Raw genomic sequence first — 114,328 nt, forward strand, 5'->3', positions numbered from 1 at the left:
CAGGGCGGTGAGTGGCAGCGCGGCGCCGAAGGACTGCCGGACCCGGGCCATCAGCCGTGTGGCACTGAGCGAATGCCCCCCCAGGCTGAAGAAGTCATCGTCTCGGGCGACAGACGTGACACCGAGCACCTGGCAGAACACCTGCGCCAGAAGCTCTTCCACGGGACCCCGTGGAGGCTCACCCCGAGGCGCTGACTCCACCGCGTGCGAGGGCAGTGCCGCCAGGGCTCCACGGTCCACCTTGCCACTGGTTGTCGTGGGGAGTGCATCCACCGCGAGGATGGCGGAAGGCACCATGTGCTCTGGCAGCAGTTGCTTCAGGTGCGCCCGAAGGGACGCCAGTTCTAGCGTGGAGGCGCGCACGGACTGGGGCACCACGTAGGCAACCAGGCGCGAGTCACCCGGGGCGTCCTCTCGCACCAGGGCCACCGCGGCGCGCACGCCGGGGGCTGCAAGGAGCGCTGTTTCCACTTCCGCCAGCTCGATGCGGAAGCCCCGCACCTTCACCTGCGTGTCGACGCGGCCCAGGTACTCCAGCGTTCCATGGGCCCGCCACCGGACCTGGTCACCCGTGCGGTAGAGCCGCTCGCCGGGCGTGGTGCCGAAGGGGTTGGGAATGAAGCGCTCGGCGGTGAGCGCCGGCTGGCCCAGGTAACCACGCGCCAGGCTCGCTCCCGCGATGTAAAGCTCGCCCGGAAGGCCCAGTGGCACGGGCTCCAGGTGCGCATCCAGGACGTACATGCACACGTTGGCGAACGGCCGTCCGATGGAGGGCCGCCCGGCGTCGATGGGATGCGCGGTGACGTCCACCGTGCACTCGGTGGGGCCATACACGTTGAAGCAGGTGAGGCCCGGATGGCGGACGAGCCGCTCCCACAGCACCTCGTCCACGGCTTCGCCGCCCACGAGCACGCGCAGCGGGTGACGCCCACCCAAGCCCTCGTCCAGCAGCAGCCGCAGGTGCGACGGGACACAATCGAAGACGTCCACACGCTGTTCCACCAGCCATGCGCACAGCTTCGAAACATCGTCACGGACAGGTTGGGGAACGACGCAGAGCGTGTGCCCGTCCGCCAGTTGCACCAGTTGTTGAACCGAGGCGTCGAACGAAATCGATGCGTTGAGGCTGACGCGCAGCGGGCCTGTCGTGCCGGCGTAGGCGGACTCCGCCAGCGCTGCACGCAGGTTCATCATCGAGCCGTGCTGCACCATGATGCCCTTGGGCTGGCCGGTGCTTCCGGACGTGTAGATGACGTAGGCCAGATGCTCCGGCGCGGTGACGCGAGGTGGGTTGGCGTCACCCTGCGCTGGCATGTCCGCCACGGCGTCCACGCACAGGGTGGGGATGCCGAATGGCTCGACGGACGCGAGCAGCGACGATTGAGTCAGCGCCAGCTGGACTCCACTGTCCTGGAGCACGCGCGCGATTCGTTCGCGAGGATAGGCCGCGTCCACGGGAACGTAGGCCCCGCCTGCCTTCAGGATGCCGAGCACGCCCGTGGCCAGGTCCACCCCGCGCTCCAGGATGAGGGCCACGCGGACTTCGGGGGCGACGCCGCGGGCTCGCAGAGCCCAGGCCACCTGGTTCGCTCGGCGATTGAGCGCGTCATAGGTGAGTACCTGCCGGCCATCGACGACGGCGAGCGCGTCCGGTGTCCGGATCGCCCACGCCTCGAAGCGCTCGTGCAATGCGCCTTCCCAGGCAATCATCCGCTGCGTGTCGTTCCAGGCGCGCAGCAACTGCCCCCGCTCGCTGTCGGACGCCATGGGCAGGGTGTCCAGCCGAGAGGATGGCGACTGGAGCGCATGTTCGAGCAGGCGCGAGTAATGGCTCTGCAGGCGTTCGACGGTTTCGGCCTCGAACAGGTCGGTGCTGTAGCTGGCGGCGAGTGAGAACCCCTCCGGCGACTCGGTCATCACGACCGACAGGTCGAACTGGCTCGTGGCCAGCTCGGGCCACAGGGGCCGTCCGTGGAGTCCAGGCAGTGCTTCCGCCAGGGCGTGTCCGGCGCGAATCAATCCGAACATCACCTGGAAGAGCGGGGAGTGGCGCGGACTGCGCTGCACATCCAAGGCCTGCACCACCCGCTCGAAGGGGGCGTCCTGGTGGGCGATGCTTTCGAGCACGGTGGTACGGACCCGTGCGAGCAGGGACGCGAAGGAATCCTCCGGCTGCGCGTGCATGCGCAGCACCACCGTGTTGACGAAGAGGCCGACGACGTCCTCGGTGGCCGGGTGGGTTCGCCCCGCCATCGGGGTGCCCACACAGACTTCGGGCTGGTCCGAGTAACGGTGGAGCAGTGCCGCGAAGGCCGCGTAGAGCACCATGAACGGTGTCACGCCCTGCAGGCGGCAGAAGTCGTGAAGGGCCGCCGACACCTCGGGTGCCAGGGGCCGCTGTGCGGTCACTCGCCCCTGGCTCGACAGCACGGCGGGACGAGGCTTGTCCGTGGGAAGCGAGAGCAGCCGGGGTGCATCCGCGAGCTGGCGGGTCCAATAGGCCAGGTGCGCGTCTTCGTGCGCGAGCACGGCCTCGGTTCGTTGCCAGGCCGCGACATCGGCCCAGTCCAGCGTCACGGGCGGCAGCTCGGGAGCTGCGGCCTGCTGGAACGCCCGATAGGCCACGCCCAGTTCGCGCAACAGGACGGAGAGGGCCAGTTCATCCACCAGCAGGTGGTGGAATACGAGCAGCAGCGCATGCCGCTCGGGTGAGAGCCGCCACAGGTGGAAGCGGTAGAGCGGGCCCTCCGCCATGGGGAAGACGCGCTCGGCTTCGAGGCGCAGCCGCTCTTCCAGCACAAGCGGCGCGTCCGACAGCGTCTGCACGGTCAGGACGCGCTCAGGGACGTCACGGAGGAAGGGAGCAGGGCGTCCTTCGTCAGAGGGGACGGCGAGTCGCAGCACGGCATGGCGTGACACCAGCCAGCGGAGAGCGGACTCCAGCGCATCGACGTCCAGAGCGCCCTGAAGGAGAGCGGCTTCGGGGATGTGGTAGGCGGAGGAGTCGGGCTGGAGTTGCTGGATGAACCACAAGCGCTCCTGAGTGGAGGAGAGCACCGGCGCGGAGGCCTCGGCTCTCGGAGTGGGCGCAGGCAGGAGCGACTTCCCGGTGCCCGAGAGTCCTTCGACTTCGCGAGCGAGAGAAGCGACGGAAGGGGCGGAGAAGAAGGAGGAGAGAGGGAGGTCGACGCCGAGAGAAGAGCGGATGCGAGCGACGAGACGGGTGGCGCTGAGGGAGTGGCCACCGAGGGAGAAGAAGTCGTCGTTGCGGGAGAGAGAGGAGAGGCCGAGGACCTGGCAGAAGAGCTGAGCGAGAGCGACTTCGAGAGGGCCGGAGGGCGACTGGAAGGGCGCGTCGGAGGAAGAGGCGGGGAGAGGAAGGGAGGAGAGGGCGCGGCGGTCGACTTTGCCGTTGGTGGTGGTGGGGAGAGAGGGGAGTGAGACGAGGGGAGAAGGAAGGAGTGCCTCGGGGAGGAGGCGTGAGAGTTGGTGTCGGAGTGAGGAGGGGAGGAAGGGGGTGGCGTCGTCGAGGACGAGGAAGGCGACGAGGCGGACGTCGGAGGAGTGAGGAGAGGAGAGAGGAAGGACGGCGGCCTGACGGACGCCCGGGAGGCGGCAGAGGGCGGCCTCGACTTCCTCGGGCTCGACACGGACGCCGCGCACCTTGAGCTGGAAGTCGGTGCGTCCGAGGTAGGAGAGAGTGCCGTCGGGATTCCAGCGGACACGGTCGCCGGTGCGGTAGAGGCGGGCGCCGGGGTTGGAGGAGAAGGCGTCGGGGACGAAGCGCTCAGCGGTGAGGTGAGGCAGGGCGCGGTAGCCGCGAGCGAGGCCTTCGCCGCCGAGGAAGAGCTCGCCCGGGACGCCGATGGGAGTGGGAAGTCCGGCCTCGTCGAGGACGTAGGCTTGAGAGCGAGCCAGCGGCTGGCCCAGGCGGACGGGGCGGTGGGCTTCCACCTTCTCGGCCACCACGCAGATGGTCGTCTCCGTCGGGCCGTAGGTATTGAGCAGTTGCAGGGACGAATCCTGGAGCTGCCGCGTCAACGCGTCCGGCAGCGCCTCGCCTCCCGAGATGAGGCGCTTGAGTGAGCGAAGCGCCGCAACGGCTCCGGGCTCCTCCATCGCGGTGGCCAGCGACGACGGCGTGGTGCTGACGTGCGTGATGCCGTGGCGGGCAATGTCTCCTCCCAACCCCAGCGGCCCCACGTCACGCAGAATGACCGTGGCGCCTCGAGTGAGCCCGTAGAACAGCTCTTCCAGGTGGATGTCGAAGGAGAAGCTGCTGGAGGAGGCCCAGCAGTCACCGGGGCGCGTGTCGTAGAGGGCGTCGAAGGAGTCGAAGGCGTGGACGAGGGAGCGGTGAGAAAGCTCGACGCCCTTGGGCTCGCCAGTAGAGCCGGAGGTGAAGAGGAGGTAGGCGAGCGAGTCCGGAAGGACGAGAGGAAGGGGGAGCGAAGAAGAGGAAGCCGGAGGCGTTGGCTGGACGAGGGGAATCGTCAGCGAGGAGTCGGAGAAGAACTCCGGGCGGGAGAGGACGAAGCGAGCGCGGGCGCGGTGGAGGAGAGAGGCACGGCGCTCGGGCGGGTGCGTGGCTTCGAGGGGAAGGCAGGTAGCGCCACTGAGGAGGATGGCGAGGAGGCCGACGACGGCGTCATCGGAGCGCTCAAGGCACAGGCCGACGACGTCCTCAGGGAGGACGCCCAGGCCCAGCAGGCGCTGGGCAAGGCGGGTGGCGCGGGCGTGGAGCTGGGAGAAGGAGAAGCGAAGGCCGGAGGAGGCGAGGACAAGGGCGGTGGCGTCGGGAGTGCGAGCGACCTGCGCCGTCCAGAGGGAGGCCACCGAGGCGAGGGAGTCGAAAGGCCTGGAGGTGGCGTTGAAGGAGAAGAGGACCTGCTGGCGCTCGGAGGCGGAGAGCAGGTCGATGGAGGCGAGAGGCGCGGAGGGAGCAGCGAGGGCGCCCTCGAGCAGGCGCAGGTAGTGGCCCACCATGCGCTGGATGGAGTCGTGCTCGAACAGGTCGGTGCTGTACTGCACCGTCACGCCGAAACCTTCCGTGCTGGCTTGCACCGTCAGCGACAGATCGAAGTGCGTGGTGTGGATGTCCAGTTCCAGCGGGCGCGCATCAAGCCCAGGGAATGCGCCCGTCAACGCATCGCCCTGCTGGTACAGGTCGAACATCACCTGGAAGAGCGGTGAGTGAGCGGGAGTGCGCTCCACGCCAAGCGCACGGACGATGCGCTCGAAGGGAACGTCCTGGTGGGACATGGCCTCTAGGGTGGTGGCGCGGACCTCGGAGAGCAGCGAGTCGAAGGAACTCTTCGCGCGCACCTGGCTGCGCAGCACCAGCGTGTTCACCAGGGTGCCGACGATGTCCTCGGTGGCCGGATGGGTGCGGCCCGCGACGGGCGTGCCCACGCAGAAGTCGGACTGCTGCGAATAGCGGTGCAGCAGCGCGGCGAAGGCCGCGTAGAACACCATGAATGGCGTGACTTGCCGCTCGCGGCAGAGTGCGCGCACGGCCTCGTTCAGGTGAATGGACAGCGGCTCACGGCGGGTCAGCCGTCCCCGAGGTGAGAGGAGGGGGGGCCGCGCCTTGTCCGTGGGAAGCGAAAGGACTGCCGGTGCGCCGGTGAGCTGCTGTTTCCAGTAATCGAGCTGCGCGTCCTCGCTCGCGAGCACAGGGGCACTGCGCTGCCAGACCGCCACGTCCGCCCAGTCCAGTGTCAGAGGCGGCAGCTCGGGAGCTGCGGCCTGCTGGAACGCCCGATAGGCCACGCCCAATTCGCGGACCAGGATGGACAGGGACAAGCCATCCACCGCCAGGTGGTGGAAGACGAGCGACAGGACGTGGTGCTCGGCGGACAGCGTCAGCAGGCTGAAGCGATAGAGCGGGCCATGCTCCATCGAGAACGGCGTGTCGATCTCCTGACGCGTCCAGGGCTGCACCTCGTCGGCGTCCTCCGCCTTCTGGTGACGGAGGACGCGCTCAGGGACGTCACGGAGGAAGGGAGCAGGACGTCCTTCGTCAGAGGGGACGGCGAGTCGCAGCACGGCATGGCGTGACACCAGCCAGCGGAGAGCGGACTCCAGCGCATCGACGTCCAGAGCGCCCTGAAGGAGAGCGGCTTCGGGGATGTGGTAGGCGGAGGAGTCGGGCTGGAGTTGCTGGATGAACCACAAGCGCTCCTGAGTGGAGGAGAGCACCGGCGCGGAGGCCTCGGCTCTCGGAGTGGGCGCAGGCAGGAGCGACTTCCCGGTGCCCGAGAGTCCTTCGACTTCGCGAGCGAGAGAAGCGACGGAAGGGGCGGAGAAGAAGGAGGAGAGAGGGAGGTCGACGCCGAGAGAAGAGCGGATGCGAGCGACGAGACGGGTGGCGCTGAGGGAGTGGCCACCGAGGGAGAAGAAGTCGTCGTTGCGGGAGAGAGAGGAGAGGCCGAGGACCTGGCAGAAGAGCTGAGCGAGAGCGACTTCGAGAGGGCCGGAGGGCGACTGGAAGGGCGCGTCGGAGGAAGAGGCGGGGAGAGGAAGGGAGGAGAGGGCGCGGCGGTCGACTTTGCCGTTGGTGGTGGTGGGGAGAGAGGGGAGTGAGACGAGGGGAGAAGGAAGGAGTGCCTCGGGGAGGAGGCGTGAGAGTTGGTGTCGGAGTGAGGAGGGGAGGAAGGGGGTGGCGTCGTCGAGGACGAGGAAGGCGACGAGGCGGACGTCGGAGGAGTGAGGAGAGGAGAGAGGAAGGACGGCGGCCTGACGGACGCCCGGGAGGCGGCAGAGGGCGGCCTCGACTTCCTCGGGCTCGACACGGACGCCGCGCACCTTGAGCTGGAAGTCGGTGCGTCCGAGGTAGGAGAGAGTGCCGTCGGGATTCCAGCGGACACGGTCGCCGGTGCGGTAGAGGCGGGCGCCGGGGTTGGAGGAGAAGGCGTCGGGGACGAAGCGCTCAGCGGTGAGGTGAGGCAGGGCGCGGTAGCCGCGAGCGAGGCCTTCGCCGCCGAGGAAGAGCTCGCCCGGGACGCCGATGGGAGTGGGAAGTCCGGCCTCGTCGAGGACGTAGGCTTGAGAGCGAGCCAGCGGCTGGCCCAGGCGGACGGGGCGGTGGGCTTCCACCTTCTCGGCCACCACGCAGATGGTCGTCTCCGTCGGGCCGTAGGCATTGATGAGCGACGTTCGCGTCAGCGCCAATTGCTCCACCAGTGGCTCGGGCAAGGCCTCACCGCCCACGACAATGGCCTTCATGGAACGCAGCGCTTCGGGCGCTCCAGGTTCCTCCATCGCGGTGGCCAGCGATGAAGGTGTGATGACGATGTGGGTGATGCCGTGGCGGGTGATGTCGCGCCCCAGCCCCAGCGGCCCCACGTCGCGCAGCACCGTTGTCCCTCCGCGTGTCAGGCAGAAGAGGACATCCTCCAGATGCATGTCGAAGGAGAAGCTGCTGGAGGAGGCCCAGCAGTCACCGGGGCGCGTGTCGTAGAGGGCGTCGAAGGAGTCGAAGGCGTGGACGAGGGAGCGGTGGGAGAGTTCAACGCCCTTGGGCTCGCCAGTAGAGCCGGAGGTGAAGAGGAGGTAGGCGAGCGAGTCCGGAAGGACGAGAGGAAGGGGGAGCGAAGAAGAGGAAGCCGGGGGCGTCGGCTGGACGAGGGGAATCGTCAGCGAGGAGTCGGAGAAGAACTCCGGGCGGGAGAGGACGAAGCGAGCGCGGGCGCGGTGGAGGAGAGAGGCACGGCGCTCGGGCGGGTGCGTGGCTTCGAGGGGAAGGCAGGTAGCGCCACTGAGGAGGATGGCGAGGAGGCCGACGACGGCGTCATCGGAGCGCTCGAGGCACAGGCCGACGACGTCCTCTGGGAGGACGCCCAGGCCCAGCAGGTGCTGGGCAAGGCGGGTGGCGCGGGCGTGGAGCTGGGAGAAGGAGAAGCGAAGGCCGGAGGAGGCGAGGACAAGGGCGGTGGCGTCGGGAGTGCGAGCGACCTGCGCCGTCCAGAGGGAGGCCACCGAGGCGAGGGAGTCGAAAGGCCTGGAGGTGGCGTTGAAGGAGAAGAGGACCTGCTGGCGCTCGGAGGAGGAGAGCAGGTCGATGGAGGCGAGAGGCGCGGAGGGAGCAGCGAGGGCGCCCTCGAGCAGGCGCAGGTAGTGGCCCACCATGCGCTGGATGGAGTCGTGCTCGAACAGGTCGGTGCTGTACTGCACCGTCACGCCGAAGCCAGAGGGGCCTTCGATGATGGTGAGCGACAGGTCGAACTGGCTGGTCCCGGTATCCACATGGAGCGCGCGAGCGCCCACGCCCGAGAACGCGCCCGCCAGCGAGTCCTCTTCCTGGTACAGGTCGAACATCACCTGGAAGAGCGGTGAGTGACCGGGGTTGCGCTCCGCTTGCACTGCCTCGATGACTCGCTCGAACGGTGCTTCCTGGTGTGAGTACGCGGCGAGCGCGCATTCCCTCGCACGCATCAGCAGCCCGGCGAAGGTGTCACCCGTCCGCACCTGGGCGCGCAGGACCACGGTGTTGATGAACAGCCCGACCACGCCTTCCAGGGACAGGTGCGTGCGGCCCGCGACGGGCGTGCCCACGCAGAAGTCGGACTGCTGCGAGTAGCGGTGCAGCAGCGCGGCGAAGGCCGTGTAGAACACCATGAACGGGGTGACCTGCCGCTCGCGGCAGAGTGTGCGCACGGCCTCGGCCAGCGCCGAAGAGACTGGGAGCAGCTGGGTCTGGACGCCCTGGTCCGTGCGCACCGGCGGGCGCGGCTTGTCGGTGGGCATCTCCAGGATGTGCGGAACCCCGGCGAGCTGCTCCTTCCAATACGCGACGTGGGCCGCCTCGCGCGCCGCGACAGCGGGCGTCCGCTGCCAGGCCGCGAAGTCCGTGTACTCCAGCGGCAGAGGCGTCAGGTCGGGGGCCTGCCCACGGACGCGCGCCGTGTAGAGGACGCCCAGCTCGCGCATCAACACGTTGTAGCTCCAGCCGTCCACCACGAGGTGGTGCAGGGACAACGTGAAGACGTGCCGCTGTGCGGACATGCGGAAGAGGCAGAAGCGATACAGGGGCCCCTGGGCCAGGACGAAGGGCCGCTGGGCTTCTTCCCGCAACCGGCGCTCCAGCAACGTCTCGGGCGCCGCATCGGTCGAGAGGTCCTCGGTCACCAGGACCTGTGCGGCGACGTCTTGCACACCCAGCAGGGGATGTCCCTCGGGTGAGGAGGGCATGATGGAGCGGAGCGCGCGGTGCCGTGCCAGCAGTTGCCGCAGCGCCGCGTCGAGCGCGCCGGCATCTACGTCACCGGAGAGCTCCACCGCGCGCACCACGTTGTACGCGGCGGACGCGGGAGCAAGCTGATGCAGGAACCACATCCGCTCCTGCGCGGAGGAGGGCTCCGCTCGCGTGTCGTCCCCGCGCCGGGTGGGCCCCGTGCCCTGGAGGGTGTTCTGTCCGGTGGCGGTGTCCGGAGTGCCGCGCTTCAGCAGCTTCTGCAGCAGCGCGCGCTTCTCCTCCGGAGTCAGCGAGTCCAGGTCGGTACGCGAGGTCATGTCGATGCTCGGGGGGAACTTCACATCTTGATGTAGACGCTGACGCCCGTGCGGAAGAGCGGCAGGCCCATGGGCGGGATTTCCACCACGGAGGCGTCAGGCTGGAAGCGGAACTCGGTGCCGCGTGGCCCCAGTGGCGCTTCGACGAAGAGCTGCGCCACCACGTCTCGCAGCACGGCGATGTCGAAGTCGATGCGGCCCAGCATCGAGGGGTCACTCAGGTTCGTCAGCGCGGTGAGCGTCAGGCGGGGCTCGAACTGGCTGCGCCGGTCGATGCTGACCAGGGCCATGCCATAGGCACGTCCGAAGAACAGGGGCCGGTAGTCCGCGGTGGAGCGCTGCCACGTCAGCTGCGCGCGATCATCCGTGCCCAGCGAGTTGTAGAAGCCCTCCAGCCGGATGATGGTGCGGTAGACGTCCGCCACGCGGAAGGTGCCCTTGATGCCGCCACTGACCTGCGGCTTCGGGCCCCCGAAGGGGCGCTCGACGTAGCCGGCCTCCCCGCGCTCCCACAGGCGCGCGGGGAGGTCTTGCAGGAGTGCCATCTCCGCGTTGAGGTCGAAGGGCCCCAAGCCCACCGACCAGTCGATGCCATACCGGGGGCGGCGGCCCTGCTGGAAGGCCGCCGACAGCGCCAGCTCGCTGGGGCCGAGCACGACCTCCGCGCGCAGCGCTCCGCCATAGCGTATCGGGCGGTCCTCCGGTCCGTTCAGGTCCGCCGTGGCGATGAGCCACAGGCTGGAGGCCATCTCCTCCCACGGCACGTTCACCTTCAGCATGTCCACGCCGGTGCGCAGGTCCACCGGGTCGAGCGGCCGGGGATTGGGCGCCTGGAGGAAGTCCGTGGGATTCCAGATGCGGGAGCTGCCCCAGCGCACCTGCTGGCGGCCCGCGGTGATGAAGACGCGGTGGGCCAGACCGAAGCGGAACCAGAACTGGTCCAGGACCGACTTCGGCGTGGAGAACTGCATGTCGAGCGGATCGTAGAGAAGCCGCCCGCGCACGAACCCGCGAATCTGCTCGGAGGGATTGATGTCCAGATACAGGTCCGCAAGCGATGGCAGCACGGGCGTCAGCGGCGTTCCCGGGCCGCCGCGCGAGGCGCTCAGCTCCGCGCGCTGGAAGTAGGCGCCGCCCAGCGTGAGGATGTCCGGAGGCCCGTCATCGTTCGCGGCTCGCGGAGGGCCTCCATCCACGAACTGTGGCTGGCGGAAGGTCTCGCGGATGTCCGTCTTGGACGGCTGCTTGTCCGCGTGGGTGGGCGAGGGCTCGGGGAAGGTGTCGTCATCCGACGCCTCCATCGACACCGGGCGCACCATCAACGGGTCCCACGTGTCCGAAGTCTCCTCCACCACGGCGGGTTGCACCATCAGCGGGTCGGGTGTGTCGACTCGCGCGGGGAGGTTCGGCTCGGCGGGAGGCGGTGGCGCCTGAGTCACGGGCGCTTCCGGCGCGACTTCGGGTGGGCTCGGGGCTTGCGCCGGTTCGGCTGTCTCGGATGAGACGGAGCGCGATGTCTTTGTTTCACTCCGGGCCCGGGCCGGGGTCGTGCGCTTCTTTTTCGTGACGCGGCGTTTGGTGAGGCTCGATGCGTTCGGCTTCTGTGTGCGCCGGACCTTGGCGGGAGGCTCCACGGCGGTGCCCGTGGCTTCTGGCGGCGCAACCGTGGTGAGCGCTGCCCCGAGGAGAATCAGTGCAGCGGACGTAATGGTGAAGGGCATCGTGAAGCCACGAAGGGGAGGCGGGGGCCTGCCAGGGGAGACCGCGCGACGGACAGTGCGGTGTGTTGCACAGTCGTGTCGCCCAGAGCCTAGCGCACCGTTTGGCCTGACGCACTCAAGGGCCAGCCCGCGTTGACATCTCATGAGCCACCACGGCAGCATTGCAACCCCCTCACCCCCTGGAGTCCACTTCGATGGCGTCGGAAGACACGTTCCAGCAGGTGCATCACCCCGTGGATGCTTCCTCCGTGAGTGCCCAGCCCTCGGAGCCCTCCGCGGAGCTCGCCGCCGCTCCCGAAAAGCTCGACGAGATTGAGGAGATCGACTTCCTCCTCGAGGAAATCGAAAGCAAGATCGCTCCGCTCGCCCTCGCGTGAGCCGGACCGACGTCCTCGTGCGTCATTACAACGAAGCATTCTCCGCGTACTGGCACCCGGTTGCGTTCTCGCAGGAGCTGGGCGAGCGCCCGCTCGCCGCGCGTCTGCTCGAAACCGACCTGGTGGTGTGGCGCACGGGCCAGGGCGTCGCGGCGTCACAGCGTTATTGCGCACACCGAGGCGCGGACCTCCGTGACGGTCAGCCCACGGCGGATGGCATCCGTTGTGCCTTTCATGGCTGGACCTACGGCGCGGACGGACGCTGTGTGAGAATTCCGTCGCAACCCGGAGTGGCGGTCCCGCCTCGCGCGGCGCTTGCGTCATTTCGTGCCACGGAGCGTTACGGTCTGGTGTGGGTATGTCTGGCCCCAGCGCCGGCCGCGCCGCTGCCCGAGTGGCCGGAACTGGAGGACAACAGCGTGGCCACGGTCGCGTTGCCCCTGCTCGACTGGGATGTGTCCGCCGGCCGCATGGTGGAGGTCATCCTCGACGTGGCCCACTTGTCGTGGGTGCACGACGGCACCTTCGGCAATCCGGCCCAGGAGGAGGTTCCTCCCTATGACGTGGAGGCGCGTCCCGACGGCGTGCGCGCACAGATTGTCTATCCCGCGCTGTCGCCGTCCATCGGTGGGGCGCCGCCCCGGGTGGACCGCACCACGCTCACGTATGAGGTGACGTGGCCCTTCGCCGTGAAGCTGGCCTTCAAGCCCACGCTCTTCTACGTCCACACGGTCTACGCCATCGCCTCGCCCGTGTCGGAAGAAAAGATGCGATGCTTCTACTTCTGCTCGTACCATCCTCGGCTGCGCGCTCACTTTCCGGACATGTTCCTGAAGAGCGAGCAGGCCATCCTCGAACAGGACCGGCGAGTCCTCGAGGGCGTGCGGCCCCGGGCCCACCCCACGAGCTTCGCGGGTGAAATCTTCACCAAGGCGGACCGGCTTCCCGCCGAGTACCGCCGGGGCGTGATTGCCATCCGGCAGGGCCGTGCGCCCGCGGATGGCGGCCCTCTTCCGGAATGAACGTGCCGGGCTCCATGCCCGGGGAGGCAAGACATCGTGAGACTCCTCGTCCTGGCCATGGCGCTGGGGTTGTGTGCCTGCAAGCCGCGCGCGGAAGCCCCCCAGGAGGCCAGGCCTCCCGCCGCGCCGCGGCAAGACGCCGTGCGCACGCAGGGTGACGCGCCCAAGAGCCCGGAGGCACAGCGGCTGGAGCGAGGCCGCTACCTGGTGGAGAACGTGCTGGCGTGCGGCGCCTGTCACTCGGAGCGGGACTGGACGCGTTACGGGGGGCCGGTCCAGGGCGCCCCGCTGTCGGGCGCGTGCCAGGACGAGCAGTGGGGGCTGCCGGGGCGCGTCTGCTCGCCCAACATCACCTCCGACCCCGAGCACGGCATCGGCAAGTGGACGGACGCGGAGCTGCTGCGGGCCCTGCGCGAGGGCTTTGGCCGTGACGGCCGGGTACTGGTGCCGATGATGCCGTACCTCTTCTACCGCGAGCTGTCGGACGACGACGCGAAGGCGGTCGTCGCGTGGCTTCGTCAGGTGCCCGCGTCGTCCAAGGTCGTGGCTCGTTCGAGCCTGCCCGAGGAGATGATGAACGCGCTCGATGGGCTCGCCTCGGCCCTGCCGGGGCCCGTGCCGCCCCCCGCGGATGACCCTGTCGCCCGGGGCCGCTATCTCACGCAGGTGGCGCAGTGCGCCGCATGTCACGCGGGCATGGATGAGGCGGGCACGCCCTTCGCTGGAGGCCGTCCCATGCCCACGCCCTACGCGCCGGAGGTCGCGTCGAACCTCACACCCCACGCGCAGGGACTGCACACCCTGCGCGAAGAGGCGTTCATCGCCCGCTTCACGGCCTTCCGCGACCTGGCCCCGGCGCCCAGCGCCCAGGGGCAGGTCAACAAGCTCGTCATGCCCTGGGGCTTCTACGCCGGGCTGTCCCAGGAGGACCTGCGGGCCATGTACCGTTACCTCCGGACGGTGCCCGCCGCGGTGCCTGCCCGTGCCGCCGAAGCACCGTGACGCTTTTTGGTTCCAACTCGGGATGCCCGCTAGACTGCGAGACCCTGTTCCCCCGCGTCGTCGCTCCGCCCCCTCATGAAAAAGCCTTTCGCACTTCTCTTATGCCTGTCCTCCTGGGCGCTCGGTTCGGGCTGCAACCTGCTCGACATCTCTGACGCGGAGGGGACGCGTGGTCGTGGCGCGAGGGCCTTCGACCCGTATTCGAGCTCGGCCTCCGGTGCCATCTCCCTCAGCCTCCTGGCCTTCAATGGCTGCGCCATCCTCCCCAATGGCGAGCCGGTGGCGCGAGGAGACGTGAACCTGCCGGAAGGCGCGTATCCAGACGTCTGCACGCGGCTGAATGACGGTGCCCCGCTGGGTCCGCCCATGCCGCCCTTCGCGCGCTTCAACGTCACGCCGGGCACCATCTACTTCCTGCGTGAAATCACGCTGGTGGACACCGTCTTCGGCCAGCACACCGAATTCAACAACCGGCAGGCGCCCGCGACCTGGGCCCGCCGGCAGTCGCGCTTCAAGTCGCTCGACTGGAACGGGCTGACCATCGGCCAGGAGACCTGGCGGGACCGGGGCAGCGGCGCCTTCCAGCGCGAGACGTACTTCGAGAACGCCGCGTGGATGATTTCCAACAATGACTCCTTCCTGGTGGAGGTGCTGGACTCGGATGGCAACGCGCGCGCGTCGCAGACCTACCTGCGCCGGGACTTCCTCTCGGAGAACGCCACCACCGGCCGCACGCGCGTGAGCTGGGCCGTGGACGGGCTGGCGCGGCCCCGCTTCCCGGATGATCCGGAACCGCAGCCGCCCGGCGTCGACCCCATCTACCAGACGGTGGTGAAGGTCTCGGTGGCCAACGCCACCAACCCGTTCAAGTCCATCACCATGCCTGACATCTCCGGGGACGGCGCCATTCGCGTCACCTGGAGCCTGATGCCTGAAGCGCCCTTCTACTTCCCGGTGACCTTCGTCCCGGAGCAGGAGCGTCCAGCCACCTGCTTCCGGCTGGGGCCGGATGGGCTCGCGACGGACGAGCAGGTGCCCTGTGGTTTCGGACTGGAGCAGGCCGTGCGCATCCGCACGCCGCAGAACGGCCGCTACTACATGCCGGGTGAGACGGTGGACTTCATGGTGTCGCTGCGTGACGGCGACGGCAACGGCCTGCACTCGCGCGACCTGCTACCCACCTACAACGAGTACGTGAACGGCGACTCCAACGGGCTCGCCTACTTCAACGACTTCATGATCTTCACCTACCGGGACACGAGCAGCTCGGAGTCCGGTTTCAAGGTGGTGGGGCCGCTGCAGGACCTCCGCGTGGCCAACGGCACCTACCAACTGCCGTACTTCTCCTATCCCGGCACGAGCGAACCGCGCTTCTTCGTGGAGCCCGGCCTGCCGTCCATCCTCCCTGGCTACGCGGACTCACAGCCGCCCGCCCGCTACGCCGTCGCGCTGCCTCCGGACGCGAAGCCCGGTACCTATGCCATCGTCCTCAAGGGCCACCGCAGCTACATGGGCGAGCGTCTCAACCGGCTGGATCCCTTCTTCTTCCAGGTGGGCCAGGAGCAGAAGACGACCTATCCGGAGCGCATCGGCAACTGCCAGGTGTGCCACAACGGGACCAACTCCCTGTCCAACGTGCACCACGGCATGGCCGTGGACCACGTGGAGCTCTGCAAGACGTGCCACTTCGAGCAGGCCGTGGGGCAGGTGTCGGACATCGTCCACCGCATCCACGCCTCCTCCCGCAAGTACTCGCAGAACCGCGCGGACTGCACCCTGTGCCACCTGACGCGTGAGAGCACGCTGCGGCCCAGCCTCATGTCCTGCAACGGCTGCCACGTGCAGTCGCACGGCACGGAGTACTACGACCTGTACTTCGCGGAGATGCACGTGACGCCGAACGCGTATGGCAACTGCGCCAACGCCTGCCACGCAGAGACGCCGCCCATGCAGCACATCCTTCCGCCCCAGTGAGAACGACCGCCATGAAGACCTCCCTGAGGGCTTTCGCAGTCACCTCCAGCCTTGCCTTGGCGTTCTCCGGTGGATGTTCGGGCAGCGACGGCCCGCCCACGTCCACCCCCGACGACGCATACACGGACTTGCCGGAGGCGAAGACCACCGTGTCGGGCATCGCCTTCGACCCGGAGGCGTTCTTCTTCTCGATGGCGACGTTCCCGGTGATGGACCCGGAGATGCCGCCTCCGCCGCCCTTCCTGTTCGAGAACATTCCCTACGTGTTCCGCTCCGCGCCGGTGGGCGCGCGGGTGAGCGTCGTGCGTGACGGGGTGTCGCTGGACTCCAGCGGGCCGGTGGCGCCCAACGGCCTCTGGCAGGTGCGCGGCGTGCCGTCGGGCAACGAGACGGCGTACAAGCTGAAGGTGGAGCCGCCGCTGGAAGGCCTGGTGATGGGCGCGCCGCAGATGTTCCCCGCGCCCCCCTTCGAACCCATCCCCGAGGCGACCTACTACCCCACGTCGACGCTGCGCCCCTTCACGGCGGGGCCTTCGTCCTGCCTCGTGCAGGTGGCCGGCGTGGTGGGTGACGCGGGCGCGCTGGCCGCGGTGGCGACGCTGCGCACGGACATGGGCATCCCCACCACGCCCGCGGACCTCGTGGACCCCACGCGGACGGGTGGGGTGGCGCTCGTCTGGGTGTACGCGCCGAGCGAGGCGTTCGACCTGTTCAACATCCCCGCGGACAGCATCGCGGCGGAGACGTCGGCGGGCTCGCTCTACGCCATCGAGTGGGCGCCGCCGGGCCTGTTCCCGGGCCAGTCCCCCCTGGGCTACTTCGCCACGCCCGAGGCGACGAGCTCACTGGGCTACTTCGCCGTCGTCCTGCCGCCGGGCACCACCGAGCCGGTGACGGTGAGCTTCGTGGACGAGGGCACCAGCCCTCCGGAGGAAGAGAGCCCCTTCCGCATCCGGCCCTGGAACGTCCCGCCGCTCACGCTGACGCCCGAACCCGGCGTGGGCTTCGCCCGGGTGCTCGCCGTTCCGTCCGTGACGCCGCCGTTCGACCCGGACGCGGAGCCGGTGCCCGAGCCGGACCTGGGCTGGATGTGCCGGTGACGGCCTAGCGCCAGGGCTCCACGTAGAGCTGCCGGAAGCGAATGGAGGGCTGTCCGAAGGACACGGGCAGCGGGCCATGGTCCAGCTTCCGGCAGCCTCGCGTGGCGAAGAGGTTGCTCACGTCTTCGCCCACCGCGTCGATGGCTGCCAGGGCCTCCAGGCCATTGCCGCGCAGGATTCCCGGCGAGACACGGCGCCCCAGGTGGCCGTCGCGAATCTCGCGGGCCTCCACCACGTAGAAGCTGAAGTCGCCCGACAGCAGGTTCATGTGCCGGGGCGTGAGGTGCTGCACCAACAGCCCGTGGGGCACGTCCGCCATCAGCGTCTCCAGCCGGCCCTGGTGAGGCTCCACCCGGGTGTGGCCCATGCGGGCCAGGGGCGGATGCCGGTAGCTGACGCGGCGGCCGTGGCCATTGCAGCCCAGCCCCAGCACCGCGGCGCTTCGGGTGTCCACCAGCGGCGTGCCGACAATTCCCCCGCGCAGCAGCGGGACGGGCCTGGCGGCATGGCCTTCGTCATCCCAGGCGAAGGTGAGCGCACCGTGCGCATCCGTCGGGTCATCGGACACGGAGACGTGCTCACCCGCGACGCGCTGGCCCCGCCGGTGCGCCAGGTAGGAGCCGCCGCGTGCGACGACATCGCCTTCCAGTGGATGGCCACACACCTCGTGGAAGAAGCACGCGGACGCGGCCCCGGGAGGGAACACGATGGGCAACGCGCCCGTGGGGCAGGGCTGCACGGGCGCGCTCTCTCGCAGCGCTCGCACCATGGCTTCCACCCGCGCGGACAGTGCTGGCAGGTCCGCCAGCAGCTGGTCCGTATCCGGGAAGGCCGAGCACCGCCAGGCGTCCACGCTGGTGCCGCCTTCCGTGTGGAAGGCCTTGAACTCCAGCAGGGCGTGTCGCTGCCGGTCCTCCGTCTGGCGGTCGTGTCCGTGGAACAGGGCCCCTCGGTCCACCTCGCGCAGCAGAATCTCCAGGTGCGAGGCCCCCGCGGCGCGAGCTGTCTCCACCAAGTGGAGGAGCGCCGCTTCCACGGCTTCGTCCGGTGCGGAGCGCAGGGGGGGGGGAGCGAGCAAGGACTCACCGCGTGCCGCGACCTCCGAGGGCAGTTCGCCGGGGGGCACCTTGTCGCCTGGCAGGTCCGCCCACCGCCACTCCACGCCGCCCGCAAGGCTCCGGCACGAGGCCCAACCCTTTTCGGTCAGAGGCGCCTGGAGGCGGAGCCCCGAGCGGACGTGGACGGAATCGCGCACCTCACGCCGCTCCAAGAACCAGTCCGCCATGCAGGTGTCTCCTCCTGGGAATCCTATCACCAACCGCCAGGGACGCCGCGGTCACCACGCGCTCCGGCATGAGGCATGATGCGAAGTACTCGTGAGCACGGTGGATCCTCAGATGCCTGGAGTCGATGAGCGCACGTGCGCGGGCGTGGACCTGGTTGCGTTGAGGGACGCCGCTTGTTCGGCGGCCGTGAAGGGCGAGCTCTTCTTGTCCGCGGAGCGACGCCTCAATCTGGAACTCGAAGCGCGCACGGGTGCCTTCACCACGAGCACCGGCGAGTCGCTGTGGGCGAGCGCGCGGGTCCAACGCGTGGACGGCGTGGGCATGAGCTCGCGCCATGTCAGCGCCCCCGGCGAGCTGTCCTCGTTGCTGGAGGGCGCTGCCGCTGCGGCGCCCATGGCCGGCGCGTTGCCGGAGCCGCTAGCGCCGGGGGCGGCCTCTTCCCCTGTGGCGTTGCCAGCGCTCTCACGGGTGCGGGCCCAGGCCTGGGCAGCGCGCGTGTCGAGCACGGTGGTGCCACGGACGGGCATTGTCCAGGCGCTGGTGCTCAGCCAGTCCGAGACATGGACGGCCCACGTGCTCGCGGGTGCATCCCGGGCGCACGTGGAATCGCGCGAGGAAGTCTTCGTGCGCTGCGAGACGGAGCGGGGCGCGGTGGTGGACGCGGTGGCGCTGGGGGCGGGGCAAGGCGCGCACGCCTTGGAGGCACTCCGCTCCCGCCTCGCGGAGGCCTTCGATGCGCTGGAAGGCCCCGTGGACGCGGTGGACCCCGCGCTGCCGCTCGTGTTGCGCCCCGCCGTGGCGGCGCCCCTGGTGGCGGGGCTCGTGTGGATGCTTCGGGGAGACGTGGCCGCGGCGACGCCCGCGCTCGCGCGTGCCCTGGGACGCAAGCTGTTCCCGTCGGTACTTGGGCTCGAGGATGACGCGGCCCATCCGCAAGGCACACGCCGGCGTGCCTTGGACGACGAGGGAATGCCGATGCACCCGGTGCGGCTGGTGGACGAAGGCCGGCTGAGTGGCTTCCTCCACACCGCGTCCACGGCGCCGAGGTTGGGTGGCGTCTCCAACGGACGGGCGCTGCGTTCGATGCTCGCGGGCCCCACGCCCAACGCCCTCAACCCGTTCGTCATGCCCAGGGCCGACCCGCTCCCCGCGCACTACACGGAGCTCATCGCACGCGTGGAGACCTTCACCACCATGCCGCGTCCCGGCACCGTCACGTTGGTGGCGGGTGGTTGGGAGGTTCGCGACGGCCGTCGTGTGCGCCGCATCGCTCCGGTGGAACTGGAGCTCCCCGTGCTGGAAACCTTCCGCGCGCTGCGTGGCGTGGGGACGGACCTGACCTTCTTCCCCACCGCCGAGGGCTGTGGCACGCCGACGCTCGTCTTCCCGCCCCTGCTGTCGGGTGCCCAGGGAGGGCAGGCGGCCAGGTGATGTCCACGCCCCTGGGGGTGGAGCAGTACCAGCCAGGCGACGCCAGGCTGTCTGCCCAGCGGGCAGGACGCGCGCTGGCCCCGAATCCAGTGCATGCTGCGCGCACGACGCTGGGCCGCCGGTACGAGGCCCCAGGGCCAGGGAGGCGGCGTCACGGGAGGACACGGATGTCGGGTCAGTCGCTGGCGGCGAAGATGCTGGAAGGGGCGCGGGAGTGGGCGAAGCGATTGCCGACCGCGCTCTCCAACGACATGGCGGTGGACGTGAGCCGCAGGCGGGTGCGCCTGTCGCATGCGCGCGTGGAGACCGTGGTGCGCCAGCTGCTCGCCCGGCTGAAGAACTTCGAGCTGCGGGAGTGGTCCGCGCGGGAGAACGTCTATGACGTCCGCTTCTCCGTGCACGGCTGGAAGCTGCGCGTGGAGACGGCGCTGGAGCGTGTGGAGATGGCCTCCGGGCGCTACCGGTTGTGGTTGAAGACGCCGGGCGTGGTGGAGCTGGAGGAGTCCCGCACGGCTTCGTCGCTGATGATGGGCGTGCTCCGCGCGGGGGCGGGCCGGGCCGCGATGCGGGTGTTGGCGGAGCGACTGCTTCCTCCCGGCATTCGTTGGGACGGTCAGGTGTTACAGGTGGAAGGGCCGTTGCCCGAAGAGGGCGTGCTGCCCGCCCGGCTGTTCGACTCGGCCTCCCTGGCCATGACCGCCGAGCATCAGTCCGAGGGCCTGTGGCTGGCCGCCGAGGCCTGGCCCGGGCTCATGGACCTGCTCCAGGTGGTGTTTGGCACGGAACTTCCGCGCACGCCCCCCGGCGCCTAGCGGGCCAGGCCAGGAAGTCAGCCCCCGGCTGCTCCTCGTTCCGGGAGGGCGGGGGGCCAGTGGCGTCCAGGAATGTGCCCTCCAGGGCGCTCCCCAGGGGCCGCGGGCACCCCCAGATTGAAGGAACGTCCGGCGTTGAAGGGGCGTCAGACGATTTTCGGGGCGTGGTACCACGAGTCAAGGGGCTGGAATTCTTCGGTTCTACGCCACGTTTCCTTCACGCGGCGAACAGCCGGTGGAGATTCGGGGCCTTCCACATTCGACATTGGCCCCTCGACAGGCTAGAGGCTGCCTGTCTCGCTCTATGGGACGGGCCGCGGCCTCGCGCCGCACGCAGAAAGAAGAAGAAACATGGCAACTGGCACCGTGAAATGGTTCAACGACGCGAAGGGCTTTGGCTTTATCGCCCAGGACGACGGTGGGGCCGACGTGTTCTGCCACCACACCGCTATCCAGACGGATGGCTTCCGTAGCTTGGCCGAAGGCCAGAAGGTGGAGTTCGAGACCCGGAAGGGCCCCAAGGGCCTTCAGGCCGAGAACGTCCGCGTAGTCGGCTGAGAGCTCAGGCTCAGCACCATCAGCCCGGTCTCCTCACTGCGAGGCCGGGCTTTTGTTTTCAGCGAGGGAGGCTCCATGCAAGGAAGATCCACGAAGCGCCAGAAAGAGCAGGCGCGCAAGCAGCACCAGCAGGAGAAGAACGCGAAGCGCGAGGAGCGCAAGAAGGAGAAGTCCGAGCGCGGGCCGCGCCAGCCGGGTGAGGTCGACCCCGATATCGCGGACATCATTCCCGGTCCCCAGCCGCCGCTGGAGATTTGAGCCCAATATCGTGCCGCCTGGGCTTGCCACGTGGTCAGTGGTGCCCAGGGCAACCTTCCGGGACGGCGCCCACGCCCCCGGGAGGACGCAGTATCCACTTCCCCTCACGTCAACGCAGCCAGCGCTCCTGTGCGGCCTTCACGGCCCGGCGGCGCGCAGCACCTCGGCGCGGGTGATGTGGTCCAGGCGGAAGTGGCGGCGCTCCCCGGTGGTGAGGTCCTCCCCGTCGACGCGTGTCTCGTGCCGGTTCATGATGACGGACATCACCCGCACGTCGCGGACCGTCTCCAGGAAGTTGCTGTCGACGTAGGTGATGCGCAACGGCTGCTGCTCGAACCACGCTCGCTCCAACGCTTCACGGACGGGCTTCTTGCTCGGCAGTGACGGCACGCCGATGAACGCCAACTCCCTCAGCCGGGTGAGCAGCTCGCGCTGGGCGGAGGTGGAGAGCGCCGCGCGCACCTTGTCCAGCGCCGACTCCAGCGTGCCCGCGAAGGGCATCAGCCGCATGTCGATGGCGAAGCGCCCCAGCGCGACGACGAGCGCCGCCTCGCGCGCGGTGAAGTTCACCGGCGGCAGGCTGTAGCTGCGATCCAACGCGTAGCCACCGCCACGGCCGCGCTCGGCGGACACCGGCATCGACGAGGCGCGCAGCGAATCCAGGTCCCGGTAGATGGTTCGCACCGTGACGCCGAACCGCTCGGCGAGGACTTCCGCGGTGACACCGGTACGGCGGCCCCGGAGGTATTCGGCGAGGGCGAAGAGACGCTCGGTGCGCTGCATGGAGAGGAAACCTGACATACCACTGTCACACCTCTCCCTCAAGATGACGTGATGTCCCTGGAGCAACGTGCCTTGCATCCCACGCCGCGAGCGGCTTGCATCGCGCGCGTTCGCGGCACTTCCGCCCGGAGGGACTCCATGGAGGACGAGTGGCTCTGGGGCTGGGACCCCACGCCGGGCATCGTCTCCGTGTGGGCGGAGCCCGACGGCCGCGCCTTCGTCTGGCGCCGCGTCCCGAAGACGGGGGAGCTGCTTCGCGAGGACGTGCGCTTCCGTCCGTGGCTGCTGCTCGCGTCCCTGGAGGACCTGGCGCACCTGGGGCCTCGGCTGCGTCCGGAGTCGGATGGCCCCGCGCGCTACCGCGTGACGTGGCAGGAACTCGAAGGGCCTGGAGCGCTGCGCTACCTGGTCCGCGGGGACGACGGCCGCGCGCTCACCAGCGCGGTGCTGGAAGGCGCGTCACGCCGCCTGGGCCAGCCGGTGAGTCACCTGAAGGAGCTGGGCGCGAACACGGTGCTCGCGCTGCCTCCAGAGGAGCAGTACCTCACGATGTCGGGCCGCACGTACTTCCGCGACCTCGCCTTCGATGCGCTGCGCCGCATGCAGTTCGACCTGGAGACCACCGGGTTGGACCCGGCGCACCACCGCGTCTTCCTGGTGGCGCTGCGAGGCCCGGACGGTGCGACGGAGACACTCGAAGCCCAGGGGGATGACGACTCGGCGGAGGCGGACCTGCTCTACCACCTGGCGGAGCGCGTGCGCGCCTGGGACCCCGACGTCATCGAGAACCACAACCTGCACGGCTTCGACCTGCCGTTCCTCGCGCGGCGAGCCAGGCACCTGGGGGTGTCATTGGCGCTGGGCCGCGCGGGGGCACCGGGCTTGCGGCACCGCCCGTCCGCCAGGGGGGCCGCGCTGGGACGGCCCGTGCCCGGCGCGCCTCCGGATGCGATGCGCCGCGCGCGCTACACCGTGCCCGGCCGTGAATTCATCGACACGCTGGACGCGGTGCTGCGGCATGACTTCTCCACGCGGGATTTGCCGGGCCATGGCCTCAAGGCCGTCGCGAAGCACCTGGGCCTGGCGGGGCCCGAGCGCGAGCACATCCCCGGTGCCCGCGTGTACGACGTCTTCCGCACGGACCCGGCGCGCGTGCGGCGCTATGCGCGTGATGACGTGACGGAGGCGGGCGGCCTCGCGAGGCTGCTCGGGGGCGCGGCCTTCGCGCTCGCGCGCATGGCGCCCCGCCGCTACGAGCGGCTGGCGGACGCGGGGCCGGCCACCGGCGTGTTGGACCCGCTGCTCGTCCGGGCTTATCTCCGGGAGGGCGCGGCGCTGCCCGCGCACCAAGAGGGGGATGGCACGTCGCACAGCGGCGCGGCGCTCCACCTGTTCGCCTCGGGCGTGGCCCGGCGCATCGTGAAGGCGGACGTCGCCAGCCTCTATCCCTCCCTGATGCGCCAGTACCGGATTGGCCCCAAGCGGGACAGGCTGGGCGTGCTGCTGGCGTTGGTGGACCGCCTGGTGGACCAGCGGCTGGCGGCGAAGGGCAGGGCGCGTGCCGCGGCGCCTGGCTCGCAGGAGCGCTTCACGAACGAGGCGCTGTCGGCGGCGATGAAAATCGTCGTCAACTCCGCCTACGGCTATCTGGGCGCGGTGGGGCTCACGCGCTTCTCGGACGTGCACGCGGCCAACGAGGTGACGCGCCAGGGCCGGGCGGTGCTGGGCCTCCTCTGCCGGGAGCTGGCCCGCCGGGGCGTCACGCTGCTGGAGGCGGACACGGACGGCGTGTACTTCGCCGTCCCGGAGGACTGGCGGGAAGCCGATGAGCGCCGGGTCGTCTCGGAGGTCGCCGCGCTGCTCCCGCCCCGGGTGCAGCTGGAGTTCGACGGGCGCTACGCCGCCATGCTGTCGCACGAACCGAAGAACTACGCGCTCCAGCCGTATGACGGACCGCTGGTGCTCCGGGGCGTGGCCTTCCGCTCCAGCCGCGCGGAGCCCTTCGGCGAGGCCTTCCTGCGCCGCGCGCTGCGCTGTCTCCTGGCGGGAGACATCCCGGGCGTGCGTGAGGTGTACGTCGCGACGGTGATGGCCCTGCGCCGCCGGGAGCTGCCCACGCCGGAGGTCTGCGCGCACGTCCGCCTGACGAAGTCGGGCGCCCAGTACCTCGCCCTCCGTCCCCGCAGGCGCGAGCTCCCCTACGAGGCCATGCTGGCCAGCGGCCGGAAGGAATGGCCTTTGGGTGAGCAGGTCCGCGTCTACCGCGCAGTGGGAGGCCGGGCGGGCCTGCTCCCCATTCCGGAGGCGGATGACCCGGGCACGGCGCGGCCCCTGTCGCGGGAGGAGGACCCGCGCGACTACGACGTGGAGTACTACGTGCGGCTCCTGCGTGAGACGTTCGCCGCGCGGCTGGTGCGCGCGCTGACGCCGGAGGACTTCCGGACGGTGTTCGACGACCCCGGCCAGCCCTCCCTCTTCGCGCCCTCGCTCGAGGACGCGAAGCCCATCCTCACGGTGCTGACGGAGCCGGCGGCCGCGCTGGAAGGGGCGTAGCCGCGCGCGGGACGGCTCAGGACATGCCGGCGTGCGTCTGGGCGGAGGACTCGGCCGCGGGGGGCTGCTGCGGCGCCAGGGCGGTGCGCTGCAGCCAGCCCGCGAGCCCCAGGAGCACCAGGCCCGACGTGCGCAGCGTGCGGAGCAGCTCCGCGTTCTGCGCCGCGTCTCCGGGCAGCAGGGGCGCCAGCCACCCGCGGGCGTCGTAGAAGAGCCACATGGCGCCGGAGATGCCCATGGCCCACCACACCCAGGCCAGCCGTCCGCCGCGCAGCATGTACGCGACGCCCAGGATGGGGGCCACCAGCAGGATGGTCGTCATGTCGGCCAGCGTCGACGCCAGGCTGATGACGGCGGACATGGTGCTGATGGCGTCCGTGCCCAGGTGGCGGACCTCGGTGGCCAGCACGGGCACGCCCACGGCCAGCGCGGCCACGGCCGTCCCCACCCACAGCGCGTTGGAGCGGAAGCTGGACGGCGGCTGGAGTCCGGACTGCCGGTATGTCATCGCCAGCAGGATGAGCGCGTACGTCGTGCTGATGTTCGCCAGCACGACGACCAGCATGCGGACGGGCAGCAGCGGTGACTGTGTGAAGGGCACGTCCGGCACCGCGTGGAGCCAGTAGCTGCGCAGCGCGGTGCTGACCAGCGACAGGAGCGCGCCCGCGGCCAGGCCGCCCCACACCTTGCGCAGGTAGTCACCCTGGGCGAACGAACGGGCCGCCGCCAGCGTCCCGAGCACGGCCAGCACGCCGCTGCCCCAGCCGGCGATGTCATGCACGAGCGAGAGCGAACGCGGCGCGTCCAGCGCGGAGGCCGCCGCGAAGGCGTGCGCCAACTGGAGCACGAGCACCGCGCCGAACCAGGGCACGATGCTTCCGGCCGCACGGCCCGTCGAATGAGTGCTCATCGCAGCTTCTCCAAGGATGCGGAAATCTCCGCGAGGATGACCTTCGCGTGCAGGGCGCCGATGAAGGTGTTCAGCATGGGCTTGAGGCCTTCGAGCAACTGCGGAAGGTCTTCTCGCTTGAGCTGCTCGGGGGGCCGCTTGAGGGTCCGCAGGGCGGCGGTCTGGATGGCCATCTTCGCGGTGAACCCGCCGAGGAGCGGTTCCAGGTGTCGCACGAGCGTGTCGTGCCAGCCGGCGGGGGAGGTCTGGGAGGACGAAGGTAGAATCGCGCCACCTCCTGGTGGAAACCTGGAGCGTAGGCAGATTCCAGCCCGCACACGAGGGGCACACCCTGTCTGGCCATGCGGATTCCCTCTCGTTATGCAGGTTTTTCTTTGAGAGCATGGAGTTGAGCCGGGCCCGGCGGGCGGGAGCTGTCGTGCTGACTGTTTTTCCCGGAGGTGACGCGCCGGGGTCGACCCCTAGAATGCGCCGGCTCGTTTCGCGAGAACCCATGAACGCCCCACACCTTCGCGATGCCCCGTCGCCCTCCGTGACAGCCGTCCCCCGTCCGCATGCCGTTCGAGCGCCCGCGCCGCGGAGATACTGGGACTGGCTCAAGATGGGGCTGGGGGCCCTGCTGGCCCTGTGGGGGGCGAACATCGGCTTCGTCGGCGCGCTGGGCGTGATGGTGGGCGCCGTGCAAAGCGTCTCGCCGGACGAGGGAAAGACGACCGCGGATGGCGTGGGCATCCTGCTGATAGCGGCGGTGTTCGTCGCCGTGGGCCGCTTCGCGTGGAAGAAGGGGCTGTCTCCCTTCCGGACCGCGCGCCGCCGCGAGCAGTTGCTGGGCTTCATCCGCGCGCAGACGCGCATCCGCGTCAGTGACGTGGCCTCGCAGCTCCGGCTCCCGGAGGAGGAGGTCGCGGCGATGCTTACCACGCTCATCGCCCGTCACGAGGTGGACCTCGTCTACCTCGCCGACTCGCGCGTTTACCTCCACCGCGAAGCTTTGGAGCGGGGGAAGAATGTCGCCCGGCGTTGTCCTTCGTGTGATGCCCCCGTGAGCGCGGAGGCCGTCCAGCCGGGGGACAAGGTGGTTTGCCCCTACTGCGCTGCGCCATTCCTCGTGACATAGGACAACAGATCTTCCCTTGCGGTGCGTTCGGGTTGCCGGGACCCTGAATCTTTGGCAATCGGGAGGCGCACAGCGCCGTAGTGGCTCCGTCATTCGACGAGATGCCAGGTCATCCAGGGGAGGTCCGATGAGGAAAGTATTCGGAGCGGTAGCACTGGCCGCGTTCACCGGCTGCGCGACCACGCAGGAAGCCCAGAAGCCGGAGACACCGCCCGCCGTCGAAGCGGCGAAGGTGGAAGCTCCCGCCGAACAGCCGAAGCTTCAGGTTCCCGTGGATTACTACAAGCTCGACAACGGCTTGAAGGTGGTCCTCTCGCGCGACAGCTCGGCGCCCAAGGCCGTCGTCGCCGTCTATTACAACATCGGCTTCCGCATCGAGCCGAAGGACCGCACCGGGTTCGCGCACCTGTTCGAGCACATGATGTTCCAGGGCTCGACGAACCTCGGGAAGATGGAGTTCATCCGCCTCATCCAGAAGAACGGCGGCGTGCTCAACGGCTCCACCCGCTTCGACTTCACCAACTACTTCGAGGTCGTCCCCTCCAACACGCTGGAGCCCATCCTCTGGGCCGAGGCCGACCGCATGCGCGGGCTCGACGTGACGGAGGAGAACCTGAAGAACCAGCAGGGCGTGGTGATGAACGAGGTGAAGGTCAACGTCCTCAACCAGCCCTATGGCGGCTTCCCGTGGCTGGACATGCCGCAGGTGGCGAACAGCAACTGGTACAACGCCCACAACTTCTACGGCGACTTGAAGGACCTGGAGGCCGCCTCGCTGGAGGACGTGCGCGCCTTCTTCAAGACGTACTACGCGCCCAGCAACGCCGCGCTGGTCATCGTCGGTGACTTCGAGCCGGAGCAGGTGAAGGGCTGGATTCAAAAGTACTTCGGGCCGCTGCCCAGCGTGGCGCAGCCGTCGAAGCCGGACATCTCCGAGCCCCGCCAGACGAAGGAGAAGCGCCACGACAAGCAGGACAAGCTGGCCCAGCGTCCGGCGCTCGCGGTGGGCTACCACATGCCCGACGTGGGGACGCCCGAGTACTTCGCCATGGCGCTGGTCGACGAGGTCCTCCTGCGCGGCAACGACAGCGCGCTCTACCAGCAGCTCGTGCAGAAGAAGGGCCTGACGGGTGAGGTCTCCGGCGGGGTGAACCAGCTGGGCAACCACTGGAACTACAACGGCCCCATGCAGTGGACCGCGTACCTGTTCCATGACGCGGACACGACGACGGAGACCCTCCTCGCGGAGATCGACGGCGTGGTGGCGCAGCTGCAGAGCCAGCCCATCGACGCGGCGACGCTGGAGCGGGCGCGGGTGAAGGCGCGCTCGCGGCTGTACGGGCAGTTGGAGGGCTTCCTCGGCTTCGGCCGCGCGGACCTGCTGGCGTCCTTCGCGCTCTTCTTCGATGACCCGGCGCGCATCAACCGGCTGGAGTCGGAGCTGATGAAGGTGACGCCGGAGCTCATCCAGAAGACGGCGAAGGAGTATCTGCGCCGTGAGAACCGCACCGTGTTGACGGTGACGCCCGCCGCGGCGACCGCCACCAAGACGCAGGCCCCCTGAGGACACGCCCCCATGACCACGCACTCAATTCGCACCCGCCTTGTCGCGCCCGCGCTGATGGTGCTCGGGATGCTGTCCGCGCCTGCCTTCGCGGCCGCTCCCGTCCCGGCGCCCACCAAGGAAGCGCCTCCGGCCGCCGCCGCGCCCAAGCCCTTCAAGGTCCCCGTCCGCACGGAGTTCAAGCTCGACAACGGGCTGGAAGTCTCGCTGCTGCCCTACGGCGACATGCCGAAGGTCGCCATCCAGCTGGCCATCGACACCGGCAACATCCACGAGAAGGCCACGGAGACGTGGCTGGCGGACCTGACCGGCAAGCTGCTGTCGGAGGGCACCACCACCCGCTCCGCGGAGCAGATTGCCCAGGCGGCCGCGCAGCTGGGTGGTTCGCTCAACATCGGCACCACGATGGACCAGACCTTCGTCGGCCTGGAGGTCCTCTCCGAGTCGGCGCCGGACGCCGTGGCCCTCATCGCGGACGTCATCCAGAACCCGGCCTTCCCGCCGGCGGAGGTCGAGCGCGTCAAGGGAGACCTCGTGCGGGAGATGGCCATCTACAAGAGCCGGCCGGGCACGCTCGCCGACGAGCGGCTGCTCCAGTCGCTCTATGGTGACCACCCGTATGGCCGCTACTTCCCGCCGGAGGCGCAGCTCAAGGGCTACACGCCGGAGGCCGTCCGCGCGCACTACGACGCCAACATCGGCGCGGCCCGGGCGCGGCTGTACGTCGTCGGCCGGTTCGAGTCGGCGTCGGTGGAGAAGGCCATCCGGGCCGCGTTCACCGGCTGGAAGGCCGGCCCGGCGCGGCTCCAGAACGTGCCCAAGCAGAAGGTGGCGAAGGCGGTCCAGTTCATCGACCGCCCCGGCTCGGTGCAGTCCACGGTGCGCGTGGCGGTGAAGGGCCTGCCGCCCTCCAGCCCGGACTACGTCAAACAGACGGTGCTGAACACGTTGCTCGGCGGCTACTTCAGCTCGCGCATCACCGCGAACATCCGCGAGGCGAAGGGCTACACGTATTCGCCCTACAGCGACGTGTCCACGCACCTGGAGGACGCCTACTGGGTGCAGAACGCGGACGTGACGACGGCCGTCACGGGCGAGTCGCTGAAGGAAATCCTCAAGGAGGTGGCCACCCTGCGCAAGACGCCGCCGCCCGCCGACGAGCTGAGCGCAGTCCAGAGCTACCTGGCGGGCTCCTTCCTGCTCCAGAACTCGTCGCGCGGCGGCATCATCAACCAGCTCCGCTTCGTGGACCTGCACGGCCTGCCGGATTCGTATCTGCAGAACTACGTGCAGTCGGTGATGGCCGTCACGCCGGAGCAGGTGCAGCAATTGGCCGCGAAGATGCTGGCGCGTGAGGCGATGACCTTCATCGTCGTGGGCGACCAGAAGGTGGTGGCGCCGCAGCTGAAGGTCGTGTCCCCCGCGCTGAAGTAAGTCCCGGGAGGGCGGGGGCCACACCTGGGCCTCCGCCTTCTTCCCCTGTTGTCCCTACCCGGGGCGGGCCGTGACGCCGTCCGGGTAGAGTGACTCGGGGGCGAGCTGGCACGTGTGCCGGACGTAGTGCTCGAACCAGTCCAGAAACGTCGTGAAGGTGGCGCCGTGGGCCGTCTGCCGTTCGGCCCAGACGAACTGCCTCGAGTCCTGGAACTGGGCCCACGTCAGGTCGCCCATGTGGTTGAGGACGATGGCGGGCGCCGTCAACGCACCTCCGCTCGCCGCGACACACCACTGCGCATCCCGGGGCAGCACGTCACAGGCCGCGAGCGCGTAGAGGTGCGTGGTGGACAGGAGGCGGTTGCCCTGCGCCACGTCCGCGGGAATGCGGACCCAGCGCGTCTCTTCCAGCACCTCGTCCGGTGAGTACACCCGGAAGTTGGCGGGCAGGGGCGTCCAGGCGCCGCCATCATCCCAGTCGCGGAACTCGACGCGCGCGAAGGCGCAGCGCCGCCAGAATTCGCGGAGCCCCGCGGGCAGCATGGGCCTTCCGTTGGACGACGGGATGCCGAGCAGCTCCGGCACCAGGTCGATGTCTTCGTCCGGTACGGGAGGGCCCAGGACGAGCCTTCCGCCAAACCCCTTCGCCCAGGCTTCCACGCTCTCCAGCAACTCCCGGTAACGCGATTGCAGCGCTTGCTCGTGCATGGGCCGCAGCCTAGGTCTGGAGCATTGAGAGTCCAGGTGCACCGTGCCTTGATGCGCGGCCATGTCCCTGCTCGATGATTTGCTCAAGAAAGGCTCGCTCCACACGCCCTGTGGCACCATGGCGAAGCGGGCCGCGCTCAAGGCGAAGCTGACGAACTCCGGTGCCACGGAGGTGGTGTCCGGAGACCTGAAGCTCTCCGAGGGTGATGACCGCGTCCTGGAAGCGTCACGCGTCGTGGTGAAGGGGAACCTCGTCCTGGAGGACCAGTCCCGGCTGCTCGTCGCGGGTGACCTGGAGGTGGAGGGCAGCATCATCCACGAGGGCTTCGACTATGCGCTGCTCTTCACGGGCGGCGCGCTCTCCGCGAAGAACCTGCTCTTCCACGGCGAGCTGGTGTCGCTGGGCCCCATCACCGTGCAGGAGGTGGCGTGGACCTACTACAACGACTACTCGACCTACGCGGATGCCCTGAAGGCGAGAATCGTCGTGGCGGATGACCGCTTCGATGCCGTGGATGACGTGCGGGCGGACCACCGCCTGGACGGACACAGCAGTGTCATCGGTCCGGAGCTGGCGAAGCTGCTGCGCGCGGACGTGGTGAGCCAGGACGGAAGCTGGTCCTACGAAGATGTCGCGAAGCGGCTTCTTCGCAAGCGGCCGCTGCTGCGTTGAGCGCCATGGACTGCGCGTGGCAACGCACTACCGTGCGCGCACCAGGGCTCGTCCTGGTCCGTGGTTGGAGTTCGCATGGCGAAGACGTCGAGTGAGAGCTCGGTGTCGTCGCCTACAACCACGACGAGACCTTCGGGCTTCCTCGGTTGCTGGGCACGAATCACGCCAAGCACTTCCGGGACTTCTCGACGCACATCGTCACCGTCATCGACGATTTCAGATGCGCTCGTGAGCGCCCCTTCGTGAAGGGGGCGCCCTTGGACTCCGCGTCGCCGTGACTCAGAGGCAGTTGCCCAGGCCTTCGTAGAGGGTGGTCTGGGTGCGCGGCAGCGTGGCGTAGAGCGGCGACGTGCCCGCGAGCGCCGTCAGGAACTGCTGAATCGTGGTGCGCGGGGCGACAGGCACCTGGCAGGCCCAGGTCCGCGCATCCACCGTCACCGCGCCCGTCGCCGGGTCGACTTCCTCGTTGCTGGCGGCGAACACCCAGACGCACTGGCCAATCCGGCCCGTCAGGGCATTCACGGAACAGCGGAAGCGCAGCGACTCGATGTTGCTGTATTCGCCCTCGCAGAACGTGTCGCCACAGATGTCATCGAAGTTCTGCTTCAGGGAGGCCCGGAGCTGGTACCACGCCTCGATGTCCGCCTCCGACGTCAGGTAGGCGGAGACGTCCACATACGAGTTGGCGACGGTGGTCCCGGACGCCAGGGCGGACATTGGTGCAAGGAAAGACAGACTCAGGGCGGCAATGGAAAACGGGGAGGAGAGGGTCATGCGGCCTGTTTAGCCCTTCCCCCACGTTCGCGAATCCACTCCCCATGGGCCGACACGGAGTTTTGACTGCAATCTGATAGGAATTCTCCATTCCTGGCACCCCGGCCGAAGCCCAGACTTTGTAGGCCTGGGCCTCGGCCGGGGGAGGGCCGCCTCAGTCCTTCTTCAGCTGGAGGAGCTCCCAGCCGCCGTCCGGATGGAGATTCATCGGGTTCGCGGTGCCGACGTAGAGCGCCTTCTTGTCGCTCACCAGCGTGCGAACGCCGTAATTCGTGTCATTGCCCAGGCCCCTCAGGGACTCCGCCACCGCGCTCTTGTTGCGGTTCCCGAAGCGGAAGAGGTCCGCCCCTGGCTTCGGCAGCGCGATGTTGAGCAGCCGGAGGTAGTCATGGTGGGCCCGGCGCGCGTCCTCGACGGAGCTGACGTCGGCGGCGAGCTCGGGCGGGGCCATGGGCGGCAGGGGGCCGTTGCCAATGGCCTCTTGCAGTCCCACGAGCGCCAGCTGGCTCCAGTCGAACGTGCCCAGGTACAAGTCATTGTTGTAGACGTTGAACGCCCAGGTGTAGGCGTTGAAGAAGTTCCCCAGGCCGGAGGAGCCCCAGCGCGGGTCGGGGTTCTTCAGGCGGTTGCGGTGGGCCGCGTCGAATTCGATGGTGTAGCCCTTCGCGTAGCGCGAATAGGTGGGCAAGTACTTCTCGCCGTAAATCACGCGCACCTTCTCGTCCTCGTTGCCCAGCTCGTCGCTCTGGAAGACGGACGTGGAGCGGTGGGTTCCCAGCGCGGTGTTCAGCAGCTCGAGCCAGCCGAGGCTGCCGTCGCCGTCCGCGTCCAGGTCCACCAGGCCCGCGGCATGCGCGCCCAGCGCCACCGACGTGGCCAGGAAGGGGACGTGCATCGTGCCCCAGTAGAGCCGGCCTTCAAATGACGCCACCGCGCCGCCGCCCGTGACGGCCGCGGCCAGCAGGTCCGGCTCGTAGTCGCGGATGTCCCAGACCTTGTCCCACTTGCGGGCGTCCCTGTCATTCAGCCCGTGGTGCTCCAGGCGGGGGCTGCGCCACACGCCGGCGAAGCGCGCCGTCTGCGGCGACCGGGCGCTGCCGGTGTTGAAGGTGGGCCACGTCGTCACGTAGATGCGGCCGGCGTGCTCCACCAGGTTGGCCACCTCCGCGTCCGTCTTGCCCACGACCTCGAAGTTGAAGAGGACCGCGGGGTTGCTGGACTTCCAGCCACGCCACCGGAGGACGGCGCCGCCCGGCGAGTTGCCCTGCACGTCGCTGTACGCCACGCCCGTGTAGAGCGCCCCGCGGACGTTCACCCACTCGCGGATGTTGTTGTACTGCGGGATGTTCTTCGCCCCGAGGAAGCCTCCCGTCTCCGAATCGAACGCGAACAGGTTGATGCCCGAGATGACGCTGGGACCCGCCAGGAAGACGACGCCGTTCTCCGCGCCCGCGGAGCGCAGGCCCAAGGTGGTGCGCCGCAGCAGCTCCGCCCAACCCGGAAGGCTTTCGTTGAGGGAGGTGAGCTCGTGGTTGCGGAGGTCGTAGCGCTGCAGGTTCGGCGGGCGGAAGTCACCCGTGCCGGATTGGCTGTCGCCGAACTCGCATACCCAGTAGGGGTTCTGCTCGGGCGTGGTGAAGCCGAGGAAGCCCTGCTGCACCAGGCACAGCGTGTTGGCCACCGTTCCGAAATACAGGGACTTGTCCGCCTTGGCCAACCCCCAGACGTAGGCCTGGTTGCGCTTGGGCTGCGTGCCCGGCTCGCAGGGCGGCTGGCTGATGGGGCCGCCAATGGAGGAGAAGCACTCGTCCACCTCCGCCTTCGCCAGCAGCTTCCGCTCCAACTCGGGACGGGTCCAGATACCCTTGTCACCGTTGATGATGAAGCGCTCGTAGGTCCAGAACTTCACCAGGCTCAGGGGGGACAGGCCGCCCGCGCCCGTCATGGGGTACATGTCCAGCTCCCACGCGGCGTCCTTCTCCATCGGAACCCTGGGCAGGTCCGCCCCCAGGGGCTCCGCCTGCGAGTCCGCACCTGCCTGCTCGAGCTCCATGTCCTCGGGCTGTGGCGCGGCGCCGCACCCCGTGACGACCCACATACCCACTGCGCCCGCCATTGCCTTCCACCCGCAACGCATCACTGTCTGCCCCCATGTGCCGCCATGGCCTGCCCTGGACCTCGTGATGCCCGCTGTAGGCAGTCACGCATCCATCGTGGGCGGCCATGAGCAATCGGAGTGCCGCTCCAAAGGTGTCGGTGGGAAGATTCGCGTCCCCGGCGTGGGGGCAGGCGAGCGCGGCGCTCGCGCCCCCGGGAACAGGTGTCATGGTGTCTGGTCAATGCCCGCGCGTGCCGGCAGTGGTCGTCGCTTCTCACCGGGGGCGTTTTGACACCCCAGGGAGGGCATTTCTCGTGGAGTCATGGGACGCGCTGCGTGCACAGCGCGGTCCCTTGCCTTCATCTGGTCATGGCAGGAAGGCGCCCTTCACCGCGTCGAGCAGCGGATTGGCGCCGGTCTGCGGATTGGTGCATCCCTGGTTGATGGTCCAGATGATGGTGCCTCCGTAGCCGTTGTCATGGGCGAAGGCGCCCTTGGCGGCAATGGCTTGCGGTGAGTCATACGAAATCCACCGCACCGTGCCGTCCTCCACGGGGACGTCGAAGGTGACGTAGCTGGCCTTCGCCGCTTCGTCCCAGTGGTAGACGCCCGTCGCCGACAGCTGGAGAATCTTGCTGTATGTGAAGGAATTGTCGCTGCCCACGTAGTCGGACCAGTCCGTGTACGGCTGATACGGGCCGGTGATGTTCCGCCACGCCATGCCATAGAACGGGATGCCCATGCCCAGCTTGCTCTTGGGGATGCCCGCGTTGGCCCAGGCGCTGAGGCTGGCGGACACAGACGTGGGGTGGTTGCCCGACTCTCCCGTGAGCGCGGAGGTGTACCAGGACAGCCAGCCGCCCCAGGGGCCCGTCATCTCGTAGGTCATCACGTTCATCTGGTCCAGGTGGGGGACCAGGTTGGTGAACCACGGGTCCGCATCCTCGGGGAAGTTGCTGTTGACCCATCCGATGGGCATGGTGAGCAGCATCTGCGGCCGGGCCGCGCGCAGCGCCTGTATCAGCGCGAGCAACGCCGGCTTGTCCACCTGTTCCACCGGCTCCCAGTTGAGGTCCAGGCCGTCATAGCCAAAGGTATCCACCGCGTTGAGCAGGTTCTGGACGAACCGGGCGCGGTTCGCGTTGGACGCCGCGCCCACCCAGCCGTCGTGCTCACCCGCGCCGCCCACCATGATGATGGCCTTGCGTCCGGCCGCGTGCGCCCGCGTGGACAGTGTCCGCGCGATGGCCGGGCCATTCGAGTTGTCGAACTGGGTGTTCACCGTCCCATCCGGATTGGGAGTGACGCGGCCGACGAGGATGTGCGTGAGCGCGGAGAAGTCCACCTTCTCCGGCGGGTACAGGTCCGAGTTCCAGCCGGTGTAGTAGCCCGACACCCACTTGCCGCTCGGCGGCGGCGCGCTCTGGACGGTGACGGTGGCCACCGCCGACTTCGTGGGGGCGGCCTGGCTCGTCGCCACCACGCGGTACGTCCCTGCGGTGGACGGGGCGGTGTACAGGCCCGCCTGGGTGATGGTGCCTCCTGCCGCGCCCTCTTGCACGGACCACGTCACCGCCGTGTTGGTGCTGCCCGTCACCGTGGCCGTGAAGGCCTGCGTCCCCCCGGCCGGAACCGTGGCGGAGGAGGGGTTGATGGCCACTCCCACCGGCGGAGGCGGCTCGGCCATGCGCACGCCCAGCTCGTCGAAGTAGAGCGTGGGCAGGCTCAATCCCTGGCCTTCCTGGAGCACCAGGCCCGTCAGTCGTGCCCCCTGCGGCGCCAGGACGGAGATGGGAACGGTGCACGTCGTCCAGGTATTGGCGCGGATACGGCCTCCGGTGCAGTAGGGCCCCAGCTCGGTACCGGGCGTGATGCCGCCGTTCACCACGGCCCGGGCCAGCACCACGGCGTTGTTGCCGGACGTCCCGCCATGCACGCTCAGGGTGAGCGTCATCCCCGCGTTCGAGGTGAGCGGCGATGTATTGAAATACAGCGCCTCTCTGGAGCGCATCGTCACGGAGATGGAGTAGCGCCCCGCCGCGACGGGGGAGGTGTTGGTGAGGGAGTGGGGGGCCCAGGAGTAGTCCTGCCACGGTGCTTCCATGGCGTCGCGGTAGATCCAATTCGTCGTGACGGAGACCCGCTCGGGGGGAACGCCTTCATCCCGGTCAACCACTGCCGCGGGAGGCCTTGCTTCCGCCTGGGCGGCCCAAGCCGCGCTGCCGCCAGAAGCCAGGACCATGGCCATCCATGAAACCCACCATACGACCAACCGGTTCATTCGCTTCTCCTGTCGAGGCCCGTTGGAATTCCTCGCTCACACACGGCGAGCCGTGCTACACGGCTCCGTTGCCTGGCTGAGATTGACGGGCCTCGGGCAACCTGGGTGAGGAGCCCTTCATGGCAAAGCCCTCCCCAAGGTCGCCTCAATGACTCTCAAGGCGACAGTTGAAATGTGTTTGTCTGGGGGATGTCTCGGACGCTGCATCCGAGCGCCAAGGGGCGCCTTCCGGGACCAGGGCGGCGGTGACATTCCCTCAGTCGGCCCGGCGCAGCCACTGCTTTCGAACAGGGTCAGGCGCGGTCGCCTCGTTCCGGGATGTATTGATGGTGAGTTGTATTTGTATGTCTATTGCTGCCGGCGGCCCGGGTGGCCAGAGCGTGGGCGAATCGCCTGGCCACCCGGGCATCACGTCAGTGTTGCGGCTCCATCCGTGGGGCGCCGGCGAGCGGTGGCGCCGATTCCAGGGGGATGAAGACCAGTTGCGTCTGGCCTTGTGTCCAGCTCGAATTATAGACGAAGACGGTGACGCTGCCCGGCGTGGTGGCCCGGAAGTAGAAGCGGCCCTGGGCCTGGGGGTTCGCCAGGTCGAGCGTCGTCACCGCGGGACCCGCGCAATCGGAGTCCGCGTAGAACTGGATGCCGGGGGAGGCAGGGCCCGCTGAAGTGATGTTGAAGGTCGTCGTGGAGGCGACGGCCAGGTTTCCGCTCGAATCCTGGGTCTGGACGATGATCGGGTCGGAGCAGAGTCCCACGGGGACCTGCCGCGGAGGGGTGAGGAAGGCAAGACTCGCGGCGGGACCCGCGAGCACATCCACGGCGAAGGTGGAGCCGGGGAGGGTGGCCGGGTCATACCCCGCGCCGGTGATGATGTTGGAGTGAATGACATTGGCCGTGCCCAGGTCCGAGATACCGGCCTGGTAGACGTAGCCATTCGTCACACCGTCGAAGTGGATCAGGTTGTCCACGACCTGGATGCTCGTCTGCACCGCCGGAGGGCTTTGGTCCTCGTTGCCCTGGGACAGGTAGACGCCGATGTCGTTGTTGAACAGTTGGTTGCCTTGAATGTGGACGTCCGAGGACAGCGGGCCCCCGTACAGCGGCCCACCGTAGACGAGGATGCCGCTGGCGACGCCCTCGCCGGTGTAGGAGTGCCCGGAGATGTTGTTGTTGACGATGTGTCCGGTGGCCCCGAGCCCGACCTGGATGCCGGACTGGGCGACGTTGCCGATGGGCCCCGAGCCCACCAGCCGGTTGTTGGTGATGTCCACCACGACGTCGCCAATGGCCACGACGCCGGCCTTCTGGTATCCCAGCAGGATGTTGTTCTGGACACCGACGTGTTGAGTCGGGCTCAACGGGTCCTGGTTGCGAATCATGATGCCGATGCCCTCCTGGCAGCCTCCGGTTCCGTCTCCCTGACGGATGTTGAAAATCTGGGTGTTGATGACGGAGCCCGTCGCATTGTCGAACCGGATGCCCACGAGCGCGTCATCCCCCGTGTCGCAGACGTCCGCGAGCTCTATCAACATGAGCCTGAGGTTCATGTAGAACGCGCTGCCGCCGCAGTTGCGCGCGATGGCGCCCTTGAAGCGGTCTCCCGGAGGGTCCAGCGCGATAACGAAGTGCCCCGCCCCATCCAGGACGTACCCATCCGGAATGAGCAAGGTGGAGTAGGTGGCGCAGTTTCCCGCCAGCGTCAGAACGTTTCCGTTCTGGGTGACAGGGCAGGGAATGTACCCGCATATGGGGTCCTGGAAGCCCTCTTGGGGAGACGCCGTGCTCAGCGCTGCTGTGTGGATGTCCTCAGTCGGGCTGCTGTGGACCTCTTCGTGACTGGGTTCCTCGCCCGAGCACCCCACGACTGCCAGTGCAAGGGTTCCAACCAGGAGGCTTCCGAAACATCGCCATCGATTTCGACTCATACTGTTTCCTCTCTCCGAGCGGGTGCTCGGTGAGAAGGAATCGATAGTGTGAAGTTGTGCAGCGCAATATGGACTCCACGGATGGCGGTGGTGCTGGCTGTGGACAGTCCCCCCTGCTCGGGTCCTGGTGAGATGTCCAGATGGGGGTGGATGTGATTGGGGGCCAACGGAATACGGGGAGGAGAAGGTAGGATGATGCCTCGTGCGCCGGGCCAGGGCGTGGCGCTGGGGGCGTGTCTCTCGGCCAGGCCGCATGGGCATGGGGGACAGGAGCCCGGCAACGCTTGACGCGGTGGAGCCAGTGTCCACGTCGCGCAGTCAACGGGAAGGATGCCCTGGAGGGGGGCTCGCCGGAAGGTCCGCTGACGCGTTGCATGGAAGGCAGGTTCCTCGCGCCACCGGGAGGCACCCGGTAATGTTTCGAATTCCTGTCCCGCCTGGAGGATGCCGTGATGAGTCCCTTGGACACGCTGAGCCCCTGGCGCCTCGCGGGCCTCTTGATGCTGGTGGCCACGACGGGGTGTCTCCCTGAGGACCCGCTGCCCATCCACCTGGAGCCCTCCGCGTCGGCGCGGATGATGGTGGTGCTGCCGCGCACGCTGGCGTCCGGGTCCGTCACGGAGGTCCACGCCACGCTCACGCCCGTGGAGGGGGAAGAGGCGGGCGCGGTGCTCTCAGGCGGCGACGGTCTGTGGCAGGGGCTGGTGCGACGGATTGCCTCCGGACGGGAGGCTGAGGCGAGTGCCACCGTCCGAGGCGATGGCGGTGAGGTCCTGGCGCACATCGATGTCCCGAACGTGGGCCTCGACGCACACCGGACGGCGCTGGTCGTCCTGCTTCCGCGAGCCACCGTTTCCGGCGTGCCCGGAGCGCCCTTCATCGACGCGGTGCTGGGCTCGTTGGCGGAGGTCCGGCCCGAAGGGGAGGTGGCGCTGCGCGCGGTGGCGGAGGCCTCGTCCGGGAATGGGGCGCTCACGTATGCCTGGCGGGCCTCGGCTGGAAGCTTCAGTGACGCCAGCGCCGTGGCGCCCGTCTGGACGGCGCCGGATGTGTCCGGCTTCGTCACGTTGACGCTCCAGGTGACGAACGCGGTGGGCCTGGGGGCCACGTTGGACTTCCCCGTGCGGGTGGCCCGGGACCATGGCTTCGGCGCGGACGGCGCGGCCGCTTTCAATCGCTGGCCGCTGATGGTGGAGCTGGGCTCCCTCCCTTCCGGCGAGGTCCAGTATGGCGACTCCCTGCACCTACAGGCGGAAGGCCGGGACGAGGACGGAGACACGCTCACCTACGCGTGGACGGCCACCTGCGAAGGCACCTTTGACGACGCGAGCGCGCGGTCGCCTCGCTTCACGCCGGCCACGCCGCCCTCGGGGGCCTGTGGCGCGTGCCAGTTCCACGTCACGATGCGGGATGGCCGTGGCGGTGAGCACGTCGGCTTGGTGGACGTGTGTGTGGTGCAGCGGCTGCCGCCCATCATCGTCTCCACGGCTCAGTCGCGGACGGAGGCCCTGGGCGCGGAGCCCGTTCTGCTCCAGGCGGTGGCGGAGGACCCTCGCGGTGAGGCCCTCACCTTCCAGTGGTCCGCGAACACCGGCCTCCTGGGAACCGCCACTCAGGACGGGACGCGGGGCGAGGTGCGCTGGTCCGCGCTGTCCTGTGTCCCGGCGGACGTGGAGCCGTCCGTGCGGCTTACCGTCACGAATGTCTCGGGGATGAGCGCGACGCACGTGTTCCGGATTCGTTGGGACGACCGGCGCTGTGGGGCGTTTCCTCCCTGCTCCGCCCGGTGGGAGAACGGCCGCGTGACGCTGACGGCGGACTGCACGACGGAGGGCACGCTGTACATCCCGGATGGAGTCACCTTCGACGGCGCCGGACACGTGGTGACGGCGGTGGACCCCGAAGGCGGCCGCTTCCAGGGGGCGGTGCTCCGCAACCGGGGAGACACGGCCCACGTCCACGACGTGACGGTGGAGGCGCGCGGCCTGTCGGAGCTGGCGTGTGACGCGGGCGAGGCTGGCCTCGCGGGCATCCGTTTCATGGGGGCGAGTGGCTCCGTCACCGACAGCGAGGTGCGCGCGCTGCATCAGGATGAGGGCCGGGGCGCCTGCCAGGAGGGCGTGGCCATCGAGGTGCGAAACGCCCAGGACGCGTCCCGCGTGGACCAGGTGGAGGTCCTGCGCAACCACGTCGCGGGCTACCAGAAGGCGGGCATCGTGGCCTCGGGCCGGGTGGACGTGGCCGTGGAGGACAACGTGGTGGAGGGCGGCGGTCCGTCGGCCATCATCGCCAGGAATGGCATCCAGCTGAGCTTCGGTGCCACGGGACAGGTGCTGGGCAACCGCGTCACCGGCAACGTCTATACGGGGACCGGCTATGTGGCGGCCGGCATCCTCGTCGCGGGTGGGGCCTACTACGGCGGCCCGGTGTGCGAGGACGTCCTCATCCAGGGCAACACACTGGAGGCGAACGACATTGGCATCGACCTGTCGCAGGCGGAGGCGGACGGCGGGCCGCTGGCGCAATCCTCACGGCTCCTCGTGGTGGAGAACACGTTGAGCCACGACGTGGTGGCGAACGGCATGCCGTACCAGGCGGCCATCTCGGACCTGGGCGGGGCCAACGTCATCAGCCGCAACCGCATCAGTGGCGCGGGCTATGCCAGGGAGACCCTGCCGGGCGCTACCTTCGACGTGGACGTGGTGGCGGACGCGGCGGCGCAGGTGGCCTTCCTGACACCCCAGCAAGACGTGGCGGCGGGCGCGTGCTCCGAGGCGTTGGTGGTGCAGAGCCAGGACGCCATGGGCAATCTGTCCGCCCTGGCTTCGTCCCTGCTGGTGGTGGAGGCGGTGGGGAACGTTGGAGGGGTGACCTTCTTCCGGGACGCGGCGTGTACGCAGGCCCTGGTGCCTCTGAATGGCAGCGGCGCCATGGTCCTGGAGGGACCGCAGCAGGAAGCGGTGTTCTATTTCCGCGCGGAACAGGCAGGGGCCCTGGAGGTGCGGGTGCGAGGCGACGGGGTGAGTGCCTCCCAGATGCACGTGGTGCGTTAGACGGGACGGAGTGCGTCGAGGCATTGAATAAGCTATTGCCGTGGCCGTCGCGTTGCTCGTGGCCCCGGGCCTGTCTGGCTTCTGTCTCTGTCGTAGACTCCGTGGGATGGAAGGGGCCAAAGTCACTTCTATTTCCACTGGTTCGTCATGACTCCGATTCCCTGCGGGCCTGCGTACACCCTCCAGACAGCACGAACCCTGCTCCGCTGCTGGTCACCCGCTGACGCCGCGCGTGCGCTCCGCGCCATCGACGCCAGCCTCGACCACCTGCGCCCCTGGTTGGACTGGGCGCGGCACTACCCCATCAGCGTGGAGCAGCAGGCCGCCGTCCTGCGGCGCTTTCGCGGGAGCTTCGACCTGGGACAGGACTTCACCTATGCCGTGTTCGACCGGGGTGGGACGGAGGTCCTGGGCGGTTGCGGGCTGCATCCCCGCGTGGGCGAGGGGGGCCGGGAGATAGGGTATTGGATTGCGGCCCAGCACGCCGGCCAGGGGCTCGCGACCGAAGTAGCGGCGGCGCTCGTCCGGGTCGCGTTCGAGCTGGATGGCCTGCGCCGGGTGGAGATTCACTGCGACCCGCTCAACGTGCCGAGCGTCGCGGTGGCCCGCAAGCTGGGCTTCACCCACGAAGGCACCTTGCGACAGCGCCTCCAGGCCGCTGACGGCTCGTGGCGCGACATCATGCTCTGGACCCTCCTGGCGGAGGACTATCGGGCGAGCCCCGCCGCCGCGAGCAACCTGGAAGCGTTCGACGTGCTGGGGCAGAAGCTGCTGTAGGCCCTCTGCTCAGGGGGCCGACGTCGTGTCGGCGCCCGAGCTGCTCGGGACCGGCGCGTCGGGGGCCTTGTCCTCGCGCTCCGGCTCTCCTTCCAGCGGTTCATTCGCGGGCTGGCGAATCAAGACGCCCACCCTCGCGTTCCGGGGCGAGCCCAGGTCGACAGCGCCTCCTGGGATACCCAGTTGCACGTAGCCGCAGCCGAACAGCGCGAAGAGCGGAATGATGGCCAGACGGCGCATGGGCGGACCTCCGTGAGCGACGGGCGTATTCAACCGCGTGCCGTGTGTGGGATTCCAGGGCCGCGGTGAGGGCGTGTCGAGCGGCACACGGGGCCCACGCCGGGTGGTGACTGCGAACACCAGGCAGGTGCGAGAGTCACCAGGACGCCGCCCTCCAGGAATGAGGCCACGTGGCCGCCATCAGCGACCCCACCGAGCGATTTCAACGAGTTGTGCGGAGGCCGGTCGGAAGGTGGGAGATGGCACGGCGCCTGCTTTACGTGGCTGCATCCACCCCAAGCCGAGGACCCCTCGCCATGGCGCTCTCCCCCGTTTCCCGTTCGTGCGTCTCCAGCCCCACCCTCCAGCGCGCTTCCGGAATGGAGCGACCCGCGACGCCACGGCAGTCCATGACGGGGGCGGGGCAGATGGACCCGTTGCGGCAGCTGTTCCAGCTGGACGGCTTCGATGGCCCGAAGGGGGCGGCGAAGGGGCAGGGCGTGGAGGCGCTGGCGCAGAATCTCTCCCGGTTGGCCCAACTGTTGACGGAGGCCACCCGCGTGCTGGGCGGTGAGGGCGCCCAGCGTCCGCAGGGCAGCGCTCACCCGGTCTCCGAGGCGAAGGGCCCGGGCAGCGCGCCCGCCAACCGGGCTGTGGACCGCTTCGAGCCAGCGCCGGCCGCTCCGGCTGCCCCCGCCGCTCCGGCCGGCTCGCAGGCGAAGGCCGTCGCGGGCCCCACGGGCGCGCCGGGCGTGTCGAAGGACGGCAACACCATCACCTTCACCAACGACGGCAACACGCCGATGACCATCAAGTTCACACCCAACGCGGGGGAGAAGGAGCTGGACTCCGTCACCCTGGCGCCGGGCAAGACGCAGACGCTTCAGTTCCCGGAGAACTGGTCCGGCAACTTCCGGAGCACGTCCGGTGACGGCAGCGCGGCCACGCTGGGCGAGGTCAAGTTCGACGGGAGCTTCGGAAAGACGTACTACGACGTGAGCTACATCGAGGGCCACAACGCCTCGATGACGATGCAGCCCGAGGAGGGCGGCCGGGTGTCGGGCACGCACGATGACCTGCTGTCCGCCGCGCCGGATTCCATCAAGGCGCGCAACGCGGACGGCTCCGTGTATGGCATCAAGAAGAGCACCACGTCCAACGTCCAGGACGCTGGCGTCGTGGACTTCTACCGGAAGCATGTGGGCGCCGATGAGGGCTACGTCATCCCCACGGACGATGCGAGCACGCTGGGGAGCAGCGACAAGAACCTGGTCGTCCGCATGAAGAACCTCATCTGAGCCGCCCCCGCCGGCCCGAGGATTCGCGCAGGTACCAGGGCGCGTTGATGACGACGACGCGGGGCCCGCCGCGAACCAGGAGCATCATCTTCAACAGCGTGGCGGTGTGGCTGGGGAGGATGAAGTGGTGCCAGCGGCGCTCGACGAGCTCCGGCACCAGCACCGCGATGAACCGGCCCGGATGCTCCGCGGCGAGCTTCCGGACGTAGCCCAGCAACGGGTCCATGACCTGGCGATAGGTCGGCACGAGCACGTCCAGTCGTGGCACGGGCCGTCCGGCCTTCCGAAGGGGGGCGGCCACCTGCCACTCCCAGCGCCGCGCCAATTGCTCCGGTGCGTCCGGTTGTCCTAGGACCTGCACGGCGTACACATCCGGGGACATGGACAGGGCCAGCCGCAAGCCCTTCTGCGCCACCCGGTCCAGGCGCCGGAGGGGCACCACCACCACGGGCGCGGCGAGCGCCTGCACCGGGATGGGGTGGAGTGTCTCGGTGGCGGCGCGGACGCGCTCGGCGTGGCGCCGCGAGGTCCGGAGCAGCGCATAGGACAGGGGAATGAAGACGACGGTCAGCCAGGCGCCCTCCTCGAACTTGGCCGCCGCCACCACGCACAGCGCCACGGCGGTGCAGGCCGCGCCCACGCCATTCACCCACTGGAACCGCCGCGTGCCGCGCCCGCCCAGGCGCCGCCAGTGCATGACCATGCCGAGCTGGGACAACGTGAAGGCAGACAGGGCCCCCACCGCGAACAGCGGGATGAGGTGGTCCGTCACGCCGTTGAACACCACCAGCAGCACGGCGGCCATCAGGGTCAGGGTGACGATGCCCGTGGAGTACACGAGGCGCTGGCCCACGTGGGCGAACGCCGGAGGCAGGTTGCTGTCGAGCGCCAGCGCGCGGCACAGGCGGGGGAAGTCCGCGAAGCTCGTGTTGGCGGACAGGCAGAGCACGCAGACGATGGCCGCCAGCGTCACGTAGTAGAAGGCACCGCGCCCGGTGACCGCGGCCACGATTTGGGACAGCACGCTCTGGTAACCGGCCTGGCCCGGCGCGGTCGCGCCGATGTCATAGGCATGGCTCATCCACGCCACGCCGCCGAGCAGCATCACCAGGATGCTCACGATGCACATCAACGTCCGGCGCGCGTTGCGCACGCGGGACTCGCGGAAGATGGGCACGCCGTTGCTGACGGCCTCGATGCCCGTCATCGCCGTGCAGCCGCTCGCGAAGGCGTGCATCAGCAGCCAGAGGCTCGCCGTGGCCGTGCTCTCCGGGAGCCTGGGTGGGGCGACGACGGGGACGGGACTTCCAACGGACGTGAGCACCTTCCAGACGCCCGTGAGCAGGGTGATGCCCAGGCAGCCGACGAACAGGTAGGTGGGTAGCAGGAAGGCCATGCCCGCGGCGCGGATGCCTCGCAGGTTCACCACCATGATGAGGCCAAGCAGCACCAGGCACAGGAGCAGGGTGTGGGGGAACAGGCTGGGGATGGCGGAGACGAGCGCGCCCACGCCGGCTGAGATGGCCACCGCGACGTTGAGCACGTAGTCCAGTCCCAGTGCGGCGGCCGCGAGCAGCGCGGGCCTCACGCCCAGGTTGGCGCGGGCCACGGAGAACGAGCCGCCGCCGTCGGGATACGCGGCGATGGTCTGCCGGTAGGAGAACTGCACCACGAGCAGCAGCGCCACGATGATGCTGGTGATCAGGCCGATGTACCGCGGCCCGGCGCTGCCCAGCACGAGCAGGACGGTGAGCGCGGCCTCGGGCCCGTAGGCGGCGGAGGCCAGCGCGTCCAGCCCGAGCACGGGGATACCGGTCAGCGGACCTATCTTCTCCTCTTCCGCCTGCTCGTTCGAGATGGGCCTGCCGAACAGGAGCTGCCGCAGGGACATGCCTGAAAGGTAGTGCCGCGCGCCCGAGGGGGCTCCGACAGGCGACGGGTCATGCGCCCGCGGAGGTGATGGGCCGCCCCGGCCTCCGCCCCGCGGTGACGGGTCGCTATCGCATGGGCGACATCCGTCACTGCTTCGCGGACATCTCCCTGGCGCGTGAGCTGCTGGGGTACGCACCCCGGGTTTCCTTCCACGACGGGCTCGCGGAGCTGTCGTCGTGGCTCGAAGACCAGGTGGCGACGGACCGCGTGGCGGAGGCGCGCGCGGAACTCGAGGCGCGAGGGCTGACCGTATGAGCGCGGCGGAACCTTGGAAGGTGGATGGGGGCAGGACGGTCATCTTCGGCGGGGCCGGCTTCATCGGCTCCAACCTGGCGGACCACTACCTGTCCGAGGGGCGGACCGTGCGCGTCGTCGACAACCTGACGCGCCCCGGCGCGGTGCACAACCTGCGTTGGCTCCAGGCTCGGCATGGCGCCCGGCTGGAGGTGATGACGGCGGACGTACGGGATGCCTATGCGGTGAAGCAATCCGTCGTCGGCGCCAGCCAGGTCTTCCACTTCGCGGCCCAGGTGGCTGTCACCACCAGCCTGGAGACGCCCGTCACCGACTTCGAGGTCAACGCGGGCGGCACCCTGAACGTGCTGGAGGCGCTGCGTGCCATGGAGCGGCCCGCCTCGCTCGTCTTCACCTCCACCAACAAGGTCTACGGCTGCATGCCGGGCGTGGAGCTCGTCCAGAAGCCCAGCCGCTACGAGCCTCGGGACGCGGGCCTGCGCGGTCACGGCGTGGGGGAGGCCTGCCCGCTGGACTTCGAGAGCCCCTATGGCTGCTCCATGGGCGCGGCGGACCAGTACGTGCTCGACTACGCGCGGGCCTACGGGCTGCGGACGGTGGTGTTCCGGATGAGTTGCATCTACGGCCCCCGGCAGTTCGGCACCGAGGACCAGGGCTGGGTGGCGCACTTCCTCTTGCGCATGCTCGAAGGCCGGCCTCTCACGCTCTACGGGGATGGCAAGCAGGTGCGGGACATCCTCGACGTGGGCGACCTGGTGCGCGCGCTCGGCCTGGCGCAGCAGCACATCGGACGGCTCAAGGGGCAGGCCTTCAACATCGGCGGCGGCCCGTCGCGGACGGTGAGCCTGCTGGAGTTGCTGGGCCTCATCTCACAGCGCACCGGCCTGCGGCCCGCGCTCCAGTTCGAGGATTGGCGGACGGGGGACCGGCGCTACTACGTCTCCGACACCCGCAAGTTCCAGGCAGCCACGGGGTGGGCGCCCCAGGTGGGAGTCGCCGAGGGCGTGGACCGGCTCCACGACTGGCTGCGGACCCTGATGCTCGGGCGGCCGGTGGCGTCCGGGCAGGGAGGGGCGCGTGAGGTCCACGCAGGTTAGACGACGCGCCGTCCGCTTCCTCGTCACGGAATGGAACGAGCTCCGCCGCCCGGACCTCAAGCGGCTCCGCGCCTTGATGCGCCGCCCCATCATCTTCGATGGTCGCAACGTGCTCGACCCTCGGTTCGCCCGGAGCGATGGCTTCACCTACATTGGCATCGGGCGCGACTGACGCACGGCTCCGGGTGACTCTGGCGGGCTTGGGGTGTTATCCCCACGCATCGCCCCGATGAGCACCGACGCCCCGACTGCCGCCGCGCTCCCCGATGTCTTTCAAAAGCGTCTCGATGGACTGCTCATCGTGGCGCTCGTCGTCTGGGGATTGACTCAGCTCGCGCCCCACCTGGCGCATCCGGCCATCTACATCTGGGACGAGGCGATGCATCAGGCCGCCGCGCGCGGCACGCACGACACCTTCTTCACGCCGCACATCTACAAGGACCCGGTCTTTCCCGCGGACCCGCGCCATTGGTGGGCCGCGCACGTGTGGATGCACAAGCCCACCGGGCCCTTCTGGTTCGGCGCGCTGATGATGCACGTGGTGGGCGTGACGCCGCTGGCGTTGCGGCTGGCCTCGCTCCTGGGGCATCTGGCCGCGGCGGTGTCCATCTATCTCATCGCGCGCAGGCCGGCCGGGCGCTTCTGGGCCGTGTTGGGCGCGGCGGGCTTCCTCGCCATGCCCTTTGGCTGGCAACTCGTCCAGGGGCGCATCTTCGGCGATGTGACGGATTGCACCCTGACGGGCTGCAACGCCGTCGCGGTGGCACTCCTGTTCCACGCCACGCGCCAGGGCTCCTGGCGGTGGGGGCTGGCGGCAGGGGCGGCCGTGGGGCTGGGCTTCCTTTGCAAGACGGGGCTCGCGCTGACGCCCCTGGGCATCGCGGCCACGCTGTGGGCGCTCGGCCGGCTGCGCTTCTGTCCGGGGCCGAGGTTCAGCACGGTGGTGGCCATGGTGGGCATGGCCGTGCTCCTGGCGGCGCCATGGAGCTTCTACTCCGCATGGCGCTGGCCGGAGTTGCATGACTTGGAGGCGCGGGTGACGCGCGCCCACCTCTTCGCCGACCCGACGGTGGACGTGGGGCCCTGGCACCGGCCGGTGGATGCCCTCCTGAACGAGGTCAACACCCAGAGCCTGGCGCCGCTGCCCGCTGCGTTGCCGCTGCTCGCCTTCGTGTGGCTGCTGGTGCGCGCGGTGCGTCGGCGAGAGCTCGAGGTGGTGGGGCTCGCGTTGTGGGTGGGGGCCACCTGGCTCGTATTGTCACTGAGCGTGGTGAAGGTCCCCGCCATTGCCTGGGGCGCGGTGCCCGCCGTCCTGGCCGCGTTGGCCATCGCGGGCGCGGATGCCAGACGCCACCCCGCGCTCGCGGCGGCGCTCCTGGCGGCGGCCGCCACGCCGTGGTTCGTCAAGCACCTGCCGGTGCTCGGTGATGTCCGCGCCGTGCTCCCCACGGTGCTGGCGCAGACGCGAGCCCGTCCCGGGCTCGCCGAGGGCCTGGTCGTGGCCGCGGCGGCGGCGCTGCTCGTCGCGCTCGTGTGCTGGCGCCTACCGCGAAAGCTGTCCTGGGCGCCCCTGGGGCTGGGGCTCCTGGCCTCGGGCGTGCTCGCGTGGCTGCTGGCCTTCACCTTTCCGGAGGCGAAGGCAGACTATCAATCCAAACACCTGGACGACCTGTACGTCACCTACTCCCGCGAAGTGGGGCGCGCGCTCGAACAGCAGACGCCAGCGCGCAGTGTCCTCTTCCTCGCGCAGGACTCGGACGTGCCCAACTCCATGGAGTACCTGAGCCTCATGTTCTGGAGCAACCGCATGGCGTACCGGCGGCCGCCAGACATCGTGAGTGCTCGCAAGCGCGGCTATCACCCCTACCTCGTCTCACCGCTCGCGGAGCGCTACGCCCCCGTCCCCGGTGTGCCCCCGGATGCCGCGCTGCGAGCCTATGACCTGGAGGCGCCCCGGTCCGAACCCGCGCCACTGCCTGATGGGGTCATGCCACTGGTCTTCCGTGAGAAGGACATGGAGGTGCTGGGCGTCGCGGCGGGCCACGCGGGTGGGGGCCGTGACCGGTATGCCTTCTACGTCCGCGCCCATGGTGCTCTTCGCGCGCTGCGCGTCGTCTTCCACGGGCCGGGCGGGAGCGTGGAGCGCATGCTGGCGCCCGGCGCCGCGCTGCGACAGCCTGCCACGCTGCGGCGCGCCAGCTGGTTCATCGTGCCCGTGCTGGGGCCTCCCAGCGCCGACGTGACGCATCTGGAGCTGGGCGCCAACGGCCAGCGGGTGACGTTCTCCCGCCCGGGCGTCTGAGGAAAAAGCGTCGCAACGCCCCGTGGGGCCAATGCCTGTCGGGTGCAGGGAACTTCACTGCCGAGGCATCTCGCGGGACATGGGAAGCGTTTGCCCAGGTCAACAGGGCGTGCGGACGGTCGCGGGTGGGGCAATTACCCTCCTCGCAGAGCCCTGATGTTGCTTCATGTCCACCGGCGCAGTCCCCACTGTGGGATGAGATTTTCCATTCGACGAGAGGAAGGGCGTAACACCTACCTCCCATGGGGAATCCTTGTGTCAGGGGCTTGTCGCCCCTCGTCTTCCCAGACGTGGCACAAACGGTGAAATCCGCCACGTCCGAGCCTGGTGCTCATGAACGAGGTCGGAACAATGCGGACGAAGCAGAAGCAGCAGTGGGTTGCCGCGGTATGTGCGGTGGTGGTGGGTGGGAGCGGAGTCGCGAATGCCCATGACCTGATTTGCGAAAAGAAGGTCAATGGCGAGTCGGTGGTGGTGGCGGACGATTATCCCTACACCGCGAACTACAGCTTCAAGGTCACCAACGTCCATCCGACGTTGCCGTCCGTCTTGTTGACGGCGACCGATGACGTGCTGTCGAGCGAGGGCTTCACGTTCTCGCCGCCGCCGCCGGTGAGCATTCCCGTCAACGGCTCACTGACGTCGAACTTCGCGCTACAAATCGGCAGCTATGACGAGTGCGTGACCATTGCCGCGCAGGATGGCGTGGCGGACAATCACATCGACAACACGTTCAGGGTGACGTTCGACCTGGGCTCGGCCATGTGTTCGGCGCGCCTGACGTGCGAGCGGGAAGAGCCGCCTCCCGTCGAGTGCACCGGCCCGACGAGGACGCTCGGTTTCTACAAGAACCGCATCCTGACGCTCACGCAGTGCCTGGCGCAGGGGCCCATCAACCTGGGCGCCATCGGGACCATCGTCACGCTGCCCGCCGCGGAAGGCATCCTGTGGGGCAGCCCGGCCATGTACCCGGCGGGAGGGATGCGCAGCCAGCTGGACCGGCTCCGCTTCCTGCTCGCGCGCCAGACGCTGGTGGGCATCTGCAACCAGCGCCTGTTCGGCGCGACGCCCAACCCGGCGTCGCTCCTCACGGCTGCGGTTGCCGCCCTGAACACCACCCAGTGCGATGTCATCTCGGGCCTCATTGACCCCGTGGACGCCTTCAACAACGGTTGCGACTCGCTCCCGCTCCCGCCCGGCTTCATCCCCGGTCCGTCGACGCCCCAGGCCGCGGAGGCGCTCGCCGTCGACCCGACCTCCAACTCCGGCCAGAGCTGCTCGCCCTGAGCCGGTGCCAATTCGTTTCAAGACTCCCTTCAAGATTCAAGGAAAGACACGCCATGAAGAAGATCATGTTGTCGACGTGCGTTTGCGCGGCCCTCGCCCTGACGGCCTGCGGTGGGGGCAGTGATCGGCTCGACTCCGTCCAGGACGAGCCACCCGCTCCGTCCGGTCCGGTCCAGACGGAGGACGGGCAGCGCTTCGAGCTGCGGCTCCGCGGCTCGGCGGCGGAAGGCTACGACAAGCTGGAGCTCCCCATCGGTGCTGTTCGCGTCACCGCGGACGGGGTCCCGCTCAAGGTGGAGTTGGCGAAAGACCGCGTGGATGTGGCCCAGGCCGACCACGCGCACCTGGTGGCCTACTTCTACGTGCCGGAAGGCGTGGAGCGCGTCCGCGTGACGTTCCAGCTGGAGGGGCTGGGCGGCTATGCCCGGGCGGAGGGCTCCGGCTTCGTCGACGCCAGCGTCGCCCCGGTCACCTTCGAGGCGCCCGTGCACGAGCTGGCGCTGCGTGGCCGCGCGGTGGTGCAGCTCGACGTGGCGCGCTCCCTCGTGGACCTGGGGAGCCACCGCCTGCTGCTCCCCAACGGTGTGGTCAACTACTGAGTCACGACACCCCACCCAGCAACCCCACCTGCCGAATCGCTTGACTGGCCGCGTCTCACGCCACATATGAAGTGGCATGAGACGCGACAGTCGGCTCTCCGTCGCCTTGCATGTCCTCCTTCACATGGAGGACATGGGCCCCGTGGTGACGTCAGAGGCGATGGGGCGGCTGCTGAAGGCCAATCCCGTGGTGGTCCGGCGGACCATGGCCGGACTTCGGGATGCAGGCATCCTCACCTCGGTGAAGGGGCACGGGGGAGGGTGGTCGCTGGCGCGCACGCTCGACACGGTGACGCTGGGGGACGTGTACGAAGCGCTCGGAACGCCGACGCTCTTCAGTATCGGCCCGCATGATGAAAGTCCGGGCTGTCTCGTGGAGCAGGCCGTCAATGATGCGCTGGGAAAGGCGCTGGACCAGGCCGCGGCGCTGCTCATGCAACACCTTCGCAGCACGTCCGTGGCGGACCTGGGACGCGGCGTTCGCCGCCGTCACGCTCGTGCCGTGAAGCGGTGCGTCAAGCCTCATGCCTGACGCGCCTGGCGCTATTGTGCGCCCCCACCGTACCGTCACCTCTGGAGCACACCCATGGCTGACATCACGCATCGAACCGTCAAGACGAATGGCATCAACCTGCACATCGCGGAGGCGGGTTCAGGGCCGCTCGTGTTGCTCCTGCATGGTTGGCCGGAGTCCTGGTACTCGTGGCGCCATCAGCTTCCGGCGCTGGCGGCGGCGGGGTACCACGTGGTGGCTCCAGACGTCCGTGGCTACGGCCAGAGCGACAAGCCGGAGGCCATCGAGGCGTACAGCATGAAGCAGCTGGTGGGTGATGCGGTTGGCTTGCTGGATGCGCTGGGGGAGAAGACGGCCATCGTCATCGGCCACGACTGGGGTTCGGCGATCGCCTGGAACTGTGCCGCCCTGCATCCCGACCGCTTCCGTGCGGTGGTGGGAATGAGCGTTCCCCATCTGGGGCGCGCGCCCATGCCGCCCATGCAGTTGTTCCAGCACATGTTCGGTGAGAAGTGGTTCTACATCCTCTACTTCCAGGAGCCCGGCGTGGCCGAGGCCGAGTTCGAGGCGGACGTCCCGAGGACGGTCCGGACGATTCTCACGGGCACCCCCGGCTTCGATGTGACGAATCCCGCCGTGCTGGCGAAGAAGAAGGGGGGAGGCTTCCTCGCGGGGCTCGACGTGCCGGAGACGTTGCCCGACTGGCTCACCGAGGCGGACGTCGCGTACTTCGCGAAGGAGCTCGCCGGCAGTGGATTCCGGGGCGGGCTCAATCGCTATCGCAACATGGACCGGGACTGGCACGAACTGCCTGAGCTGGCGACGGCGGTCATCTCGCAGCCAGCGCTCTACATCGTTGGAGAGAAGGACCCGGTGCGTGCCTTTTCGCCCGTCGACCCGATGAAGTCCCTGGTGCCGAACCTGGCCGACATCCACGTCGTTCCCGGCGCGGGGCATTGGGTTCAGCAGGAGCGCGCCGCCGAGGTGAATGCCGCGCTGCTGGCCTTCCTGAAGAAGCTGCCGGCCTGAGCCGCGCGCCCTCCGAGGGCATCGACCCGGCGCGGATTCGCCGCAGCTCGGGCAGCTTCGACAACGAGGATGCCGCGACGCGGCTCGCGCGCCGGAAGCGCAACTGGATTGCCAACGTGGAGATTCTGGAGTCGCCGCGTCCCTGAGCGTCACGGCCGGGCGGCCGGGGTATGGTGCCGCCCATGCGCAGCGCGTCTGGCAGTGCGACGAAGTTCCTCGCGGCGGTGGGTGCCGCGGGGGCGCTGGGGTACCTCCTCGCGCTGGACGTGGTCCGTGCGGACGTCCGGGTGGCCGCCAAGGCACTGCCCATGCTCTGTCTGCTCCTGTGGCAGTGGCCGCCGCTCGGACGCTACGGGCGGTGGATATTCGCCGGACTGGCGCTGTCGCTGCTGGGAGACGTGCTGCTGGACGTGGGCCCGGGGCTGTTCCTCCCGGGCCTGGGGGCCTTCCTGCTGGCGCACGTGTGCTACGTCGCCGCGTACGTCACGGTGTCGCGCCAGCCGCGGTGGGGCAGGGCGCTGCCCTTCGTGTTCCTGGCGGCGGGGGCCAGCGTCTATCTCTGGCCCCACCTGGGCGAGATGGCGCTCCCGGTGACGGCTTATGTCGCCGTCATCTGCACGATGACGTGGCGGGCGTGGGCCATGCTGGGGAGCCCGGGGCTTGCGCGTCGCGCGCAGGGGTTCGCGCTCGCGGGGGCGCTGCTCTTCGCCGTCAGTGACGGACTGCTGGCGCTCAAGCTCTTCGTGCGCCCGCTGCCGGGCTCGGGCTACGGTATCATGCTGTGTTACTGGGCCGCGCAGTGGTGCATCGCTGTGTCCGCGCGCGAGCCCCGTCAGTCTGGCGCGTCGCGAACCCTTCATACCGGAGGGTTGGGCTCCAGCGCCTGACGTGCGCGTTGGTACACGTCGAGGTCCCTGTCGCTGAACAGCACCACGGTGACGCGCTGGAGGGTCGGCATGCGCTGCAGCGCGGCCAGAATCTCGCGCAAGGCGATTCGCGCGGCCCGCTCAATGGGGTACCCATAGGCGCCCGTGGAGATGGACGGGAAGGCGACGGTGCCAAGGCCGTGCTGTTCCATCAGGGAGAAGGCCCGCCGGTAGCAGCGCGCGAGCACGGTCTCCTCTCCGCTGCTTCCTCCTTGCCACACGGGTCCCACGGCATGGATGACATGCCTGGCCGGAAGGGCATGGCCTCCGGTGATGCGAGCTTCTCCCGGAGGGCAACGGCCCAGGGTCCGGCATTCGGCCAGAAGCCCGGGGCCCGCCGCGCGGTGGATGGCCCCGTCGACACCGCCGCCTCCCAACAGTGCGGAGTTGGCCGCGTTCACAATCGCATCCGCTTGGACCTGGGTGATGTCTCCCCGCATCAGCACCAATCGCTCATCGCTCATGTCATCCCCTCTTTCTGGTTCAACTCCTGGCACACGTTCGTTGTCGGGTCAGCGGGACGACGGTCTATCCTGCGCCCATGTCCAACCCACTCCGAGACACGCTCCTGGGGCAGCTCGACATCGCCTGGGCGCTCACCCTCTATCACCTGGATGGCTTGACCACGGAGGACTGCCTGCGTCGGCCCGCGTCCGTGGGCCTCCATGTCCAGCAGGGCCCGGATGGAAAGTGGCATGCCGAGTGGCCCGAACATGAAGGTTATGACCTGGGGCCGGCGAGCGTGGCCTGGCTCACGTGGCACCTGGGGTTCTGGTGGTCCATGGTTCACAACCACTCGTTCGGGGATGCCACCCTGACGCGGGAGCAGGTGGAGTGGCCGGGCACCGCGGACGCCGTGCGCGACTTGATTTCGCGGCGGTACACGGAGTGGCGCGCCGCCATCGAGCAACTCAGCGACGACGACCTCCGCTCCACGGAGCGCACGCGTTGGCCGCTGCAAGGCAAGCCCTTCGGGGACATCGTGGCCTGGGCCAGCCTGGAGTTGATGAAGAACGCGGCGGAGATTGGCTACGCGCGCTTCGTCCTGGCCGTTGCGCCCCGGCCGCCAGGGTAGCGCGTCGCATGACGCGCGGGGAATGGCGGCACCGTACTTCTCCGCGTTGCACCGTGACGCCGACGCGCCCACCCCTTGAGGCGGGGCGCCCGCTACGGCTTCTGGGCGTCCACGACCTCGACGTTGCGGAAGTCCTCGCAGGGTTGCTTGATGCCCAGCACGTACTTCATCGAGCTCAGCTCCAGCTTCAGCTTGGCCCAGAGCTTGCGCGGCAGGCTCGGGCGCACGGGCTCGGGCGCCGCGAGGACGAACGCGTTCAGGTCCAGGTAGTGCGTCGCCGTGCGCCCCATGCCCTCGAAGTCGTGCTCCAGCCCCTGGGTGAGCTGACGGAGCTCCGGCGCGAGCCCCTGGTGCACGGCGTCGGTCATCAGGACATACTCCGTAACGGGGACGTCGTTCTTCAGCATCCGGTGCACCAGGATGACGTCCACGCCCGCCAGCTCGGTGAGGTGCTTCACGCGCTGGAAGGCGACCTCGCCGGCGTGGGCCACGAACTTGAGCGTCAGGGCGCTGACCTGCATGCAGCCGTCGCACTTGCACATGCGGTCGACGATGAACTGCTCTCGCCGTGAGACGAAGGCGCGGCGGATGTCCGCGACCTGCCGGGCGAATGCGGGAAAGTCGTCGCCCACGGCATAGAAGAACGCCGCGTCTCCTTCGAGCTTGGCGAGCTTGAGCGGACCCGAGGCATCAATGACGGCCTCGAGCAGCTGCGCCACCGTCTCCTGCGCGTGCGCGAGGCTGAAGCGATGGTGACTCATGAAGCGGGTGTACCCGCCGATATCCGCGATGAGCAGAAGCGCCTTCTCTATCGCCATGCGGCGGCCACCCTAACACGGCGTCCGGAAGCTGGCGCGAACAAGACCGGAACGCTCACCGACGGGACGGAGCCCTTCACCGACGGCTCCGTGTCTTCGCAGATGCGCCCACGAAGCCGGCCACGTCACCCCCTAGGCTTCGTTCCGTGCCAGGTCCACCACCCCCCCCTCGGCGCTGAAGGGTTTGAGGCCATGCCGTCGGTTAGGCTCCAGCCCATGCTTCGCCGGCTGGCTTCCGCCCCCTCCTTCTGGTCCGTGCAGCTCGGGGGATGGGGGCTCTATGCGCTTCTGCTCATCGTCACCTTCCTCCCCATTTCAGCCGCCGACGGCGAGATGCGCCTCGTGCTGGCCAAGGGGGCTCGCGCGGCCTACGGCCTGCTCATCACCAGCCTGATGCGGCTGTGCTACCGGCCGCTCTTCCCCGGAACGTTCCGGCGCCAGGCGGTCTGGTCCATGGTGGCGAGCGCGGCCTTTGGATGTCTCTGGATGGGCCTGGGGGAACTCTGGGCGAGCTGGTACTACTCGGAGACCTACCGCTGGATGGAGCATCGCCGCAGCTTCCCCCGGTATGCGCTCGACTATGCCGTCACGCTGCTGGGGTGGAGCGGGCTGTACTTCGGCATCAAGCACGCCCGTGCGTGGCGGCTGGAGCGGGAACGGGCGCTCCGGGCGGACACGCTCGCGCAGGAGGCCCGGCTCGCGTCCTTGCGTCACCAGATGCATCCGCACTTCCTGTTCAACGCGCTCACCTCCGTGCGCGCCCTGATTGCGGAGGACCCCGCGCGCGCCCGGCGGATGGTGACGGAGATGGCGGACTTCCTGCGCTTCTCCCTGCAGAAGGGGGATGCACCTCAGGTCCCGCTGGAGGAGGAGCTCGCCATGGTGCGCAGCTACCTGAGCATCGAATCCGTTCGGTTCGAGGAGAAGCTGGACGTGCGCCTGTCGGTGATGCCCAGCACCGAGCAGCTCTCCATCCCCGCGTTCCTCATCCAACCGCTCGTGGACAACGCGGTGAAGCACGGCATGGCCTCGGGGGAGCTGCCCGTCCGCGTGCGGGTCGACGTAGCCCGGGAACAGGACGTCCTCCGCATCCGGGTGGCCAACTCCGGCCGATGGGCGCCACCGGCGAACGCGCCGGAACCACAGGGCACGGGCACGGGCCTGCGCAACGTGCGCGAGCGGCTGGCGCAGCTCTTCCAGGAGCGCGCGCACCTGTCGTCCGAGGAGAAGGACGGCTGGGTCCACATCACCATTGAAATCCCGGCCGTGGCATGGTCGCCCATCATCACCGAGGAGTCCCATGACGTTCCCGTTGCGCGCCTTGCTGGTGGATGACGAACGGCTGGCGAGAGCGGAGCTGCGAGAGCTGCTGGCGCCCCACGCACAGGTGACGGTGGTGGGGGAAGCGGATGGGGTGGCCTCCGCGCTCGCGCAAATCGAGGCGCTGCGGCCGTCGCTGCTGTTCCTGGACGTGCAGATGCCGGGAGAGGGGGGCTTCGAGCTCCTGTCCCGGCTGCCCGAGTGTCCCTTCGACGTGATTTTCGTGACGGCCCACGACGCGCATGCGCTGCGGGCCTTCGAGGTCAACGCGCTGGACTATCTGCTCAAGCCCGTCCATCCGGAGCGGCTCGCGCGGACGCTGGCGCGGCTCACGGTCCGGGAACAGGGAAGGCCCGCGCCCGCCCCGGGCCCCGTTCGCCAGAAGCTCGTCGAGGGCGACATGCTGTTCCTGGAGAACGGCGCGAAGTCCCGGTTCGTGCGGGTGGACCAGATTGTCTGCCTGTGCGGGGCGGGGGACTACGCGGAGGTCGTCACGGCGGATGGCCTGCGTACGCTCTCGCCGCGTCCCTTGAAGGAGTGGGAGCTGCGGCTTCCCGCGCGCACCTTCGCGCGCATCCACCGCTCCGCGCTGGTCAACCTGGCCTTCGTCGAGCGCGTGGACCGGGGCCTGGGGGGAAGCGGGGACGTGTTCCTGCGCGGCGTCCCGGAACCGCTGCCGCTCAGCCGGAGCCACGCGACCGTGCTCCGCGAGCGGTTTGGATAGCCGCGCCCCGCCCGACTCCAGGACGGGGCGGGTGTCGTGTTCCCAGCTATCGCTTTCAGCAATGCGGGTTTCTGGCAGGGGTGTGTTGCCAGGAATTGTCATTCAATTCTATCTCACGCTCGCTCATCTAGACCGAACTGGTGCACGAGGGCTTCTCCGCAGGAGTCTGGGTGCGTGTGTCTTCACTTGTCGCACGTACAGTCGCACAACCAAAGGGAGCCGGTCGATGAACGTCATCAAGACGCCTGAGGTACCCACGAAGGAAGGCAGGGTGCAGGGCCTGGTCGAGGGAAAGATTTCTGTCTTCAGGGGCATCCCCTACGCGAAGCCTCCCACGGGAGCGCTGCGCTGGAAGGCGCCCGAGCGCGCCACTCCATGGCCCGGTGTCCACGAGGCCTTCAACTTCGGCTTCTCCGCACACCAGTCCCGTCAGGCCTGCATCGAGACCGGCGGTGGTGACCCCGGTGAGATGCACGAGGATTGTCTCTTCCTCAATGTGTGGACGCCCAAGCTGGATGCGGGCGCGAAGCTGCCGGTGGTGTTCTGGATTCACGGCGGCGCCTTCGTCATCGGCTCGGGCCGCCTGCCTCTCTATGAAGGGATTCATCTGGCGTCGCGCGACGTGGTGCTGGTGACCTTCAACTACCGCCTGGGGCACCTGGGCTTCTTCATGCACCCGGCGCTGGAGAAGGAGAATCCGGGTGGGCCGGCGAACTTCGGCCTGCTGGACCAGATGCTGGCGCTGGAATGGGTGCGCGACAACATCGCGCAGTTCGGCGGCGACCCTGGCAACGTCACCGTGATGGGGCAATCGGCGGGCGCCAAGAGCGTCCTGTCGCTCTTCACGTCGCCGCAGGTCCGGGAGAAGAACCTCTTCCGCCGGGGCGTGGCCATGAGCGCGTACGTGCTCCAGGAGAAGCCCCTGGCGGACGCACGGCTGGCCGGCATGGCCTTCGCGTGGAGGAACGGGCTGGACCGGCTCCTGGCCACCATGAAGGACCTGCGCGAGCTGAGTCCGGAGAAGTTCTGGATGCTCCCCGCGGACACCGCGAACGCGCCCAGCCCCATCTACGGAGACTCTGTCCTTCCCGAGCCCATTCGCGAAACCTTCGCGCGTGGAGAGCAGCTCTCCCTGCCGCTCATCATCGGCAGCACGAGTGACGACTCCAGCGTGGTGTCCGCGTTCGGAATCGACCCCGCCACCATCCTCGAACGCCTGGGGGCCTTCGCCGAGTCCATTCGCCAGCTCTACCCCGACGTGGACGATGACCGGGAGATTGGCCGGCGGATGTGCCGCGACTTCGTCTTCACGGTCATGCCTCGCTTGCTGGCCACGCGCCACGCGGAGCGAGGCGCCGCCGTGTGGCGCTACTACTTCGAGTACCGCGCGAAGTTGCTCGTCCCCCGGCAGCGGCTGGGGGTGCCTCATGGGGGCGAGGTGTCCTACTTCCTGGAGACGGCCGCGGACGTACCGCCCGCCGGAGAGTTGTTCACGGAGGAGGACCGGACCTTCATGCGTCACCTGGTGGATTCACTGGTCCAGTTCGCGCGCACGGGCGCGCCCGGACCCGTGGCCCAGGTGCGCTGGGAGGGGCACACGGAGACGCAAGACAGGCTGCTGAGACTGGATGTTTCACCGCAGGGGGTGACGGACTTCGAGCGCGACATCCTGCAAGCCGCCGAAAACCTCATGCCCTTCCTGGACAGCCTCGCCAAGCCCCCTCCGCCGAAGCTGCCACGCGCCACATCGTCCGCAGCCACCGCGAGCAGCAACACGCGGCAGGAAAACCGCCCATAGTCAGGGGTGTGACAGACCCGGTGGTGTGTGGCATCACACCGCCGGGCTGCTTCATGTCGCCGTCGTCACTTCGGCCCGCGGCTCCAATGACAAGTCATCAACGCTCCATCCCATTCCAAAGTGTGGCGGAGATGTAATGAAACAGGCATGTCGCAAAACGTGAGCGCCTCCGAAAGCGGCAGCGCTTCAACCGGGGCTGGGGCTGGTAGATGGGGAAGATCGTGTGTTACGGTTTTTGAGTCGTGAGGCGGTTAATCTCATTTTGCCGCTTCACGTCTTCCCCCAGATACCCGAGGTCTCCATGATGTCAGTGAAGGTCATGCGGCGGTGGTCGACGGTTGGCGCGATGTCGTTGCTGGTCGGTTGCGGTCCGGAGATGGTCGAGGAGCAGGCGGAATCGGTGGCGCCGGCGACCATCGAGCAGGACATCGTCGGTGGCACCACCACGACCATCAATGCGAATCCGTGGCAGGTGTCCCTGCGGCGGGGCGGTCACTGGTGCGGCGGCTCCATCCTCAACAAGGATTGGATTCTGACCGCGGCACACTGCGTGGATGGCTACACCGTCGGCAGCATCGTGGCGGGCTCCACCTCGAGCACGAGCACGAGCTCGGGCCAGACGCGCAACGTGGCGCAGGTCATCATTCATGAGGACTACGGCTCTGCCGGCAACGACGTTGCCCTGCTCCGGCTGTCCACGTCGCTGGACCTCAATGGCACCACCGTCGCGGCCATTCCCCGCATCTCGGCGGCGGATGCCTCGAGCGGCGCCACCAACCCGGGTGTGGTCGCGCGCGTGACGGGCTGGGGCGCGACCTCCTCCGGCGGTTCGGGGTCCTCCACCCTGCGCACGGTGGACGTCAACGTGATTTCGAATACGGAAGCGCAGCAGAGCTACCCCAATGAGTACATTGGCCCGGATCAGATTGGCGCCAAGGCACCGGGCAAGGACTCGTGCCAGGGCGACAGTGGTGGTCCGCTCACCGTCTCGCACGGCGGCGTCCGCAAGCTCGCGGGTGTCGTGAGCTGGGGCTACGGCTGCGCCGACTCGCGCTACCCGGGCATGTACGCGCGCGTGTCGCACTTCGAGAGCTGGATTGACTCCAAGATCGATGGGACGACCCCGCCGCCCGGTACCACGCTGCTCTCCCAGACGAACCTGTCTGGCGCCTCCAGCAGCTGGAATCACTACCCCATCAGCATCCCTGCCGGCACCACGTTGCTCACGGTGACTCAGTCGGGGGGCACGGGTGACGCGGACCTGTATGTGCGCAGCGGCTCGCAGCCCACCACCAGCTCCTACAACTGCCGGCCCTACCAGTCCGGCAACGAGGAGACCTGCACCTTCTCCAACCCCCAGGCTGGCACCTGGTACGTGTCCGTGCGCGGCTATTCGTCCTACTCGGGCGTGTCCGTGACGGCCACGGTTCCGTAATCACGCGCCAGTTCTCCGCTTGAGAGGCCCCCTGTCACTCGTGGGTGACAGGGGGCTTCGCGTTCCTGGGGTGCATCAAGCCCGGCTCACTCCACCCAGTGCTGCTCCGTCAGCACGCGGTAGCCCGTCACCGTGTCGATGAAGAAGGTGACCTGGATGCCGGCCCAGGGGCCCTTGCTGTAGCTGATGTAGCACCCCTTGAACGTGCCACCGGCGGTGCTCACCTGGAGCTCCGCCAGGCCGTCAGTGATGAGCGCGTCCGGCAGCGGCTCGTTGCGGTCCGCGTAGTCGACCGTGCTGGCGACCTGGTTGACGACCTCGGTGCCCGTGGCCAGCTGCGGACGGACCTCCCAACGCTCGTTGGGGAAGAGGCTGGGGTCGATGCCGAAGCACTGCGCGCTCTTGAACTGGTCGTTGCCGTGGGCGCCGGCAATCACGTCCTCCACGTTGAAGTTCTGGCTCAGTCGGGAGGTCCACAGGCTCTCCTCCTGCGCGTTCACCGCGGCGATGAGCGCCGTCAGGGCGTAGCCCTGCGTGGCCGCGTTGCGGAGGTTGCGCAGGCTGACCGCGCCGATGCCAGTCACCTCGGAGATGGCCTGCACGGACGTGAAGGGCCGCAGGTTGAGGAGGTTCGTCGCGCCGTTCCACGCGTACGGCAGGACGGCGTACAGCGCGTCGCTGTTGATGGTGTTGACCAGGGACACCACCGCCGCCGCGTCATCAGTGGAGAGCGCGAGCTCGTCCAGGATGCCGGCGCAGGTGCTGGTGATGTAGCCCAGCGCGCGGGCGCCACCCTCGATTTGAGTCAGGCGCACCGGACCGACACCCCGGACCCCGGACACCTGCGCCAACGTGGAGAAGGGCGCCGTCGCGCGGTGGCCGACGAGGTTCTGGGCGACGTCACTGGGGAGGTAGGCGTCCAGCGTGGACACAGACGCCGTGTTGACGAAGGTGAGCAGGCCCTGACACTCCGGGGCTACGTCCACGTCCGTGGTGGTGAGCGGCGCGTCCTGGTGCTCCGTGGACTGAGAAGACGGCTCGGACTCAGAGCCGGTGGGACCACATCCGACCATCAGGCTCGCGGAGAGAAGGGCTGGAACAAGACGACGCATCGAGGATGCCTCCTGGGGGTACGGCGGGGGACGAGGCTCCATACACCAGACCCCTGACTCGCCCAGCATCCTTGAAATGATGAGAAGGTCGTGTTCACAAGAAAGTCATCATCGCGCTTGTCCATTGCCGAGGTTGCGCCCATGCCCGCCGAGCCGTTGCCCGATGTCCGCACCTTGCTGTCGCGGCTCCCCGCCTGGCACTTCCGGTTGCCGGAGTACCGCGCCGCGCCCGTGGAGGGGCGCGCCGTGACGTGTGACGCGGTGCTGTATGGCACCCTGGGATATGCGGACGAGACGTTGTTCCTCTACGGCTACAACGTGGGGGAGGACGAGCACTGCTTCCTGTACGACACGCCGTGGGACGAGACGCACCGGGCCTACGCCGGAGGGCAACCTCCCGAATGGTATGACGGCCTCCAGATGCCGCGTGCGTTCCAGGTGCGTCATGCGGTGGCGGAGCCCTCCCGGCACGAGATTCTGGACCCGCTGCTGAAGGTGATGATGGAGCGGGCGCTCCGCTACCTGGGGACGCGTCCCGCCATTCCCAGGCTGCTTGCCGCGGGCGCCACGGAGGTTCTGGGCGACATCCAGGAGTGGGACGCGAGGCTGCGCTTCCTCCGGCGCGGGCGGTATCTCTTGAGCGCGGGCGCGCCGGAGGCCTCGGGATGGACGCCCGTCGAGGCCCGCTTCGGCGGACTGGCGGGGAGCGGGAACACCACCTATGCGCACTACCACTATGACGTGGGGGCGACGGGCTACGTGTTCGCCGTGAAGTGCCAGCCGCCCCTGGCTCGGATGACGCCGAGCGACCATGCGCCCCAAACCTCCCGGAAGGAGCGCCGCGCCCACCTGGCGCTGGCGCGCCGCCAGGAGGAGGGCTTCCGGTTGCTCACCCCCGGTCAGCCGCTCCAGGTGCGCTTCAATCCGGCTGACCCGGGGGAGCATGCGCTGGGGACGCTCGACCTCGCGCCATCCACGGCGGCGTATCAGCTGGAGCCCGTGGTGCTTCCGCGGTCGAAGTAGGCGCGCATGGGCTTCGCCGTGGGCGGCTCTTGGAGCCAGCAGCGCAGCCCGTTCGGCGTCGGCGTCCTGAATCTCGATATCCTGCGCTTCGGCTCCTCGTTCTGACGAGGTGGCCCGCGCGTGCGGCGGCTAACGCGCCGTGTTGCCCACGCTCGCGCGGGCCCTGTCGCACTCCTCGCAGCCCGCGCCCGCCGGGCAGAGGAAGACGAGCGGGTCGGCCCGAAGGTGCTCGACCACGACGTTCACGATGTCGCGCGCGTCGGCGAGCTTCGCGTCGGCGCGCCCCACCTTGCCTTCGCGCAGCAGTCCGCGGGCACGAAGCCAGCCGTCGGCACGCTGGAAGCCCTGACAGCAGTGGTCCGTCTCGGCGATCTCCACCGTCCGCGCAACGCCATCCACTTCGACGACACACGGGTGGGTGACGGAGTACGGGACGGGGGCCAGGGCCTCCGCGAGGTGGATGGTCGTGTTCTCGCCCTGGGTGACGCCGAGCAGGAGCACCTGGCCGCCCAGGTCATGTGCCCGTCCCACCGGGCTGTCGGGGCCATGGGGGGGCGAGAGCGGCTGCGGGCGGCAGATTTCCCGAGCATGGGGGCCCACGGCCGCGAAGGACCCGCCTGGGTGGGTGCTGCGCAGGACGCCGGGCTGGCGCCAGAAGAGCTCGGCGGTGATGCCCATTCCTTCGGTGGGCGTGGTCCTCGGGTCGAACACGCCCTCGCCATCCGTCATCGTGGGCATGACCAGGGTTCCCTCGCTCCCCAATGCCTCACGCAGTGCGTGGATGAGCTCGAGCGGGCCGCCTTCGACCGGACGCACGGCCTTGAAGGACGTGTGCACCACGAGGACACCACCCTCCCGCACGCCGAGGTCGCGGAGTTGCTGCACCCATTGCTGGCTGCTGACTTCGCTCATGGGCCGGGTTATGCCGCGTCCACCAGCCCGCTCGCAATGTCATGGTGCTGGAGAGAGGCGACGCGCGTGTCGAACCGGTCCGAAGACGTCGAGCGATTCATGCAGGAACTCGAACACGCGCGGAGGGACGAAGTCGAAACCCTGCGCACCGCCATCCTGTCTGCCCATCCGGGCATTACGGAGCGCATCAAGTGGAACGCGCCAAGCTTCTGCTTCCAGGGCGATGACCGGGTGACATTCAAGCTGAAGCCCAAGGACTGCGTTCAGCTCATCTTCCACCGGGGCGCGAAGGTGAAGGCGGCGCAAGGCTTCTCCTTCGAGGACACCAGTGGCCTGTTGCAGTGGGCCGCCCCGGACCGCGCCGTCGTCACGCTTCGCGACCTGGCGGAGGTAAAGGCGAAGAAGAAGGCGCTGTGCCAGGTCGTGGTCCAGTGGATGGAAGCGACCTCTCAGTGAGCGCGCTGGTGTCGAGGGCCAACCGACACGGGGCTTCCAGTCAGCGCCCGGAAGCCCCGCCGCGCTCCTCTTTTCAATCCGCCGGGCTGGGCGTGAGTCCGCGCATCGTCTGCTCGTCCCGCCCCAGGTCGAAGCGGCTGATGATGGGGTAGTGGTCGGACGTGGTGTACCCGTAGCTGGGAATGGCCGGGCGGAGTACGACGGTCGAGTTGGGGATGTGGTCCGCCCAGAGTTCGTTGGTGACGAGCTGGTGGTCGACGAACGAGACGCGGCTCGCCATGCTGCTCGCGCCCGCTAGCGACAATGCCTGGGTGCTGAAGGTGTAGCTGGCCGGGGCGTTGACGAAGCCGCGGTAGGGCGTGTCGTACCGGGTTCCGGTCTCCGGGTTGGTGGCGAACGACACGTCCACGTCGTCATTCCAATCCCCCACCACGATGGCGCGCTGCGTGGGCAGCCGGAGGTCCAGGTAGCTCTTGAGGTGTCCGGAAGCGGAGGCCCTGCGCGCGTAGTCCGACGCGGTGGCGGCGGCCTTCATGTGGAGGACGAAGGCCGTCACGTCCATGCTTTCGTCCCCGCGCTGGATGCGCAGGTCCACCCGCAACGGAGGCCGCCCGCCGAAGTCGTAGCGATGCTCCGTGAGCACGACTTCCGCCCGCATCACCCGCACGACGTCCGACTTGTAGAGGACGCCCACCTTCTGGTCATTGGCGGAGTAGTAGCCGGTGCCAGCCGTCACGCGCCGGGTGTCGTCCGCGAGGAATCCGTCGTAGCCCGGCAGCCGGGCCTTGAGTTCGTTGAACTGCGCCGAGCTGACGATTTCCACCACCCCCCAGAAGTCCACGCCTGCGTCGGCGATGACCGCCTGGACGTTGGCCAGTTGCAGGGGTTCATTGTTGGGGCCGTTCGCCACGTCTCCAAACCACTCGATGTTCCAGTTGCCCACGGACAGCGGGAATGCAGGCGGCGGTCCTCCATCCGGATTCGCGCCCGGGCCACGCACTTCCAGCTCCAGTTGCCTATCAGCCGTGGCGCCGTGGGCGTCCTGGACGCGAAGGGTGAGGGGATGGGTGCCGCGCTCCTGGGGAAGCCCGTTGAGCACGCCCGCGGACGAAAGGGAGACACCCGGCGGGAGCGAACCCTCCGCCACGGACCATTGCAGCGGAGGCCGCCCACCCGTGGAGGCGAGGACGTGCTCGTAGTTGACGCCCACGTCCGCGGCGGGAAGCGCGTTGCTGGAGATTACGGGCCGGGGCCACACCTTCAGCGCGTACGTGTGCGAATCTTCAGCCCCGTGGGCATCCCGCACGCTGACGGTGAGCGCGTAATCACCGGGCTCGGTGCCGGGGCCCGTCAGCCGCCCTTCGCCCGTGTAGAAGGAGAAGCCCGGAGGCGGCGTCACCAGGTAGTGCAGCGGCGGCGTGCCGCCCGACGCCGTGAAGACGGTTTCGTAGGCGACGCCGACGGTGGTGGGTGACAGCTCGACGGGCGGCAGTTTCGGCCCGCCGTTCATGTCGCCTCGCCCCTCGGCGCAGGCGGACAGCAACGTGAGCAGGGTGAGCAATCCCAGCCATGGGAGGAATGGCTGGCGTGTGGTGTCGAAGGTGTTGCTGCGACTCATCCGGTTCCCCGTATCGTGTGTGCGCCACTCCTGCCGGCGCGGCTTGTTTCGGGAACAGGCTCATTCACCCGCAGGGTGCGTGGCTTCACCCAGGGCGCATGCTTTGGTCACGAATGCATCACGGCCCGTCCAGGAGCCAGTCGCGGACCGCGAGCAACCGGGCAGAACCCGGCGTCGTCCGCCGACACCGCGCGCGAAGTGTTGCACGTGCTGCGCGAGAAGTAGCCGGGGCCTTGCTCAAGTACGAACAGCACGCACGAGCCCGAGCCGGCGAAGCCCTCGGATGACCCACCACCCCAGGTCCAGCTCGTGCGCCTTCTGGCCCATGCGCGCGGAGCCTGGGAAGGCGTGGTGGTTGTTGTGGAAGCCCTCGCCGAACGACAGCACGCCAAGCACCCAGATGTTCGTACCGCTCTCCGACGCGCCCGGGAGGGCGTAGCGCCGCTCTCCCCAGACATGGGCCGCGTAGCCCACGGCCCAGTGTCCGAGGATGCTGGTGGCCGTGCGGGCGCAAACGCAGAGTGCAACGGCCTCGGAGCCCAGCACCGCGAGCACCAACCCCGCCAGCCCGAGCACGTGGAGCGGCCACGTGCGCTCCAGGAAGCACAGCCACGGGTCCGTCAGTACGTCTGGAGGAAGCCGCGCCAGGGCCCGGTCATCCGCGGGCTCGAAGCGCAGGTGCAGGTTCCAGCCGAAGTCGCGGGCCATCGAATGCCCATAGGCGAAGTAGGGCGGGCAGTCGGGACGGTTCTGCCAGTAGTCGCGAACCGCGTGCAGGCGTGCCCACGACAGGGGACCGCCAAGCCCGCTCAGCACGAACAGGTACGCGAGCACGCCGCGTGTGAGAGGGCCCGCCTCGTAGGTGCGGTGGATGACGCCGCGATGCAGGCCCACCGAGTGCCCCAGGCAGAGCGTCGCGAAGGTGAGCAGGAGCGACACCGCCACCGTGGTGGGCGTCGCCGCCGCGAGCCCCACGGTGACACCGGGGATGAGCATGCCCCAGAGCCACAGCGTCCGCGCCGCATCGAAGCGCAAGCGGCCCACCTCGGGAGGCAACAGGGATGCGGTGCTCGCGCGGGGCTCGCCTGCGCCTTGCCCGTTCAGGGAGACCTCGGGATGTCCCAGCATCGCGGTATTCATCGCGTCACCTCTCCCGCCTGGGCACGCGCCGGCTCGCCGAAGAGCGCCTGTCGGCAGAGGGCGTCCGCGCCCAGGACCATGCTTCCGGCGCCGGGCAGCCGGAGCAGGAGCGACGCAGGGGGCAGCAGGCGCGCCAGCAGCGACACCAGGCCCTCGGTGGCGCGCTGACGTGGGCTCTTGTCGAGCAGCCACCACAGCACCACGGCCAGGTGCGCGACGTAGAGCAGCCGGCCCAGTGCACGGGCCACCGTGGCGTTGCCCGGGACGTCCGCGGCGCCCGCCACGGCGTCTTCAAAGACGGCCTGGACCCGCTGCCGGGAGAACGCCGTCTGCGGCGCGAACAGGCCGTCCTCTTCTCCGCCCACGAGCACGGGAATCAGCGCCTTGAGCACCTCGTGGTGCGGCCCGAGCACGCCAAGGCTGGCCCGGAGCGCGAACAGGAAGCGCTCCCGCCAGGGGCCGGCGGGCAACGCCTCGGCGTGCGCCGCATACGTCGAGGACAACTCGTCGTACAGCGCCAGGACGATGGCGCGCTTGCTGGGAAAGTACCGGTACAGCAGGCCAACGCTCACCCCCGCCTTCTTGGCGATGTCCCGCAGATGGGTGGCCTCGTAGCCCCGTGCGGAGATGAACCCCAGCGCGGTCGCGTACAGCCGCTGGCGCGTCTCGTGGCCCTGCTCCGTCCGGCCTCGGGGACGTCCCCGCTTGGGCCCATCCGTCGCTCCGGCCTTGTTCCGCGTCACCATGGCCTCCCCCTCTATTCCAGTGAACCTGTTCACTGAAATGATGTCCGGGGTGAGGGGCGGGCGCAAGCGAATCGCGTCGGGGCCCGCAGAACTTCAGGGAAATCCATTCGTTGATGGTTGCTGACTCAGACACCCCCAAGGTCTGGCGAGTGGTGTTCGCCGGCGCTCGACGAGGAATTCACCGATGAAAAAGTGGGCTGTTGCCGGGATGCTGATGTGTGGAAGCGTGACGTTGTCCGCGGGGTGTGGAAGTGAGACCCGACCGGTCGAGGTCATCTCCTCTCATGTACCAGGAGAGGTGGCTCTGCTCATTGAGAGAGAGGGCGGCTCAGGGCCGTATGTCGAAAGCGCGGCCGAGCATTTCCGGCTCGTCGTCCCCTCGGGTGAGGTCCTCAAGGCGGTGCGTTGGAGCGCCAATGCGGGAGCCCTGCAGCCGGATTCGGAGCGAGTCACGTGGACGCTGCCCACGGAAGGAACGGCGTCCTTGTTCGTTTCGGCGGAGACGGCGTCAGGAAAGAAGGCGGAGGGCACGTTCCACTTCAACGTGGTGGCTGCGCCGCTCGCGCCCAGCACGGTCATCGACACCGGTGCGGACGTCACGGGCCGCGTGTGCGAATTGGTTTTCGATGCCTCGGGCCGGGGACATGCCGTCTATACGAACGACACCCGTAATTCCCTCTGGTATGCGACCTGGGACGGCACGACCTGGGTGACCGAGCAGATAGACGGCCCGGGGCTCAACAACGTGGGGACCTTCACGGCGAACCCCGTGTTGGCGGTCGACCCGGGGACGGGGACTCCGCACGTCGCGTATCGCGAAGGCGCGGGGCAGCTGTCGAGCGCGCGGATGCGCGTCCGTTACGCGACGCGCGTCAACGGTGCGTGGGTCCGCGAGGATGTCAGCGGCCAGGAGACGACCCAGTTGGGCATCGCGCTCAATCCGGCGCAAGGCCAACAGCCTGTCATCGTCTTCGGCAACGGTCAGACAGGGAGCTTCCGCATGGCGGCCCGCACGGCGGCCAATACCTGGAGCATCCAACAGCCCGACGTCGGCACCTCCATCCTCAATGGTGAACCCGTCTTCAGCGCGGACGGGACGCTGTACGTGGTGATGCAGCAGCGCACCACCAGCGTCTCGACACACTTCCTTCATGCCATCCAGGGCGCGACCACCGCGTCCGTCCGGCTGAAGACCATGAATCTCCCTTCTTGGAGCGCCATGGTCTGGGGGCCGGGTTCTCACCTGTACGCCCTTGCGAATGTCATCCGGGAAGGGGAGTGGGGCGCCATCGACGACATCACGGTGGCCACGCCCCTCTCTTCCAGTGTCGTGCAGGGCTCACCCGTCAGCTACACGTATGACGCCTCGGACCTGGCCTATGGTGGAGGCAAGCCCGTGGTCGCCTTGCGCCGTGGAACGGCGCTGGAGCTCAGCACGACGGATGCCCAGGGGTTCTGGACCTACACCCAGTTGGGCACGGTGGAGGACGGCACGCGTCCGAGCGTGGCCATCCGGCCCACTGATGGTGTGGCCCACGTCTGCTACCAGCAGGAAGGGAAGGTGCGCTTCCAGTAAGCGGAGCGCAGGGGGCGGGTGAAGGTGCGCCCCTTGGCCCACGTCCGCGCCATCCCACATTCTTGGGTTGAGGGAATCCGGAATGCCGCCGCGTCAGAGATTGAGGCCCTGAGAGGGGCTGATGTCATTTCGTGCTCCAGCCGGGAAGTCGCAGCGGACTGGAGGCTTCTGCACGGAGCCTGTCTGTCTTGTCTGGTTTGGAATGACACAGGGGTGGAACGGGAACGCCTGGAACCTCGATTCGGTCCAATAGACAGGAGGCCGGTGGCTCGCGGCCTTCTTGTCTGGATTGAGCCTGGGAGGATTCCATGAAGAATGGCCATGGACGTTGGTTCGCGTGGATTGCTGGCGTGGTGCTGTTGGTGGGATGCGGCCCCGCCGACGGAGAGGCAACGCAGCCGGGCGAACCGGTCGAGGAGGAATCCTCCCCGCCAGGGATTCCCGCCGAGTATCTCGGCGAGGGCGAGGTCGAGAGCTCCGCCATCTGTTGCAACGTTAAGTGCAGCGGGACCTGGTACGGGCCCTTTCCCTCCATCAAGTACGACCTGTGCGCGAAGTACGGCAGGTACTACTGCCCGCAGAAGAAGCTCACCTATCAAGGGCACGCCTGGCGGAACTGCTAGCCATTGGGGATGTGCAAGGACACGTGAGGGCTGAAGCCATGAGGAATCAAATGAAGAGCACGTTGCCGCTGTGGATGGGGGCGCTGTTGGCCGTGGGGTGTGGTGGTCCGCTGCCCGAGGAGTCGCAGGAGCAGCAGGAGTCCATCGCCATTCCCGAGCAGTACCTGGAACAGGAGGAGCCCAGCACCGAGGGTGGAACGGTCAGCGCCCTCAGGGCCTGCTGCTTCATCCGGTGCTCCGATAACGTCTGGAGAGGTCCCTATCCCAATGTCGTGTATGGGAACTGCCGCAATCACGGAAAGTACCAGTGCGCGAAGCGGGGGCTGGGCTACGTGGGTGCGGATTGGAAGGACTGCTAGCACGTAGGTCGCGGGGCCTCTCTCTAGTCCAGCAGAGAGGGGAGAGAGGCTTCCGCGGGTTCCTGATGCTCAGGGCATGTGGAGCTTCAGGACGTACAAGAAGTCCCGCTCGGTGCGGCCTCGTCCCAGGACGAGCCCATCCTTCAGGATGAGAATCTCTTCCATCGCATCCGGGAAGCAGGCCCGGGGAGTGGTGTCCCGCAGCAGGTGGAACGTGACGGGGCCTTCGCCCAGCGTTTCCCAGTAGCGCCGGGACACGACGTCGTCCGTGGGGACGCTTCCCGCGAACTCCGTGCGCAGTTCGCCCGTGGCGAGGTCGAAGACGCGCGTGTGCATGTCATTGGCCAGCGTGACGAGCACCTCGCCGCTCATCGCGACGGAGAAGGGCAGGGCCGGGTGGGGAAGCTCATGCAGGCGTGCGCCCGTCCGCACGTCGAAGACCCGCACGCACTCATCCAGGCTGCAGGCCGCCACGCGCGTGCCGTCCGCGGAGAGTCCCAGGCTGATGACGGGCTCCGGACTTACCGTCAGGACCTGCTGGGCACCGGTGGGTATCGTGATGAGCGCGAGCTCTCCCGATGCTCGACCCACGGCGATGAGGGGCGCGCTGGCCGCCGCCGCATAGGCGGGGGAGGGGTCGACCACCGCTTCGGTGTTGACGACGACCTTGCCGCTCCGGACCTCGTGGACGTACACGCGTTCGCTGGCCGCATGGCCCGACACGACACAGGTGCCATCCGGCGTGAAGTCCACCCAGGTGATGGGACCACCAGGTCCGCGCAGCCTGTGCAGCAAGGTGCCGTCCGCCACGCGCCAGAGGTGGACCGCGCCCTCTTGAATGGCGGCCGCCAGCAGCTGTCCGTCGGGAGAGAAGGCAATCGGCAGTTTGTCGACGAGGCGCGTCTGGGCCTTCGCGGCCTGGTCGCCAGGCGGCGCCAGCAGGGGGCGCGCGGGGGCGAGGCTCCGCGCGTCGAGCAGCAGGATTCCCAACTGGTAGCGCCGCTCGTGGGAGGACAGCTCGGGTTGGGCAAGCCATGCGCCGTCGGGACTGACCTTCCAGGTCTGCGCGTAGGCAGCCGGAGCGCCGGGAGGCAGTGCCGTGGCCTGCCCCCGTGAATCGATGACGCGCGTCTCCGAATGCAGGCGTGTGATGCCCCACGCCCCTTCGGAATGTCCCCACAGGTTCATGACGCGGTCTTGTTCGGCCAGTAGGGTGGGGCTGGGGGCCGCATCCAGGTCGCTGACATGCGTGCGCCCATTCGCCGCGGTCAGCGCGAAACGCTTGCCGGACGGAAGGAAGGCGGCGCCGCGCTCACGGCCGTCGGAAGGGTAGGGATGCGCCCGGAGCACATCTCCGTTACTCGCGTCGAGCAGCTCCACCCGGTTGAAGGCGAGGGCGCCCAGCCGTGCGCCTTCGAGCCAGGCGACCTGGGAATAGGGGCCCTGGCCCAGCGCTCCGGGCACGCGCGTCCAACCTGCCGTCTCCACCCGGATGAGGCCGTCCATGGAGGTCAGCACGAGCCATCCGCCATCCGGGCTGAAGGCCACGGACGAGACGGAGGTGGTGCTGCGGATGCGAGCGGTCTGCGTGCCTGTCTCCAGGTCCCAGATGCGCACCGTGTCGTCCGACGCGCCTGATGCCAGCCACCGGCCGGAGGGATGGAAGGCGACCGTCAACACGGACTGCTCGTGCCCTTCGAGCGTGCGCACCACCCGGCCCGAGGCCACGTCGAACAGCCGCACCCTCCACCCAAGGTTCGCCGCGGCGAGCCAGCGGCCGTCCGGGCTGAAGGCCACCGACGTCACCTGGCCCTCCTGGCGCGTCATGGCGTGGAGCAGCGCGCCCGTCTCGACGTCCCAGATGCGCGCGTCGTGGTCGCGTGAGCCGGACGCCAGCCGAGTCCCGTCCGGGCTCCAAGCGACACTGCGCACCTCGCCCTCGTGTCCCGCCAGTTGATGGATGAGCGTCCCGGTGGCCACGTCCCAGATGCGAACATTCCGCCCATCCTCCCAGGAGCCCGTGGCGAGCCACGCGCCCGAAGGACTGAAGGCCGCGCACAGCACCTGGGCGTCGTGCCGCAGGACCTGGTCATTGCCTTCCAGCGCCCCGGGCAGGGGCCGCAGGGATTCGACCCAGGATACGCCCCCCCGCGTGGCCCACTGCCCCCGCCAATGCTCCGCCAGCTTCCAAAGGTGCGCTTCCGCGTGGCTCCAGGGCCCCGCGTCCGTGGGCGCGAAGTGCGGAGCGGTGTCGGGCGCGTCGAACCAGCGCAGGCGGTTGTAGAGGCATTGGAAGAGCGTCTCGGGGTGCGCCCGGAGAAACGCGGCGTCCTGCGCGAGCGCTCGCCGGAGCACCTGCAACGTCCTGGGGCTGACCGACAGGCTTTCGCTTTTGTGGATACGCGCGTCCGGCGGCGTCCCGGCGAGCACCTCGTCGAAGGTGGCCAGGAGCGCGTCCAGGCCACGCTCCGCCAGGAGCCCCTCGAGGGTGGAGAGTTCGGTCAGCGATTCGAGGGACGGGGAGGTGTGGGGCATTCGCGGCTCGGGTCGTTTGGGCCAACCCTACACCGTGTCAGGCGCCGCGTTCGGCAACATCCTTCTCCTTGAACACGTTCCGCAAGAGCCCCGGAGGCAGGGTCACGTTCTCCGACGGAGGATGCCTTGGAGGAAGCCTCCGCGCTCGCTAAGAAGGCCGGGCCGCCAGGCCGGAGGCGGGGACAGGAGACTCCGAGGGCATGCCCCCCGAGCGAATCAACCGCGGTGATGTGTTCTGGGTGGAGCCCGACGACTCACGAGGCCCGGTCCCCAGCTATTCGCACCCCCACGTGGTGGTCCAGGACGACGTCTTCAATCACTCACGCATCACGACGGTGGTCGTGTGTGCGCTGACGTCGAACCTGCACCGGGCCAGCGAGCCGGGGAACGTGCTGCTCGAAGTGGGAGAGGGAAACCTCCCCAAGCAGAGCGTCGTCGTCGTGTCGCAGGTGTCCTCGGTCGACAAGTCGCGTCTGGGAGAGCGAATCGGGTCGCTGTCGGACGCGCGGGTGGAACAGATTCTTGCCGGTCTGCGCTTCCAACAGGTGTCGTTCTTCAGGAGGCCGTGAGATGAGCGCCCGCATGACCTGCGTTCCACGGCGAAACACGCGACCATGAGCGATGGCCGGACCTGTGGCTACGCGTGGTGGCGCCACGAGCTCCGCGTGGGGGACCACGTGTACTCCCAATACGAAGCGAGCGGGAACGGGGGACAGTTGGTCATGGTGGTCCCCGCGCTGGACCTCGACGTGTCCATCTGGCGGAAGTTCCGTGAGGAGCTGTTGCCCCAGTTCATCATGGGGGCCGTGAAGCCCCGTAAGCAGGCCTGGAGACCCCTGGTGATTCCGAGGGGTTCCGCCGTTCTTCGAAAAAGAAGCGCCTGCCGTGAAGGGATTTCTTCCTCGCGCCTCTGAGCTGGCGGAAGGAGGAGGGATGACCTCGAAGAGTTGCGATGTGTATCAGCTCGCGCTTGAGATGAGCCGCCACGGTGCTCTCGACGTGCGGGAGAAAGAGGAAGCGGAGCAGCATTCCGCGACGTGTGCGGAGTGCCAGCGGGCCCTGGCGCTTTCGGCGGAACTGGACCAGGCGCTTGGCTGCGTGAGCATTCCGGCGCCGCGCCACGCGGAAGTCTCGCGGGCGCTCGCCAAGGACCGCTTCTGGCTGAAGTACGGCCCGTGGGTCGCGCTCGGGTCGTTCGTGGGGCAGGGCGTGTTCCTGGGCCCGCTGTTCGCACCGGAGGCGCCCCTGCGGTTGTGGGCCATTGTCTCGGCGGTCGGAGTGCTCTTCGCGGGTGGGCTCGCCTTGACGCTGCGCGGCCTTCAACGGCGTGCCGTCGAAGCGGCCAGTGTCGGTGTGGACGCGTGGATGGCGCAGCGGCGGGCGCGCATCGGCACGGAGCTCAAGGACCTGGCCACCCTCCTGTGGCTCTTCCCGGCGATGTCGGCCGTGATGGTGGGGTCGGCGTTTCTGATGCGCGACAAGGGGCTCCTGGGAGTCGTCACCCTGCTGTTTGCCGCGGCAGTGAACCTGGGCATGACGGTCTACCTCGCTCGGACGCGCAGGCCGAGGCTGCTGCGCGAGCGCGCCGAACTCGAGGTCGCGCCGTGACGCCGCGCGTGCCTTTCGATGAAGAGGCCCTGCGGGCCGCCGCGGTGTCGGGCGACGCCGCCGCGCGAGAGAATGTCATGCGCCATCTTTACGAGGCGCTCAGCGGGAAGCTGTACGTGCTCTGCCATGGAATCACCCGGGACCCGAGTGATGCCCAGGATGCCGTTCAGGAGACGTTCCTCTCGATTCAACGGGCCCTGCCGCAGTTCCGGGGGGATGCGCAGCTGTCGACGTGGGCCTATCGCATCGCGGTGCGGGCAGCCGTGGCCGCGAAGGCGCGGCGCGAGCGCCACCGGGGCGACGCGGTCGACATCGAGATGGCGGACCCTCGGGCGAGAATCGAGGAGACCTTCGAGACGCGGGAGCGGAAGCGCAGACTCGAGGTGGCGATGAGGACGCTCTCGCTGGAGCACCGCACCGTGCTGTCGCTCTTCGCCGTGGAAGGCCTGTCACACGCCCAGATTGCCAGCGTCCTCGGGATTCCCGAGGGCACCGCGTGGTCGCGCTTGCACCTGGCGCGCAAGCGGCTGGCGGCGGCGCTCGAATCCACCGCCCCGTAGCCTGGGGCGCTCCATCCACGTTGTTGTTCCATCCCGCAGTCTCATGACCGCGGAGAGGAGACGGTCATGTTCCGGCCCGCAAGCCGCTGCATCGACGTCTAGCCGAACTCCATGCGTGACGTTGCTTTCATTGCCTTGCTGGCGGTGGGTACAGTCCTGACACTTCGTCGTAGCGAGGTCAGGCCACTCACGGAGCAGGTGCCTGCGTCGTGTTTTGAAAGGGGGCTGTGGCGTAGGCTGTCCTGATGAAAATGAACCCCCGAGGATACCTGGCGTTGCTCGCAGTCATGTCCTTGAGCAGCCTGGCATGTGGTGATAGCGACCCCGAAGAGGCCGTGACGATATCGCAGGGGGTCTATGGGATGACCTCCTATGTCAATGACGTGTGTTCCTCTGGATGTGAGCGCGATCCGCGATCGATGACCTTGCTGGTCAAGTCCCTGCCCCAGGACACGGACGTGGCTTCCGTGACGTCGAACGAGGACGGCTTCTACGAAGTCGCCCTGGCCTTGGGTGACTATCGAATCTGCACGACGTTCGGGCGTTGCACCGACTTCTCGGTTGGCAACAATGAAGTGGTTCGCCTCGACTACGAGATGTCGGTGGGGCCGGGGTGGTCCAGGTAGGAGTCTGAGCAGAGCGCAGCCGAGGGCCGGCGGCTGCGGCGGGTCCCTTCCGGCTGGACCCTCAGCGTCAGCCGTGATTCATGAGTGGCTTCCGTCTCGCGCTCCAGCGCCTGCCGCCGCCCATGCACTCCGCCGACGAGCCGACAGTTCCCCGCTTCTGGCCGTTCATGTTCACCCTGTTTGTCGGGTCGTTCATGTCGGTGCTGAGCTCCAGCACGATCACCATCGCCATTCCCGAGCTCCAGCGGCACTTCGGGTCGGAGCTGTCCTCGGTGCAGTGGACCCTGACGGGCTTCATGCTCGCCATGGGAACGAGCGCCCCGCTCACCGGCTATCTGGGCGGACGCTTCAGCTTCAAGTGGGTTTACGTGGCCAGCCTGGTGGGCTTCCTCGTGGCCTCCGTGCTGTGTGGGGTGGCCTGGGACACGCGCTCGTTGGTGGCCTTCCGGTTCATTCAGGGCGCGTTCTGTGGCGCCATCATGCCGGTGACGATGACGCTCATCTACCAACTGCTGCCGCGTGAACGGCATGCGCTGGCCTCGAGCCTCTGGGCCCTGTCCTCCATGCTCGCTCCTGCCTTCGGCCCCACGCTGGCGGGCTGGCTGATGACGCTGGGCAACTGGCGGTGGTTGTTCTTCATGAACGTGCCGCTGGGCCTCGCCGCCGTGGCGATGGCGGTGCGGACCGTTCCCTACTACCGCCTGGAGGTCCCGAAGGCGTTCGACTTCCCCGGGCTGCTCACCGTCATCACCGGAACGCTGGCGCTGCTGATCGCCTTGAGTCAGGGACGGGCCTGGGGATGGACGGATGCGAAGACGGTGTCGCTGGCCGTGCTGGGGACGGTGTCAGTCGTCTACTTCGTCGTCCGCCAGCTGAGGACGCATGCGCCGCTGCTCGACCTGCGGGTGTTGGCCAACGGCCGCTACGTGGTGACGTTGCTCATCTCGAGCATCATCACCATCAGCCTGTATTCAGGCGCGTTCCTCATCCCGTTGTTCCTCCAGGAAATCCAGGGCGTGACGCCGCTGAAGACGGGGTTGATTCTCCTTCCGGCCTCCCTGGCCATGGCGCTCCTGATGCCCCTGGTCGGACGCATGTACGGCAAGCTCGGGCCGAGCACGCTCATGACGGCGGGCGTATTGCTGATTGCGGGCGGCACGTATGCCTTGAGCCGCCTGACGCCGGACGTCTCCCACACCTATGTGCTGATGTGGATGCTGGTCCGGAACGTCGGCATCTCGCTCTCCATCATGCCGGCCAGCAACGCGGGCATGGAGCAGCTTTCCCGCGAGCTGAGTGGCCACGCCTCGGCCATCAGCAACTGGCTGCGAAACGTGTTCGGGGCCTTCTCGATTGCCATCTTCACGTCGCTCCTCTCCACCTTCGCGGCCCGGGAGGCACAGGTGCTCGCGCGGAAGGGGATGACGGAGCGCCGTCACATCGAGGTGCTCTCGTTTGTGACGGGCATCAACCACGTGTACCTGGTGGCCACGGCCATTGCCCTGGTGGCCGTGCCCCTGAGCCTGATGGTCCGCAAGCACGTGCGCGGGCTGGAGGCCTCCCAGGAAACTCGCTAGCGGGCGTGGCGGCGCTCACGCGCCAGGCGCCACCAGTCCTGTGATGTCGCGCGTGATTCGCCCCTCCAGGATGGGCACGCAGTCGCTCGGGCGCTCCGGCGTGAAGCGCAGGCCCTGGTCCTTCGCCCGGCGGATGAAGCCGTCGAGCGCATGAAGGGACGCGTTGGGGATGTCATGCAGGACCATCAGCGTGTGGGGCTGTGCCGCGCAGTCCGCCAGCGCCCTCTCCGGCCATCCCGTGGGGTCGAGCCAGTCGCCGGGGACGCTGTTCCAGAGGACGCACGAATAGCGGTGCCGGACCAGATGGTCGACGGCGCGCTGGCTCAGGAGGTGTGGGCCCAGCTTGCCGCCACCCCCGAAAGGCCGGAACCACTTGGGGGCGGGGACGAGCGGCGCGAGCAGCGCGTCGGTGGCCGCGATTTCCGCCTCCACCGCGTCCGGGCGCGGGTCCTCTCCCAGCGGGATGGCGTGGGTGAAGGAGTGATTGCCGATGAGGTGCCCCGCGTCCCGAGCACGCGCGACAAGGCACCGCCCTTCCTCCGTGACGAGCTGCTTTCCCAGCACGAAGAACTGCGCGGTGATGTCGTGCGACGCCAGGACATCGAGCACCCGAGGCGTCACCTCGGGGTCGGGCCCGTTGTCGAACGAGAGCGTGAGGAGGCTCACCGGAACACGTTGTTGGAAGCGCGGTCCCCGGCGAGCCAGCGCGCCAACTCCTGGTGGGCCCTGGCGCGGCGGGCCTGTACGAGCTCGGGCTTCACGGCGTCCGGGCTGTCGTAGGTGAACTCGACAATCATCCCGTTGGGGTCCTTCACGTAGAGCGAGCGGCAGTATCCGTGCTCGAGCACGTACATGCCAGGCTCCGTGTAGCCCGCGGCCCGCAGGCGCTCCTCGATGCCGCGCTGGGTTTCGAGCGTGACGTCCAGGGCGATGTGGTGGAAGGGCGAGTCCGGCATTTGCGGTCCGAACAGCTCCTGGTCCTCCTGCTTCTCGAACTGGAAGAACGCGAGCGCGCTGCCGTCCGCGAGCTCGAAGAAGGTGTGACAGTAGGTGCGGACGGCGCCGAACAGCTCGTCCGATTCGCACCAGGTCGCGACGAGGGGCAGGCCAACCAGCTCCTCGTAGAACTTCCGCGTCGCCTCCAAGTCCCGAGTCACATACGCCGTGTGGTGAAGTCGGCCGGGCAGTTTCGCTTGCGTGGACATTCGTCCTCCCTGGGGTGTGCTCAACGACGAGGGATTACTTCGCCGCCTGCGCGGGCGGCGTACCTGTATGCACGGGGGCTGCGTCGGCGATGGGGTTGCGCAGGACGCCAATCCGCTCGACGGAGACCTCGCACACCTCACCGGCGCGGAGGAACCGCGGCGGCTTGCGGGCGGCGCCCACGCCGCTGGGCGTGCCCATGGCGATGACGTCTCCCGGCTGGAGCGTCATGGCCTCGGAGAGGTCCGCGATGACGGTGGCGACGTCGAAAATCATGTCCGACGTGGTCGCGTCCTGGAGGATTTCTCCGCCCACGCGCATCTGGATACGGAGGCCGCGGGCGCCCTCGGGCAGCTCATCGGGCGTGACGAGCTCCGGGCCCAGGGGGCCCGTCCCGTCGAAGTTCTTCCCGACGGTCCACTGGTGGGTGCGCTTCTGGTAGTCGCGAATCGAGCCGTCGTTGAAGAGCGTGTACCCCGCCACCCACTCCAGCGCGCGCTCGCGAGGGATGTTGCGTCCGGGGCGCCCCACCACCACGGCCAGCTCGGCCTCGTAGTCGAGCTGGTTCGAGCAGGTGGGCACCACCATGGGCTCCTCATGGGCCAGGAGACTCGACGGGAGGCGCGTGAAGACCACCGGGTGCCGAGGCGTCTCGTAGGTGGCCTCCGCCGCATGCGCGACGTAGTTCAGGCCAAGGCAGAGGAACTTGCTCGGTTCGGGAACGAGCGGCCGGTAGCGGAACTCCGAGTCGGACAGTACCTGGGGGGCCGTCGCTTCCGACACGCGCTTCGCCAGGGCCGCGAGCGCGTCCGGGCCTCGCTCCAGCAGCGCGCGCAGTGAAGTCCCGACGGATGGGTCGAGCGCCGTCACATTCACCATCCCCTTGGCCGCGCGCACACCCAGCGCAGGCTCATCCCTCACCAGAATCGAAGCAATCCGCATGGTGGCTCATCTCCCTCGGCTACACGCCGCAGGCTAGCGGGAGCGGTGCTCGACCTCAATGGAATGTCGACAAAATGTCCTTTGCATCCAGTGTGGCGCCTTGTGTCAATTCTGTGCGGTGTCGTATAGGTCGTGTGTTTGTGAGGAGAACGATGGCTGCTCCATCCCGCATTCGTGGTCCGGTGCCCGAACCCACGCTCGCCTCGGCGGTCGTGGACCGGCTGCGTGGTGACATCCTCGATGGGGTATTGCCGCCGGGGGAGAAGCTTCGGCTCGAACACCTGGCGCCACGCTACGGTGTCGGGCGGACGCCGCTTCGCGAGGCGTGCTGTCGTCTTGCGTCCGAGGGGCTCGTCACCATCGTGGACCAGCGCGGCTTCCGGGTGGCGCCCATCTCCCGGGCTGACTTGCTGGACCTGACGCGGACGCGGCAGCAGATCGAGACGCTCGCGCTTCGCGCCGCCATCGCTCACGGCGACATCGCCTGGGAGGGCGAGGTGACCGCGGCCCTCCATCGCCTTCAGCGGCGGGCGCCTGCGTCCGGGAGCGGAACGCTCGACGACACCTGGGAACTCGAGCATGCGCGCTTCCATGCGACTTTGCTGAGTGCGTGCGGATCGCCGTGGCTTCTCAAGTTCCATGCGACCTTGTTCGACCAGACGGAGCGCTACCGCCGGCTCGCGCAGGCGTACGGCAAGGCGGGGCGGAGCGTGGAGGATGAGCACTCCTCCCTGGTGAAGGCCACGTTGGATCGGAACGCGGAGCGGGCCTGTGCGCTGCTGACCGAGCACATCGCGCGGACGACCGAGCTTGTCCTCGCGGGTCATCCGGGATTGCGCGCGGCGGGTACTGCGACTCAGGCGGCTTTGCCGACAAAAAACCGGAGCCCCCGCGCGAAGGATTGACGCTCCGTCCGCGGGCGCGTACTGGCTGTGGGCACCATGGTACGCACTTGCTTCGTCGAGGGTTCTGGGGGCGTTCGGCTCGCGGTGAGTGAGTCGGGCCCGTCGTCAGGTGCTCCAGCCGTGCTCTTTCTGCATGGCATTGCGCAGAGCCGCCAGAGCTGGCACGGCGTGCTCGACGGGCGGTTGGCGCAAGACCACCGCCTGGTCGCGCTCGACCTTCGGGGGCACGGTGACTCGGACAAGCCCGAGGGCGACGCTCCGTATGTGGACGGCGCTCACTTCGCGGGCGACCTCTCGGCGGTCATCGGGCAGCTCGGTCTGCAGAAGCCCGTGGTGGTGGCCTGGTCGTATGGCGGCGTCGTTGCCGGCGACTATCTCCGGCACCGAGGCGATAGCGAGCTGGGTGGCCTCTTCTTCGTGGCCGCCTCCGTCAGGACGGGGAAGCCTGCGCGAGCGTTGTTCGGGCCGGGGATGATGTCCAACGCGCGAGGGCTCCTATCGGAGGACCCGGCCATCTATGAGGCCACGGCGCGGGCGTTCATCGAGGCGTGCTCGGTGCAACGACTCGACGCATCTCGGGCCGAGGAGGCCCTTCGCGCGATGCTGCGTGTACCTCCGCATGTCCGCCGTGCACTCCTTTCACGGGTGGAGGACTACTCGGTGGAGTTGGCACGATGCAGCCGGCCGGTGGCGACGCTCCATGGCGAGCTCGACCAGGTGGTCCTTCCGGCCATGAGTTCGGAGGTGGTGCTCGCGTGCGCACGTGAGGGGCGGGGCACGTGGCTCCCTGGCGTGGGGCACCTGCCGTTCCTGGAAGCGACGGCGGAGTTCGAGGCCGCGCTCGCGGCGTTCGTGAAGGCGACGCGCGATTGATGCGGCGCCCACCTGGTGACCAGAGACACCAGGTGGTGCGTGCTGTCACCTGTGAGCGTGGCTCCATGCGTATTTCAAGTGACTGATTTTCTTGAGGTTGGATCGCCCGGACGCCTTCGCATGGCGCCCTGGGCAGTGGCATGTGTCCTGCTTTGCAGCGGGGTACGTCGCGCACAGCCGGCACGGTTGCCCCTCCAGGGCAGGCCTTCCTCTCGCCGGTCTCAAGGAGTCCGCCATGGCTATCTCGCTCCCCTCCCGTTCGTGCTTCTCCCTTCCCCAGGTGAGCACCGCCTATGCCCCGTCTGTCTCAGCACAGGCGCCGAGCGGGAAGGCCTCGCAGGCGTCACAGCCTCGGAGCGACGCCTGGCAGAAGCTCATGACCGACGCTTTCGAGCCCGCCGTGCGTGGGCAGGGCATCGACCTGGGCGGCGTGTCTTCCGCACCTCGTGCCGCCGCGACGTCCCATGTGAGCGACGCGGGCCCCGGCTTTGGCGCTCCGTCCAGCGGCGCTGTGTACAACGCGAGTCAGCCCTGGCTGAGCGTCAACAACGTGGGTGCACCCTACAACAGCAACATGCAGCTCATCTCCCCGGAGCAGAAGAGCCAGTTCAAGTTCACGAACATCTTCACCAACACCACGGGCCAGCCTCAGACCATCACCCTCTGGAACAAGGTGGGAGAGAAGGGCGGCCCGAACGATGGGCAGAACTTCGACAAGAGCACGCCGAAGACGTTCACGCTCCAGCCCGGACAGTCGCAGACGGTGGCATTCGACAACAACAGCAGTGTCGCGTGGTGCGTGTCGAAGGACGGCTCGGCGAAGCCAGGCGCGAACTCCGGGCAGACGTGGGGTGAGGCGACGTTCGGAAACGCCGCCACGGGGTGGAGCGGCTACAACACCAGTCAGATCAGCCCCGCGGGCCACAATGGCAACATGTCCATCTCCAACGAGGCCACCGGCAAGACGGTGACGCAGGCCAATGCCTGGCAGACGCCCTCCGATGACCCAGCGGGCCGCGACGTGGGTGTCCCCGCGGGGCCGATGAACCTGCGCACCGTCCTCAGTTGAGGGGCCGTAAAGTGCGCAGACCGCGGCGCGGGGCAATCGCCCGGTGGCGCACTCGCGCTTCATTCCAGGTGGGGGAGCAGCGAGGAGCCCCCACTTCTTCGGTTTCTCCTGGGGGAGATACGCTGGTGGCACCGAGGGACATCGAACATGAATGTGGTCGTGCTGCGGGGCTTTGCTCCGGCGTTCGACGTGAAGGCCTTCTTGAGTCGCTTTCCTCGGCTGGATGCCGATGCGGTCTGGTCGTCCGGTGAGAAGACGCTGTTCCAGAGACCGCACGGGGACTCGGACTTCGATCTGACCCTTGCCGAGGCGGCAGCGCGATTGGTTTCGACCTCGGCGTTCAGATGTCACTCGTGGCGCATCAGACCATCGTCTTCGGCATCGACCCCGCAGCGCGCAGCCGGCTCAACGCGGTTCTGTTCATCGGGATGTCCATCGGCGCCGCCAGCGGCAGTCTCGTGCTGGCCCCGTAGGGCTGGGTGGCGGTGACGGTGCTGGCGACGGTCTCGGCGCTGGTGGCCCTGCTGGTCCGCCTGGCGCCACGGGCCCGCGTGGCCCCCTGACGCCAGGGGGGGGCTGAGCGCATCACGTCGTGCTTGGTGCTCCCGCGCGTCCCAGTCGCTGGGCGAAGAAGGCGAGGATTTCGTCTCGCGCCGCGCGAGTGGGTTCCCCCTCCGCGTCGATGAGATGGGCTGTCACGACGCTGTGGGCACACCCGACGACTTCCGCGAAGAAGGGGGGAGGCGTCGGGTTCGCGGAGGACGCAGGCAGCACCCTGGGAACGAAGCGAGCTCCGAGCGCGGCCGAATACGCCTGGAATCGCTGCGCCGTGCAGAATCGGTCGCCCTCGAACCGATAGGCGAGCACCGTCAGGTCGTCACGTTCGAGGCGCTCCTTCACAGCGGCGAGCTCGTCAGGCGCCATCTGAATCCCGCCGGTATCGCTCAGGGGCAGCGACGGCTGACACACGACGGGAGCGAGCATTGCGCGTTCGAGCATCATGGAGAGCGCGAAGTTCCCCGTGAAGCACATCCCAATCGCGCCGACCCCCGGACCACCACACTCCTCATGTGCGAGGCTTGCCAGGGCACGCAGCCACTGCGTCACGGGGCTCGACTCATTCGCCGCGAACGCTCGGAACTCCGCGCTCACGCAGGCGCGTTGCAGGATGGCGCGCCCCTCCTCCGCGCGAGGGTAGGCACCGTCCCTGCCGAAGAGCGAAGGCATGTAGACGGTGAAGCCCGCGTCACGCACCCAACGCGCGAAGCGGGCGACGTGTGGGCTGATGCCTGGCATCTCGGCCATGACGATGACGGCGGGGCCGTGGCCGGCAACGTAGACCGTCCGCGTGGCGGCGTTGAGGGTGAGGGGGCGTCGGGCGAAGTCATCCAGCGGGTCGTCGGCCGTGGAGTCAGGTGTGGATGCGTGCATACCTGGACGATGCGGGATGTCCACCCCCGGCAACCAGTGGCGAGATTGACAATGAACGGGCTAATCTTGCCACCGTGATTACGCATGTCGTGTTCGATGGCGTGGCAGAGGGCTCGCTGGGCGTGGGGCTCGACGTGGTCGACACGGCCGCGCGACTCGTCGAGGCAGGGCTCGCCTCGGTTCCACGAGGCGCCCAGGTCTTGCGTCAGCGGGTGGTGTCGCTCGACGGTCAGCCGGTCCGCTCGGGGACGGGACGCTCCGTCTCCGTGGACGGCGCGCTGAGCCTCCGGGGTGTGAAGGCGGGAGACGTGTTGCTGGTGCCTGGACTCTCCGCGGCGAGCGAGCGCGCCATCGAGCGGCTGCTCTCGCGGACCGATGCGGCGCGTGGCATCACGTTGCTCGCGCGCGCGGCGGCGAAAGGCGCCATGGTCGCGGCCTCGTGCTCCGCGACCTTCGTTCTCGCGGCGTCCGGCCTCCTCGCGGGGCGGAGCGCGACGACGACCTGGTGGCTGGTCCCCTCGTTCGTGCGTCGCTTCCCCGGGGTCGCCCTCCAGCCGGATCGGATGGTTGTCGAGAGCGACGGCATCCTCACGGCGGGCTCGGCCTTCGCGCACGCGGACCTGATGCTGGCCATCGTCGCGCGGGTCGCGAGCCCATCGCTCGCGCACCTGGTGGCCCGCTACCTCGTGCTCGACGAGCGTGTCTCACAGGCCAGGTACATGGTGATGGAGCACCTACGCGTCTCGGACCCGGCGCTTCGTGCCGTGGAGCGATTCGTCGCCGCGAACCTGGGACGGCAACTGGCGCTCGATGAACTCGCCCGTGCCGCTGCCACCTCCACGCGTACGCTCGCGCGGCGGGTGCAGGCTGGCCTAGGCATGACGCCGCTCGAGTTCGTGCAGCGGGTGCGCATCGCTCACGCCTCCCACCTTCTCGAGACGACCCAGGCGTCGGTCGAAGAAGTCGCTGCCCGGGTGGGGTATGCGGACACCGCGGCGTTCCGCCGAGTGTTCCGGCGGTACGCGGGTGAGACGCCACGAGGAAGGAGCAGCAGTTCGCGCTCCCGGCGCTCACCGCTGAAATCGCGCGACTCACCGGCACCATGAGGGCTTTCGCAGAGATGTCCTGCCCCAGTGCAGCGGGTAGGGACTCCTCCTGCGCATACGGGCGACCTCCCTCCGCGACCCGTGCAAGGGGCCTTCCGAGCATGCGACCTCCTCGTCCCTCCCTTCTGCTGGTGGCCTTCGCTTTCGCCTGGGGGCTCCACGGGCCCAGCGCTCATGCCCAGGGGGCTCGTGCCTCGCTTCCACACCGCCTCCATCTCCAAGCAGTTCACCGCGTTCTCAATCCGGCTGCTAGAGCAGGAGGGCAAGCTGTCGCTGGACGACGACATCCGAAAACACCTGCCGGAGATGCCCGTCCATGAATGGACCATCACCATCGCGCACCTGCTCCATCACACCAACGGGCTACGTGAGCAGGGCGCATTGTTGAACCTGGCTGGGTGGCGTGGCGACGACCTGTACACCGAAGTGGACATCCTCTAGGCATTGACCCGGCAGCGCGGAGTGAACTTCGAGCCGGGCTCGGAGATTGTGTACGGCAGCGCCGCGGACACGCTGCTGGGCGCCATCGTGCGGCGAGTGTCCGGCAAGCCGCTGCGAGCGTTCGCGGATGAGCGCATCTTCAAGCCGCTTGGCATGGCCGACACCCATTTCCACGATGACCACGCCGAGGTGGTGCCCCGGCGGGCTACGGCGCCCGGCAAGGCGGTGGCTGGAGAATCAGCATGCCGCACATCGACCATTACGGCTCGACCAGTCTGTTCACCACAATCACTGACTTGCTGAAGTGGGAGCAGAACCTGCTCGACGCGCGCGTCGGCGGGCTGGAGCTGATTGCGGCGATGCAGACCTCCGGCAGGTTGAACGACGGCACCGGCACCGTCACCGGCTACGGCAGCGGCCTGCATCTGTCGGAGTATCGCGGGCTGCGAACCGTGAGCCACGACGGGATGGAAGCCGGCTACCGCACGGAGGCGCTCCTCTTCCCGGACCAGCGGCTGGAGGTCACGGGCGGGGCGCAGCGTCAGGTGGGCATGCCCACGGCATTCGTGCACATCGGCGAAGGCGCATTCCGCCCGGGCGAGTCGATGCACGTGTGGCGCTTCTCCGCCCCCGAGGGTGCCCCGCGTGCGTTGAGCATCCGGGCTACCTGGCCGGCCACGCGGGACTTCATCCGGGTGTCGGAGCCCCTGCCCTCGGGCGCTACCGCAGCGACGAACTCGACATGTCGTACACCGTGCGCATCGCGGACAACACGCTGGTGATTCGCTGGCCACGCCGGGATGAGGTCGTGCTGGAGGCCGTCGGTGGTGACCGCTTCATCGGCTCGCTCGGCGCGGTCACCTTCACGCGGTCGGCGACCGGTGGGATAGACGGGCTGAGGGGCCGCAGCCGTCGTTTGCGCCATCTGCGTGCGGAGCGAGTGGACCTGTCACGACAGCCGCCCGCCATCAGCACGAGTGCCCCGGTTCGGCCCTGACAGAGGGCCGGCAGCGCAAACGCAGACGCCCCTTTGGACTTCCCGTTACCGGTGCGCTAATAGTTGTTAGTCAATGAACTCGAGAATAAACAGCGTGGCTGGGTTGTGGGCCGCGGTGCTTGGCGCGCTCTTGCTCACGGGCTGCACGAAGGATGGTGCGCCGGAGGCCGGCACGGGGGCCGTGCTGCGGGCTGTGACCTCGCCGGTGACTGTGTCAGAGGCGGTGGCCATCACCAGCCAAGGCATGACGCAGAACGGCGCGGCGCATCGCAATCAGGTGCTGCTCGGGGTGTTCCAGACCGAGGACTATGAGGTCGAGGCCTTGTTGCGCTTCCCGCAGACGGGCGTGCCGGCTGGGGCGGTGGTGCAGAGCGCGACGCTGCGCTTCGCGGTGGAGACCTACACCAGTGACTTCTCGATTCGAGGCGCGTACGTGCAGGCGCCCTGGAACCTGGTGGCCAGCGGACTGGGATGGCAGTTTCGCGACGACGGGCTGGAGTGGGACCGGCTGGGGGCGGCCGGGCAGGGGACGGACCTGGTTGCCGGTTTGTCGTTCGAGGTCTCCACGTTTCCGGGCACGGTGAGCGTGCACGAGGTGCCACTCGACGTGGCGGTGGTGCAGTCGTGGGTCGACGACCCGTCGACCAACCAGGGCGTGATGTTGGCGAACTCGAGGATTGGGAAGGTGGCCAAGGTCTTCACCAGCCTGGCCACCCAGCCTGAGCGTCGGCCGCTCCTCACGATTGAGTACACCCCGCCTGCGCCGCGCAGCGATACCACGCCTCCATCCGTTGCAATCACGTCGCCCGCGGCGGGCGCGACGGTGCAGGGCGTGGTCGGCATCGCCGTGGACGCGAGCGACAACGTCGGTGTGGCCAGCGTGCAGCTGCGCATCGACGGCCGCGACCTTGACTCGACGCAGCTCGACACCCGCCTGTTCCGCAATGGCAACCATTCGTTGACCGCGCACGCGCGCGACGCCGCCGGCAACCTCACCACCTCGGCGCCGGTCCTCGTCACCGTCGCCAACGCGGTTGTCGACACCACGCCTCCCGAGGTGCAGGTGACCGCGCCCGTTGCGGGAGAGACGGTCAGCGGTCCCTTCACGGTGCGGATGAGCGCGAGCGACAACGTGGGCGTCACCCGGGTCCACGTCGAACTCGACGGCGTTCAGGTCGGCGCGGCGGACGTGGCCGCACCCTGGTCGGTGACGCTCGACACCGAGGCGCTCCAGCCCTATGGGCTCAGGCATCTGACCGCGGTGGCTTGCGATGCCGCTGGCAATGTCACCGTCTCCGCGCCGGTATCCGTCAACGTGAGCGCGCCCCCTCCCGACGTCACGCCGCCCCAGGTCCGAATCGTCGCGCCCGAGAGCGGCGTGACGGTGGGCGGTACCCTCCAAGTCAGGGTCGACGCCCATGACAATGTGAGGATTGCTGGCGTGCAGTTGCAGGTGAACGGACAGGACTTCGGGGGCGAAGACCTCAGCTATCCCTATTGGATCAACGTCTCCACCACCCTGCTGGGTGACGGCACCTTCCCGGTGACGGCGGTGGCGCGGGACCGCGCCGGCAACCGGACCACCTCGGCGCCAGTCATGTTGACCATCGCCAACGGGCCGCCCGTGGTGCTCGATATCCCGGTGGCGCATCCTCGGGTGTGGTTCACGGCGGACCGGCTTGCCCGGGCCCAGGCGTACTTCGCGCAGCACCCGTACACGCCCGTCGCGAACGTGCAAGCGCCCGAGCAGGCCATCGATGCGGCGATGCACTCGCTGCTCACCGGTACCCAGGCGTCATGCCGCGCCGCGATTGACTGGGCGGTACGCACCGAGATTCCCATCTCCGAGAACACGGTGTCGAGCGATCCAGCCCGCTGGTACGGCGAGGCGGTCATCCTCACCTACGACTGGTGTTTCGCCCACCTGCTTCCGGCGGAGCGCACGCTCCTGGTCAACCGGTGGAACTTCGCCATCGAGGCGCTCAACGCCAATCCGTGGGGCGGCATCGGCATGGAGGGCAACAACTACTACACGGGGTACTTCCGCAACGCGCTCCTGTGGGCCATTGCCAGCTGGCATGAAAACCAGCCGTTCGCCAACGAGCTCCTGCAGTACGCGATGAAATCACGCTGGGCCTTCTCGCTGCGGCCCTATCTGGATGGGCCGGGGGCGGGCGGCGCGCCGCACGAGGGCTCGACCTACGGCCGCCGGACGTTCGGCTACATGACGGTGCCGTTCACCACGCTGGGCCTGTATGGCCACGACATGTGGAACCAGACCGACTACTTCATGGCGTCGGTCTTCTGGTCCATCTACTCGACCACGCCGGGGCCCAGCCGGAGGGGCCAGTTCCAGCTGTTCGAGACCTTCCCATTCAATGACGACGAGCGTTGGCTGAACCGGTGGAATCCCAGCAACACCGCGCAGACGTCGCTGGGCAGCTACTTCGCCCCGCTCATCGAGGAGTGGTCGGACCAGCCCGTCGCGGGTTATGCCAAACGCTTCCTGGAGCTCACCGGCCATCCGATTGACGACCGTCTCATCCGGTACGTCTACAGCGACACGCTGGCGGCGGTGCCGTCACGTGACCTCGCGGAGTTGCCGCTCGACTACCACGCACCTGGACTGGGCATGGTGTACGCCAAGACGGCGTGGGCGCCCGATGCGACCCTGGTCAACCTGCAGTTCGGTGTGACGGCCAACGCGGGCCATGAGCACCGTGACTCCGGCAACTTCCAGGTGTGGCGCGCGGGCGAGTTCCTGACCCGCGAGACGGTGGGCTACGCCAACTCCATCGTCGGATACGCCGGTGGCGCGGCGGTCGACTGCGCATCACCCGTGGCGCACAACACGCTCTTGTTCGAGGGGCTGGGCACGGTCGGCTACTACCACCACGCGCCGCGAATGCTGCGCCTGGAGTCGTCGTCAGTGGCGAGCTACGCCGCGGTCGACCTCACCGGCGTGTATGACTTGAACGCCGAGTGGGCCCACCGAGAGGCCGAGGTCGGCAACCCGCACGCGGGCCGGGTGGTGCGTGAGACCTTGTTCGTGCGTCCGCTCGACACCCTGATTGTGTTCGACCGGCTCGAAAGCGCACGGGATGACGCCACGGTTGCCAAGACCTTCTTGATTCATTTCCCGGAGCCCCCGGTGCTCATGGGCAACACCTGGTCCGCGAGCAGTAGCGGGCAGCAGCTGCGGGTCAGTACCCTGGTTCCAGCCAATCCGGTCCGGCGAATCGTCGACGAGCGCGGCCCGGTGCGCGGCGATGGCACCTACCCGTACCCGGTGGGCCAGTTCCGTGGAGAGATTGAGACCCGCGGGGAGGTGGTGAGTCACTTCCTTCACGTCGTGCAGGCCAAGGCTGTGGCCGACAGCGCGGCGCTGCAGCTCACGCTCGACGAGACGACGACCGCGTACAGCGTGACGTTGAGTCACCCAACCCGCGGAAGCGCGGTGGTCCGCTTCGAGAAGGGGATTGAGAGCACAGGCGGCAGCTTCGGCTACGCCGCCAGCGGCGCGGCCACCCCGGCGCCGCTGCGCGCGGGGGTGCAGGGGATGACTGTCACTCCAAGCGGGCCCGTGTGGGGCCCGTGACGGCCTGAACCTGGCCCGCGAGCGACGACGTCCGCCTTCGCGGTGCGCAAGGTCAGCTTGGCGACCGCCGCGCTGCCCGCGACATCGACCTGGAGCACCGCTGTCTCTCGCTCGGGGCTCGGCTGCAGCCTCGGGCAGCTTGGAAGCTGCATTCAGCCAGGAGATGCCCCTTCCTGGGCTTGCATCAAGGCTTCCACCTGCTGCTGGATGCCCTGAAGCTGGTCGAGCCTGAGCTTCAGTGCTTCGCGCAGGGCGCGCTCGTCGGTGTGAAGGACCTCGTCATGCAACTCCGCGATGCTTTCAGACAGGCACGCGTGGAGGACGTGGATCTGCTGCTGGGAGAGCTCCAGGACCATGGGTCACCTCTCTGACAGCACAACAACGGAGACACGCCACCCTCTCACCCGAGGGCATGGGGGCGAACACGTGCACGACAGGCCGCTGGGGCCGGTGCTGCCGGACCTGAGGACTGGCGCGCAGGCGGTCGCGGTACACAGTGAGTGTAGTGCGTGCCCGCCCGCAGCCCAGGGGACTCCCGGGCAGGCAAGGCCTCGGCCTCCCCCCGGCGCTCCGGAGCACCGCGCGGCTCATGGGCCGCGCGGTGCGAGCTGCCGGGAGTGGCGCGGCGCCTCGGCATCCGAGGCGCTGCGCCGGTGCGACTACCGAAGCGCGATGAGCGAGGCCACGAGCAGGGAGACGACGCTCATGACCTTGATGAGGATGGCCACGCCAGGACCAGAGGTGTCCTTGAACGGGTCACCGACCATGTCACCGACGACGGCGGCCTTGTGGACCGCCGAGCCCTTCGCGTGGCCCGGCAGCTTGCCCTTCTCGATGAACTTCTTGGCGTTGTCCCACGCGCCGCCCGCGTTGGCCATGTAGAGGGCCATCGTGGCGCCGACGACGAGCGAGCCGGCCAGCAGACCCGCCAGCGCACCAGGGCCCAGCAGGTAGCCCACCAGGGGCGGGGCGACGACGGCGATGATGCCCGGGAAGATCATCTCGCGCAGGGCGCTCTTGGTGGCGATGTCGACGATCTTCTTGGGGTCCGGGTCCGCCTTGAGCTCCATCAGCCCCGGAATCTCGCGGAACTGACGGCCAATCTCCTCGACGATGGCACCGGCCGCGCGGCCCACGGCGAGCATTGTGGAGGCGCCCACCAGGAACGGGAGGATGGAGCCCAGCAGCAGGCCGACGATGACGTTCGGGTTGGTCAGTTGCAGGCTCATCTCCGGAAGGCCAGCGGCGATGCGCGTGTGGTTGACCTCGAGGTTGAAGGCGGAGAAGAGCGCGATGACGGTGAGCGTCGCCGAGCCGATGGCGAAGCCCTTGCCGATGGCCGCCGTGGTGTTGCCCACCGCGTCCAGCTCATCGGTGATGGCGCGGACCTCGGGGCCCAGGCCGGACATCTCGGAGATGCCACCGGCGTTGTCGGAGATGGGGCCGTAGGCATCCACGGTCATCACCACGGCGGTGCCGCCCAGCATGCCCACGGCCGCCAGCGCGATGCCGTACAGGCCAAGCGCCTGGTCGGCGATGTAGGCCACCAGGGCGATGGTGGCCATCGGGATGCCCACGCTCTCCATGCCGACGGCGAGGCCGCGGATGAGGTTGGTGCCGGCGCCCGTGACGGAGGCCTCCGCGATGCGCTGCACCGGCGTGGACGACGTGTAGTAGTCCGTGACGAGGCCGATGATGGCGCCGCCGAAGGCACCCGCGGCCAGCGCCACCGTGATGGCCTGGGACAGGCCGAACACCTGCATCATCACGAAGGACAGACCCACCAGGATGACCGGGGGCAGGATGAGGGCGCTGCGCAGCACCTGCGCGGGGTTCATGTGCTTGAGCGCGCGCGCGATGAAGATGCTCAGCAGGCTGACCACCAGGCCCACGGCGGACAGCACCAGAGGGATCACCACGCCCGCCACCTTCGCGCTCCCGATCGCGGAGGGGTCCACCACGAGGCGAGAGAGGTCCGCGGCGCTGGCGGTCAGCGCGATGGCCATGGCGGCGACAATCGCGGCCACCATGGACTCGTAGATGTCGGCGCCCATGCCTGCCACGTCACCCACGTTGTCGCCCACGTTGTCGGCGATGACGCCCGGGTTGCGCGGGTCGTCCTCGGGGATGTTCTCAATGACCTTGCCGGCGATGTCGGAGCCGACGTCAGCGGCCTTGGTGTAGATGCCGCCGCCCACGCGGGCGAAGAGCGCGATGGAGCTGGCGCCCACGGCGAAGGAGTGGAGGACGGGGGACAGCTGCGCATGCCCCTGGAATGCGTAGTAGACGCCGCCCATGCCGATGAGGCCCAGGCCGGCGACGGCGAGGCCCATGACCGCGCCACCGTCGAGCGCGACCAGCAGCGCGTTCGGCTTGGAGCCGGTGCGCGCGGCCTGCGCGGTGCGCACGTTCGCGTACGTCGCGGCCTTCATGCCGATGTATCCGGCCAGCAGCGAGAGGAACGCGCCGAGCACGAAGCTCCCGCTGGCGAGCGGCCCCAGCGCCAGGCCGATGACCACCGCGATGACCGCGCAGTACGCGGCGAGCACCTTGTACTCGCGGACGAGGAACGCCATCGCGCCTTCGCGGATGTAGCCCGCGATGCGGTTCATCGTCGCGTCACCCTCCGGGAGCGCCTTGACGCGGAAGTAGAAGAACGCAGCGAAGAGCAGCCCCACGGCGCCGACCACGCCCGGTGCGATTGCCCAGAAACTCGACTCGAGACTCGACAACTCCATCCAATCCTCCAGAGACGTCCCGGGAGCCTGACCTCGCCGACCGGGTCGCTCGTGTGCCGCGAAATTTGTACGGAGCGCGTATAGTTGATTTCAGCGCAATCTGGGAGTTTCCTAGGCGCGCCCCAGCAGGTTGGGAGTCCTACCAACGTCCTGGGCGGGTGCGTCACACCCTCCAGCGCCGGGCCGGTTCTCATGCGGGGCGCGAGTCCAGACGACAGGCGGGGCGGGTGGCTGCATCACCATGGGCCCCAAGTGCCCGGACTCACTCGCGATTCTACGAAAGATACGGGCCAGTACGTATTCAAGGCCCCGTCTCCACGGAGGCGACGCCCATGGCGCGGCCTTCTCCCGGGGGGCCCCGTAGGGCTGTGCGCTCAGTCCGGGGGGCGGAGGAGGGGGCTCTGGGCTTCTGTGGTAACGGGTCGCGGCATGAACGCACCGCACCAGTCCAGTCCACTCCTCGTCACGGCTTTCAATGGCCTGGTCGCTGCCTACGACCGCATGAACGGCAGTACCGCATGGACGTTCCCCGTTCCTGGCAAGTCGGTCCCAGGGATGCGCCCGCGTCCCACGCACGTGGAGGTGCGGGATGGGCGCGTGTACGTGTTCGCGGGCGGCTCCGAGGGCGTCTTGAAGAAGCGCGTCTTCCTCGATGTCCACGCGCTCGACTACGAGAGTGGCCGCCCCCTCTGGACGCAGCGCGTGGCGCCGGCTCATGCGCCGAGCTTCACGTCAGCGTCGGTGCTGGTGGAAGACGGGCAGGTCATCGTCTCGTACCAAGACGTCTTCGTCGCGTTCGCGGCGGATTCCGGCCGGCCCCAATGGACTCGAAGCAGCGAACATGGGGATGGAGGCATCTACTCGCTCCAACTTCAGATGGGGGTCCATGGCGCGCGGGCACGCGTGGTGACCTGAGCCCGCGGGCCCGCCTGGCACGCTCGGGATTGCCGGGTAGAGTTGCAAATCAATCTCAACGGCATGTGCTTTGTAGGTTCGCGTCCCCTGGGCGTGATGTGGTCGAACAGCTCGGGCATGGTGCCTTCGTCAGGGCTCAACGCGTCCGCGAAGTCCTGCCCTTGCGTGTCGTGGCCGGGACGTCTTCACCGGTGACGGCGCGGGCAAGCCGCTCCGCGTCGGATGTGGCGATTCCGAGTGAATCGAACACGCCGCTGACGAACATGTTCGCCAGGCCCTGTGCGAGCGCGCGACCTCGTAGTTGCTCCATCAGCGGATGCGAGGTGGGGAGCGCGCTCCCGGACCGGACGAGCTCCGACAGCGCCGGCCAGAACGTGTCCATCGAGCCCTTGAGCGGCTCGGGGACTTGCTCGTCCGGATGCGGGCCCGCGTAGTCGATGTACGCCGGGTCCGTCGCGATGCGGTACAGGGCCGGGTTCTCTGCGGCCCACCGGATGTACGCGACCCCTGAGCGTCGGAAGGCCTCGTGCGGGTCCGTTGTCCCTTCCGTCGCGGTGATGAGGGTCGCGTTGAGTCGGCGGTTTCCCTCCGTCGCGAGCGCGCGCAGCAGGGCCAGGCGGTCCGCGAAGTGCTTGTAGGGCGCGGCGGAGGACACCCCCACGCGGCGTCCGACTTCCGCGACGGTGAGCGCGTCGACGCCTTCCTCGCGAATGAGTTCGATGCTGGCTTCCAGCAGGGCGTGCTTGAGGTCCCCGTGGTGGTACGGGCGTGCTCGCGTCTTCGTGGCCATGCGTGAAGCCAGGGTAGATGGACAGGCCCTTGTTGCAAAGTAAGTAAGAGTCACTTACTTTGTGTCTCGACGCGGATTTCATCGCTCCAGGAGCAGCGGATGCGCAGCGCGAATGCCGTGAGTCCATTGTTGCGGTCCCTCTCCCGTCCCCATGGCTTCGAGCCGCTGCGGGTCGAAGGCCGGCTCCCCGAGTCCCTCCGGGGGACGTTGTTCCGCGCCGGACCGGGCCTCTTCGAGCGCTTTGGCACGCGAATCGCGCATGCGTTCGAGGCGGATGGCGCCGTGACGGCGGTGCGCTTCGACGGCCGTGGCGCGCAGGGCGCGAGCCGCATCGTCGAGAGCGCCGGCTACCGTGCGGAGGAGAAAGCGGGGCGGTTTCTCTACACGTCATCCGCGTCGTGGCTCGATCGGATGCGGGCGGTGATGAGGGACGCGGCGAAGACCACGGGCAACACCTCGACGTTCCTGTGGAAGGACCGGCTCTTCGCGCTGATGGAGAACGGCTTGCTCCAGGAGATGGACCCCACGACGCTGGAGACGCTCGACGCCACGGGACTGGGCGTGGTGACGGGGGCCTTCTCCGCGCACCCTCACCGTGTCGCTTCGCTGCGGACGACGTTCAACTTCGGGGTCCGGTATGGCCGGAAGATGAACATCGACCTGTACGCGCTGCCGGACGACGGGGAACCGTCGAAGCTCGGCACCGTGGAGGCGCCCTGGCAAAGCATGGTGCATGACTTCATGGCGACGGAGCGGCACCTCATCCTGTTCGTGGGTCCCGTGCAGTTGAATCTCCTGCGCGCCATGGTCGGCCTGGGAGATGTCACCCAGCTCTTTCGGTGGAGGCCTGAGCTCGGGGCGCGGCTCATCGTCGTCCCGCTCGATGCCATCCATTCACCCCGGACGTTCGAGCTCGACCCCTTCTGGCTCTGGCATTTCTCGAACGCCTTCGAGGACGCGGACGGTCCATGTGTCGACTTCTGCCGCTACCCCGAGTTCTCGCTCGGGGAGATTGGAGAAATGGAATCGACCGGGCCCCTCCCATTGCTGACGCGTGTGCAGCTCGACCTGAAGTCCGGCACGACGCGTGAGACGAAGCTCTTCGATGTTCCCTGCGACTTTCCTCAGGTGCATCCGCGACTGCACGGCGCGCGGCACGGCACGGTGTTCGCGCAAACCGAGCGGAACGTCGCGGACCGGAACATCCTGGGGGTGACGCGCATCGACCTCGACCGGGGCAGGAGCGCCGAGTGGGTACTCCCGGCCGGGCATGTGCCGAGCGAGCCCGTGCTCGTGCCGCGCGAAGCGTCACAGGACGCCACCTTCGTGCTCGACCTCGTGTTCGACTCGACGACCGACCACTCCTACGTCGCGGTGCTCGACGGCGAGCATCTCGAAGACGGTCCGCTGGCGACCGTTCACTTCGACCAGGCCATTCCCGTGACGTTTCACGGCAGTTTCGCCGCGATGTGATGCCCTTCAGCGCAGGGCGGCGCCGCAGCCTGGTGGAGCGAGGTCAGAACCTGCTTCAGCCCGAGGGAGAGCTGTGCCCGGCCGCTCTTCTGGACGGAGCGCTCATGGATGGCCTCCCGCTGGACAGCTTCGCGCGAGAGGCCAATCCATGGCCATCAATGAGCAACGGCGACTGCCTGCCGCATCAAGCCGCGGCGTGGCGGACTACTCGGAGTACTCGTAGCTGTCGACGAGCTGCCAGTTGCGGTTGTAGACGTAGCGCCGGGTGAACCAGCCGCTGTGGCAGCTGCCCGTGTTGCTGGCCTTGTAGCCATAGACGAAGCCGTTGTGGACGCGGGCCTCGATGCTCGGGTAGCCGGGGGTCTCACAGGGCTGGGTGACGCGGACGGCCTGGTAGGCGGCCTCGGCGTAGACCTGCTCCTGGCCCTCGAAGTCGTAGCGGGAGTGCACGCGCTCCGAGGTGAACGTGGCGAGCGCGCTGGCCTGCTGGGTGTTGGTCTGCGTGAGGAAGGACTGCAGGTGGGCGAGGGTGGTGGCCTCGGAGGTGAGCGTGCCGGTGAGGCGGTGCACGGCGCCGTCATTGTCGGAGAGCGCGGCGCGGATGGAGGCGATGCCAGCCGGGCCCTGGTAGACGGCGGTGTCGCCCCAGGTGAAGCTGAGGGCGCCGCCAGCGCTGTAGGCATTGAGCGCGCAATCGCCGTTGGCACCGGCCGTCTCGACGACGATGATCTTGCGGAGGCGGTGCTCGGGGTTCACGAGCGCGATGCACTCGTTGCCAGCGACACCGTCGTAGTTGGCGGCCGGGAGCACGGCCTCGACGATGTTGTGGACGCGGAACAAGGGGTCCGTGGCCTGCTGCTCGATGGACTGAACCGCATCCGTATCAGTGTCCGTCTCGGGACCGAGACAGCCAGCGGTGAGGGAAGAAGCGACGAGGAAGGACGCGAAGCTGAGGGACGTGCGCATGGCGGCGGAAGATAGCACGCCAGTTTTGCCCGTTTTAAACGGTAATAAGTGTTCCGATACGGAAAGGACAGATGCCCTGTTGGAGCACGCGGGCGGACGCTACATGCCTCTGGGTATGTGAAAAAATTCAATGACTGCGTCCGGCCGTCTCCTGTGGATTGATACAAATTTGTTACGCAAAATAGCCGGATTGCTCGATGAGGGCATTCGCGGCCCCAGGCAATCGGATAGCCAACGTAGTAGCCGATGCATGCAGGGCTCCGTGAATCCCCCGAAGGGAGTCACCAGCGTGAATCACGGACTGCCCATCTCATCGCGGCTCGGAATGAACCGATGGCGTTGGCCTAGAAGTCTCGAATCGAATCCATCACCGACACCAGGGCCTCTCGATTGAGCGGCTCGGCGGGAGTCCCTTCCGTCGACCGGAGCTTTTCATCCACCGCGTCGAAGATGCCCACCAGCGCGAGATAAATCTGCTCACGCTCCTCGGTGAAGATGATGGTGTTGCGGGCATCCAGCTTGTTGAAGCCATCGGTGTAGGCCGTGACGATGGGGGTGAGCGCGGACACGAGGGCGGCGGGGGCGCGGTCCCCTTCGGATACGGCCTTGAGCGCGGCCGACCGCGCCTGGCGGTACAGCGCCGCGGCCTTCTTCGCCTGGGCTGGACTGATGTTGTCGGCCCCGTCCCAGACGCGAAAGGGGTTGTCCAGGTTCTCCGCCAGCCAGTCGGCCTTGCGCGGCTGTCGCACCGACAGGTCCAGGCCCTCGCGCGCAGCGGCCTTGAATGCTTTCTTCACTTGGGCGGCGACGTCCGCAGGAATGCTCGTCAGCCAGAGCATTCCCAGGTGGGGGAGCTGCTCCGGGCCGGGGAACTCGTCGGGTGACATCCCGAACATGTCGCTCAACGTCAGCAGGGCCAGGGCCGGGAGCTTCGCCAATTCGGCGGTGTTCCTCAGGAAGCCCGGGGCGCCCCAGATGCGCAGCTCCGTCAGGTTTGGGAAGCGCCGCACGATGCGCGAGGCATCCACGTCGCGCGCGGCCGCCACATGCAGGCTGTCCAGTGTGTCCAGGCCAGACCAGGGCTTGTCCGGAGCGTCCAGGCGCAAGGTCAGCCAGCGCCCATCCGCCTCGCCGTGAATCTTCAGCGCCGGGTCGGGCTGGCCGAGCAGGGACAGGTGCTCCAGTCCGTCGTTCAGATAGAGCTCGTGGACGCCCGTTACGTCGAGCGTGAGCTGGGTCAGTTGGGCTCCCCGCAGGTCGACCCGGCGCTCACCATGCTTGAGCACCTCTGATTCATAGACAAAGGGACGGCGCCGGATGAAGTCGAACAGGCCGGGGATGGGGGCGGCAGCATTGACAGACGTCAGAATCGGCAGCGCCTCGAACACCGACAGGTCAGACGCGGCGGCGAGGTGCTCCGTATCCAACTGCTGCGTCGAGCGGAGTACCTCCATGTCGCCGACCGTGAACAGCACCCGGTTGTCGGGTGCGGCGTCCATCTGCTTGAAGAGATCGCGCTGCGCCTGGGGGATGGCCTCCCAGCGGCGCTGATTGTAGAGGTCGCTGCCGGATGGCCAGCCGCCGTAGCTGTTGACCTCCTCGTCGACGAGGGGCGGCCGGTGGCCCACCAGGGTGTAGCCCCGGGGGACCTCCGCGGACGCCCAGACATGGTCGCGGCGGTCCTTCCAGAAGAAGAAGTTGAAGTTGGCGGGGGCCATGGCCGCCACAGCGGCGGCGTCGGGCAGGGAGGGGCCCACCCAGTCCAGCGCCAGCACGGAGGCCAGCTCGTCCTTCCCCTCGACCTTCAGGGCGGTCACCTGGACCGCCGTGTAGGCGTCAAGCCGAGGGGTGTGGACGACGAAGATGTCTCCTGGCGTGGGCTTCATGGTCGACCGGGTCCGTAAGAGGGTTGGTTCGGACCCAGTCTAGGCCATGCGCCGCATCGCTCCCTCGTTGTTTGAGGGGGAGGTGCAGCGACGGAGCGCCGCCCCTCCAGACTTCAGCCCGCCAGGGGCGTCTGCCGCGCCTGCGCCTCGCGCAGCCACGCCACCGTGTCGCTCAGTGTCTGCCGGTGGCTCCGCGGCCGGTAGTCGAGCTCCTCGTGGCTCCACAGCGTCTTGAACCCCCAGTGGCACGTCGACATCTCGAGCACCACGGGGTCCGGCAGCTTCTTGAGCGGCACGTGGGAGCCGAGCTTCGCGAGCCCGTCGACGACGAGCGTCGGCACTCCGGGACGGTTCACCCGGATGCCGGCGACCTCGCCCACGCGCTCGAAGAAGGTGCGCAGGGGCAGGGTGGTGCCGGGCAGGTGGTACGTGTCCCGCCAGTCGGCCTTCTTCGCCAGCACGGCGAGCGCATGCGCCACGTCCCGCACGTCGGTGAAGGCGATGCCACCCGTGGGGATGAAGGGGAGGCGCCCGTTCAGTACGCGGGCCACGTTGGTTGTCGAGCGGCCCAAGGTGTCCCCGGGGCCGAGGAGCACCGGAGGCCGCACCACCGTCATCTCCACGCCGAGCTGCCTGGCCAGCTTCCGCGACTGTTGCTCGGCGAGAATCTTCGACAGGTAGTAGGGCCACCGGCCCACGAGCGCCTCGGCGTAGAGGGAATGCTCGTCTGCCTCGATGGTCGGATGGGAGAAGCAGCCCACCGTGCCTGACGTCGACACCAGCACCAGCCGGGCGTCGAGCGCCTTCGCGGCGCGCACCATGGCCAGTGAGCTGTCGATGTTGAAGCGCACCATCTCGTCGGCGTGCTGCCGGCTGTGGTGGACCATTCCCGCGGAGTGAATCAGCACCTTCACGCCCTGCGCCTGGGACAGCCACGCGTCAGGGTCGAGCGGCGTGCCCGACACCTGGGCCACCGGGCCCGGCAGCGGCGAGCGAACCAGCGCCACGGCGTCGTCGCCCAGCGTCTCCAGCAGGTTGCGTCCGAGGAACCCACTGGCTCCCGTCACGAGTGTCTTCACGGCTGAACCCCGCGCCAGGCGCATGCTTCATGGAACCGCGAGAGCTCCGCCGCGTTCGGCCCCCACTCGAAGTTGTCACCCGCGGGCTTCACGATGTCGCGCGACACCAGCGCCTGCACCACGCCATCGAGGTGCGGCCGGTGCGTCACCGCCACGGCCTTCAGCTCGTCGGGCGCGCGCACCTTCGTCGCCTCCTGGTAGTCGCGCACGACAGGCTCGAAGAGCGCCTTCACCACGGCGTCGACGCGCGCGTCGCTCAGCTCGGCCAGCGGCGTGGCGCACCAACGGTAGCGCGACAGGTGGTCCTCCAGCGCGGGATTGCCGGGCTGCCGGGCCAGCACGTCACCGGCGAACCAGTGCTGCCACTGGTTCCGGAGCGAGTGCGCCAGCGCCGGAGACAGGGGGCTGGGGACGGGCAGGTCGCTGTCGAGCACGCGGCCTCCGCGCCGCTCGATGGCCTCACGCAGCCACGCTTCATCCACGCCCGGAATCGGATTCTCGGCGAGGAACGTGCGCAGATGGAAGCTGCTCACCGTGGTGTGGCGCTGCAGCTCGGCCATGAGTGTATGGCTCAGCGCGCGGACGTCGGTGTCGGGGTTGAGCGCCAGCGGCGCGCCACACGACAGATGCACACGGCCCAACTGCACCTGGCCCCGCGTCAGCTTCGTGAGCCACGACAGCACGCCGGTGAGCGTCATCTTCGGACGCGGCTTGCCGGACAGCTCCTCCGACAGGGACGCCTCCTCCGGCAGCCGGTCGTAGGAGATGGCGATGGGCAACACGACGAACTGGCGCTTCGTGTTCTGCAGCGCGCGCAACAGCCCGCGCTTGGGCGGCAGCATCAGCCGCGCGCGACTGCGCTGCCCTTCGACGAAGAACATGAGCGAAGCGTTCTTCTCGGTGAGCCGGCGCAGCTCCTCGCCCAGCTCCGGCACCTCGCGGCCCACGCCGCGCTTGATGAAGAAGGCCTGCGAGTCCTTGAGAATCGGCCCCACCACGGGGATGCGGCCGAACTCCTCCGCGGCGGCGATGTGCGGCATCGAGATGCCCAGCTCCGGGTGCTGGAAGCACAGGTAGCTGGTCAGCAGGAAGTCGAAGTAGCTGCGGTGGGTGGGCGCCAGCACCACCAGCGTGCCGGGGGGCACCTGCGCCATCGCGCGCTCGAACGACGGCCGGTCGAACGTCACGTCGCTGGTGCAGTGGCGGAACGTCTTGCGCAGCGCATAGCCAAACACCTTGTGCGTGGTATTGCCCACGCCGCGCTCCTGGACCCACGCCCGGTCGCCGCGCGCGTCGTCGTGCTTTGGCCCGGCGAAGGACACCTGGCTCTCATCGCGCGACAGCAGGTGGCGGTACATGCCCTCGTTCACCACGCGCACGTACTCGAAAGGCTCGAAGCCGGGGACCTCCAGCGGCGTGCTGCGCACGAAGTCGAAGGTGTGGTGCGTGAAGTACGCGAAGCCCTCGTTGAGGTACTGCACCTTCTCGTCGGCGCGCACCAGCCGGCGGTGGGCCTTGGCCTGGCCGAACAGCGCGAGCGCCGCCTTCTGCAATTGCACCGGCAGCTCCCGGCGCATCAGGTCGACCGCGTCGAAGCCGTGGTCCTTGCGGCCGACGAACATGTCGGGCGCCTTCACCACGCCGGGGCGGTGCTTGAACCACTCGATGGTCGACGCCGCGGCCATGTCGATGCGCAGCGCGCGCTGCACACCCATGGTGGCGTGAACGATGGGGACGGCCTGGTCGGGCTTCGGCATGGGGCCGAACACCGAACGCACGACTTCACTGGCGACCACATCCACCGGCACCACGTCCAGGCGCACCGACGGATCGGCGTTGAAGGCGCGCACCACGCCCAGGCCGCTGTACAGCAGGCAGCCCGCGAGCGCCGCCGGGCTGTCGAGCCAGGCCGGGAAGGGCGTGCGGTGGGCCGCCGAGACGATGCTGGGGCGCACGATGACGACGGGCAGGTGGCCGCGGCGTTCACAGATGAGGTGCTCGGCGACGCTCTTGGTGAGCGTGTACGTGTTGGGGTGGCCGGTGAGCTCCAGCCACTCGCGGCCGTCGCCCTGCGCCACCTGGAAGGCCTCGTAGAGCTCCGCGGCGGGCTTGGGCAGGTGCGCCAGCTTCTCTTCGATGGGGCCGGGCCGCCACACGCTGACGTAGGCCGTCGACACGTCGACCATGCCCACCACCTTGGGGCACGTGCGCGCGAGCTCCAGCACCGACAGCGCGCTCCGGATGTTGGCCGAGGTCGCCTGCGCCAGCGGCAGGTCGAACTCCACGCTGGCGGCGCAGTGCACGACGTGCGTGACGTGCTGTCGCACGGCGTCGGCGTCGGCGGGAGACAGGCCGCAAGCGGGCTGTTCGAGGTCGCCGCTCACCACCGCGACGCGCTCCGTCCAGCCAGCCTGGAGGCGCGAGAAGCACTCGGCCTGCGCCACCTTCGCGAAGCGCTCCGTCGCCGAATGCACGCGGCCCTGGCGGTCCTTCGACTCGCGCACCAGCACCGTGACGCGCTCGACGCCCTGCGCGAGCAGCGCCTCCAGCACCACCTTGCCAACGAACCCCGTGACGCCGGTGAGAAATACGTGGCGGGACATCAGTGCGCCTCCTCATCCGGGGTCAGGGCCACCGGGCCGTTGATTCCGCAGTTCGACGCGCCGAAGACGTTGTCGGGGTCGATGGCGGCCTTCACCTTGCGGTTGAGGGTCAACGCGGCTTCCGAGTACACCTCGGGCAGGAAGTCGCGGCGAATCTTCCCGACGCCGTGGTGATGCGACAGCGAGCCGCCGGCGGCCAGGATCTCCTCACGCGCCGCGTGCTCGAGCGCCGCGTACGCGCCCACCGGGTCGCTGACGCCGCGCGCGTAGAAGCCCAGGTAGAAATAGATGACCACGCCCGTTTGGTAGACTTGCGTGAAGCGGCCGGTGAAGAAGACCTTGCCCGGCAGGCCCAGCGCGGCGTGCTCCTTCTCGACGCGGCGCTGCACGCGCTCGTAGAGGTCCATGGCACGGCTCCACGGCACGCTCGTCTCGAAGCTCTCGGCGATGGCCCAGTGCTCGAAGGTGAGGTCCCGGATGTACGCGATGCCGAAGGTCAGCTGATAGCCGCGCTCACCGTTGGCGCCACCGCCCTTCATGCCGCCGTGCTCCGAGGCGATGCGGTACACCGTCTTCTCCTGGAAGGCGACCTCCTCGCGCGAGCCCTCGAAGACGAGGGTGGCCACGGCGAGCTTGTACGGGTCGAAGCCCTTGAGCTTCGTCACCACGGCCTTCTCGAGCTCGCTCTTCACCTTCGCGGCCAGCCCGTGCTTGGCTGGCTTGAGCGCCTGGCCGAAGTGGAACTGGGTGTTGTCCATCACCCGCACGCTGGCCGGCACCGCTCCCGACTGCTGGAGCGCGTAGAGGAACGAGAGGCCCGTTTCGAGGTCGGGGAAGATGACCGAGCCGTAGCGCTGCACTTCGGGAAGCGGGAACAGCTTCACCACCGCCGTGGTGACGATGCCGAAGTTGCCCTCGCTGCCGAACATGTACTGGCGCGGGTTGACGCCCACGCTCTCCCGGGGGGCCTGACGCGGGCGTTCCACGATGCCCTGGGGCGTGACGACCTGCATGTCGAGCACCAGGTCCTCGATGTTGCCGTAGCGGTTCTTCTTCATGCCGCTGGCGTTCGTGGCAATCCACCCGCCGAGCGTGGAGAACTCGAGGCTGTCCGGCTCATGGCCCATGGTGAAGCCGAACTTCGCGAGCTCCTCCATCAGGTGGCGGCCCGTGGCGCCCGCCTCGATGCAGGCCATGCGGTTGACGGGGTCCACCCACAGAATCCGGTTCATCTGCCGCATGTCGACGGCGATGACCAGGCGCTCCTCGGAGAGCGGGATGCGCAGTGCCTCCGTCACATTGGTGCCGCCGCCGAAGGGGATGACACAGGCGCCGTGCTGGGTGGCGACCTCCACCAGTCGCACCACCTCATCGTGGCTGCGCGGGAAGATGACGAGGTCGGGCACCCGGTCCAGCTTCCCGTAGCGGATGGCCCAGATTTCACCGCCGGTGTGGCCGTGGCCACGGCGCAGGCGCTGCTTGGGGTCGTCGGTGAGCTGCTCTTCCTTCAGGAACTCGCGCAGCGCCGCTACAAGCTTGTCGTTCTTCTTCGCCGCGGGAATCTCGGGCGGGTAGTGCGGCTCGTTGCGATTGTCGTACCCCAGCGGCGAGGCCAGCTTGCCGGCGAACCACGGCATCAAGTCTGGCAGCGCGACATTGCTGATGTTGTAGCGGGTGCCCGTGAGGACGGTGCTCCCGTCGGGCTTCACCACGAAACGCGTGTCGGCGAAGCCCCAGCCCTCGAGTGATTCCTCGTCCTTCGACGCGGCAGGCGTCGGCGGCGTGAAGCGCGTGTCTCCGGAGGAAGGCGTGGGTGACGGGCTGCCGAAGCGCTCGCTCACCTCGTTCAGCGCCACATTCCCAAGACGGCGCATCAAACCTGATTGTTTAGCCATGGTCACTCGCAGTCGTACACAGGGCCCTCTCCCCCGTCAACGCGCGCGGGTTACGCAGGTGCGCACTGCGTTACGCGATTTCGGAACCGTGAGTCTCGTAAGTGGGTTGTTTCCGAGACCCGAAGTCTCGTAAAGGCGTGTCATGCGGACGGGACGACCCAGGGACGAAAAAGTGCGCCTGGCCATTCTCACGGCGGCGCAGGAGTTGGTGCTGGAGAAGGGCTATGCGGCGGTGACGACCGCTGACGTGGCGGAGCGCGCGGGGGCTGGGAAGCAGACCATCTACCGTTGGTGGCCGGGCAAGGGGGCGCTGGTGCTCGACGCGTTCTCCGAGTGGGTGAGTCAGGCGCCCCGTATGAGCCGGCGCAAGCCTTCCCTGTCCTCGACGCTGGTGGAGTTCTGCCGGGGGGCCTCGGAGGCGGCGCCCGTGCTGCGAGCGCTGATGGCGGAGGCGCAATTCGACGAGGACCTCCACCGGCGGCTCATCGCCCAACTGGTGCGCCCGCGGGGTGACGAGCTCCGGGCGTGCCTCGCCGACCGCCGGCCCGCCGACCGGGAGCTCGTGGTCAACGTGCTCTCCGGCCTGGTGTGGCAGCGCCTCATGCTCAATGAGCCACTGGACGCACGTTTCGTGCGCTTCGCGCTGCGGGTGGTTCAGCGCATCTGAGGCGGCCGGCTCTGTTGGGGGCAACCGGGGAGGCGTGGAACGCGGTGGCGACTCGGGGTCCGCTTGTGCTAGCTAGCCGGAGCCACTTGACGCTCCGATGGCGGCCGCGACATCTCGTTGCGACCGTAGGGTGTCCTCGAGTGGCTCCGCCAGGCGTGCGCCTCTCGAGCATTCACCACGTTGTTGCTGGAGGCTCACATGTCCTCGTCTGAACTTCCCGTTCTCAAGTTCGTCCTCACGAACTACAAGAACTTCAACGCGCGCGCGACGCGCGATGCGCTCCTGTCCTACTGGGAGCACGTGTCGAACGGTGGCCGGATGTTCTGGAGCGTCGCGGGCGCGATGTCGTCGGCGCAGCTCGGCATCACGCTCGCACCGGCCATCCGGGAGGGGCTGATTCACGGCCTGTCGGTGACGGGCGCCAACATCGAGGAGTCGCTCTTCCGGCTCGTCGCGCATACGGGGTACAAGGACTTCCCCGAGTACCGCTACTTCACCAAGCAGGACGACACGCGAATCCTCGAGGCGCGGATGCGCCGGGTCACCGATACGAGCATCCCCGAGGACGAGGCGTTCCGCGCGGTGGAGAAGATTGCCGTCCCGATGTGGAAGGGCGCGACCGAGAAGGGCGAGCGCCGCTTCTGGCACGAGTACTTCTACGCGTTCATCCAGGCGCTCGACCCCTCCGCGTATGAGGGTGACCCGGAGGCCTGCTGGCTGCTCGAGGCGGCGCGGCACCGTCTGCCCATCGTCGTCCCTGGCTATGAGGACTCGACGTTCGGCAACATCTTCGCGTCCTACGTGAAGGCGGGCGAATGCAACGCGAGCATCGTCAAGTCTGGCATTGAGTACATGGCTGACTTCTACGACCGCTACGAGGAGATGTCCGAGGGCCAGGGTGTCGGCTTCTTCCAGATTGGCGGCGGTATCGCCGGTGACTTCCCCATCTGCGTCGTTCCGTCGATCAAGTACGACCTGCAGAAGCCGGTGAAGCCCTGGGCTTACTTCTGCCAGATCAGCGACTCGACGACGTCCTACGGCTCGTACTCGGGCGCGACGCCCAATGAGAAGATCACCTGGGACAAGCTGACCGAGACGACGCCGATGTTCGTCATCGAGTCGGATGCCACCATTGTCGCTCCGTTGATTCTCAGCGCTCTGCTCGAGTGCAAGCGCAATCCGGAAGCGGCGAACGCGCTCATCGCCAAGCATCAGCGGTAGCGGCCGCGGTAGGCGGGACCGGTGGCAAAAGTCACCGGTCCCCCGCGAGTTCCGTGCTGCTCATTCCCAAATCCGAGCTGTCTGATTTGACGGGGGCAACGACACTTCCGCTTGGCTCGCACGAACGGAAGGCCAGGTAAGCCGCACCGTCGTCCCGTGTGGCTCCACGGCGCTGATGGCCACGTCGCAGTTGAACCGCTGCGCCAGCCGCTCCACGAGCGACAGGCCGATACCGAAGCCCATGTGCCCGGGCTCGACCCGGCCGAAGCCCACGCCTGTGTCGGAGATGCTCCAGCCCTCTGGCGCGATGTGGATGACGATGCGCCCCTGGTGCGTATAGGCGAGCGCGTTCTTGATGAGGTTGCCCAGCATCACTCGCGCCACGGACCCAGGAAGCGGCGCGAGGACCTCCTCTTTCGCCTCGATGACGAGCTCCACGTCGCCGTGAGGGCGGTGCTTGCCGTACAGCGCGACCATTTCGCGGGAGATGCTCACCAGTCCGCACGATTCATCGGCGCGGCCTGACCGGGCCAGCCAGAGGATGCCCTCCGTCAGCAGGCCCATGTGGTGAACGGCCTGCCGCAGACGGCCGAAGGTCTCCGTGTCCGCGGGTGGGTCCAACTCCAGTATCTCCACCGCGCCCTGCGCCACGGCGAGGGGCGTACGCAGTTCATGGCTCGCGTCCCGGTTGAAGGCGCGCTCCCGCTCCAGCAGTTCCTGGATTCGGGCATCCCGGACACGCAGGGCTTCGGCCAGGGCCCGCACCTCGGTGACCCCGACGTCTTCTTCCCGCGCCGGGGTATCCGACTGGACGCGTGCCACGAGCTGTTCCAGCGGACGGCTGAGCCTCCTCGCGACGACAAGGGAGAGCCCGGCGGCGCCCAGCAGGGCCAGCAGGGCACTTACCAGCAGCAGTCCGGACGTCCGGCGCAGGTGGCGGGTGGTGCTCGTCAGCGCCGTCGTGTCCAAGACCACGTAGCGCGTGGTGCCAGCCGGCGCGTCCGGTCGCACCGCGACATGGAAGTGCCCACGGCCCTGGGCAAAGACTTCGTATTCGCCGCGAGGTGTGTCCAGGGGGAGCGCGTCTCCGAGCCAGGACGGAAGGCCTTCGTGGCTGACATAGGCCGTCATTCCAAGTGGGATGGCCCCCGTGTCATCCCTGCGTCCGTCCGCCGCGGTGGCGACGAACCGAGCGAAGATGGCGTCTTCGAGGTCGTAGCTGAAGAGCGTGAAGAACGTCCCCATCAGGACGAGCGCGAGCGCCGCGGACACTCCCATGGCGCCCAGGAGGAGACCTCGGACCGACCTAGTCCTCGCGCGCATCCAGGCAGTATCCCTTGTTGCGGAGGGTGGTGATGCAGTCGCTCATCCCCAGCTCGGCGAGTGCTCCGCGCAGGGCATAGACGTGGGTGCGCAAGGCGCTGGATTCCGGCGCATCGTCCCCCCAGAGGTGGTGGGCCAGCGTGGCTGTCGAGACGGGCTTGGGCGCGGCCTCCATCAGCAGCCTCAGGAGGAGTGTCTCGGTCTTGTTGAGGTGGACGGCGCGCACGCCTCGCCGTGCCTGGCCCGTGTCTGGCTCCAGCGTCAGTGGCCCCACCGTCAGCCGTCGTCCGCTCGGAGGCACGGGGCGTCGCGCCAGGGCTTCGAGCCGCAGCCGCAGCTCCCTCAAGGAGAACGGCTTGACGAGGTAGTCATCCGCGCCCGCGCGGAAGCCTTCTTCCTTGTCCTCGAGCGTGTCCCGCGCGGTCAGCATGAGGATGGGCACCAGCCGGGGCGCGAGCTGCCGGTAGCGTTGACACAGCTCGATGCCACTCATTCCCGGCAGCATCAGGTCCAGGACGATGACGTCGTATTCCTGGCCCAGCGAGAGCGTGAGCCCCTGGGGCCCGGTGGCGGCGAAGTCGAGCTGGAAGTCCTTCCCCAGAAACCTCTCGATGTTGGCCTGGAGGTCCAGGTTGTCTTCGACGACGAGCACTCGCATGGGCGGGAAGGTTATCAGCCGCCACGTCAGCCGGAGGTCAACCGGGTGTTGACGCGTGGCTGACGCGGATGGCGGCAAGGTGACCGGGCTTCTGACCTCTGGGAGAACCGCGATGAACCGCTTGCTGTCGCTGTGCCTGCTGCTTCTATCTGCTTCCGTGGCCCGTGCCGCCGCCCCGGAAACGTCGTTGGACGTTCGCGGCGCGGATGGAGAACGCATCCCCACGCGAGTGCTGGAGCCGGAGGGCGCTGCCGCGAATCCACCCATCGCCGTCCTCCTGCACGGCCTGACACGCCGCAAGGAGGACTGGCTGTCGAACGAGGGGCCAACCCACGGCGGTGTGCTGAAGGACGAACTGCTGCGGTCCGGCTACCGCGTCTATCTCCTCGATGCACGCCGGCACGGAGAGCGGGCGACGCCCGAGGCCAGGCCGGGAGCGCTCGCCAAGCGGGCCCATCAAGGGGGGCCCTCTGGGTACGTGGCGATGATTGCCGACACCGTCCGCGATGCCCACGCGCTGCTGACCACCGTGCTCGCGAAGGGCCAGCCGCCGCGGGTGCTCGTCGCCGGGTACAGCATGGGCGCCCAGGTGGGAATCCTGCTGGCGGCGCGTGAGCCCCGCATCACCCACCTGGTCACAATGGTACCGCCCCACATCGACCCGTCGATGGAGGAGGTGGCCCCCTCGCGTCACATGGCGAGCGTTCACCAGGACTGGCTGCTGCTGACGGCGAACAAGGATGACTTCGCGCCTGTCGCGGACAGCCGCGCCCTGTTCGATGCCGCTCCGTCCCGTCGCAAGACACACAAGACCTTCGACAGCGGGCATGCCCTCCCACGGGAGTACCTGGATGAGGTGCGCCGCTGGCTCCATGCGGACCGCCGAGCGCCTGGCCGCAAGGGCCCATGAGGCGCCCTTACCGGGGACCGCCCAGGGTCCGGAGGAAGAACAGGCCCACATCGTCCCGGTAGTAGCGGCTGGCGGCCCCCCGGGGTGAGTGCGGCTGGCCGGGCATGATGAGCAATTCGAAGCGCTTGCCTGCGCGGATGAGCGCGTCCGCCATCCGCATCGTCACGGAGAGCGTGGCATTCACGTCGCTCGTGCCGTGCATCAGCTTCAGGTGGCCCCTCAGCCTGTCTGCAATCGCGAGGTTGTCGCCCGCCGCGTACCCCTGGGGATTGACGCTTGGGAGGTTGAGATAGGGCTCGTTGATGATGGCCTCTTCCTCCAGCGCTCCGGGGGCTCCGGCGTAGCCCGCCTTGAAGAAATCCGGCGCCGTCAGCATGCCGCGCAGCGTGAAATAGCCGCCCCATGAACCGCCGTGGATGCCGACCCGCTCCAGGTCCATCCATGGGCGCGTGGAAGCGGCCTGCTTCAGCCCCGCGACGTAGTCGGGAATCTCCGTCTGGCCCACGCGGCCGTAGTTCGCGTCCTGGAAGGACTTGCTCCGTCCGGGGCCACCCCGGGGGTCCAGCAACACCACGATGAAGCCCAGCTGCGCCAGGCCGCTGGCGGTCAGCGAATCCGAAGTCCCCAGGAAGGTCCAGGGAACAACGGTGGTGAACGGACCCGCGTAGATGGAGGCGAGCACGGGGTAGCGTTTCGAGGCGTCGAAGTCGCGTGGCTTGTAGAGCACGCCGTGCAGGGGCGTGACGCCGTCGGCCGCCTTGACGAGCAGTGCTTCCGGCCGCGTGTCGCCGAGCGACTCGAACTCACTCGCGTCCGACGTGGTGAGCCGCACGCGCTTGCCACCCTCCACGGACACCAGCTCCCTCAGCCGGGGCTGTGTCCGCGAGGACCATGCGTCCACGTAGTACTGGCCCGAGGGGGACGGCGTGATGCGGTGCATCCCCGAGCCCGTGGACAGCCGCTTCAACGCGCCTCCCTTCAGGCTTCCCCGGTAGAAGAGGTGCTCGTATGGCGCGCCGGTGTCGGCGGAGGCCAGCACGTAGAGGGCATCTCCCGTGGGGGCGACTCCCACCACTTCGTGCACGGGAAATGCGCCTCGCGTGAGCTGCCGCGCGTGCTTCCCCGAGCGGTCATACGCATACACGTGGCGCCAGCCATCACGCTCGGACATCCAGAGGTAGCCGCGTCCTCCTGGCAGCGCCGTCACCTGCTTCGCCCAGCCGCCCACCGCGAAGTCCAGGCCGGTGACGAAGGTCTCCGGGCGCTCTTCGCGCAGCACGTGCCGACGCTGGCCCGACGCGGGTTCCACGACGGTCAGGTCCAGCCGCTTGGCGTCACGCGAGAGGTGGAGACACAGCGCCTCGGTGCCCTCGGGATTCCAGCCGGCGAACCAGTCATACGTCTCGCCCTCGACGGGCGGAATGCGCGTCACGCGGCCCGTCGCCACTTCCACGACATGGAGCTCCGCGCGCGGCAGTGGCGTCCCGGACTTCGCGTACGGCACCGTCGTCACCTTCTCCAGCGCGGAGGAGTAGTCCACGACGGGCACCTGGTGAACGGCGCGGAGGTCATCCCGCCACACCACCAGGAAGCGGCCATCCGGTGACCAGGGACGCTCCGGAATCCGCCAGTCGAGGTTCGCTTCTCCCGTGCGCTCGACCACGGTGGCACCTTCCGCGTTCAGCACCGCGAAGCCGCCCTGACGTTGCACGGCGAGCGCGCCGCCTTTCGGCGCGAGGAAGTGCTCCGGCGACAGCGTCAGCGCGGCCCGGTCCTCCGGCGACAGCAAGGTGACGTGGCCGCCTGACAGGCCCAGGCCAAAGGTCTTCCCCTCCAGGCGGAACACGATGCCCTGCTCATCCGGAGCGAGCGCGACGTCGAAGAAGCGGGGCGCGGTGATGGGCTTGCCCAGCAGCGCCGAGAGCTGCTGCCTCAATTGCTCACCGGAAAGGAGCGGCTTCAGCTCCCCGGTCTTCGCGTGCGCCAGCACCCACGTCCCGCCGTCCTTGCCCTCACGGGACCAGAAGACCAACCGGTCGCCCTCACGCAGCCACCTGGGGGGGACCAGGCTGTCGCGCAGGAGTTCCACCCGGCGGACGAACCGGTCCGCCAGGTCCAGCTTCGCCTGGACCTGCGCGTCCGGCGTGGCTCCGGAGGGGTCGAAGGGGAGGGGGGCGTCATCCAGCGCAAGGACGGGGGCTCCCGTCAGCGCCGTGAGCATCAGGCCGAGGGGAACGAAGGGGAATCGCATGCGCCGATGGTAAGAAGCCACATCCTTCACGACCAATATCTCTTTTGATGCGCATTGAGATGGATATCGTCTCGATATGGAATTCCGTCAGCTCCAGCTCTTCGTCGCCGTGGCGGAGGAGCTGCACTTCGGACGCGCCGCCGCGCGCATCGGCATGGCCCAGCCGCCCTTCAGCCAGCAGATTCGCCGGCTGGAGTCCGAGCTGGGAGTCGAGCTGCTCACGCGCACGAGCCGCCGGGTGGCGCTCACCGCCGCCGGGAGCCGCTTGCTGGAGGATGCGCGCGCGTTGCTGGCCCGGCGCGCGGATGTCATCCATTCGGTGCAGCAGGCGGCGAGTGGAGAGACGGGCACGCTGCGTGTCGGCTTCGCCGCGTCGTCTGCTTTCGGCGTGCTGCCGGACATCGTGCTGCGCTTCCGCACGCGGTTCCCGAAGGTGAAGCTGGAGTTGGACGACAGCGAGACGCTGGATGTCGGCGCCGCGCTCGCCTCGGGTGAGCTGGACATCGCCATCATCCGGGCGCCCTTCCGTCACGAAGGGCTCACCGTCGAGCGACTGCTCCAGGAGCGCTTCGTGCTCGCGCTGCCAGCTCGACACCCGCGAGCCCGTCAGCAGGTCGTCGCGCTGTCCTCACTGGCGAACGAGCCGTTCGTGCTCTTTCCGCGTCACTCCGCGCCGGGCCTGCACGACTTGGTGACGAGCATGTGCCTGGGCGCGGGTTTCTCTCCGAACATCCTCCAGGAAGCCAGCTCGTGGCCGTCCGTCGTTGGCATGGTGGAAGCGGGCCTGGGGCTGACCATCGCTCCCGCGTCCTCCCAGGCGCTGTGTCCCAAAGGGGTGGTGTTCCGCCCCCTGAGCGGCGCTCCCGGACACGCGGAGCTGGTGGTGGCCTTTCCTGGAACGCGGCCAGCGCCCGCGGCGCAGCACTTCCGCGTCCTCGCGCATGAAGCCGTCTCCCGCTCTGGCAGGAGTGCTTCTGACTGAGCGGCACTCGCGCCTCGCGGCCGTGGCACGAGGCGTACGTCATGCGCGGAGGGCACGCCCTACATGCGTTCGCCAGGCAATTGGCTGGCCTGCTTCACCCAGGCGGCGAACTGGGCCTCGTCGAGCGGTTCGTCCTCGCGGATATCGAGGTAGCGCGTGTCCTGGCTCTTGGACGCACCGGGTGGGATGGGGCGCAGCGAGGTGCCGCGGAAGAAGGCCACCTTGATGTACTTCGCGAAGCAGTGGATGCCGAGGAACCATCCCTGGCCCTCGACGCCGTACATCGGCGAGTTCCATTTGACCGCCTTGCTCACGCCCGGGATGGTGCGCTCGATGAGCTCGTCGAGGCGGTGCCCGACGTCGCGTTTCCAGCCCGGCATGGCCTCGATGTAGGCCTGGATGGGGGCGTCGCCGTAGCCCTTCGCAATCTGCGGATTGCCGCCAGAGAGGAGGACCGGCTTGGCGGCCGCAGTGGGGCTCTTGCGCCTGGCCGAGGTGGCCTTGGGCGCTGCCGCTGATTTCTTCGCCGTGGCCTTCTTGGGCTTGGGGGCTGCTGACTTGGCGACTGCCTTGCTCGGTTTGGCCGCCTTCGCCGTGCTCCGCTTGGCGGTGGCCTTCTTCGCGACCTTGGACGACTTGACGGCCATGGTGTTCACTCCAGATGGGCGGTGATTGGGACCCCGAGGGCGGGCCTCTCAACGTCTCGAGGACAAGTTGAGCGACCCGCGCCGCGGAGGTCAACCTTCACGTCGAGCGCTTCGTGGGCTTCTTTCCGCTAGCCGTATTGAGCGCGACGGCCGCGCGGATGAGCGCCTTGAACGCCTTCGCGTCCAGCGCCTCACCTTCGTGAATGTCGATGGCGCGCCTGACGTTCCCGTCGAGGCTGGAGTTGAAGAGCCCGGCGGGATCTTCCAACGAAGCGCCCTTGAAGAAGGTCAGCTTCACTGCCTTCTTGTACGCCTCACCCGTGCAGATGCCCCCGTCGTGGGACCAGACCGGCGTTCCCCGCCACTTCCACTCCTCCACGACCTCCGGGACGGCCTCCTTGATGAGGGCACGCACCCGCGCGAGTGTATCGCCTCGCCAGTCACCCAGCTCGGCAATCCTTTCGTTGATGAGTTGCGATGCCGACTCGCCATCTGTCTTGGTTTGACGCTTCATCTTCCTGCCTTCCCGTGGAGAGGCCGTGTTGCCCACGTTTCCTACGTCCGATAGCACCCTGGTGGGTTGTAGGAAACAAGAGGGCATCCGGTGTAGGCCTCCGCATCCGAGCCTCTTGCCTTGACGGCATGGGGCGCGCAGGTGTCCCACGCATTCACGGGGCGATGTTGAAGCTGGGAATGGGCGTCGGCGGCCCAACGGAAGGCCAGGTGAGCGAGCGACAGGCCGATGCCTGGGTCGGAATCGGTCCGTTGATGAAAGGCCGGATGCCGTGGCGGAACAGCGGCTCAGGTCCCCGGCCCGTCGAGCGCCTTCTTCATTGCGGCCATGCCGGCGTCAATCATCGGGCCGACGACGGCGCTGGCCTCATGGGGCAGGAAATCTGCGGTCCAGACGACTCGACTCCCCGTGCCTTCCGCGGAGACCTGAACCGCTCCGTTGTAGTGGGTCATCGGTCCACCTTCCGCGCCCCACACGAGGCGCCGTCCCTCGTCGTCGACCGTCACGATGGGCTCCCTGACCACCATCCCGTTGCCAAAGGTGACCACGCGGGCTCCCGGTTCGAGGCGAGTGTCGACGACGAACCCGGGAACCAAGCGGGTGTGGAGGGCGCCGATATCACGGATGGCATCCCACACCTGCTCGGGCGCGGCGCGCGTCGTGATGTCCCTGCGGATCGAAGCCATGTTGTGTGCTCCTGTGGTGTTGGACCTGATGCCTCAAGGTCTGGAGCCACAGCGATAGACGGTGAGCGCCATCTTCTCTTGGAGAATCTTGCGGTCTCCGCGCGATGCCATCCGGAACGCACGAGGAGAGACGCCTGCCGCGCGGCGGAAGGTGCGCACGAAGTTGGAGAGGTCCCCGAAGCCAACGTCGAACGCGATGCGAGTGATGGGCGCATCCGTCGAAAGCAGTCGCGCGGCCTGACGAAGGCGCATGTGGACGAGGTACTGATGGGGTGTGACACCCAGCACGCTTCGGAAGATGCGGAGGAAGTGGAACGGACTCAAGCCGAGCTTCGCCGCGAGCGCTTCGAGCGTCTGCGGCTCGTCCGCCTGTTCGTCGAGGAAGAGCGCGGCTTCGACGGCCCTCCGCCGATTCCGCGCGGTCATCCGCGACGATGCCTCACGTCTTCCGGAGACGGTGTCAACGAAGCGCGCCGCGAACGCGAGCGCCACCTCATCCAGCCCGAGGTGGGTATTGCCCTCTGCCGTCTGCTGTGCGAGCTCACCGAGCATCATCAGGGATGGGAGCGGGGGAAGGGCGCCAACGCGCCACACGTCCAAGGGGGCTCCAAGTTCATCAACGAGCGCGTCGGAGAACTGAAACGACAGGCACTCATCGCCCCCGAGATGATGCTCGTGCGTGCAGCAGAATTCATCCCCCGCATGCCCGACGAGCGTTGCTCCGGCCACGAGCTCCCGCGCGATACCGCGGGATTG

General features: G+C 68.3%; 93 protein-coding genes and 1 pseudogene (2 of these 94 running past the window's edge). 54 read left to right on the forward strand and 40 right to left on the reverse strand.

Going from position 1 to position 114,328, the window contains the following annotated elements; genetic code table 11:
- Together BHS09_RS08085 and BHS09_RS08090 are read right to left on the reverse strand one after the other, a co-directional pair.
- A protein-coding gene (locus BHS09_RS08085; protein ID WP_140797583.1) for a non-ribosomal peptide synthetase crosses the window boundary here: on the reverse strand, nt 1-9,513 show its start. Its footprint begins 10,356 nt before the window's first position; the window shows 9,513 of its 19,869 coding nt (coding positions 1-9,513); it begins with the start codon at nt 9,511-9,513; its stop codon lies off the left edge, out of view.
- A 20-nt stretch (nt 9,514-9,533) separates the two neighbouring features.
- Complete coding sequence (locus BHS09_RS08090) at nt 9,534-10,952, reverse strand: hypothetical protein (RefSeq protein WP_140797584.1); 1,419 nt, start codon at nt 10,950-10,952, stop codon at nt 9,534-9,536.
- Between the two features lie 476 nt (nt 10,953-11,428).
- Here BHS09_RS08090 and BHS09_RS08095 point away from each other — a divergent pair, with 476 nt between their 5' ends.
- The 5 genes from BHS09_RS08095 to BHS09_RS08115 all read left to right on the forward strand — a co-directional run bounded on the left by BHS09_RS08095 (nt 11,429) and on the right by BHS09_RS08115 (nt 16,709).
- Entirely contained in the window at nt 11,429-11,611 is a 183-nt protein-coding gene (locus BHS09_RS08095) for a Xan family putative trans-acting RiPP leader peptide (protein WP_140788747.1), read from the forward strand.
- Between the two features lie 17 nt (nt 11,612-11,628).
- Nucleotides 11,629-12,633, forward strand: a complete 1,005-nt coding sequence (locus BHS09_RS08100) for a Rieske 2Fe-2S domain-containing protein (RefSeq protein ID WP_140788749.1) — start codon at nt 11,629-11,631, stop codon at nt 12,631-12,633.
- A gap of 36 nt (nt 12,634-12,669) precedes the next feature.
- A complete protein-coding gene (locus BHS09_RS08105; RefSeq protein ID WP_140797585.1) occupies nt 12,670-13,635 on the forward strand; it encodes a c-type cytochrome in 966 nt (321 codons plus the stop codon).
- Nucleotides 13,636-13,710: 75 nt separating this feature from the next.
- Nucleotides 13,711-15,609, forward strand: coding sequence for a hypothetical protein (locus BHS09_RS08110; protein WP_140797586.1), 1,899 nt, complete (start codon nt 13,711-13,713; stop codon nt 15,607-15,609).
- 11 nt (nt 15,610-15,620) lie between these two features.
- Nucleotides 15,621-16,709 (forward strand): hypothetical protein, encoded by a 1,089-nt coding sequence (locus BHS09_RS08115; protein WP_140788755.1) that lies wholly within the window; start codon nt 15,621-15,623, stop codon nt 16,707-16,709.
- 4 nt (nt 16,710-16,713) lie between these two features.
- Here the strand turns inward: BHS09_RS08115 and BHS09_RS08120 are convergent, their stop codons facing one another.
- Nucleotides 16,714-17,994, reverse strand: coding sequence for a TldD/PmbA family protein (locus tag BHS09_RS08120; RefSeq protein ID WP_140797587.1), 1,281 nt, complete (start codon nt 17,992-17,994; stop codon nt 16,714-16,716).
- Between the two features lie 112 nt (nt 17,995-18,106).
- On the opposite strand from BHS09_RS08120, the gene BHS09_RS08125 reads away from it, so the two are divergent.
- From BHS09_RS08125 to BHS09_RS08140, 4 genes are all read left to right on the forward strand, one after another.
- Nucleotides 18,107-19,426, forward strand: a complete 1,320-nt coding sequence (locus tag BHS09_RS08125) for a metallopeptidase TldD-related protein (protein ID WP_140797588.1) — start codon at nt 18,107-18,109, stop codon at nt 19,424-19,426.
- Nucleotides 19,427-19,593: 167 nt separating this feature from the next.
- Nucleotides 19,594-20,238 carry a hypothetical protein gene (locus BHS09_RS08130; RefSeq protein WP_140797589.1) on the forward strand — a complete coding sequence of 215 codons (645 nt, stop codon included), beginning with the start codon at nt 19,594-19,596 and terminating at the stop codon, nt 20,236-20,238.
- A 351-nt stretch (nt 20,239-20,589) separates the two neighbouring features.
- Nucleotides 20,590-20,796 carry a cold-shock protein gene (locus BHS09_RS08135; protein ID WP_140788763.1) on the forward strand — a complete coding sequence of 69 codons (207 nt, stop codon included), beginning with the start codon at nt 20,590-20,592 and terminating at the stop codon, nt 20,794-20,796.
- 75 nt (nt 20,797-20,871) lie between these two features.
- The gene (locus BHS09_RS08140; protein ID WP_140788765.1) at nt 20,872-21,054 is read left to right on the forward strand and encodes a hypothetical protein; all 183 of its coding nucleotides are present in this window, start codon (nt 20,872-20,874) and stop codon (nt 21,052-21,054) included.
- A gap of 138 nt (nt 21,055-21,192) precedes the next feature.
- Here the strand turns inward: BHS09_RS08140 and BHS09_RS08145 are convergent, their stop codons facing one another.
- Complete coding sequence (locus BHS09_RS08145; protein WP_011551730.1) at nt 21,193-21,837, reverse strand: helix-turn-helix transcriptional regulator; 645 nt, start codon at nt 21,835-21,837, stop codon at nt 21,193-21,195.
- 138 nt (nt 21,838-21,975) lie between these two features.
- On the opposite strand from BHS09_RS08145, the gene BHS09_RS08150 reads away from it, so the two are divergent.
- On the forward strand, nt 21,976-24,390 hold the full coding sequence (locus BHS09_RS08150) for a DNA polymerase domain-containing protein (protein ID WP_140788767.1): 2,415 nt from the start codon (nt 21,976-21,978) through the stop codon (nt 24,388-24,390).
- Between the two features lie 16 nt (nt 24,391-24,406).
- On the opposite strand, the gene BHS09_RS08155 is transcribed toward BHS09_RS08150, so the two are convergent.
- Nucleotides 24,407-25,300: a hypothetical protein gene (locus tag BHS09_RS08155; protein ID WP_140797590.1), complete on the reverse strand. Its 894-nt coding sequence runs from the start codon at nt 25,298-25,300 to the stop codon at nt 24,407-24,409.
- Nucleotides 25,297-25,515 (reverse strand): hypothetical protein, encoded by a 219-nt coding sequence (locus BHS09_RS08160; protein ID WP_002639318.1) that lies wholly within the window; start codon nt 25,513-25,515, stop codon nt 25,297-25,299. Before BHS09_RS08160 ends, BHS09_RS08155 begins: the two co-directional genes overlap by 4 nt.
- A 278-nt stretch (nt 25,516-25,793) precedes the next feature.
- Between BHS09_RS08160 and BHS09_RS08165 the strand changes: the two genes are divergently transcribed.
- The 3 genes from BHS09_RS08165 (at nt 25,794) to BHS09_RS08175 (ending at nt 29,415) form a co-directional block, all read left to right on the forward strand.
- A complete protein-coding gene (locus tag BHS09_RS08165; protein ID WP_237080225.1) occupies nt 25,794-26,417 on the forward strand; it encodes a hypothetical protein in 624 nt (207 codons plus the stop codon).
- Between the two features lie 127 nt (nt 26,418-26,544).
- A complete protein-coding gene (locus BHS09_RS08170; protein ID WP_140797591.1) occupies nt 26,545-27,981 on the forward strand; it encodes a M16 family metallopeptidase in 1,437 nt (478 codons plus the stop codon).
- Nucleotides 27,982-27,993: 12 nt separating this feature from the next.
- The gene (locus BHS09_RS08175) at nt 27,994-29,415 is read left to right on the forward strand and encodes a M16 family metallopeptidase (RefSeq protein WP_140797592.1); all 1,422 of its coding nucleotides are present in this window, start codon (nt 27,994-27,996) and stop codon (nt 29,413-29,415) included.
- 54 nt (nt 29,416-29,469) lie between these two features.
- Here BHS09_RS08175 and BHS09_RS08180 read toward each other — a convergent pair whose 3' ends face one another.
- Nucleotides 29,470-30,123 (reverse strand): SMI1/KNR4 family protein, encoded by a 654-nt coding sequence (locus tag BHS09_RS08180; RefSeq protein ID WP_140788775.1) that lies wholly within the window; start codon nt 30,121-30,123, stop codon nt 29,470-29,472.
- 61 nt (nt 30,124-30,184) lie between these two features.
- On the opposite strand from BHS09_RS08180, the gene BHS09_RS08185 reads away from it, so the two are divergent.
- The gene (locus BHS09_RS08185) at nt 30,185-30,796 is read left to right on the forward strand and encodes a hypothetical protein (protein ID WP_140797593.1); all 612 of its coding nucleotides are present in this window, start codon (nt 30,185-30,187) and stop codon (nt 30,794-30,796) included.
- A 279-nt stretch (nt 30,797-31,075) separates the two neighbouring features.
- Here BHS09_RS08185 and BHS09_RS08190 read toward each other — a convergent pair whose 3' ends face one another.
- The 4 genes from BHS09_RS08190 to BHS09_RS08205 all read right to left on the reverse strand — a co-directional run bounded on the left by BHS09_RS08190 (nt 31,076) and on the right by BHS09_RS08205 (nt 37,616).
- Nucleotides 31,076-31,570: a hypothetical protein gene (locus BHS09_RS08190; RefSeq protein WP_140788779.1), complete on the reverse strand. Its 495-nt coding sequence runs from the start codon at nt 31,568-31,570 to the stop codon at nt 31,076-31,078.
- Between the two features lie 154 nt (nt 31,571-31,724).
- Nucleotides 31,725-33,686 carry a hypothetical protein gene (locus BHS09_RS08195; RefSeq protein ID WP_140797594.1) on the reverse strand — a complete coding sequence of 654 codons (1,962 nt, stop codon included), beginning with the start codon at nt 33,684-33,686 and terminating at the stop codon, nt 31,725-31,727.
- A gap of 349 nt (nt 33,687-34,035) precedes the next feature.
- Nucleotides 34,036-35,916 carry a glycosyl hydrolase family 18 protein gene (locus tag BHS09_RS08200; RefSeq protein ID WP_140788783.1) on the reverse strand — a complete coding sequence of 627 codons (1,881 nt, stop codon included), beginning with the start codon at nt 35,914-35,916 and terminating at the stop codon, nt 34,036-34,038.
- Nucleotides 35,917-36,362: 446 nt separating this feature from the next.
- Entirely contained in the window at nt 36,363-37,616 is a 1,254-nt protein-coding gene (locus tag BHS09_RS08205; protein WP_237080226.1) for a right-handed parallel beta-helix repeat-containing protein, read from the reverse strand.
- Nucleotides 37,617-38,326: 710 nt separating this feature from the next.
- Between BHS09_RS08205 and BHS09_RS08210 the strand changes: the two genes are divergently transcribed.
- A complete protein-coding gene (locus BHS09_RS08210; RefSeq protein ID WP_174258691.1) occupies nt 38,327-40,927 on the forward strand; it encodes a right-handed parallel beta-helix repeat-containing protein in 2,601 nt (866 codons plus the stop codon).
- A gap of 147 nt (nt 40,928-41,074) precedes the next feature.
- Complete coding sequence (locus BHS09_RS08215) at nt 41,075-41,704, forward strand: GNAT family N-acetyltransferase (protein ID WP_140788786.1); 630 nt, start codon at nt 41,075-41,077, stop codon at nt 41,702-41,704.
- A 9-nt stretch (nt 41,705-41,713) separates the two neighbouring features.
- Here the strand turns inward: BHS09_RS08215 and BHS09_RS08220 are convergent, their stop codons facing one another.
- Nucleotides 41,714-41,944 (reverse strand): hypothetical protein, encoded by a 231-nt coding sequence (locus BHS09_RS08220; RefSeq protein WP_140788788.1) that lies wholly within the window; start codon nt 41,942-41,944, stop codon nt 41,714-41,716.
- Between the two features lie 296 nt (nt 41,945-42,240).
- Here BHS09_RS08220 and BHS09_RS38730 point away from each other — a divergent pair, with 296 nt between their 5' ends.
- Nucleotides 42,241-43,221 (forward strand): glycoside hydrolase 64/thaumatin family protein, encoded by a 981-nt coding sequence (locus BHS09_RS38730; RefSeq protein WP_162520981.1) that lies wholly within the window; start codon nt 42,241-42,243, stop codon nt 43,219-43,221.
- On the opposite strand, the gene BHS09_RS08225 is transcribed toward BHS09_RS38730, so the two are convergent.
- Entirely contained in the window at nt 43,214-45,112 is a 1,899-nt protein-coding gene (locus BHS09_RS08225) for an APC family permease (protein ID WP_174260510.1), read from the reverse strand. The genes BHS09_RS38730 and BHS09_RS08225 overlap by 8 nt on opposite strands.
- Before the next feature lie 68 nt (nt 45,113-45,180).
- Between BHS09_RS08225 and BHS09_RS08230 the strand changes: the two genes are divergently transcribed.
- From BHS09_RS08230 to BHS09_RS08270, 9 genes are all read left to right on the forward strand, one after another.
- Nucleotides 45,181-45,408 carry a hypothetical protein gene (locus BHS09_RS08230; RefSeq protein WP_237080227.1) on the forward strand — a complete coding sequence of 76 codons (228 nt, stop codon included), beginning with the start codon at nt 45,181-45,183 and terminating at the stop codon, nt 45,406-45,408.
- Nucleotides 45,405-46,505 carry an NAD-dependent epimerase/dehydratase family protein gene (locus tag BHS09_RS08235; RefSeq protein ID WP_140797596.1) on the forward strand — a complete coding sequence of 367 codons (1,101 nt, stop codon included), beginning with the start codon at nt 45,405-45,407 and terminating at the stop codon, nt 46,503-46,505. Before BHS09_RS08230 ends, BHS09_RS08235 begins: the two co-directional genes overlap by 4 nt.
- The gene (locus BHS09_RS08240; RefSeq protein ID WP_257792135.1) at nt 46,486-46,677 is read left to right on the forward strand and encodes a UDP-glucose/GDP-mannose dehydrogenase family protein; all 192 of its coding nucleotides are present in this window, start codon (nt 46,486-46,488) and stop codon (nt 46,675-46,677) included. The genes BHS09_RS08235 and BHS09_RS08240 overlap by 20 nt, the downstream gene beginning before the upstream one ends.
- A 57-nt stretch (nt 46,678-46,734) precedes the next feature.
- Nucleotides 46,735-48,807 carry an ArnT family glycosyltransferase gene (locus BHS09_RS08245; protein WP_140797597.1) on the forward strand — a complete coding sequence of 691 codons (2,073 nt, stop codon included), beginning with the start codon at nt 46,735-46,737 and terminating at the stop codon, nt 48,805-48,807.
- A 351-nt stretch (nt 48,808-49,158) separates the two neighbouring features.
- On the forward strand, nt 49,159-50,094 hold the full coding sequence (locus BHS09_RS08250) for a hypothetical protein (protein WP_174258693.1): 936 nt from the start codon (nt 49,159-49,161) through the stop codon (nt 50,092-50,094).
- A gap of 53 nt (nt 50,095-50,147) precedes the next feature.
- Nucleotides 50,148-50,693, forward strand: a complete 546-nt coding sequence (locus BHS09_RS08255; RefSeq protein ID WP_140788796.1) for a hypothetical protein — start codon at nt 50,148-50,150, stop codon at nt 50,691-50,693.
- Nucleotides 50,694-50,769: 76 nt separating this feature from the next.
- Nucleotides 50,770-51,225: an Rrf2 family transcriptional regulator gene (locus BHS09_RS08260; RefSeq protein WP_140797599.1), complete on the forward strand. Its 456-nt coding sequence runs from the start codon at nt 50,770-50,772 to the stop codon at nt 51,223-51,225.
- A 54-nt stretch (nt 51,226-51,279) separates the two neighbouring features.
- Nucleotides 51,280-52,236 carry an alpha/beta fold hydrolase gene (locus BHS09_RS08265; protein WP_140797600.1) on the forward strand — a complete coding sequence of 319 codons (957 nt, stop codon included), beginning with the start codon at nt 51,280-51,282 and terminating at the stop codon, nt 52,234-52,236.
- A 182-nt stretch (nt 52,237-52,418) separates the two neighbouring features.
- The gene (locus BHS09_RS08270; RefSeq protein ID WP_237080228.1) at nt 52,419-53,123 is read left to right on the forward strand and encodes a lysoplasmalogenase; all 705 of its coding nucleotides are present in this window, start codon (nt 52,419-52,421) and stop codon (nt 53,121-53,123) included.
- Here BHS09_RS08270 and BHS09_RS08275 read toward each other — a convergent pair.
- A complete protein-coding gene (locus BHS09_RS08275; protein WP_140797601.1) occupies nt 53,093-53,626 on the reverse strand; it encodes an O-acetyl-ADP-ribose deacetylase in 534 nt (177 codons plus the stop codon). The genes BHS09_RS08270 and BHS09_RS08275 overlap by 31 nt on opposite strands.
- A 77-nt stretch (nt 53,627-53,703) precedes the next feature.
- Between BHS09_RS08275 and BHS09_RS08280 the strand changes: the two genes are divergently transcribed.
- On the forward strand, nt 53,704-54,237 hold the full coding sequence (locus BHS09_RS08280) for a DinB family protein (protein ID WP_140788804.1): 534 nt from the start codon (nt 53,704-53,706) through the stop codon (nt 54,235-54,237).
- 92 nt (nt 54,238-54,329) lie between these two features.
- On the opposite strand, the gene BHS09_RS08285 is transcribed toward BHS09_RS08280, so the two are convergent.
- Nucleotides 54,330-55,055 carry a DUF2652 domain-containing protein gene (locus BHS09_RS08285; RefSeq protein WP_140788806.1) on the reverse strand — a complete coding sequence of 242 codons (726 nt, stop codon included), beginning with the start codon at nt 55,053-55,055 and terminating at the stop codon, nt 54,330-54,332.
- A 192-nt stretch (nt 55,056-55,247) separates the two neighbouring features.
- On the opposite strand from BHS09_RS08285, the gene BHS09_RS08290 reads away from it, so the two are divergent.
- The 4 genes from BHS09_RS08290 (at nt 55,248) to BHS09_RS08305 (ending at nt 60,332) form a co-directional block, all read left to right on the forward strand.
- On the forward strand, nt 55,248-56,390 hold the full coding sequence (locus tag BHS09_RS08290; RefSeq protein WP_237080229.1) for a sensor histidine kinase: 1,143 nt from the start codon (nt 55,248-55,250) through the stop codon (nt 56,388-56,390).
- Entirely contained in the window at nt 56,356-57,099 is a 744-nt protein-coding gene (locus BHS09_RS08295) for a LytR/AlgR family response regulator transcription factor (protein ID WP_140797602.1), read from the forward strand. Before BHS09_RS08290 ends, BHS09_RS08295 begins: the two co-directional genes overlap by 35 nt.
- A gap of 226 nt (nt 57,100-57,325) precedes the next feature.
- The gene (locus tag BHS09_RS08300; RefSeq protein WP_140797603.1) at nt 57,326-58,897 is read left to right on the forward strand and encodes a carboxylesterase/lipase family protein; all 1,572 of its coding nucleotides are present in this window, start codon (nt 57,326-57,328) and stop codon (nt 58,895-58,897) included.
- A 301-nt stretch (nt 58,898-59,198) separates the two neighbouring features.
- The gene (locus tag BHS09_RS08305; RefSeq protein ID WP_140788812.1) at nt 59,199-60,332 is read left to right on the forward strand and encodes a trypsin-like serine protease; all 1,134 of its coding nucleotides are present in this window, start codon (nt 59,199-59,201) and stop codon (nt 60,330-60,332) included.
- Nucleotides 60,333-60,418: 86 nt separating this feature from the next.
- Here the strand turns inward: BHS09_RS08305 and BHS09_RS08310 are convergent, their stop codons facing one another.
- On the reverse strand, nt 60,419-61,444 hold the full coding sequence (locus BHS09_RS08310) for a helix-hairpin-helix domain-containing protein (RefSeq protein WP_237078127.1): 1,026 nt from the start codon (nt 61,442-61,444) through the stop codon (nt 60,419-60,421).
- 141 nt (nt 61,445-61,585) lie between these two features.
- Here BHS09_RS08310 and BHS09_RS08315 point away from each other — a divergent pair, with 141 nt between their 5' ends.
- Nucleotides 61,586-62,467, forward strand: a complete 882-nt coding sequence (locus BHS09_RS08315) for a hypothetical protein (RefSeq protein ID WP_140797604.1) — start codon at nt 61,586-61,588, stop codon at nt 62,465-62,467.
- A 129-nt stretch (nt 62,468-62,596) separates the two neighbouring features.
- Here the strand turns inward: BHS09_RS08315 and BHS09_RS08320 are convergent, their stop codons facing one another.
- Nucleotides 62,597-63,379 (reverse strand): AAC(3) family N-acetyltransferase, encoded by a 783-nt coding sequence (locus BHS09_RS08320; RefSeq protein ID WP_140797605.1) that lies wholly within the window; start codon nt 63,377-63,379, stop codon nt 62,597-62,599.
- 66 nt (nt 63,380-63,445) lie between these two features.
- Here BHS09_RS08320 and BHS09_RS08325 point away from each other — a divergent pair, with 66 nt between their 5' ends.
- Nucleotides 63,446-63,835: a DUF1801 domain-containing protein gene (locus BHS09_RS08325; protein WP_237078128.1), complete on the forward strand. Its 390-nt coding sequence runs from the start codon at nt 63,446-63,448 to the stop codon at nt 63,833-63,835.
- A 73-nt stretch (nt 63,836-63,908) separates the two neighbouring features.
- Here BHS09_RS08325 and BHS09_RS08330 read toward each other — a convergent pair whose 3' ends face one another.
- The 3 genes from BHS09_RS08330 to BHS09_RS08340 form a co-directional block, all read right to left on the reverse strand.
- Nucleotides 63,909-65,453, reverse strand: a complete 1,545-nt coding sequence (locus BHS09_RS08330; protein ID WP_161605130.1) for a putative Ig domain-containing protein — start codon at nt 65,451-65,453, stop codon at nt 63,909-63,911.
- A gap of 237 nt (nt 65,454-65,690) precedes the next feature.
- Nucleotides 65,691-66,593: an acyl-CoA desaturase gene (locus tag BHS09_RS08335; RefSeq protein ID WP_140788822.1), complete on the reverse strand. Its 903-nt coding sequence runs from the start codon at nt 66,591-66,593 to the stop codon at nt 65,691-65,693.
- Nucleotides 66,590-67,339 (reverse strand): TetR/AcrR family transcriptional regulator, encoded by a 750-nt coding sequence (locus BHS09_RS08340; protein ID WP_140788824.1) that lies wholly within the window; start codon nt 67,337-67,339, stop codon nt 66,590-66,592. Before BHS09_RS08340 ends, BHS09_RS08335 begins: the two co-directional genes overlap by 4 nt.
- A 298-nt stretch (nt 67,340-67,637) precedes the next feature.
- Between BHS09_RS08340 and BHS09_RS08345 the strand changes: the two genes are divergently transcribed.
- The 3 genes from BHS09_RS08345 (at nt 67,638) to BHS09_RS08355 (ending at nt 69,897) form a co-directional block, all read left to right on the forward strand.
- Nucleotides 67,638-68,915, forward strand: coding sequence for a hypothetical protein (locus tag BHS09_RS08345; protein WP_140797606.1), 1,278 nt, complete (start codon nt 67,638-67,640; stop codon nt 68,913-68,915).
- A 308-nt stretch (nt 68,916-69,223) separates the two neighbouring features.
- A complete protein-coding gene (locus tag BHS09_RS08350; RefSeq protein WP_140788826.1) occupies nt 69,224-69,538 on the forward strand; it encodes a hypothetical protein in 315 nt (104 codons plus the stop codon).
- 50 nt (nt 69,539-69,588) lie between these two features.
- The gene (locus tag BHS09_RS08355) at nt 69,589-69,897 is read left to right on the forward strand and encodes a hypothetical protein (protein WP_237080230.1); all 309 of its coding nucleotides are present in this window, start codon (nt 69,589-69,591) and stop codon (nt 69,895-69,897) included.
- Between the two features lie 69 nt (nt 69,898-69,966).
- Here the strand turns inward: BHS09_RS08355 and BHS09_RS08360 are convergent, their stop codons facing one another.
- On the reverse strand, nt 69,967-72,432 hold the full coding sequence (locus tag BHS09_RS08360) for a WD40 repeat domain-containing protein (protein WP_140797608.1): 2,466 nt from the start codon (nt 72,430-72,432) through the stop codon (nt 69,967-69,969).
- Between the two features lie 200 nt (nt 72,433-72,632).
- Between BHS09_RS08360 and BHS09_RS08365 the strand changes: the two genes are divergently transcribed.
- The 5 genes from BHS09_RS08365 (at nt 72,633) to BHS09_RS08390 (ending at nt 76,803) form a co-directional block, all read left to right on the forward strand.
- Nucleotides 72,633-73,001: a type II toxin-antitoxin system PemK/MazF family toxin gene (locus BHS09_RS08365; protein ID WP_140797609.1), complete on the forward strand. Its 369-nt coding sequence runs from the start codon at nt 72,633-72,635 to the stop codon at nt 72,999-73,001.
- 385 nt (nt 73,002-73,386) lie between these two features.
- Nucleotides 73,387-74,040 (forward strand): hypothetical protein, encoded by a 654-nt coding sequence (locus BHS09_RS08375; protein WP_237080231.1) that lies wholly within the window; start codon nt 73,387-73,389, stop codon nt 74,038-74,040.
- Entirely contained in the window at nt 74,037-74,600 is a 564-nt protein-coding gene (locus BHS09_RS08380; protein ID WP_140797611.1) for an RNA polymerase sigma factor, read from the forward strand. The genes BHS09_RS08375 and BHS09_RS08380 overlap by 4 nt, the downstream gene beginning before the upstream one ends.
- A gap of 419 nt (nt 74,601-75,019) precedes the next feature.
- Nucleotides 75,020-75,226, forward strand: coding sequence for a carboxypeptidase regulatory-like domain-containing protein (locus BHS09_RS39210; RefSeq protein ID WP_237080232.1), 207 nt, complete (start codon nt 75,020-75,022; stop codon nt 75,224-75,226).
- A gap of 80 nt (nt 75,227-75,306) precedes the next feature.
- A complete protein-coding gene (locus BHS09_RS08390; protein ID WP_140797613.1) occupies nt 75,307-76,803 on the forward strand; it encodes a DHA2 family efflux MFS transporter permease subunit in 1,497 nt (498 codons plus the stop codon).
- A gap of 15 nt (nt 76,804-76,818) precedes the next feature.
- Here BHS09_RS08390 and BHS09_RS08395 read toward each other — a convergent pair whose 3' ends face one another.
- From BHS09_RS08395 to BHS09_RS08405, 3 genes are read right to left on the reverse strand one after another with little or no spacing between them, the layout of a single operon-like run.
- On the reverse strand, nt 76,819-77,469 hold the full coding sequence (locus BHS09_RS08395; protein ID WP_140797614.1) for a polysaccharide deacetylase family protein: 651 nt from the start codon (nt 77,467-77,469) through the stop codon (nt 76,819-76,821).
- Nucleotides 77,466-78,008 (reverse strand): VOC family protein, encoded by a 543-nt coding sequence (locus tag BHS09_RS08400; RefSeq protein ID WP_140788836.1) that lies wholly within the window; start codon nt 78,006-78,008, stop codon nt 77,466-77,468. The genes BHS09_RS08395 and BHS09_RS08400 overlap by 4 nt, the downstream gene beginning before the upstream one ends.
- Before the next feature lie 34 nt (nt 78,009-78,042).
- A complete protein-coding gene (locus BHS09_RS08405) occupies nt 78,043-78,948 on the reverse strand; it encodes a fumarylacetoacetate hydrolase family protein (RefSeq protein ID WP_140797615.1) in 906 nt (301 codons plus the stop codon).
- A gap of 152 nt (nt 78,949-79,100) precedes the next feature.
- Between BHS09_RS08405 and BHS09_RS08410 the strand changes: the two genes are divergently transcribed.
- From BHS09_RS08410 to BHS09_RS08420, 3 genes are all read left to right on the forward strand, one after another.
- Entirely contained in the window at nt 79,101-79,853 is a 753-nt protein-coding gene (locus tag BHS09_RS08410; protein ID WP_140797616.1) for a GntR family transcriptional regulator, read from the forward strand.
- Nucleotides 79,854-79,973: 120 nt separating this feature from the next.
- A complete protein-coding gene (locus BHS09_RS08415; protein WP_237080233.1) occupies nt 79,974-80,726 on the forward strand; it encodes an alpha/beta fold hydrolase in 753 nt (250 codons plus the stop codon).
- Nucleotides 80,727-80,961: 235 nt separating this feature from the next.
- Nucleotides 80,962-81,795 carry a hypothetical protein gene (locus BHS09_RS08420; RefSeq protein WP_140797618.1) on the forward strand — a complete coding sequence of 278 codons (834 nt, stop codon included), beginning with the start codon at nt 80,962-80,964 and terminating at the stop codon, nt 81,793-81,795.
- Between the two features lie 585 nt (nt 81,796-82,380).
- On the opposite strand, the gene BHS09_RS08430 is transcribed toward BHS09_RS08420, so the two are convergent.
- Nucleotides 82,381-83,226, reverse strand: a complete 846-nt coding sequence (locus BHS09_RS08430) for a dienelactone hydrolase family protein (RefSeq protein WP_140797619.1) — start codon at nt 83,224-83,226, stop codon at nt 82,381-82,383.
- Nucleotides 83,227-83,300: 74 nt separating this feature from the next.
- On the opposite strand from BHS09_RS08430, the gene BHS09_RS08435 reads away from it, so the two are divergent.
- The 4 genes and pseudogenes from BHS09_RS08435 to BHS09_RS08445 all read left to right on the forward strand — a co-directional run bounded on the left by BHS09_RS08435 (nt 83,301) and on the right by BHS09_RS08445 (nt 89,368).
- A complete protein-coding gene (locus tag BHS09_RS08435) occupies nt 83,301-84,332 on the forward strand; it encodes a GlxA family transcriptional regulator (RefSeq protein ID WP_237080234.1) in 1,032 nt (343 codons plus the stop codon).
- Nucleotides 84,333-84,506: 174 nt separating this feature from the next.
- Nucleotides 84,507-85,555: pseudogene (locus BHS09_RS08440) on the forward strand (serine hydrolase domain-containing protein).
- The gene (locus tag BHS09_RS39215; RefSeq protein ID WP_237080235.1) at nt 85,516-85,770 is read left to right on the forward strand and encodes a hypothetical protein; all 255 of its coding nucleotides are present in this window, start codon (nt 85,516-85,518) and stop codon (nt 85,768-85,770) included. Before BHS09_RS08440 ends, BHS09_RS39215 begins: the two are co-directional and overlap by 40 nt.
- Before the next feature lie 94 nt (nt 85,771-85,864).
- Nucleotides 85,865-89,368, forward strand: coding sequence for an Ig-like domain-containing protein (locus BHS09_RS08445; protein ID WP_237080236.1), 3,504 nt, complete (start codon nt 85,865-85,867; stop codon nt 89,366-89,368).
- A 152-nt stretch (nt 89,369-89,520) separates the two neighbouring features.
- Here the strand turns inward: BHS09_RS08445 and BHS09_RS08450 are convergent, their stop codons facing one another.
- Together BHS09_RS08450 and BHS09_RS08455 are read right to left on the reverse strand one after the other, a co-directional pair.
- Nucleotides 89,521-89,724: a hypothetical protein gene (locus tag BHS09_RS08450; protein WP_140788846.1), complete on the reverse strand. Its 204-nt coding sequence runs from the start codon at nt 89,722-89,724 to the stop codon at nt 89,521-89,523.
- 303 nt (nt 89,725-90,027) lie between these two features.
- Nucleotides 90,028-92,106: a sodium-translocating pyrophosphatase gene (locus BHS09_RS08455; protein WP_140788848.1), complete on the reverse strand. Its 2,079-nt coding sequence runs from the start codon at nt 92,104-92,106 to the stop codon at nt 90,028-90,030.
- Between the two features lie 429 nt (nt 92,107-92,535).
- Here BHS09_RS08455 and BHS09_RS08460 point away from each other — a divergent pair, with 429 nt between their 5' ends.
- Entirely contained in the window at nt 92,536-93,021 is a 486-nt protein-coding gene (locus tag BHS09_RS08460; RefSeq protein ID WP_161605131.1) for an outer membrane protein assembly factor BamB family protein, read from the forward strand.
- Nucleotides 93,022-93,157: 136 nt separating this feature from the next.
- On the opposite strand, the gene BHS09_RS08465 is transcribed toward BHS09_RS08460, so the two are convergent.
- On the reverse strand, nt 93,158-93,811 hold the full coding sequence (locus BHS09_RS08465) for a TetR/AcrR family transcriptional regulator (protein ID WP_140788851.1): 654 nt from the start codon (nt 93,809-93,811) through the stop codon (nt 93,158-93,160).
- Nucleotides 93,812-93,910: 99 nt separating this feature from the next.
- Here BHS09_RS08465 and BHS09_RS08470 point away from each other — a divergent pair, with 99 nt between their 5' ends.
- On the forward strand, nt 93,911-95,284 hold the full coding sequence (locus tag BHS09_RS08470; protein ID WP_140797622.1) for a carotenoid oxygenase family protein: 1,374 nt from the start codon (nt 93,911-93,913) through the stop codon (nt 95,282-95,284).
- A 204-nt stretch (nt 95,285-95,488) separates the two neighbouring features.
- On the opposite strand, the gene BHS09_RS08475 is transcribed toward BHS09_RS08470, so the two are convergent.
- The 5 genes from BHS09_RS08475 to BHS09_RS08495 all read right to left on the reverse strand — a co-directional run bounded on the left by BHS09_RS08475 (nt 95,489) and on the right by BHS09_RS08495 (nt 103,713).
- Nucleotides 95,489-96,250 carry a hypothetical protein gene (locus BHS09_RS08475; RefSeq protein WP_237080237.1) on the reverse strand — a complete coding sequence of 254 codons (762 nt, stop codon included), beginning with the start codon at nt 96,248-96,250 and terminating at the stop codon, nt 95,489-95,491.
- A gap of 344 nt (nt 96,251-96,594) precedes the next feature.
- Nucleotides 96,595-98,136, reverse strand: coding sequence for a gliding motility protein (locus BHS09_RS08480; protein ID WP_140797624.1), 1,542 nt, complete (start codon nt 98,134-98,136; stop codon nt 96,595-96,597).
- A gap of 113 nt (nt 98,137-98,249) precedes the next feature.
- Nucleotides 98,250-99,215: an NAD-dependent epimerase/dehydratase family protein gene (locus BHS09_RS08485; RefSeq protein WP_237080238.1), complete on the reverse strand. Its 966-nt coding sequence runs from the start codon at nt 99,213-99,215 to the stop codon at nt 98,250-98,252.
- The gene (locus BHS09_RS08490) at nt 99,212-101,818 is read right to left on the reverse strand and encodes an SDR family oxidoreductase (protein WP_140797626.1); all 2,607 of its coding nucleotides are present in this window, start codon (nt 101,816-101,818) and stop codon (nt 99,212-99,214) included. The genes BHS09_RS08485 and BHS09_RS08490 overlap by 4 nt, the downstream gene beginning before the upstream one ends.
- Nucleotides 101,818-103,713: an FAD-binding oxidoreductase gene (locus BHS09_RS08495; protein WP_140788863.1), complete on the reverse strand. Its 1,896-nt coding sequence runs from the start codon at nt 103,711-103,713 to the stop codon at nt 101,818-101,820. Before BHS09_RS08495 ends, BHS09_RS08490 begins: the two co-directional genes overlap by 1 nt.
- A gap of 172 nt (nt 103,714-103,885) precedes the next feature.
- Here BHS09_RS08495 and BHS09_RS08500 point away from each other — a divergent pair, with 172 nt between their 5' ends.
- Together BHS09_RS08500 and BHS09_RS08505 are read left to right on the forward strand one after the other, a co-directional pair.
- Entirely contained in the window at nt 103,886-104,380 is a 495-nt protein-coding gene (locus BHS09_RS08500; RefSeq protein ID WP_228559975.1) for a TetR/AcrR family transcriptional regulator, read from the forward strand.
- A gap of 198 nt (nt 104,381-104,578) precedes the next feature.
- The gene (locus BHS09_RS08505) at nt 104,579-105,601 is read left to right on the forward strand and encodes a deoxyhypusine synthase family protein (protein ID WP_140788867.1); all 1,023 of its coding nucleotides are present in this window, start codon (nt 104,579-104,581) and stop codon (nt 105,599-105,601) included.
- A 60-nt stretch (nt 105,602-105,661) separates the two neighbouring features.
- Here the strand turns inward: BHS09_RS08505 and BHS09_RS08510 are convergent, their stop codons facing one another.
- Both BHS09_RS08510 and BHS09_RS08515 read right to left on the reverse strand, forming a co-directional pair.
- A complete protein-coding gene (locus BHS09_RS08510) occupies nt 105,662-106,879 on the reverse strand; it encodes a sensor histidine kinase (RefSeq protein WP_140800630.1) in 1,218 nt (405 codons plus the stop codon).
- Between the two features lie 28 nt (nt 106,880-106,907).
- Nucleotides 106,908-107,582, reverse strand: coding sequence for a response regulator transcription factor (locus BHS09_RS08515; protein ID WP_140788869.1), 675 nt, complete (start codon nt 107,580-107,582; stop codon nt 106,908-106,910).
- Between the two features lie 112 nt (nt 107,583-107,694).
- On the opposite strand from BHS09_RS08515, the gene BHS09_RS08520 reads away from it, so the two are divergent.
- A complete protein-coding gene (locus BHS09_RS08520; RefSeq protein ID WP_140797627.1) occupies nt 107,695-108,492 on the forward strand; it encodes an alpha/beta hydrolase in 798 nt (265 codons plus the stop codon).
- A 7-nt stretch (nt 108,493-108,499) separates the two neighbouring features.
- Here the strand turns inward: BHS09_RS08520 and BHS09_RS08525 are convergent, their stop codons facing one another.
- Entirely contained in the window at nt 108,500-110,743 is a 2,244-nt protein-coding gene (locus tag BHS09_RS08525; RefSeq protein ID WP_140797628.1) for a S9 family peptidase, read from the reverse strand.
- 76 nt (nt 110,744-110,819) lie between these two features.
- Between BHS09_RS08525 and BHS09_RS08530 the strand changes: the two genes are divergently transcribed.
- Nucleotides 110,820-111,725 carry a LysR family transcriptional regulator gene (locus BHS09_RS08530; protein ID WP_140797629.1) on the forward strand — a complete coding sequence of 302 codons (906 nt, stop codon included), beginning with the start codon at nt 110,820-110,822 and terminating at the stop codon, nt 111,723-111,725.
- A gap of 59 nt (nt 111,726-111,784) precedes the next feature.
- On the opposite strand, the gene BHS09_RS08535 is transcribed toward BHS09_RS08530, so the two are convergent.
- From BHS09_RS08535 to BHS09_RS08550, 4 genes are all read right to left on the reverse strand, one after another.
- Nucleotides 111,785-112,372, reverse strand: a complete 588-nt coding sequence (locus BHS09_RS08535; protein ID WP_140797630.1) for a DUF1801 domain-containing protein — start codon at nt 112,370-112,372, stop codon at nt 111,785-111,787.
- A gap of 97 nt (nt 112,373-112,469) precedes the next feature.
- Entirely contained in the window at nt 112,470-112,886 is a 417-nt protein-coding gene (locus BHS09_RS08540; protein ID WP_140797631.1) for a DUF1801 domain-containing protein, read from the reverse strand.
- 287 nt (nt 112,887-113,173) lie between these two features.
- The gene (locus BHS09_RS08545; RefSeq protein WP_140797632.1) at nt 113,174-113,572 is read right to left on the reverse strand and encodes an SRPBCC family protein; all 399 of its coding nucleotides are present in this window, start codon (nt 113,570-113,572) and stop codon (nt 113,174-113,176) included.
- Between the two features lie 33 nt (nt 113,573-113,605).
- Nucleotides 113,606-114,328 carry the 3' portion of a helix-turn-helix domain-containing protein gene (locus tag BHS09_RS08550; RefSeq protein ID WP_140797633.1) on the reverse strand. Its footprint extends 141 nt past the window's final position, so 723 of the gene's 864 nt are visible here — the last part of the coding sequence; its start codon lies off the right edge, out of view; the stop codon is at nt 113,606-113,608.

It is taken from the genome of Myxococcus xanthus (assembly GCF_006402735.1).
Classification (GTDB): domain Bacteria; phylum Myxococcota; class Myxococcia; order Myxococcales; family Myxococcaceae; genus Myxococcus; species Myxococcus xanthus_A.

What these genes read in the sequence shown, in the direction of transcription:
- BHS09_RS08510 (WP_140800630.1), bottom strand. Translation starts at nt 106,879, where the DNA reads ATGGGAGTGTCCGCGGCGCTCGCGCTCGTCCTGATGGGGACGTTCTTC.
- BHS09_RS08175 (WP_140797592.1), top strand. Translation starts at nt 27,994, where the DNA reads ATGACCACGCACTCAATTCGCACCCGCCTTGTCGCGCCCGCGCTGATG.
- BHS09_RS39210 (WP_237080232.1), top strand. Translation starts at nt 75,020, where the DNA reads ATGACCTTGCTGGTCAAGTCCCTGCCCCAGGACACGGACGTGGCTTCC.
- BHS09_RS08165 (WP_237080225.1), top strand. Translation starts at nt 25,794, where the DNA reads ATGAACGCCCCACACCTTCGCGATGCCCCGTCGCCCTCCGTGACAGCC.
- BHS09_RS08465 (WP_140788851.1), bottom strand. Translation starts at nt 93,811, where the DNA reads ATGGCCACGAAGACGCGAGCACGCCCGTACCACCACGGGGACCTCAAG.
- BHS09_RS08390 (WP_140797613.1), top strand. Translation starts at nt 75,307, where the DNA reads ATGAGTGGCTTCCGTCTCGCGCTCCAGCGCCTGCCGCCGCCCATGCAC.
- BHS09_RS08340 (WP_140788824.1), bottom strand. Translation starts at nt 67,339, where the DNA reads ATGGTGACGCGGAACAAGGCCGGAGCGACGGATGGGCCCAAGCGGGGA.
- BHS09_RS39215 (WP_237080235.1), top strand. Translation starts at nt 85,516, where the DNA reads ATGTCGTACACCGTGCGCATCGCGGACAACACGCTGGTGATTCGCTGG.
- BHS09_RS08235 (WP_140797596.1), top strand. Translation starts at nt 45,405, where the DNA reads ATGAGCGCGGCGGAACCTTGGAAGGTGGATGGGGGCAGGACGGTCATC.
- BHS09_RS08545 (WP_140797632.1), bottom strand. Translation starts at nt 113,572, where the DNA reads ATGGCTTCGATCCGCAGGGACATCACGACGCGCGCCGCGCCCGAGCAG.
- BHS09_RS08265 (WP_140797600.1), top strand. Translation starts at nt 51,280, where the DNA reads ATGGCTGACATCACGCATCGAACCGTCAAGACGAATGGCATCAACCTG.
- BHS09_RS08320 (WP_140797605.1), bottom strand. Translation starts at nt 63,379, where the DNA reads ATGAGCGAAGTCAGCAGCCAGCAATGGGTGCAGCAACTCCGCGACCTC.
- BHS09_RS08230 (WP_237080227.1), top strand. Translation starts at nt 45,181, where the DNA reads ATGGGCCGCCCCGGCCTCCGCCCCGCGGTGACGGGTCGCTATCGCATG.
- BHS09_RS08095 (WP_140788747.1), top strand. Translation starts at nt 11,429, where the DNA reads ATGGCGTCGGAAGACACGTTCCAGCAGGTGCATCACCCCGTGGATGCT.
- BHS09_RS08310 (WP_237078127.1), bottom strand. Translation starts at nt 61,444, where the DNA reads ATGCGTCGTCTTGTTCCAGCCCTTCTCTCCGCGAGCCTGATGGTCGGA.
- BHS09_RS08255 (WP_140788796.1), top strand. Translation starts at nt 50,148, where the DNA reads ATGAAGAAGATCATGTTGTCGACGTGCGTTTGCGCGGCCCTCGCCCTG.
- BHS09_RS08330 (WP_161605130.1), bottom strand. Translation starts at nt 65,453, where the DNA reads ATGAGTCGCAGCAACACCTTCGACACCACACGCCAGCCATTCCTCCCA.
- BHS09_RS08515 (WP_140788869.1), bottom strand. Translation starts at nt 107,582, where the DNA reads ATGCGAGTGCTCGTCGTCGAAGACAACCTGGACCTCCAGGCCAACATC.
- BHS09_RS08505 (WP_140788867.1), top strand. Translation starts at nt 104,579, where the DNA reads ATGTCCTCGTCTGAACTTCCCGTTCTCAAGTTCGTCCTCACGAACTAC.
- BHS09_RS08260 (WP_140797599.1), top strand. Translation starts at nt 50,770, where the DNA reads ATGAGACGCGACAGTCGGCTCTCCGTCGCCTTGCATGTCCTCCTTCAC.
- BHS09_RS08410 (WP_140797616.1), top strand. Translation starts at nt 79,101, where the DNA reads ATGGCTGCTCCATCCCGCATTCGTGGTCCGGTGCCCGAACCCACGCTC.
- BHS09_RS08305 (WP_140788812.1), top strand. Translation starts at nt 59,199, where the DNA reads ATGATGTCAGTGAAGGTCATGCGGCGGTGGTCGACGGTTGGCGCGATG.
- BHS09_RS08150 (WP_140788767.1), top strand. Translation starts at nt 21,976, where the DNA reads ATGGAGGACGAGTGGCTCTGGGGCTGGGACCCCACGCCGGGCATCGTC.
- BHS09_RS08290 (WP_237080229.1), top strand. Translation starts at nt 55,248, where the DNA reads ATGCCGTCGGTTAGGCTCCAGCCCATGCTTCGCCGGCTGGCTTCCGCC.
- BHS09_RS08495 (WP_140788863.1), bottom strand. Translation starts at nt 103,713, where the DNA reads ATGGCTAAACAATCAGGTTTGATGCGCCGTCTTGGGAATGTGGCGCTG.
- BHS09_RS08200 (WP_140788783.1), bottom strand. Translation starts at nt 35,916, where the DNA reads ATGGCCATGGTCCTGGCTTCTGGCGGCAGCGCGGCTTGGGCCGCCCAG.
- BHS09_RS08350 (WP_140788826.1), top strand. Translation starts at nt 69,224, where the DNA reads ATGAAGAATGGCCATGGACGTTGGTTCGCGTGGATTGCTGGCGTGGTG.
- BHS09_RS08530 (WP_140797629.1), top strand. Translation starts at nt 110,820, where the DNA reads ATGGAATTCCGTCAGCTCCAGCTCTTCGTCGCCGTGGCGGAGGAGCTG.
- BHS09_RS08285 (WP_140788806.1), bottom strand. Translation starts at nt 55,055, where the DNA reads ATGGCGATAGAGAAGGCGCTTCTGCTCATCGCGGATATCGGCGGGTAC.
- BHS09_RS08475 (WP_237080237.1), bottom strand. Translation starts at nt 96,250, where the DNA reads ATGCGCACGTCCCTCAGCTTCGCGTCCTTCCTCGTCGCTTCTTCCCTC.
- BHS09_RS08420 (WP_140797618.1), top strand. Translation starts at nt 80,962, where the DNA reads ATGGCTATCTCGCTCCCCTCCCGTTCGTGCTTCTCCCTTCCCCAGGTG.
- BHS09_RS08405 (WP_140797615.1), bottom strand. Translation starts at nt 78,948, where the DNA reads ATGCGGATTGCTTCGATTCTGGTGAGGGATGAGCCTGCGCTGGGTGTG.
- BHS09_RS08520 (WP_140797627.1), top strand. Translation starts at nt 107,695, where the DNA reads ATGAACCGCTTGCTGTCGCTGTGCCTGCTGCTTCTATCTGCTTCCGTG.
- BHS09_RS08110 (WP_140797586.1), top strand. Translation starts at nt 13,711, where the DNA reads ATGAAAAAGCCTTTCGCACTTCTCTTATGCCTGTCCTCCTGGGCGCTC.
- BHS09_RS08250 (WP_174258693.1), top strand. Translation starts at nt 49,159, where the DNA reads ATGCGGACGAAGCAGAAGCAGCAGTGGGTTGCCGCGGTATGTGCGGTG.
- BHS09_RS08140 (WP_140788765.1), top strand. Translation starts at nt 20,872, where the DNA reads ATGCAAGGAAGATCCACGAAGCGCCAGAAAGAGCAGGCGCGCAAGCAG.
- BHS09_RS08130 (WP_140797589.1), top strand. Translation starts at nt 19,594, where the DNA reads ATGTCGGGTCAGTCGCTGGCGGCGAAGATGCTGGAAGGGGCGCGGGAG.
- BHS09_RS08155 (WP_140797590.1), bottom strand. Translation starts at nt 25,300, where the DNA reads ATGAGCACTCATTCGACGGGCCGTGCGGCCGGAAGCATCGTGCCCTGG.
- BHS09_RS08280 (WP_140788804.1), top strand. Translation starts at nt 53,704, where the DNA reads ATGTCCAACCCACTCCGAGACACGCTCCTGGGGCAGCTCGACATCGCC.
- BHS09_RS08195 (WP_140797594.1), bottom strand. Translation starts at nt 33,686, where the DNA reads ATGGCGGGCGCAGTGGGTATGTGGGTCGTCACGGGGTGCGGCGCCGCG.
- BHS09_RS08470 (WP_140797622.1), top strand. Translation starts at nt 93,911, where the DNA reads ATGCGCAGCGCGAATGCCGTGAGTCCATTGTTGCGGTCCCTCTCCCGT.
- BHS09_RS08450 (WP_140788846.1), bottom strand. Translation starts at nt 89,724, where the DNA reads ATGGTCCTGGAGCTCTCCCAGCAGCAGATCCACGTCCTCCACGCGTGC.
- BHS09_RS08120 (WP_140797587.1), bottom strand. Translation starts at nt 17,994, where the DNA reads ATGGCGGACTGGTTCTTGGAGCGGCGTGAGGTGCGCGATTCCGTCCAC.
- BHS09_RS08125 (WP_140797588.1), top strand. Translation starts at nt 18,107, where the DNA reads ATGCCTGGAGTCGATGAGCGCACGTGCGCGGGCGTGGACCTGGTTGCG.
- BHS09_RS08335 (WP_140788822.1), bottom strand. Translation starts at nt 66,593, where the DNA reads ATGAATACCGCGATGCTGGGACATCCCGAGGTCTCCCTGAACGGGCAA.
- BHS09_RS08355 (WP_237080230.1), top strand. Translation starts at nt 69,589, where the DNA reads ATGAAGAGCACGTTGCCGCTGTGGATGGGGGCGCTGTTGGCCGTGGGG.
- BHS09_RS08535 (WP_140797630.1), bottom strand. Translation starts at nt 112,372, where the DNA reads ATGGCCGTCAAGTCGTCCAAGGTCGCGAAGAAGGCCACCGCCAAGCGG.
- BHS09_RS08540 (WP_140797631.1), bottom strand. Translation starts at nt 112,886, where the DNA reads ATGAAGCGTCAAACCAAGACAGATGGCGAGTCGGCATCGCAACTCATC.
- BHS09_RS08490 (WP_140797626.1), bottom strand. Translation starts at nt 101,818, where the DNA reads ATGTCCCGCCACGTATTTCTCACCGGCGTCACGGGGTTCGTTGGCAAG.
- BHS09_RS08180 (WP_140788775.1), bottom strand. Translation starts at nt 30,123, where the DNA reads ATGCACGAGCAAGCGCTGCAATCGCGTTACCGGGAGTTGCTGGAGAGC.
- BHS09_RS08460 (WP_161605131.1), top strand. Translation starts at nt 92,536, where the DNA reads ATGAACGCACCGCACCAGTCCAGTCCACTCCTCGTCACGGCTTTCAAT.
- BHS09_RS08295 (WP_140797602.1), top strand. Translation starts at nt 56,356, where the DNA reads ATGACGTTCCCGTTGCGCGCCTTGCTGGTGGATGACGAACGGCTGGCG.
- BHS09_RS08215 (WP_140788786.1), top strand. Translation starts at nt 41,075, where the DNA reads ATGACTCCGATTCCCTGCGGGCCTGCGTACACCCTCCAGACAGCACGA.
- BHS09_RS08210 (WP_174258691.1), top strand. Translation starts at nt 38,327, where the DNA reads ATGAGTCCCTTGGACACGCTGAGCCCCTGGCGCCTCGCGGGCCTCTTG.
- BHS09_RS08275 (WP_140797601.1), bottom strand. Translation starts at nt 53,626, where the DNA reads ATGAGCGATGAGCGATTGGTGCTGATGCGGGGAGACATCACCCAGGTC.
- BHS09_RS08455 (WP_140788848.1), bottom strand. Translation starts at nt 92,106, where the DNA reads ATGGAGTTGTCGAGTCTCGAGTCGAGTTTCTGGGCAATCGCACCGGGC.
- BHS09_RS08365 (WP_140797609.1), top strand. Translation starts at nt 72,633, where the DNA reads ATGCCCCCCGAGCGAATCAACCGCGGTGATGTGTTCTGGGTGGAGCCC.
- BHS09_RS08225 (WP_174260510.1), bottom strand. Translation starts at nt 45,112, where the DNA reads ATGTCCCTGCGGCAGCTCCTGTTCGGCAGGCCCATCTCGAACGAGCAG.
- BHS09_RS08145 (WP_011551730.1), bottom strand. Translation starts at nt 21,837, where the DNA reads ATGCAGCGCACCGAGCGTCTCTTCGCCCTCGCCGAATACCTCCGGGGC.
- BHS09_RS08245 (WP_140797597.1), top strand. Translation starts at nt 46,735, where the DNA reads ATGAGCACCGACGCCCCGACTGCCGCCGCGCTCCCCGATGTCTTTCAA.
- BHS09_RS08430 (WP_140797619.1), bottom strand. Translation starts at nt 83,226, where the DNA reads ATGCACGCATCCACACCTGACTCCACGGCCGACGACCCGCTGGATGAC.
- BHS09_RS38730 (WP_162520981.1), top strand. Translation starts at nt 42,241, where the DNA reads ATGGCGCTCTCCCCCGTTTCCCGTTCGTGCGTCTCCAGCCCCACCCTC.
- BHS09_RS08360 (WP_140797608.1), bottom strand. Translation starts at nt 72,432, where the DNA reads ATGCCCCACACCTCCCCGTCCCTCGAATCGCTGACCGAACTCTCCACC.
- BHS09_RS08315 (WP_140797604.1), top strand. Translation starts at nt 61,586, where the DNA reads ATGCCCGCCGAGCCGTTGCCCGATGTCCGCACCTTGCTGTCGCGGCTC.
- BHS09_RS08170 (WP_140797591.1), top strand. Translation starts at nt 26,545, where the DNA reads ATGAGGAAAGTATTCGGAGCGGTAGCACTGGCCGCGTTCACCGGCTGC.
- BHS09_RS08400 (WP_140788836.1), bottom strand. Translation starts at nt 78,008, where the DNA reads ATGTCCACGCAAGCGAAACTGCCCGGCCGACTTCACCACACGGCGTAT.
- BHS09_RS08300 (WP_140797603.1), top strand. Translation starts at nt 57,326, where the DNA reads ATGAACGTCATCAAGACGCCTGAGGTACCCACGAAGGAAGGCAGGGTG.
- BHS09_RS08135 (WP_140788763.1), top strand. Translation starts at nt 20,590, where the DNA reads ATGGCAACTGGCACCGTGAAATGGTTCAACGACGCGAAGGGCTTTGGC.
- BHS09_RS08185 (WP_140797593.1), top strand. Translation starts at nt 30,185, where the DNA reads ATGTCCCTGCTCGATGATTTGCTCAAGAAAGGCTCGCTCCACACGCCC.
- BHS09_RS08525 (WP_140797628.1), bottom strand. Translation starts at nt 110,743, where the DNA reads ATGCGATTCCCCTTCGTTCCCCTCGGCCTGATGCTCACGGCGCTGACG.
- BHS09_RS08220 (WP_140788788.1), bottom strand. Translation starts at nt 41,944, where the DNA reads ATGCGCCGTCTGGCCATCATTCCGCTCTTCGCGCTGTTCGGCTGCGGC.
- BHS09_RS08190 (WP_140788779.1), bottom strand. Translation starts at nt 31,570, where the DNA reads ATGACCCTCTCCTCCCCGTTTTCCATTGCCGCCCTGAGTCTGTCTTTC.
- BHS09_RS08480 (WP_140797624.1), bottom strand. Translation starts at nt 98,136, where the DNA reads ATGAAGCCCACGCCAGGAGACATCTTCGTCGTCCACACCCCTCGGCTT.
- BHS09_RS08115 (WP_140788755.1), top strand. Translation starts at nt 15,621, where the DNA reads ATGAAGACCTCCCTGAGGGCTTTCGCAGTCACCTCCAGCCTTGCCTTG.
- BHS09_RS08270 (WP_237080228.1), top strand. Translation starts at nt 52,419, where the DNA reads ATGCGCAGCGCGTCTGGCAGTGCGACGAAGTTCCTCGCGGCGGTGGGT.